At 71.2% G+C, this 113,813-nt stretch carries 97 protein-coding genes, 1 tRNA gene, 1 other RNA gene and 2 pseudogenes; 33 read left to right on the top strand and 68 right to left on the bottom strand.

Annotated elements, in window-relative coordinates; genetic code table 11:
- Positions 1-190 precede the first annotated feature (190 nt).
- Complete coding sequence (locus tag ACFZBP_RS14950) at positions 191-1,456, top strand: PTS transporter subunit EIIC (RefSeq protein WP_391413271.1); 1,266 nt, start codon at positions 191-193, stop codon at positions 1,454-1,456.
- Between the two features lie 140 nt (positions 1,457-1,596).
- Here ACFZBP_RS14950 and ACFZBP_RS14945 read toward each other — a convergent pair whose 3' ends face one another.
- The 4 genes and pseudogenes from ACFZBP_RS14945 to ACFZBP_RS14930 form a co-directional block, all read right to left on the bottom strand.
- The gene (locus tag ACFZBP_RS14945; RefSeq protein WP_383454832.1) at positions 1,597-2,349 is read right to left on the bottom strand and encodes an MBL fold metallo-hydrolase; all 753 of its coding nucleotides are present in this window, start codon (positions 2,347-2,349) and stop codon (positions 1,597-1,599) included.
- Between the two features lie 266 nt (positions 2,350-2,615).
- A pseudogene (locus tag ACFZBP_RS14940) lies at positions 2,616-2,798 on the bottom strand (hypothetical protein); the annotation flags it as partial.
- 117 nt (positions 2,799-2,915) lie between these two features.
- Complete coding sequence (locus ACFZBP_RS14935; protein ID WP_383454952.1) at positions 2,916-3,125, bottom strand: hypothetical protein; 210 nt, start codon at positions 3,123-3,125, stop codon at positions 2,916-2,918.
- Positions 3,126-3,158: 33 nt separating this feature from the next.
- Complete coding sequence (locus ACFZBP_RS14930; protein WP_383454955.1) at positions 3,159-3,350, bottom strand: hypothetical protein; 192 nt, start codon at positions 3,348-3,350, stop codon at positions 3,159-3,161.
- Between the two features lie 121 nt (positions 3,351-3,471).
- Here ACFZBP_RS14930 and ACFZBP_RS14925 point away from each other — a divergent pair, with 121 nt between their 5' ends.
- A complete protein-coding gene (locus tag ACFZBP_RS14925; protein ID WP_383454957.1) occupies positions 3,472-3,933 on the top strand; it encodes a type II toxin-antitoxin system PemK/MazF family toxin in 462 nt (153 codons plus the stop codon).
- Positions 3,934-3,987: 54 nt separating this feature from the next.
- Here ACFZBP_RS14925 and ACFZBP_RS14920 read toward each other — a convergent pair whose 3' ends face one another.
- The 5 genes from ACFZBP_RS14920 to ACFZBP_RS14900 form a co-directional block, all read right to left on the bottom strand.
- The gene (locus tag ACFZBP_RS14920; protein WP_383454960.1) at positions 3,988-4,938 is read right to left on the bottom strand and encodes a PLP-dependent cysteine synthase family protein; all 951 of its coding nucleotides are present in this window, start codon (positions 4,936-4,938) and stop codon (positions 3,988-3,990) included.
- 5 nt (positions 4,939-4,943) lie between these two features.
- Positions 4,944-5,222, bottom strand: coding sequence for a MoaD/ThiS family protein (locus ACFZBP_RS14915; protein ID WP_062720946.1), 279 nt, complete (start codon positions 5,220-5,222; stop codon positions 4,944-4,946).
- 116 nt (positions 5,223-5,338) lie between these two features.
- Positions 5,339-5,434: a putative leader peptide gene (locus ACFZBP_RS14910; RefSeq protein WP_316959376.1), complete on the bottom strand. Its 96-nt coding sequence runs from the start codon at positions 5,432-5,434 to the stop codon at positions 5,339-5,341.
- A 108-nt stretch (positions 5,435-5,542) separates the two neighbouring features.
- Positions 5,543-5,965, bottom strand: a complete 423-nt coding sequence (locus tag ACFZBP_RS14905; RefSeq protein ID WP_328881364.1) for a M67 family metallopeptidase — start codon at positions 5,963-5,965, stop codon at positions 5,543-5,545.
- Positions 5,966-6,100: 135 nt separating this feature from the next.
- Complete coding sequence (locus ACFZBP_RS14900; RefSeq protein ID WP_391413264.1) at positions 6,101-7,534, bottom strand: amino acid permease; 1,434 nt, start codon at positions 7,532-7,534, stop codon at positions 6,101-6,103.
- Positions 7,535-8,031: 497 nt separating this feature from the next.
- Between ACFZBP_RS14900 and ACFZBP_RS14895 the strand changes: the two genes are divergently transcribed.
- Positions 8,032-8,376: a hypothetical protein gene (locus ACFZBP_RS14895; protein WP_391413262.1), complete on the top strand. Its 345-nt coding sequence runs from the start codon at positions 8,032-8,034 to the stop codon at positions 8,374-8,376.
- 69 nt (positions 8,377-8,445) lie between these two features.
- Here the strand turns inward: ACFZBP_RS14895 and ACFZBP_RS14890 are convergent, their stop codons facing one another.
- Complete coding sequence (locus ACFZBP_RS14890; protein ID WP_391413260.1) at positions 8,446-9,054, bottom strand: DUF2017 family protein; 609 nt, start codon at positions 9,052-9,054, stop codon at positions 8,446-8,448.
- A gap of 41 nt (positions 9,055-9,095) precedes the next feature.
- Entirely contained in the window at positions 9,096-9,413 is a 318-nt protein-coding gene (gene clpS, locus ACFZBP_RS14885; protein ID WP_030053518.1) for an ATP-dependent Clp protease adapter ClpS, read from the bottom strand.
- 120 nt (positions 9,414-9,533) lie between these two features.
- On the opposite strand from clpS, the gene ACFZBP_RS14880 reads away from it, so the two are divergent.
- Positions 9,534-10,940 carry a nicotinate phosphoribosyltransferase gene (locus ACFZBP_RS14880; RefSeq protein WP_391413257.1) on the top strand — a complete coding sequence of 469 codons (1,407 nt, stop codon included), beginning with the start codon at positions 9,534-9,536 and terminating at the stop codon, positions 10,938-10,940.
- A gap of 138 nt (positions 10,941-11,078) precedes the next feature.
- Complete coding sequence (locus ACFZBP_RS14875; RefSeq protein WP_383454975.1) at positions 11,079-11,669, top strand: isochorismatase family protein; 591 nt, start codon at positions 11,079-11,081, stop codon at positions 11,667-11,669.
- Between the two features lie 123 nt (positions 11,670-11,792).
- On the opposite strand, the gene ACFZBP_RS14870 is transcribed toward ACFZBP_RS14875, so the two are convergent.
- Both ACFZBP_RS14870 and ACFZBP_RS14865 read right to left on the bottom strand, forming a co-directional pair.
- On the bottom strand, positions 11,793-12,137 hold the full coding sequence (locus ACFZBP_RS14870) for a hypothetical protein (RefSeq protein ID WP_383454978.1): 345 nt from the start codon (positions 12,135-12,137) through the stop codon (positions 11,793-11,795).
- Positions 12,138-12,271: 134 nt separating this feature from the next.
- Entirely contained in the window at positions 12,272-14,617 is a 2,346-nt protein-coding gene (locus ACFZBP_RS14865; protein WP_383454980.1) for an immune inhibitor A domain-containing protein, read from the bottom strand.
- Positions 14,618-15,015: 398 nt separating this feature from the next.
- On the opposite strand from ACFZBP_RS14865, the gene ACFZBP_RS14860 reads away from it, so the two are divergent.
- Positions 15,016-15,267 carry a hypothetical protein gene (locus ACFZBP_RS14860; protein WP_383454982.1) on the top strand — a complete coding sequence of 84 codons (252 nt, stop codon included), beginning with the start codon at positions 15,016-15,018 and terminating at the stop codon, positions 15,265-15,267.
- 57 nt (positions 15,268-15,324) lie between these two features.
- Here the strand turns inward: ACFZBP_RS14860 and ACFZBP_RS14855 are convergent, their stop codons facing one another.
- Positions 15,325-15,993, bottom strand: a complete 669-nt coding sequence (locus tag ACFZBP_RS14855; RefSeq protein ID WP_391413253.1) for an RDD family protein — start codon at positions 15,991-15,993, stop codon at positions 15,325-15,327.
- A gap of 89 nt (positions 15,994-16,082) precedes the next feature.
- On the bottom strand, positions 16,083-17,591 hold the full coding sequence (locus ACFZBP_RS14850) for an RDD family protein (protein WP_391413251.1): 1,509 nt from the start codon (positions 17,589-17,591) through the stop codon (positions 16,083-16,085).
- Positions 17,592-17,888: 297 nt separating this feature from the next.
- On the opposite strand from ACFZBP_RS14850, the gene ACFZBP_RS14845 reads away from it, so the two are divergent.
- A complete protein-coding gene (locus ACFZBP_RS14845) occupies positions 17,889-18,302 on the top strand; it encodes an SsgA family sporulation/cell division regulator (RefSeq protein WP_383454990.1) in 414 nt (137 codons plus the stop codon).
- A gap of 10 nt (positions 18,303-18,312) precedes the next feature.
- Here the strand turns inward: ACFZBP_RS14845 and ACFZBP_RS14840 are convergent, their stop codons facing one another.
- Entirely contained in the window at positions 18,313-19,719 is a 1,407-nt protein-coding gene (locus ACFZBP_RS14840) for an FAD-linked oxidase C-terminal domain-containing protein (protein WP_391413248.1), read from the bottom strand.
- A 103-nt stretch (positions 19,720-19,822) separates the two neighbouring features.
- Here ACFZBP_RS14840 and ACFZBP_RS14835 point away from each other — a divergent pair, with 103 nt between their 5' ends.
- Positions 19,823-21,292: a tetratricopeptide repeat protein gene (locus ACFZBP_RS14835; protein ID WP_391413245.1), complete on the top strand. Its 1,470-nt coding sequence runs from the start codon at positions 19,823-19,825 to the stop codon at positions 21,290-21,292.
- A gap of 12 nt (positions 21,293-21,304) precedes the next feature.
- Here the strand turns inward: ACFZBP_RS14835 and ACFZBP_RS14830 are convergent, their stop codons facing one another.
- Both ACFZBP_RS14830 and hppD read right to left on the bottom strand, forming a co-directional pair.
- Complete coding sequence (locus tag ACFZBP_RS14830) at positions 21,305-21,616, bottom strand: hypothetical protein (protein ID WP_391413243.1); 312 nt, start codon at positions 21,614-21,616, stop codon at positions 21,305-21,307.
- Between the two features lie 114 nt (positions 21,617-21,730).
- Positions 21,731-22,876, bottom strand: coding sequence for a 4-hydroxyphenylpyruvate dioxygenase (hppD, locus tag ACFZBP_RS14825; RefSeq protein ID WP_383458997.1), 1,146 nt, complete (start codon positions 22,874-22,876; stop codon positions 21,731-21,733).
- Positions 22,877-23,003: 127 nt separating this feature from the next.
- On the opposite strand from hppD, the gene ACFZBP_RS14820 reads away from it, so the two are divergent.
- The 5 genes from ACFZBP_RS14820 to ACFZBP_RS14800 are packed head-to-tail and all read left to right on the top strand — an operon-like array spanning position 23,004 to position 27,249.
- Positions 23,004-23,483 (top strand): Lrp/AsnC family transcriptional regulator, encoded by a 480-nt coding sequence (locus tag ACFZBP_RS14820; protein ID WP_383458994.1) that lies wholly within the window; start codon positions 23,004-23,006, stop codon positions 23,481-23,483.
- 53 nt (positions 23,484-23,536) lie between these two features.
- Positions 23,537-24,187, top strand: a complete 651-nt coding sequence (locus ACFZBP_RS14815; RefSeq protein WP_391413240.1) for an ABC transporter permease subunit — start codon at positions 23,537-23,539, stop codon at positions 24,185-24,187.
- The gene (locus ACFZBP_RS14810) at positions 24,177-25,415 is read left to right on the top strand and encodes a betaine/proline/choline family ABC transporter ATP-binding protein (RefSeq protein ID WP_391413238.1); all 1,239 of its coding nucleotides are present in this window, start codon (positions 24,177-24,179) and stop codon (positions 25,413-25,415) included. The genes ACFZBP_RS14815 and ACFZBP_RS14810 overlap by 11 nt, the downstream gene beginning before the upstream one ends.
- 56 nt (positions 25,416-25,471) lie before the next feature.
- Positions 25,472-26,293 carry an ABC transporter permease subunit gene (locus tag ACFZBP_RS14805; protein ID WP_391414087.1) on the top strand — a complete coding sequence of 274 codons (822 nt, stop codon included), beginning with the start codon at positions 25,472-25,474 and terminating at the stop codon, positions 26,291-26,293.
- Complete coding sequence (locus tag ACFZBP_RS14800) at positions 26,290-27,249, top strand: glycine betaine ABC transporter substrate-binding protein (RefSeq protein ID WP_391413236.1); 960 nt, start codon at positions 26,290-26,292, stop codon at positions 27,247-27,249. Before ACFZBP_RS14805 ends, ACFZBP_RS14800 begins: the two co-directional genes overlap by 4 nt.
- A 40-nt stretch (positions 27,250-27,289) precedes the next feature.
- Here the strand turns inward: ACFZBP_RS14800 and ACFZBP_RS14795 are convergent, their stop codons facing one another.
- From ACFZBP_RS14795 to ACFZBP_RS14760, 8 genes are all read right to left on the bottom strand, one after another.
- Entirely contained in the window at positions 27,290-28,081 is a 792-nt protein-coding gene (locus ACFZBP_RS14795) for a S16 family serine protease (RefSeq protein WP_391413233.1), read from the bottom strand.
- Positions 28,082-28,147: 66 nt separating this feature from the next.
- Complete coding sequence (gene menC, locus ACFZBP_RS14790) at positions 28,148-29,257, bottom strand: o-succinylbenzoate synthase (protein WP_391413231.1); 1,110 nt, start codon at positions 29,255-29,257, stop codon at positions 28,148-28,150.
- Positions 29,254-30,027 carry a chorismate synthase gene (locus ACFZBP_RS14785; protein ID WP_391413229.1) on the bottom strand — a complete coding sequence of 258 codons (774 nt, stop codon included), beginning with the start codon at positions 30,025-30,027 and terminating at the stop codon, positions 29,254-29,256. The genes menC and ACFZBP_RS14785 overlap by 4 nt, the downstream gene beginning before the upstream one ends.
- Before the next feature lie 93 nt (positions 30,028-30,120).
- Positions 30,121-30,762: an IclR family transcriptional regulator gene (locus ACFZBP_RS14780; protein ID WP_383458968.1), complete on the bottom strand. Its 642-nt coding sequence runs from the start codon at positions 30,760-30,762 to the stop codon at positions 30,121-30,123.
- 379 nt (positions 30,763-31,141) lie between these two features.
- The gene (locus ACFZBP_RS14775) at positions 31,142-32,935 is read right to left on the bottom strand and encodes a DEAD/DEAH box helicase family protein (protein WP_391413226.1); all 1,794 of its coding nucleotides are present in this window, start codon (positions 32,933-32,935) and stop codon (positions 31,142-31,144) included.
- A 121-nt stretch (positions 32,936-33,056) separates the two neighbouring features.
- Positions 33,057-33,425, bottom strand: coding sequence for a Fic family protein (locus tag ACFZBP_RS14770; RefSeq protein ID WP_391413224.1), 369 nt, complete (start codon positions 33,423-33,425; stop codon positions 33,057-33,059).
- Positions 33,425-33,622, bottom strand: coding sequence for a hypothetical protein (locus ACFZBP_RS14765; RefSeq protein ID WP_383458960.1), 198 nt, complete (start codon positions 33,620-33,622; stop codon positions 33,425-33,427). The genes ACFZBP_RS14770 and ACFZBP_RS14765 overlap by 1 nt, the downstream gene beginning before the upstream one ends.
- Positions 33,623-33,654: 32 nt before the next feature.
- Entirely contained in the window at positions 33,655-35,118 is a 1,464-nt protein-coding gene (locus ACFZBP_RS14760; protein WP_391413221.1) for an MFS transporter, read from the bottom strand.
- A gap of 275 nt (positions 35,119-35,393) precedes the next feature.
- Here ACFZBP_RS14760 and ACFZBP_RS14755 point away from each other — a divergent pair.
- The 3 genes from ACFZBP_RS14755 (at position 35,394) to ACFZBP_RS14745 (ending at position 37,688) form a co-directional block, all read left to right on the top strand.
- Positions 35,394-35,468: transfer RNA gene (locus ACFZBP_RS14755), tRNA-Cys, on the top strand.
- A gap of 168 nt (positions 35,469-35,636) precedes the next feature.
- The gene (locus tag ACFZBP_RS14750) at positions 35,637-36,299 is read left to right on the top strand and encodes a neutral zinc metallopeptidase (protein WP_383458954.1); all 663 of its coding nucleotides are present in this window, start codon (positions 35,637-35,639) and stop codon (positions 36,297-36,299) included.
- Positions 36,300-36,422: 123 nt separating this feature from the next.
- Positions 36,423-37,688 (top strand): LPXTG cell wall anchor domain-containing protein, encoded by a 1,266-nt coding sequence (locus ACFZBP_RS14745; RefSeq protein WP_391413218.1) that lies wholly within the window; start codon positions 36,423-36,425, stop codon positions 37,686-37,688.
- A gap of 61 nt (positions 37,689-37,749) precedes the next feature.
- Here the strand turns inward: ACFZBP_RS14745 and ACFZBP_RS14740 are convergent, their stop codons facing one another.
- From ACFZBP_RS14740 to ACFZBP_RS14685, 12 genes are all read right to left on the bottom strand, one after another.
- The gene (locus ACFZBP_RS14740) at positions 37,750-38,262 is read right to left on the bottom strand and encodes a GNAT family N-acetyltransferase (RefSeq protein WP_383458948.1); all 513 of its coding nucleotides are present in this window, start codon (positions 38,260-38,262) and stop codon (positions 37,750-37,752) included.
- 5 nt (positions 38,263-38,267) lie between these two features.
- A complete protein-coding gene (locus ACFZBP_RS14735; RefSeq protein ID WP_391413215.1) occupies positions 38,268-39,500 on the bottom strand; it encodes an SUKH-4 family immunity protein in 1,233 nt (410 codons plus the stop codon).
- A gap of 292 nt (positions 39,501-39,792) precedes the next feature.
- Positions 39,793-39,915, bottom strand: coding sequence for a hypothetical protein (locus tag ACFZBP_RS14730; RefSeq protein WP_391413213.1), 123 nt, complete (start codon positions 39,913-39,915; stop codon positions 39,793-39,795).
- Complete coding sequence (locus ACFZBP_RS14725) at positions 39,912-42,221, bottom strand: xanthine dehydrogenase family protein molybdopterin-binding subunit (protein WP_383458940.1); 2,310 nt, start codon at positions 42,219-42,221, stop codon at positions 39,912-39,914. The genes ACFZBP_RS14730 and ACFZBP_RS14725 overlap by 4 nt, the downstream gene beginning before the upstream one ends.
- Entirely contained in the window at positions 42,218-43,840 is a 1,623-nt protein-coding gene (locus ACFZBP_RS14720; RefSeq protein ID WP_391413211.1) for a 2Fe-2S iron-sulfur cluster-binding protein, read from the bottom strand. The genes ACFZBP_RS14725 and ACFZBP_RS14720 overlap by 4 nt, the downstream gene beginning before the upstream one ends.
- Positions 43,837-44,730 (bottom strand): xanthine dehydrogenase family protein subunit M, encoded by an 894-nt coding sequence (locus ACFZBP_RS14715; RefSeq protein WP_062720978.1) that lies wholly within the window; start codon positions 44,728-44,730, stop codon positions 43,837-43,839. The genes ACFZBP_RS14720 and ACFZBP_RS14715 overlap by 4 nt, the downstream gene beginning before the upstream one ends.
- A gap of 226 nt (positions 44,731-44,956) precedes the next feature.
- On the bottom strand, positions 44,957-46,567 hold the full coding sequence (locus ACFZBP_RS14710) for a family 20 glycosylhydrolase (RefSeq protein ID WP_391413209.1): 1,611 nt from the start codon (positions 46,565-46,567) through the stop codon (positions 44,957-44,959).
- 15 nt (positions 46,568-46,582) lie between these two features.
- Positions 46,583-47,425, bottom strand: a complete 843-nt coding sequence (locus tag ACFZBP_RS14705) for an ABC transporter permease subunit (RefSeq protein WP_391413207.1) — start codon at positions 47,423-47,425, stop codon at positions 46,583-46,585.
- Positions 47,426-47,430: 5 nt separating this feature from the next.
- On the bottom strand, positions 47,431-48,432 hold the full coding sequence (locus tag ACFZBP_RS14700; protein WP_391413205.1) for an ABC transporter permease subunit: 1,002 nt from the start codon (positions 48,430-48,432) through the stop codon (positions 47,431-47,433).
- Positions 48,429-49,721 carry an extracellular solute-binding protein gene (locus tag ACFZBP_RS14695; RefSeq protein ID WP_391413203.1) on the bottom strand — a complete coding sequence of 431 codons (1,293 nt, stop codon included), beginning with the start codon at positions 49,719-49,721 and terminating at the stop codon, positions 48,429-48,431. Before ACFZBP_RS14695 ends, ACFZBP_RS14700 begins: the two co-directional genes overlap by 4 nt.
- Before the next feature lie 207 nt (positions 49,722-49,928).
- The gene (locus tag ACFZBP_RS14690; protein ID WP_030054422.1) at positions 49,929-50,216 is read right to left on the bottom strand and encodes a DUF3039 domain-containing protein; all 288 of its coding nucleotides are present in this window, start codon (positions 50,214-50,216) and stop codon (positions 49,929-49,931) included.
- Positions 50,217-50,245: 29 nt separating this feature from the next.
- Positions 50,246-50,818, bottom strand: coding sequence for a YqgE/AlgH family protein (locus tag ACFZBP_RS14685; protein ID WP_391413200.1), 573 nt, complete (start codon positions 50,816-50,818; stop codon positions 50,246-50,248).
- 309 nt (positions 50,819-51,127) lie between these two features.
- On the opposite strand from ACFZBP_RS14685, the gene murA reads away from it, so the two are divergent.
- Positions 51,128-52,468 carry a UDP-N-acetylglucosamine 1-carboxyvinyltransferase gene (gene murA, locus ACFZBP_RS14680; protein WP_062720985.1) on the top strand — a complete coding sequence of 447 codons (1,341 nt, stop codon included), beginning with the start codon at positions 51,128-51,130 and terminating at the stop codon, positions 52,466-52,468.
- Between the two features lie 323 nt (positions 52,469-52,791).
- Here murA and ACFZBP_RS14675 read toward each other — a convergent pair whose 3' ends face one another.
- The 14 genes from ACFZBP_RS14675 to ACFZBP_RS14610 form a co-directional block, all read right to left on the bottom strand.
- A complete protein-coding gene (locus ACFZBP_RS14675; RefSeq protein WP_007498188.1) occupies positions 52,792-53,073 on the bottom strand; it encodes an HU family DNA-binding protein in 282 nt (93 codons plus the stop codon).
- A 359-nt stretch (positions 53,074-53,432) separates the two neighbouring features.
- The gene (locus ACFZBP_RS14670) at positions 53,433-54,857 is read right to left on the bottom strand and encodes a malic enzyme-like NAD(P)-binding protein (RefSeq protein ID WP_391413198.1); all 1,425 of its coding nucleotides are present in this window, start codon (positions 54,855-54,857) and stop codon (positions 53,433-53,435) included.
- A 341-nt stretch (positions 54,858-55,198) separates the two neighbouring features.
- Positions 55,199-57,634: a UvrD-helicase domain-containing protein gene (locus ACFZBP_RS14665; protein WP_391413196.1), complete on the bottom strand. Its 2,436-nt coding sequence runs from the start codon at positions 57,632-57,634 to the stop codon at positions 55,199-55,201.
- A gap of 70 nt (positions 57,635-57,704) precedes the next feature.
- A complete protein-coding gene (locus tag ACFZBP_RS14660; RefSeq protein ID WP_383458913.1) occupies positions 57,705-58,541 on the bottom strand; it encodes an anti-sigma factor family protein in 837 nt (278 codons plus the stop codon).
- Positions 58,541-59,062 (bottom strand): sigma-70 family RNA polymerase sigma factor, encoded by a 522-nt coding sequence (locus tag ACFZBP_RS14655; protein ID WP_010039908.1) that lies wholly within the window; start codon positions 59,060-59,062, stop codon positions 58,541-58,543. Before ACFZBP_RS14655 ends, ACFZBP_RS14660 begins: the two co-directional genes overlap by 1 nt.
- Positions 59,063-59,381: 319 nt before the next feature.
- Positions 59,382-59,978 (bottom strand): CGNR zinc finger domain-containing protein, encoded by a 597-nt coding sequence (locus ACFZBP_RS14650; protein WP_383458909.1) that lies wholly within the window; start codon positions 59,976-59,978, stop codon positions 59,382-59,384.
- 286 nt (positions 59,979-60,264) lie between these two features.
- Positions 60,265-61,416 (bottom strand): uroporphyrinogen-III synthase, encoded by a 1,152-nt coding sequence (locus ACFZBP_RS14645; RefSeq protein ID WP_391413194.1) that lies wholly within the window; start codon positions 61,414-61,416, stop codon positions 60,265-60,267.
- Positions 61,417-61,581: 165 nt separating this feature from the next.
- Positions 61,582-62,964: an MFS transporter gene (locus ACFZBP_RS14640; protein WP_391413192.1), complete on the bottom strand. Its 1,383-nt coding sequence runs from the start codon at positions 62,962-62,964 to the stop codon at positions 61,582-61,584.
- Positions 62,965-63,131: 167 nt separating this feature from the next.
- Positions 63,132-64,046: a hypothetical protein gene (locus tag ACFZBP_RS14635; RefSeq protein ID WP_391413191.1), complete on the bottom strand. Its 915-nt coding sequence runs from the start codon at positions 64,044-64,046 to the stop codon at positions 63,132-63,134.
- 157 nt (positions 64,047-64,203) lie between these two features.
- Positions 64,204-65,448, bottom strand: coding sequence for an acyltransferase family protein (locus ACFZBP_RS14630; RefSeq protein ID WP_391413189.1), 1,245 nt, complete (start codon positions 65,446-65,448; stop codon positions 64,204-64,206).
- Entirely contained in the window at positions 65,445-67,643 is a 2,199-nt protein-coding gene (locus ACFZBP_RS14625; protein WP_391413187.1) for a glycosyltransferase, read from the bottom strand. Before ACFZBP_RS14625 ends, ACFZBP_RS14630 begins: the two co-directional genes overlap by 4 nt.
- The gene (locus ACFZBP_RS14620; RefSeq protein WP_391413185.1) at positions 67,643-68,635 is read right to left on the bottom strand and encodes a hypothetical protein; all 993 of its coding nucleotides are present in this window, start codon (positions 68,633-68,635) and stop codon (positions 67,643-67,645) included. The genes ACFZBP_RS14625 and ACFZBP_RS14620 overlap by 1 nt, the downstream gene beginning before the upstream one ends.
- Positions 68,636-69,483: 848 nt before the next feature.
- Positions 69,484-70,449, bottom strand: a complete 966-nt coding sequence (locus ACFZBP_RS14615) for a LysR family transcriptional regulator (RefSeq protein WP_391413183.1) — start codon at positions 70,447-70,449, stop codon at positions 69,484-69,486.
- A gap of 138 nt (positions 70,450-70,587) precedes the next feature.
- Positions 70,588-71,973, bottom strand: a complete 1,386-nt coding sequence (locus tag ACFZBP_RS14610; RefSeq protein ID WP_391413180.1) for a cytochrome P450 — start codon at positions 71,971-71,973, stop codon at positions 70,588-70,590.
- Positions 71,974-72,110: 137 nt separating this feature from the next.
- Here ACFZBP_RS14610 and yicI point away from each other — a divergent pair, with 137 nt between their 5' ends.
- The 3 genes from yicI (at position 72,111) to ACFZBP_RS14595 (ending at position 76,346) form a co-directional block, all read left to right on the top strand.
- Positions 72,111-74,363 carry an alpha-xylosidase gene (gene yicI, locus ACFZBP_RS14605; RefSeq protein ID WP_391413178.1) on the top strand — a complete coding sequence of 751 codons (2,253 nt, stop codon included), beginning with the start codon at positions 72,111-72,113 and terminating at the stop codon, positions 74,361-74,363.
- Positions 74,363-75,373: a substrate-binding domain-containing protein gene (locus ACFZBP_RS14600; RefSeq protein ID WP_391413176.1), complete on the top strand. Its 1,011-nt coding sequence runs from the start codon at positions 74,363-74,365 to the stop codon at positions 75,371-75,373. Before yicI ends, ACFZBP_RS14600 begins: the two co-directional genes overlap by 1 nt.
- A 190-nt stretch (positions 75,374-75,563) precedes the next feature.
- Entirely contained in the window at positions 75,564-76,346 is a 783-nt protein-coding gene (locus ACFZBP_RS14595) for a DUF899 family protein (protein WP_391413174.1), read from the top strand.
- A gap of 20 nt (positions 76,347-76,366) precedes the next feature.
- On the opposite strand, the gene ACFZBP_RS14590 is transcribed toward ACFZBP_RS14595, so the two are convergent.
- Positions 76,367-76,732, bottom strand: coding sequence for a winged helix-turn-helix transcriptional regulator (locus ACFZBP_RS14590; protein WP_383458871.1), 366 nt, complete (start codon positions 76,730-76,732; stop codon positions 76,367-76,369).
- 110 nt (positions 76,733-76,842) lie between these two features.
- On the opposite strand from ACFZBP_RS14590, the gene ACFZBP_RS14585 reads away from it, so the two are divergent.
- Positions 76,843-77,688 (top strand): NAD(P)H-binding protein, encoded by an 846-nt coding sequence (locus ACFZBP_RS14585; protein WP_391413172.1) that lies wholly within the window; start codon positions 76,843-76,845, stop codon positions 77,686-77,688.
- Positions 77,689-77,701: 13 nt separating this feature from the next.
- Here ACFZBP_RS14585 and dacB read toward each other — a convergent pair whose 3' ends face one another.
- From dacB to ftsE, 8 genes are all read right to left on the bottom strand, one after another.
- A complete protein-coding gene (gene dacB, locus ACFZBP_RS14580; RefSeq protein WP_391413170.1) occupies positions 77,702-79,243 on the bottom strand; it encodes a D-alanyl-D-alanine carboxypeptidase/D-alanyl-D-alanine-endopeptidase in 1,542 nt (513 codons plus the stop codon).
- Positions 79,244-79,356: 113 nt separating this feature from the next.
- Complete coding sequence (locus ACFZBP_RS14575; protein ID WP_391413168.1) at positions 79,357-80,343, bottom strand: PHB depolymerase family esterase; 987 nt, start codon at positions 80,341-80,343, stop codon at positions 79,357-79,359.
- Between the two features lie 77 nt (positions 80,344-80,420).
- Positions 80,421-81,500 carry a DUF4232 domain-containing protein gene (locus ACFZBP_RS14570; protein ID WP_391413166.1) on the bottom strand — a complete coding sequence of 360 codons (1,080 nt, stop codon included), beginning with the start codon at positions 81,498-81,500 and terminating at the stop codon, positions 80,421-80,423.
- Positions 81,501-81,704: 204 nt separating this feature from the next.
- Positions 81,705-82,073: a transfer-messenger RNA gene (ssrA, locus tag ACFZBP_RS14565) on the bottom strand.
- A gap of 111 nt (positions 82,074-82,184) precedes the next feature.
- Positions 82,185-82,727 carry an SsrA-binding protein SmpB gene (smpB, locus tag ACFZBP_RS14560; RefSeq protein WP_391414085.1) on the bottom strand — a complete coding sequence of 181 codons (543 nt, stop codon included), beginning with the start codon at positions 82,725-82,727 and terminating at the stop codon, positions 82,185-82,187.
- 59 nt (positions 82,728-82,786) lie between these two features.
- Positions 82,787-83,962 (bottom strand): S41 family peptidase, encoded by a 1,176-nt coding sequence (locus ACFZBP_RS14555; RefSeq protein ID WP_383458858.1) that lies wholly within the window; start codon positions 83,960-83,962, stop codon positions 82,787-82,789.
- Positions 83,963-84,030: 68 nt separating this feature from the next.
- Positions 84,031-84,948 carry a permease-like cell division protein FtsX gene (gene ftsX / locus ACFZBP_RS14550; protein ID WP_383458856.1) on the bottom strand — a complete coding sequence of 306 codons (918 nt, stop codon included), beginning with the start codon at positions 84,946-84,948 and terminating at the stop codon, positions 84,031-84,033.
- 37 nt (positions 84,949-84,985) lie between these two features.
- Positions 84,986-85,675, bottom strand: coding sequence for a cell division ATP-binding protein FtsE (gene ftsE, locus ACFZBP_RS14545; protein WP_030051349.1), 690 nt, complete (start codon positions 85,673-85,675; stop codon positions 84,986-84,988).
- Positions 85,676-86,005: 330 nt separating this feature from the next.
- On the opposite strand from ftsE, the gene ACFZBP_RS14540 reads away from it, so the two are divergent.
- Positions 86,006-86,197: a hypothetical protein gene (locus ACFZBP_RS14540; protein WP_048586204.1), complete on the top strand. Its 192-nt coding sequence runs from the start codon at positions 86,006-86,008 to the stop codon at positions 86,195-86,197.
- 101 nt (positions 86,198-86,298) lie between these two features.
- Here ACFZBP_RS14540 and ACFZBP_RS14535 read toward each other — a convergent pair whose 3' ends face one another.
- The 4 genes from ACFZBP_RS14535 to ACFZBP_RS14520 all read right to left on the bottom strand — a co-directional run bounded on the left by ACFZBP_RS14535 (position 86,299) and on the right by ACFZBP_RS14520 (position 91,818).
- The gene (locus ACFZBP_RS14535) at positions 86,299-86,931 is read right to left on the bottom strand and encodes an LPXTG cell wall anchor domain-containing protein (RefSeq protein ID WP_391413163.1); all 633 of its coding nucleotides are present in this window, start codon (positions 86,929-86,931) and stop codon (positions 86,299-86,301) included.
- A gap of 294 nt (positions 86,932-87,225) precedes the next feature.
- Positions 87,226-88,332: a peptide chain release factor 2 gene (gene prfB, locus ACFZBP_RS14530; RefSeq protein WP_383458851.1), complete on the bottom strand. Its 1,107-nt coding sequence runs from the start codon at positions 88,330-88,332 to the stop codon at positions 87,226-87,228.
- Positions 88,333-88,761: 429 nt separating this feature from the next.
- Positions 88,762-90,006 (bottom strand): serine/threonine-protein kinase, encoded by a 1,245-nt coding sequence (locus tag ACFZBP_RS14525; protein ID WP_383458849.1) that lies wholly within the window; start codon positions 90,004-90,006, stop codon positions 88,762-88,764.
- A gap of 135 nt (positions 90,007-90,141) precedes the next feature.
- Entirely contained in the window at positions 90,142-91,818 is a 1,677-nt protein-coding gene (locus ACFZBP_RS14520) for a protein kinase (protein ID WP_391413160.1), read from the bottom strand.
- A 360-nt stretch (positions 91,819-92,178) separates the two neighbouring features.
- Between ACFZBP_RS14520 and ACFZBP_RS14515 the strand changes: the two genes are divergently transcribed.
- The 8 genes from ACFZBP_RS14515 (at position 92,179) to ACFZBP_RS14480 (ending at position 108,277) form a co-directional block, all read left to right on the top strand.
- Positions 92,179-95,754: an FHA domain-containing protein gene (locus ACFZBP_RS14515; RefSeq protein WP_391414083.1), complete on the top strand. Its 3,576-nt coding sequence runs from the start codon at positions 92,179-92,181 to the stop codon at positions 95,752-95,754.
- A gap of 240 nt (positions 95,755-95,994) precedes the next feature.
- Positions 95,995-97,377, top strand: coding sequence for an extracellular solute-binding protein (locus ACFZBP_RS14510; RefSeq protein WP_391413158.1), 1,383 nt, complete (start codon positions 95,995-95,997; stop codon positions 97,375-97,377).
- Between the two features lie 4 nt (positions 97,378-97,381).
- Positions 97,382-98,728: an ABC transporter permease subunit gene (locus ACFZBP_RS14505; protein WP_391413156.1), complete on the top strand. Its 1,347-nt coding sequence runs from the start codon at positions 97,382-97,384 to the stop codon at positions 98,726-98,728.
- Entirely contained in the window at positions 98,725-99,594 is an 870-nt protein-coding gene (locus ACFZBP_RS14500) for an ABC transporter permease subunit (protein WP_391413153.1), read from the top strand. Before ACFZBP_RS14505 ends, ACFZBP_RS14500 begins: the two co-directional genes overlap by 4 nt.
- A gap of 168 nt (positions 99,595-99,762) precedes the next feature.
- Positions 99,763-102,081, top strand: a complete 2,319-nt coding sequence (locus ACFZBP_RS14495; RefSeq protein WP_391413151.1) for a CDP-glycerol glycerophosphotransferase family protein — start codon at positions 99,763-99,765, stop codon at positions 102,079-102,081.
- 37 nt (positions 102,082-102,118) lie between these two features.
- Positions 102,119-104,320, top strand: coding sequence for a CDP-glycerol glycerophosphotransferase family protein (locus ACFZBP_RS14490; RefSeq protein ID WP_391413149.1), 2,202 nt, complete (start codon positions 102,119-102,121; stop codon positions 104,318-104,320).
- A gap of 1 nt (position 104,321) precedes the next feature.
- Positions 104,322-106,574, top strand: a complete 2,253-nt coding sequence (locus ACFZBP_RS14485) for a CDP-glycerol glycerophosphotransferase family protein (protein ID WP_391413147.1) — start codon at positions 104,322-104,324, stop codon at positions 106,572-106,574.
- Between the two features lie 50 nt (positions 106,575-106,624).
- Complete coding sequence (locus ACFZBP_RS14480; protein ID WP_391413145.1) at positions 106,625-108,277, top strand: hypothetical protein; 1,653 nt, start codon at positions 106,625-106,627, stop codon at positions 108,275-108,277.
- A gap of 17 nt (positions 108,278-108,294) precedes the next feature.
- Here ACFZBP_RS14480 and ACFZBP_RS14475 read toward each other — a convergent pair whose 3' ends face one another.
- On the bottom strand, positions 108,295-108,708 hold the full coding sequence (locus ACFZBP_RS14475) for an organic hydroperoxide resistance protein (RefSeq protein ID WP_383458818.1): 414 nt from the start codon (positions 108,706-108,708) through the stop codon (positions 108,295-108,297).
- 133 nt (positions 108,709-108,841) lie between these two features.
- Between ACFZBP_RS14475 and ACFZBP_RS14470 the strand changes: the two genes are divergently transcribed.
- The 3 genes from ACFZBP_RS14470 to galE all read left to right on the top strand — a co-directional run bounded on the left by ACFZBP_RS14470 (position 108,842) and on the right by galE (position 112,106).
- Entirely contained in the window at positions 108,842-109,333 is a 492-nt protein-coding gene (locus ACFZBP_RS14470) for a MarR family transcriptional regulator (protein ID WP_391413142.1), read from the top strand.
- A 134-nt stretch (positions 109,334-109,467) separates the two neighbouring features.
- Positions 109,468-111,096: a glycosyltransferase gene (locus ACFZBP_RS14465; protein ID WP_391413140.1), complete on the top strand. Its 1,629-nt coding sequence runs from the start codon at positions 109,468-109,470 to the stop codon at positions 111,094-111,096.
- 29 nt (positions 111,097-111,125) lie between these two features.
- Positions 111,126-112,106 carry a UDP-glucose 4-epimerase GalE gene (galE, locus tag ACFZBP_RS14460; RefSeq protein ID WP_383458809.1) on the top strand — a complete coding sequence of 327 codons (981 nt, stop codon included), beginning with the start codon at positions 111,126-111,128 and terminating at the stop codon, positions 112,104-112,106.
- Positions 112,107-112,123: 17 nt separating this feature from the next.
- Here the strand turns inward: galE and ACFZBP_RS14455 are convergent.
- A pseudogene (locus ACFZBP_RS14455) lies at positions 112,124-112,785 on the bottom strand (response regulator).
- 90 nt (positions 112,786-112,875) lie between these two features.
- A complete protein-coding gene (locus ACFZBP_RS14450; protein ID WP_383458806.1) occupies positions 112,876-113,502 on the bottom strand; it encodes a TetR/AcrR family transcriptional regulator in 627 nt (208 codons plus the stop codon).
- Positions 113,503-113,813: the final 311 nt, after the last annotated feature.

Below are 113,813 nucleotides of genomic sequence, written 5' to 3'. Positions count from 1 at the left end.
TCTGAATCGGGCACTACGCGTAGCACTCCGGTCGCGGATTTCACGGGTTCCTTATATCGCCCCCACCGTGCTACAACAGGTCTACACCACTGAGTGGTGTAGACCAGACGCCGCCGCCTCCTTCCTGTCCCCGGGCGGCGCCATGCCCTCTTCCCCAGCCTAAGGCCGGGGGGACCCCCTGGAGGAAGTTGTGACCACGGCCAGCGCCGCTCCGGCGGCCGACAAGAAAAAGGGCGCCGCCGCGATGGCTGTGATGCAGCGCATCGGCCGCAGCCTGATGCTGCCGGTGGCGGTCCTGCCCGCCGCCGCCCTTCTGGTCCGGTTCGGCAACGAGGACATGCTCGGCGACCCCGGGCTCCCCACGTTCCTCACGAAGATCGCCGGCTTCATGGCGGCCGGCGGCAACGCGATCCTCGACAACATGGCACTGCTGTTCGCCGTCGGCATCGCGATCGGCTTCGCGAAGAAGTCGGACGGCTCGACGGCGCTCGCGGCCGTGGTCGGATACCTGGTCTTCAAGAACGTGCTCGCCACGTTCACCGACCCGAACCTCACCAAGGTGGCCACGGTCGTCGGCGACAAGATCGTCATGGTGGACAAGCCGGTCGACGCCGGTGTCCTCGGCGGCGTGGTCATAGGCATCGTCGTCGCCCTCCTCTACCAGCGCTTCTACCGCACCAAGCTGCCGGACTGGGCGGGCTTCTTCGGTGGTCGGCGTCTGATCCCGATCCTTTCCGCCTTCGCGGGCCTGCTCATCGGCATCGTGTTCGGCTACATCTGGCCTGTCCTCGGCGCCGGTCTGCACAACTTCGGTGAGTGGCTGGTCGGTTCGGGGGCGGTCGGCGCCGGTATCTTTGGTGTCGCCAACCGTGCGCTGATCCCGGTCGGCATGCACCACCTGCTCAACTCCTTCCCGTGGCTCCAGGCGGGCGAGTACAACGGCAAGCAAGGCGACATCGCCCGCTTCCTGGCCGGTGACCCGAGCGCCGGACAGTTCATGACCGGCTTCTTCCCGATCATGATGTTCGCGCTGCCGGCCGCCTGTCTGGCGATCGTCCACTGCGCCCGCCCGGAGCGCCGCAAGGTCGTCGGCGGCATGATGTTCTCCCTCGCGCTGACGTCCTTCGTCACCGGCGTGACCGAGCCCATCGAGTTCACGTTCATGTTCATCGCGCCGGTCCTGTACGCCATCCACGCGGTCCTCACCGGCGTCTCGATGGCTCTCACCTGGGCGCTGGGCATGAAGGACGGCTTCGGCTTCTCGGCCGGCGCGGTCGACTTCGGCCTGAACCTGGGCATCGCGACCAACCCGTGGGGCCTGGCCCTGGTGGGCCTGTGCTTCGCGGTGGTCTACTACGTGATCTTCCGGTTCGCGATCACCAGGTTCAATCTGCCGACGCCGGGCCGCGAGTCCGACGAGGAACTCGCCGAGCTCCAGAAGGCGGAGGCGAAGTAGGCCGAACGGCCCACGAGCAACGGCGAAGGCCCCGGAACCGGGATGGTTCCGGGGCCTTCCCGCACATACGGGCCTGAACCCCGTACGGGCCGTTCACCACCGTCCGGCTCGCGACCGTCCGGCTTCCGACGTCGCGCCGGCTAGATCTCGTACGTCTGCCTGGGTGCCGCGAGCGCCACCGGACCGTCGTAGACCTCGCGCGCGTCGGCGAGGTTGACCTGGGGGTCGGTCCACGGCGGGATATGGGTGAGGACCATGCGCCGAGCGCCTGCGCGGGCCGCGGTCTGACCCGCCTCACGGCCGTTGAGGTGCAGGTCGGGGATGTTCTCCTTGCCGTGCGTGAAAGCGGCCTCGCACAGGAACAGGTCGGCGTCGCGGGCGAGTTCGTCCAGGGCCGTGCTGATGCCCGTGTCACCGGAGTAGGTCAGGATCTTCCCGGCGTGCTCGATCCGGATGCCGTACGCCTCCACCGGGTGGGCCACGCGTTCCGTGTGCACGGTGAACGGGCCGATCTCGAAGGTGGACGGCTTGACCGTGTGGAAGTCGAAGACCTCGCTCATGGACGAGGCGGTGGGGGTGTCGGCGTAGGCGGTGGTCAGGCGCTGTTCCGTGCCCTCGGGTCCGTAGACCGGGATCGGGTCGCAGCGGCCGCCGTCGTGCCGGTAGTAGCGCGCGACGAAGTACGCGCACATGTCGATGCAGTGGTCGGCGTGCAGGTGGCTGAGGAAGATCGCGTCAAGGTCGTAGAGACCGCAGTGGCGCTGCAACTCGCCCAGGGCGCCGTTGCCCATGTCGAGAAGCAGCCGGAAGCCGTCGGCCTCGACGAGGTAGCTCGAGCAGGCCGATTCCGCGGACGGGAACGACCCCGAGCAGCCGACGACGGTGAGCTTCATGAAACAGAAACCTCCGCTGGCGGAAAATGAGAAGATCGAGAAGTTTGGCGTCGGGGGTCGTGCGGTTTGTCGAGCGTAAGGCGCAAAACCTCCGGTCGCTCCTCCGCCAAGGGCTGTTGTGGGCGAACTCACCTGTGCGGCGCTGCCATCCGGGTTACCTGGGGTTCAGCTGTTCGACCAAGATCCGAGGGCACATCACGCGGCCTCGGCCAGGAACTCCTCGACGGCCTCGCGGGTGTCCCAGCCGGGCCGCCGCGGTCTTGGGTCTCTGCGATGAGCCCTGTCTGCACCAGCAGCTTTCCACGCCGTCGCGACACGAAGATCCCCCGCCCCGCCGGCATCGGGCGGGGACGTACGTTGCCGAGGATGTCTCCCTCGTTCGGGTCGTCGGCGAACACCACGCCCTGCGCGCCCAGTTCCTTGATGCGCCGCATGAACGCACTCCATGACCGCCCGGTCGCGACGCCCCGGCCCGGACGGCCCGCCATAGACGTCGAGTACGTCCTCTGGCATGGGAAGCAGGTCCTCAAGAGTCCCGGCGCTGTTCCTCGGTGTCCCTCACGGAGCTACCAGCCTGACCCCGGCTGGTCGGCCACCCCGCCGTCCAGCTGCCGGAGATCGCGGTAGAGAGCCACCACCATCCTGCACTTGTCGATCAGATCGAGAGCCTCCTCGGGCGGCGCGGTCTCGCAGTAGTCCCGGATGTCACCGAGGATCTTCGCCAACGCCGGATCGATCTCCTCTGCGAACCCGAGTCCTTGGTCTTCGCTGTCCATGGTGATCACTTCTTCACGCAGAGGACGCGGCACTCAGTCCCGAAGGTAGGGCCGATGCCAGTGCCGTTCGCTGAGGACCTTGGTCCACTCGGCGGCGAGCCGCTCCCGCTTGTCGTCAGGAAGCTCGCCCAGGTTGGGGCGGAGTCCCTCGACGATCTTCGCGACCTCCTGCGGGTCGCGCCGGACAGGGAGACCGAGGTGATGGGCGATGGTGCGGAGAGTCATCGTGATCAGCTTCTTCGGGGTGGTGATTCCAGTGTGCGCCCGCCCCGGGCGTCCGACCGAGGGAACATCGGTGCGGGGAGAGAAGGCGCGCGGGACTGCGGGCGCCGGTACCTTCGTGCGTATGGACACGTCATGGTGGCTCGCGCTCGCGGCGGTGGTGCTGCTGGCGCTGGTCGCCACGCTCGTCGACGGGTGGGGGCGCGGGCGTCGGCCGAAGGGGCGGCGCGGTCGGCCGCCGGGGCGGCCCGCGGGGCGTTCGCGGGGGCGCGCGGGTACTCGTCCCGCTCCTGCGGAGATCTGGTGGGCGAACGTGCCGTACGAGGACGGGCCGGGCGCCAAGGACCGGCCGTGTCTGGTGCTCGCGGTGCGCGGGCAGCGGGTCACCGTCGCCAAGATCACCAGCAAGTACCGGGACGAGCGCCACGGCGTGATCCCGTTGCCGCCGGGCTCCGTCGGGGACACCCGGGGGCGGGCGAGCTTCCTGGAGACGGGCGAGCTGCGGGACGTACCGGTGTCGGACTTCCGGCGGCGGGTGGGGGTGATGGACCCGGTCGTGTGGGACCAGGTCCGTCACCTCGCGTAGGGCGCCGTCACTCGCCCGTCAGGGCCTCGCGGGCCCCGAGTCGCCCAGGACGGCTCACGCCCAGAGCTGTCCCTGCAGGGTCTCGATGGCCGCCTCCGTCGTGGCGGCCGTGTAGACGCCGGTCGAGAGGTACTTCCAGCCGCCGTCGGCCACGACGAACACGATGTCGGCGGACTCCCCCGCCGTCAGCGCCTTCTTTCCGACGCCGATCGCGGCGTGCAGCGCGGCCCCGGTGGAGATGCCCGCGAAGATGCCCTCCTGCTGGAGGAGTTCGCGGGTGCGGGTGACCGCGTCGGCCGAGCCGACCGAGAAGCGGGTGGTCAGGACGGAGGCGTCGTACAGCTCGGGTACGAAGCCCTCGTCGAGGTTGCGCAGGCCGTAGACCAGGTCGTCGTAGCGGGGCTCGGCGGCGACGATCTTGACGTCCGGCTTGTGCTCGCGCAGGTAGCGGCCGACGCCCATCAGGGTGCCGGTGGTGCCGAGGCCGGCGACGAAGTGGGTGACCGAGGGGAGGTCGGTGAGGATCTCCGGGCCGGTCGTGGCGTAGTGGGCACCCGCGTTGTCCGGGTTGCCGTACTGGTAGAGCATCACCCAGTCGGGGTGCTCGGCGGAGAGCTCCTTGGCCACCCGTACGGCGGTGTTGGAGCCGCCCGCCGCCGGACTGGAGATGATCTCCGCGCCCCACATGGCGAGCAGGTCCCGGCGCTCCTGCGAGGTGTTCTCGGGCATCACGCACACGATCCGGTAGCCCTTGAGCTTCGCCGCCATCGCCAGGGAGATGCCGGTGTTGCCGGAGGTGGGCTCCAGGATGGTGCAGCCGGGCGTCAGACGGCCGTCCTTCTCCGCCTGCTCGATCATGTGCAGGGCCGGGCGGTCCTTGACCGAGCCGGTGGGGTTGCGGTCCTCCAGCTTGGCCCAGATCCGGACGTCGGCGGACGGCGACAGCCGCGGCAGGCACACCAGGGGGGTGTTGCCCACCGCGGCCAACGGGGAGTCGTAACGCATCCGGATCAGGCCATGCCGCCGGCCACGGCCGGCAGGATCGTGACGTTGTCGCCGTCGGCGAGCTTGGTGTTGATGCCGTCGAGGAAGCGGACGTCCTCGTCGTTCAGGTAGACGTTGACGAAACGGCGCAGCTGCTCGCCCTCCACGATGCGGGCCTGGATGCCCGTGTGCCGGGTCTCGAGGTCGGTGAACAGCTCGGCGAGGGTGCCCCCGTTGCCCTCCACGGCCTTCTGACCGTCGGTGTAGGTGCGGAGGATGGTGGGGATGCGGACCTCGATGGCCATGGCTCAGGGCTCCTGTCGGGAGTAGTCAGTCGGGGGCGCGCGGCAGCGCAAGTGCAGCAGGGGTGGTGCGTGGTGCAGCGCCGCGGCTCACGGCCGTACGGCGGCAGGGTGTCGCGTCAACAGATGGCGCTGGCGAGCCTGCACAGGTCGACGTGCAGCCGCGCCACGAGCAGCATGCCCGGCGTCTTTTCGCTCACGTCGTGGAAAACCATGGGGTCATCGTATCGATTCCCGGTCCGGCTTTTGGAATGTGATCCCACATCGCGGACGGATGAGGGCCGCAGAGTGAGACCGCGCTGTTCAGGTCGGCCGTCGCGGGCTCAGTACGCCTCGACGACCTTGACCTCCTCCTCGGTCACCTCGCCGTCGACGATCCGGAAGGAGCGGAACTGGAACTCGCCGAGACCGTCGGTGTCGGCGGTGGAGACGAGGACGTAGTGCGCGCCGGGCTCGTTGGCGTAGGAGATGTCGGTGCGCGACGGGTAGGCCTCGGTGGCCGTGTGGGAGTGGTAGATGACCACGGGCTCCTCGTCGCGGTCGTCCATCTCGCGGTAGAGCTTGAGCAGGTCTCCGGAGTCGAACTCGTAGAACGTGGGCGACATCGCGGCGTTCAGCATCGGGATGAAGCGCTCGGGACGGTCCGAGCCGGCCGGCCCCGCGACGACGCCGCACGCCTCGTCGGGGTGGTCCTTGCGCGCATGGGCGACGATCTGGTCGACGAGGGCCTGGGTGATGGTCAGCATGTCGGTCAGGATAAGCAGAGGGCCGCCCCGTACCGAAGGGTGGTACGGGGCGGCCCACATACCGGACGCCTGAGCGGCAGCGGAAGGGGGCACCACGAGTGCCCCGCTCTGCTGGACGTCCTCGGTGAGGCTTCGTCAGCGCTTCTTGAACGCCGCGGCCTGCGGATTGCGGCGCTTGAGCACCAGGTAGGAGACGCCGAGGATCAGCGCCCACAGCGGTGCGCAGTACAGCGAGATACGGGCGTCCTTGTCGATGCCCATCAGCACGATCACCATGCCGATGAAGGCGAGCGCGAACCAGCTGGTGACGGGGGCGCCGGGCGTCCGGAACTCGGACCGGGGCAGTTCCCCGCGGTCGGCCTTGGCGCGGTAGCGAAGCTGGCAGATCAGGATGACGATCCAGGCCCACATGCCGGAGATGGTCGCGAAGGACACCACGTAGTCGAACGCCTTGCCCGGCCACTGGTAGTTGATCCAGACGCCGACCAGCATCAGCGCGGCGGAGAACGTGGTGCCCGCCAGCGGCAGGCCGTTCTTCGTGAGCCGGGTGAAGAGCTTCGGCCCCTGGTTGTTGAGCGCGAGATTGCGCAGCATGCGGCCGGTGGAGTACATGCCGGAGTTGCAGGACGACAGGGCGGCGGTCAGGACGACGAAGTTCACGATGCCCGCGCCGGCGGCGAGGCCCATCTTCTCGAAGGCGGCCACGAAGGGGCTGATGCCGGGCTGGAAGTGGGTCCAGGGCACCACCGAGAGGATCATGATCAGGGCGCCGACGTAGAAGACGGCGATACGCCACGGCACGGTGTTGATCGCCTTGGGCAGCACGGTCCTGGGGTCCTTGGACTCGCCCGCGGTGACGCCGACCAGCTCGACGGCGAGGAAGGCGAACATCACCATCTGCAAGGTCATCAGCGTGCTGCCGATACCGTGCGGGAAGAATCCGCCTTCGCTCCACAGGTGGGTCACGGAAGCGGTGTCGCCGGCGTCCGAGAAGCCGAGCGTCAGGATGCCCGCGCAGATGAGGATCATGCCGATGATCGCAGTGACCTTGACCATCGAGAACCAGAACTCCAGCTCACCGAAGAGCTTCACGGAGATCAGATTGGCGCCGTAGAGGATGACGGTGAAGATCAGTGCCGAGACCCACTGCGGCATGTCGAACCAGTACGTCATGTAGGCAGCCGCGGCGGTGACTTCGGTGATGCCGGTGACGACCCAGAACAGCCAGTACGTCCAACCGGTGACGAACCCCGCGAACGGACCGATGAACTCACGGGCGTAGTCCGCGAAGGAGCCGGAGACGGGGCGGTACAGCAGCAGTTCGCCGAGCGCCCGCATGATGAAGAAGATCACGAGGCCCGCGATGGCATACGCGAGGATCAGACTGGGCCCGGCCTTGGAGATGCCCTTGCCCGCACCGAGAAACAGGCCGGTACCGATGGCACCGCCGATGGCGATCATCTGGATCTGCCGGGCCCCTAGCCCGCGCTGATACCCCTCGCCGTCCTGCGTCGCGGCACCGCCGACCCCGTCGCCGTCACGATGCTTGTCGACCTGCACTGAGGTCATGGATGGTGCGCCTTTCTCCATGGCGATCCGAGCCTGCGAAGCGGCCCCGGATCGGGTCACGATCCCCCCGGATGTGGATGGAGCGGTGCCGAGCCGACGATCCGCCGGCATGGTGGCGCCCCCCGTGGACAGGGGTGGCGTCCGCGGGCGGTCGAGAAGATCTATCACGGCCGTTGCAGTGATCGACCGGAGCGGCGTGGCACACGCCACAAGGAGATCCGGATATGAGGCACAAACCGCCGCACAAGGAGCCTGAGCGGTGACTGGATCGTTATTCGGATCTGAGCATCCCCTGAGCGAACAGGCAGTGAATCGCAAACAGTTAACAAATGAACAAAACCGTCCCCGCCCCGAGGCCTGCACCTTCCTCAGATCTTGATCAATTTTCTGGCCTTGCACATGCCAACGCTCCTAGCGTGCTCGGCGCGGGCCGCTGACCAGCGGTGGTCGACCGCCACCGCGGGCTCGCACCACGCACCACCATCAGGGGAACACCAATGAAGCTCAAGATCGTCGCCCTCGCCGTACTCGGCTCGCTGGCCCTGGGGGCCGCACCGGCCGTCGCCCAGCCGCAGCACGGCTCGGCATCGCGGACGCCCAGGATCGACACTTGGCAGGACATCGCCGCCAGCAAGTGCCACTACGGCGACAAGGAGTCCTGCGCGCTGCTGGTCGGCGGACTCAAGATGAGCAAGAAGACGAAGAAGTGCCTCGTCAACGCGTCGGTCGGAGCCGCAATCTCGCTGGTCGTCGGCAGGTTCAACAAGGATCTGGCGAGCAAGGTCGCCAAGCAGGCCGTGGGTGCGGGAGCGACCGGCTGCATCACCGCGTTGCTGAACTGAGTGAGCCGAACGACGGCCAGTGGGCCCTGCCGGTGGACGGCAGGGCCCACTGGCCGTCCCGCGCAGACTTCACGGCATGAGCGTCGCGACCAGCGTCTCCTGGAGCCCGCCCAGCCACAGATACGCCATCACCATCGGCTTGCGCGGGTCCTCGTCCGGCAGCCGGTAGAGCAGGTCGGTGTCGTCCTCATCGGTGATCTCCAGCCGGGACCCGATGGCGAGGCGCAGGTCGTTGAGGGCGCCGAGCCACCGCTGGGACTCCCCCGGGGAGAGCTTGAGCACCGCGCCGCCCTCACCGGCGGAGGCGGAGCTGAGCTCGTCCAGGGAACGGACCACCGCGAGCGCGTTGTCGCGCTTGCCGGCCCGCAGGTCGTTCTCGGTGTAGCGGCGGAACTCCGCGGAGTACGCCTTCTGCTCCTCGGCCTCCTTGGCCTGCGGTGCCCCCTCGGGATCGCTGTACGCGTCCGGGAACAGGCGCCTGAGGACCGGGTCGGCGGGCGGCTCGCTCGGGCCCTCGGCGAACAGCTCGGCGAGCGGGTCGTCGGGGGCCTCCTCGGCGGGGCCGGGGCCGATGAGTTCCAGGAGCTGGACGGCCAGCGACCGGATGATGGAGATCTCGACGTCGTCGAGGGCGACGGCCGCGCCGCCGCCGGGGAGCGGTTCGAAGGTTCCTGGCATAGGGACGATTCGCTACTTCCGGTCCTGCGCGGGCGTACGGGTCACTTGCGGTCGTGCTGGAGGGTGGCCCACAGACCGTAGCCGTGCATGGCCTGCACGTCGCGCTCCATCTCCTCGCGGGTACCGCTGGAGACGACCGCCCGGCCCTTGTGGTGGACGTCGAGCATGAGCTTGGTCGCCTTGTCCTTGGTGTAGCCGAAGTAGGACTGGAAGACGTAGGTCACATAGCTCATGAGGTTGACCGGGTCGTTGTGGACGATCGTGACCCAGGGGACGTCCGGCTCGGGGACGGCGAAGACCTCCTCCGCCGACTCGGTGCGTTCGATCTCCAGGGGTGCGGGTGACGTCACAGAGCCCATGCTGCCACCCGAGGGGCGTGGTCGCACAAACGGGCTGCGCAAGGGCGCCCGTTGTGACCTCGACTGTGAGCTCGACCCCACAAATCGTCAGACTGACGAAATGGGGGTACCATCCCCGTCATGAACACAGCGGACCTTGGGCTGCCAGAAGAAGGGCGCGAAGCGCTTCCTCAGAAGGGCGGTGGTGGGCGACGGGTGGGCGTTCCCTCGACGGCGCTCTTCACGGATCAGTACGAGCTCACGATGCTTCAGGCCGCCCTGAAGGCCGGCACCGCCGAGCGGCGCAGCGTCTTCGAGGTCTTCACCCGGCGGCTGCCCGAGGGGCGGCGCTACGGCGTCGTGGCCGGCACCGGCCGGGTTCTGGACGCCGTCGAGAACTTCCGCTTCGACGCCGACGTCCTCGGCTTCCTGCGCGAGCGGAACATCCTCGACGAGCAGACCCTGAAGTGGCTCGCGGACTACCGCTTCTCCGGCGACGTCTGGGGCTACCCCGAGGGCGAGGTCTACTTCCCGGGCTCGCCGATCATGCGGGTCGAGGGCACCTTCGCCGAGTGCGTGGTGCTGGAGACGGTGATCCTCTCCATCCTCAACCACGACTCCGCGATCGCCGCGGCCGCCTCCCGGATGGCGTCGGCCGCCGGGGAGCGCCCGCTCATCGAGATGGGCGCCCGCCGCACCCACGAGCTGGCCGCGGTGGCCGCGTCCAGGGCCGCCTACCTCGGCGGCTTCACCTCGACCTCCGACCTCGCCGCCGGCTTCCGCTACGGCATCCCCACCGTCGGCACCAGCGCCCACGCCTTCACCCTGCTGCACGACCGCGAGCGCGACGCCTTCCAGGCCCAGGTCGACTCCATGGGCCGCGGCACCACGCTGCTGGTGGACACCTACGACGTCGCCGAGGCGGTCCGTACGGCCGTGGAGGTCGCCGGGCCCGAGCTGGGCGCCGTGCGCATCGACTCGGGCGACCTGCTGCTGGTCGCGCACCGGGTCCGGCAGCAGCTGGACGAGCTGGGCGCCACCGGCACGAAGATCATCGTGACCTCCGACCTGGACGAGTACGCCATCGCCTCGCTGGCCGCGGCGCCGGTGGACGCGTACGGCGTCGGCACCCAGCTGGTGACCGGGTCGGGGCATCCGACCTGCTCGATGGTCTACAAGCTGGTCGCCCGCGCCGAGGCCGGGGACGCTACGGCGCCGCTGGTGCCGGTGGCGAAGAAGTCGAGCGGCGGGAAGACGTCCATCGGCGGCCGCAAGTGGGCCGCGCGGCGCCTCGACGAGTACGGCGTCGCCGAGGCCGAGGTCGTCGGCACGGGGCCGGTTCCGGACGGGCTCGCCGAGCGGCAGCTGCTGGTGCGGCTGATCAAGGGCGGCGACGTGGTGGCCCGTGAGCCGCTGGACGTCGTACGGGACCGGCACACGGCCGCTCGCGCGAATCTGCCGCTGTCCGCCACGCAGCTCTCGCGCGGCGAGCCTGTCATCCCGACCGAGTATGTCAACGGGCGCTCGGGTGACCGGACGGGGGCGTAAGGCGAGCGCGCCCGGCGTGCGCGCGCCATGCCCCCTCCCGCAGCGCACCCGAAGTCTCTAGGCTCGGAAGTTCACGGCCGGGCCAGCACCCTTTTCCACCGTCCCGACCTCAGCGTCCATAACCGAAGGACACCGACCATGCGCCGCGCCTTGATCGTCGTAGATGTGCAGAACGACTTCTGCGAGGGGGGCAGCCTCGCGGTGGCCGGCGGTGCCGATGTGGCCGCCGCTGTCACCGAGCTGATCGGGCAGGCGGCCGGGTCCGGCTACCAGCACGTCGTCGCCACCCGCGATCACCACATCGCGCCCGGCGGTCACTTCTCCACGAATCCCGACTTCGCCCACTCCTGGCCGGCGCACTGCGTCGCCGGGACGGAGGGTGTCGGGTTCCACCCGAACTTCGCCCCCGCGGTCGCCTCCGGCGCGATCGACGCCGTGTTCGACAAGGGGGCGTACGCGGCGGCGTACAGCGGGTTCGAGGGGGCCGACGAGAACGGGGTGCGGCTGGCGGACTGGCTGCGGGCGCGGGACGTCTCGGAGGTGGACGTGGTGGGGATCGCGACGGACCACTGTGTGCGGGCCACTGCCGTGGATGCGGTGCGGGAGGGGTTCCGTACGCAGGTGCTGTTGGATCTGACGGCCGGGGTGGCTTCCGAGACGACGGAGCGGGCGCTGGAGGAGATGCGCGAGGCGGGGGTCGAGCTGACCGGGAAGCCCGTGGTCGCGTAGCGCTGCACGGGGTGCCTGGTCCGGCCGTCCGGCGGCTGCGGCGCCATGGTGGCTGGTCGCGCAGTTCCCCGCGCCCCTGGGCCGTTGCGGTCGCCGCGCAGGGGTACGGCCCCGGCGCGGCGCTCAGGGCGTGGCCGCGGGCCTTCGCAGTAGTGCCCTGATCGGGTGCCACAGCTCCTGCATCAGTTCCGGGCCGGGTACGACACCGTTGTCAGGGGCCGTTCGCCATATCAGGCCGTCGGGGTGGTGCAGGACGGCCGTGATCTCGTCGGGCGACGGTGGGGCGGCGTTGCCGCGTAGGTAGACCGCGCGCATGCCGAGGTTGCGGAGCCTGGTCAGGGCTCGGGCGCGGTTCTGGGCGTGGACGAGGACACGGACGCTGCCCGTGCCGTCGGCGGTGGGTCTGGGCAGGTTCAGAGCCACCACGACGCTGCCGGTCGGCAGCTTGCAGAAACCTCCTGCGGCCATGCGGTCACACCCCCGTGCGAGTCGGTGTCGATGTCGGTGTCAATAACGGAAACACAGGGTGCACCTAAACACGATCGGCGGCAACCCGCCAAGAGGGTTGCCGCCGATCACGCTCTGACCTGCGAATATGCCGTTTACTTCACTGCGGCGCCGACCTCGACCGTGATCGTCGAGCCATCGCGCGGCTCCTTGATGATCTTGATCTTGGTGTTGGTGTCAGTGATCTTGACACCCGCGGTGGGCGTCTCGGCGCTGTAGTACGTGCTGGTGTGGTCGTTGAAGACCGGCACCCCGGCACGCGACGGGATCCGGGTCGCGACGTCCGCGTTGTGCAGCGTCATGCCGTCCGTGCGGTACGTGCTGAACGGCGAGTCGTAGGACTGGATGCGGTTGCGCATCAGCGTGCCGTCGGACCACTTCAGCGGCGTCGGGTGGGAGTCGACCGGGAGGATCAGACCGACACCCTGGTGCTGACTGGTGTTGTTGTCCGCCTGGGAGGTGTCCCACTTCCAGATCAACAGGCCGTTCTGGTAGGCGTAGTGCTCCACCCAGTCCGGACGGGTCGTCGTGAAGCCGAAGTTGTACGGGCCCGTCTTCAGGGTCTTGTCGTACGACACGTACTGACGGTTCTCGGCGATGTAGTACTGCGCGTAGTCCTTGGTGAACGAGGCGCCCATGCGCGAGAAGCCGGTCGCCGTCCAGGCGTTGTCCACGCTCTCCACGTCGTCCGAGAAGACCGCGGAGCCGTCGGCGGTGACCGTGATGCGGTCGGCCGCGAAGCCCTTCATCGCCAGGCCGCCGTCGGTCGCGTAGCGGAAGCGCAGGTCGATCTTCTTGCCGGCGTAGGCGTCCAGCGGGTAGACGAGCTTCTGGTACGCGTCCACCGTGCCGTCGAGCGCGGGCTTGTCGCTGCCGTCACGGCTGATCGGGTTGCCGTTCGCGGTGCCGTCGATCGCCGTCCAGTTGGCGCCGCCGTCGGTCGACACCTCGGTGTAGAGGTAGTCGTAGCCCTTCTCGATGTCCCACCAGCCGTCGAGGGTGAGGCTGGCGGAGGACTTGCCGGTCAGGTCGACGGAACGGCTCAGCGTGTTCTTCAGGTTGTTGCCGCTGCCGCTCCACCACTGGGTCGCGCCCTGGGCGGGCGGGACGAGTTCGGTGGTGACGGCCTTCTTGGGCAGGTTGACCACGAGGGCCTGCTTGTGCCGGGTGTTGTACTCGGCCAGGCCCAGCTTGTGCTCGGACGTCGTCGCGGCCTTGGCCGTGTCGTAGTTGAGCCAGCCCAACTGCAGCTTGTCCCAGGCGGTCATGTCGCCGGGCAGGTCACCGATCTCCTTCTTGCCGGTGCCCAGCCAGGAACCGGAGGACATCAGCGTCCAGAAGCCGGTGGAGTTCTCGCCGCCGGCGGTGTCGTAGTGGTCCGGCAGACCGAGGTCGTGGCCGTACTCGTGGGCGTAGACGCCGAGGCCGCCGTTCTCCGGCTGGACGGTGTAGTCGCCGACCCAGATGCCGGTGGAGCCGATCTGCGCGCCGCCCAGCTTGTTGTTCGCGGGGCCGGTGGCACCGGCGTCCGTGCCGAACGCGTACCAGCGGTGGGCCCAGATCGCGTCGGTGCCCTGGGCGCCGCCGCCCGCGGACTCGTCCTCACCGGCGTGCACGATCTGGAAGTGGTCGATGTAGCCGTCGGCCTCGTTGAAGTCGCCGTCGCCGTCGAAGTCGTAGCGGTCCCACTGGTCGAACTGTGTGACGTCCGCCTTGATCTCGGCGTCGGTCCGCCCAGCCGCCTTCTGCTGGGCGACCCACGCGTTCAGACCGTCGCTGACGACGTTCCACACGCTGGCGCAGTTGGTGTCACCGCAGGCGTTGTTGCCGTAGCGGGCCTCGTTGTAGGGGACCTTGACCCAGTCGGTGACCTCGCCCTCGACCGAGTAGCGGCCCGAGGACTGCTTCTCGTAGTACTTCTTCAGCGACTCGGTCTTCTTGCCGGTGCCGAAGTAGAGGTCCTCGAAGTGCTTCTTGTTGTAGTCCGCCTGCCAGGCGGTCGAGTTGTCCTTCTTGCGGTCGGGCTCGGCTATCTGGTTGTGGGCCGGGCCGGGCGTGCCGCCGAACTCGCTGATCTGGTCGCCGAACTCGACCAGGATCGTGAAGATCTTGTCGGTCTTCTCGCGGCCCAGCTCGACGTACTTGCTGTCGCCCTTCTTGCTCTTGAGCTCGACGACCTGCGAGCCGTCGCGCTTGGTGACCTTGCTCCGGCCGGATATGACCTGGTTCAGGGCCTCCTCGCGCTGGGCCGCCTGCGTCCGGCTCATGGGGCCGTCGAGGTTGTGGTCGGCGTGAGTGTGCTCCGCCGGGTCGTGCCGCTCCACGGACGCCGGCGCGCCTTCGTCGGCCTGAGCCACCGCGAAGGTCGAGAACGTCGCCGCCGCTGTCGTGAGCGCGACGGCGGTTGCCGCCGTTCTGAACGTCCAGGGTCTACTGGTCACTTGCTTCCTCCCCCGCGTCCGGGCGCGCGGAAGGAAGGGTTCCTGGTCCTGGAGGTTCCGCGGGCGCCTGATCAACGCGTGTAGTCAAGTGACGACATTTGACTAGAGGTTAAGCAGAAAAAACAGACCTTGACTTGGACAGGTCAATTGCACTATGCGGAGTTGATGTTCATTTAGCGGACAACCACCTTTCGACGACGGGCGCGTCGCGCCGTCCACCTGTTGGACGAGATGACTCCGTGCGCCCCCTGTGCACCGGCACTGTTGGTTAGGTCACGCTTACGGTTTGTTCCTCTCGGGCATGCACGCGGTTAGAGTCGGATGGCGGAACGCCCGGACGTCGGCGGAAAGCCAGGCCGAGACCCCCGTGCACCCCTGATTCCGAGGACACGATGATCATGCCTCGTCCGACTGCCGCACAGCTCGCTTACGGCTCGTGCACCGTGATCTTCTCGACGCTCGCCATGCTGCTGCTGTCACAGACGAGTTCGGGTGTGGGGATCGCGGTCATCGCCGTCGCGGCGCTGCTGCTCGGGCTGCTGGTCGCCATGACGGTGCCCATGCCGAAGAAGCCCCGCGTGGTGGCGGTCCGCAAGCCCGCTCCCACCGAACGCGCACAGGCGGAGGAACCCGTACTGACGCAGTCCTGACGCGGGTCGGTCGTACGCCGGCCCTGTGCCGGTCGTACGGCCGCCTGCCGACACGCCCTAGTTGCCGGTGCTGACGACAACCGTCTTCGCCGCCTTGTCGTGCAGGCCCTGTTTGTAGGGCTTGTCGAAGAAGCTCCAGCCGCCGCAGATCACGGTCCAGATGCAGGCGCAGCAGAACGCGAACGGGATCCACAGCACCGCCGCCCGGATCAGCGAGGTCTGCACGGACGGGGTGGCGCCGTTGTCGAGGTTGGCCGTGCGCAGGTTGAGCAGCTTCTTGCCGAGCGTCTGTCCCGTCCTCGCGGTCATGACGGTGTCGTAGCCGATGAACAGCACGGCGGCGACCACCGACTGCAGGAGGGACTTGCCGTACTCCACCTGGTCGGTGTCGACGTCGTACTCGGTGACGCCGAATCCCCAGGTGAGCAGCCAGACGACGACGCCCACCAGGATCATGTCGATGATGCGGGCCAGTGTGCGCTTGCCGCTGTCGGCGAGCGGCGGCATCCCGGCGAGGGGGTCGGCGGGCCCGCCGCCGTACGGGTCACCGCCGTAGGGACCGCCGCCGTAGGGGCCTCCCCCGTAGGGCGGGGGCTGGCCGCCGTACGGGGGCTGGTCACCGTACGGCGGACCCGAACCGGCACCCTCGGACGGCGGGGGCTGCTTCCTGAACGGATCCTCTTCCGGGGGTTGCTGACCGGAGCCGGGAGGCGGTTCGCTGCTCATGGCCCGAGTCGACCGCGAACCGTCCGGCTTCGCATCCGGCGCGGGGCCGTCCGGGGTACGGAATCCTCCGGGCCGTTTGCGGTATGCGGTCAGCCCGCGACGAACGTACGCGCCGCCTTGTCGTGCCAGCACTGGCGCCAGGGCCGGTCGAACACGCACCACAGCACGCCGACGACGCCGACGACGAGCAGGCCGGGGATGCTGTAGACGAGCCAGCGCTTCAGGGCCGCGCCGAACTCCGGGGGTTCGTGGGCCTCGATGTCCCGCACCTCCAGGCCGAGCAGCTTCTTGCCCAGCGTGCGGCCCCACTTGGCGGTGGGCAGGACCTCGTAGGCCACGCCGAACAGGAGCAGGACGGCCAGGATGATGCCGAGGTAGACCGACGTGGTGCCGTCGAGCAGCCACACGGTGACGGTCTCGCCGGACAGCTTGGCGGCGTCGATCTTGCCGTTGACGTGGTCGAGTGCCTTGGTGCCGAGCGGTACGGCGGCCACCGCGGTGACCGCGGCCAGGACGACGGTGTCCAGCAGCCGTGCGGCCAGCCGCTTGCCGAGGCCGGCGGGGCGGGCGGCGGCCTGACGCATCGCGGCCGCCTGGAACGGGTCCAGGGTCGGGGGCTTCCACGGCGCGACCGGCTGGTCCTCGCCGGGGCCCGCGAGCCGGTGGACCTGCTGCGCCCAGGAGGACTGGCCGCCCCCCGGGCCCGACGTCATCGGCGCGCCGGAGGCGGCGGCCGCGGGCTGGGGCCCGCCCGACTGCTGGGGGATGCTCGGGGCGGCCGCCTGCTGGGCCTGCTGTGGGCCGGAGAGGGCCGTGGGGGAGGCGCCGGCCGCCTGGGCGGCGGCCGCGGCTCCGGCGGCCGTCTGGGCCTGTCCCTGGGCCACGGCGGCCCGTTCGGCGGCAGCCTTCCCGGCGGCGAAGCCGGGGCCCTGCGGGGCGCCGGCAGCGGAGTCCGTACGTGCGGCGCCCGATCCGGCGGACGCGCCCGTGCCTCCGCCCTGCGCCCCCGTGCGCGGGGACACCGCGCGGATGGCCATGGTGCCGTCGGCGGGCGCGGGGATGCCGGTGCCGGAGGACTGCGCCGCGCCCGGCACGGGCCGACGGATCATGAACGTGTCCCCGGAGGCGGCGCCCGTGGAGTCGGCGTCCGGCTCCACGGGCTGGACGGCGGCCGAGCCGTCCGGCTGGGCCGCAGCGCGCGGGTCCCTCGGGTCTGGCTCCTGCTGGGCGCCCCAGGAGACGCGGTGGTCCTGGTCACCGCCGAAGCCGGCCTGGTGCGCGGGGTCGGCGCCCCACGCGGACGCCGGCTCCGGGCGGCTGCCGTGCTGGGCCTGGCCCGACGCGGGTTCCCGCTCCGGTTCCTCGTCGAAGAAGTGCGGGCCGGTCTCCTCGACCGAGGCGGCCGGGGCGGCGGCGGGCCCGTCCGGGTGGGCGCCCGGCGGCGGGGCGAGCGGTTCGCCGTCCGTCGGCGCCGGACGGCTGGTGCCCGGCACCCAGGAGGTGCCGTTCCAGTACCGGACATATCCAGGAATGGACGGGTCCGGGTAATACCCTTCGCGGGGCCTGTCGTCACCGGGGGCCGGGGTTGGGGCGCTCATGTCCGTCGTCCGGTATCTGCTCGTGGGTCAAATAGGGGCCTCCACATCTATCAGACCGACGCAACAAGCACCGCCCGTCCCGTAGGACCCACTCCTTTCCGGGCAACCTCGCACACGTACTGCACACGAGCGGAGCCCGACCTGAAAGGGGCTCGGGGCCGGGCTGGGGCAGGGCTGGGAGGGGGGCGGGGAAAAAATTCCGGGAAGTCGCGTAATGATCCGGGGCCCTGCTCCCTCTCCACTCGTACGGGCCCGCTCCCAGGGCTCGTACGAGTCACGAGAGAGGACGTGGACGCCATGCATCAGACCGTCGTGGAGCGCGAGCTGGAGTTGCGGCTCGTGCTGTCGCCCGAGCGGAGCATCCCCGTGCCGGCGCTGCTGAGCTATCACAGCGACGACCCGTACGCCGTGCACATCGCCTTCCACATCAACTCCGACCACCCGGTCCACTGGACCTTCTCCCGCGATCTGCTCGTGGAGGGGGTGTTCCGGCCGAGCGGGCACGGGGACGTGCGGGTGTGGCCGTCGAGGGTGGACGGGCGCAGCCTGGTGCTCATGGGGCTGAGCTCGCCCGGCGGGGACGCGCTGCTGGAGGCGCCGGCGGCGCAGGTGTCGGCCTGGCTGGAGCGGACGCTGCGGCTGGTGCCGCCGGGGTCCGAGGGCGAGCAGTTGGGGATCGACGACGCGCTCGACCAGCTGCTCGCCCAGTGAGCCCTGCCGGTCAGAACAGCTTGCCCGGGTTCAGGATGCCCAGCGGGTCGAAGACCTGCTTGATCCCGCGCTGCAACTCGACCCCGACCGGGCCGATCTCGCGCGCCAGCCACTCCTTCTTCAGGACGCCCACGCCGTGCTCACCGGTGATCGTGCCGCCGAGTTCCAGGCCGAGCGCCATGATCTCGTCGAAGGACTCGCGGGCGCGCCGGGACTCGTCGGCGTCGGTCGCGTCGAAGCAGACGGTGGGGTGCGTGTTGCCGTCGCCTGCGTGGGCGACGACGCCGATGGTGAGCTGGTGCTTGTCGGCGATCCGCTCGACGCCCTCGATCAGGTCGGCGAGCCGGGACCGGGGCACGCACACGTCGTCGATCATCGTCACGCCCCGCACCGCCTCCAGTGCGGTGAGGGACAACCGCCTTGCCTGGAGCAGGAGTTCGGACTCGGCCGCGTCGTCCGCCGGGACCACCTGGGTGGCGCCGGCCGCCTCGCACAGCGCGCCGACGGCCGCGAGGTCGGGGCCGGGGTCCGGGGTGTCGAAGGCGGCCAGGAGGAGGGCCTCGGTCGTCTCCGGCAGCCCCATGTTCGCGATGCCGTTGACCGCCTTGACCGTCGTACGGTCCATCAGTTCCAGCAGCGACGGGACATGCCCGCCTTCCATGATCCGGCACACCGCGTCGCAGGCGGCCGCCGCGGTCGCGAACTCGGCGGCGAGCACCAGCTGCTGCGGCGGCTGCGGCTTCAGCGCCAGGACGGCCCGTACGACGATGCCGAGCGAGCCCTCGGAGCCGACGAACAGGCGGGTCATGTCGTATCCGGCGACGCCCTTGGCCGTGCGCCGGCCGGTGGTCATCAGGCGGCCGTCGGCGAGGACGACGTCCAGGCCGAGGACGTACTCCGCCGTCACCCCGTACTTCACACAGCACAGGCCGCCGGAGGCCGTGCCGATGTTGCCGCCGATCGTGCACATCTCCCAGCTGGAGGGGTCCGGCGGGTAGTACAGGCCGAGTTCGCCGACCGCGCGGGAGAGGGTGGCGTTGATGACACCGGCCTCGACGACGGCGATGCGGTCGACGGGGTTGATCTCCAGGATCCGGTCCATCTTGGTCAGGGACAGCACGATGCAGCCGTCGGAGGCGTTGGCCCCGCCCGACAGGCCCGTGCGGGCGCCCTGCGGGACGACCGGGACGCGCAGCTCGGTGGCGGTGCGCATGACGTGCTGGACCTCTTCGACCGTGCGCGGCAGCACGACCACGGCGGGGGCGCCGGCCGGGCAGAAGCTGGCCATGTCGTTGGCGTAGGAGGCCGTGATGTCGGGGTCGGTGAGGACGGCCTCGGCGGGCAGACCCGCGAGCAGCCGCTCGGTGAGGTCACCCAGGGCCTGGTCGGGTGCGGCTTCGGTACGGCTCATGATCACAGCGTGACACCCGGGGCCATCGGTGTGAACCCCATGTACGGCAGCCGGGGTCGGACGGGTGTGGTCGTCGTATTGGCGCAAGGTTTCACGCACAGTGATCGCCATGGAGAACAGCGCCCCCCAGAACGCCGGGTCCGAGAACGACGCGTCGAAGGACCGGCAGGGACCGTCGGACCGCCGTCCGCGCAAACGGCTGCGCGTGCTGGTCGCCGCCGTCGCGGGGTGTGCCGTGCTCGGCGGGGTGCTGACGCTGTGGCCGTGGGGGCCGGGCGGGACGCGGGCGGCGCCGCCGGCACCGGGGGCGCAGGCGCTGACCGCCGTGACCACGGGAGTGACCGCCGCGCTGCCCGATCTGGCGGTGCTGATCGACGAGCGCGAGACCCATCTGCGGACGCATCCCCAGGACGCCCGGGCGTGGGCGGTGCTGGGGGCGGCGTACGTCGAACTGGGGCGGCGGACCGCGGACCCGGCGAACTACCCGAAGGCCGAGAAGGCGTTGCGGGCGTCGCTGCGGGTGCGGGAGCGCAACGTCGAGGCGCTGGACGGCATGGCGGCGCTGGCGAACGCCCGGCGGGACTTCCACGCGGCGCGGACCTGGGGCGAGGCGGCGCTGAAGGTGGACCGGAAGCGGTGGACGACGTATCCGCCGCTGATCGAGGCGCAGACCGGGATGGGTGACTACAAGGCCGCCAAGCGGACCCTGGACCGGCTGCTGAAGCTGCGCTCGGGTCCGGCGGTGCAGGCCCGGGCGGCGGCCCTCTACCGGGACCGGGGCTGGCGGGAGGACGCGGCGGCGGCCCTCTCCGACGCGGCGGCGGCCACCGAGGCCCCGGCCGAGCGGGCGGCGTATCTCGAACGGGCCGGGCAACTCGCCTGGGAGCGCGGCGACCTGGAGGTGGCCCTGCGCCACTTCCAGGAGGCGGTGCGCCTCGACCCCGACCAGCGGGCCGCGCTCGCCGGGCAGGGGCGGACGCTGGCGGCCCAGGGCCGCTCGACGGAGGCGCTGAACGCCTACCGGGCGGCCCTCGCCAAGCAGCCGCTGCCCGAATACGCCCTGGAACTGGGTGAGTTGTACGAGTCACTGGGGCTGGGGCAGGCGGCCCGCGTGCAGTACGACCTGCTGCGCGAGCGGGCGGCGCGGGCGGCGGCCGGCGGGGTGGACGAGGAACTGGTGCTGGGCCTCTTCGAGGCGGACCACGGCGACACGGAGATGGCCGTGCGGCGGCTCCGGGTCGAGTGGCGTCGGCAGCCGGGGATCGCGGTGGCCGACGCGCTGGGGTGGGCGCTGCACCGGGCCGGGGAGGACGAGGAGGCGCTGAAGTTCGCCCGGCGTGCGACCGACCGGCAGAAGGGGGGCGGGGTGCGCAGCGCGCTGTACGCCTATCACCTGGGGATGATCGAGCGGTCGCTGGAGATGGCGGGGCCCGCGCGACGGCACCTGGAGGAGGCGCTGCGGATCAATCCGCACTTCTCGCCGACGCGGGTGCCGCTGGCGCAGGCAGCGCTGGAGGAGCTCGGGGAGCCGTCCGTGAAGGACGTACCGGACATGGACGCCAAGCCGCGACGGAAGTGACCTGCGGCCGTCTCAGCCGGTGTGCGGCTTGTAGTGGAGGGAGAACCTGCGGGCCTCTTCCGGCCCGGACGCGAGGCCCAGGCAGAGCCGGGGCTCGGAGCCGCGGCGGACGGCGAGGTCCTCCGGTTCGCGGTGGTCGAGGGAGTAGCCGGCCTCGGTGCGCTGCCGGTCGAGCAGTTCGCCGGTGCGGATGTCGAGGCAGGAGAGGTGGATGTTGCCGCGCTTGGCGGTCGGCCGGGGAGCCGCCCCGGGTGAGCTGGAGGACGTACAGAGTCTCCACAGCCGGCGCTCGGCCGCCGCGGACAGGTCGAAGGGCTCGGTCACTCCTGTCTCCCCGAGGTCGTGGGGGGGGCCCCCGGCCCCCCCCCCACGACCGGCGAGGCCCGAGCGGGCCGATATGGTTGCGCTTTCTACGAACTCACAGGCCTCGCACAGGCCTCAGAGGTTGCCGCGCTTGGCCTGCTCCCGCTCGATCGCCTCGAACAGGGCCTTGAAGTTGCCCTTGCCGAAGCCCATGGAGCCGTGGCGTTCGATGATCTCGAAGAAGACGGTCGGACGGTCCTGGACCGGCTTGGTGAAGATCTGCAGCAGATAGCCGTCCTCGTCGCGGTCGGCGAGGATCTTCAGCTCGCGCAGGGTCTCGACGGGGACGCGGGTGTCGCCGACCCACTCGCCGAGGGTGTCGTAGTACGAGTCCGGGGTGTCGAGGAACTGGACGCCGGCCGCGCGCATCGTCCGTACCGTCGCCACGATGTCGTTCGTGTTGAGCGCGATGTGCTGGACGCCCGCGCCGCCGTAGAACTCCAGGTACTCGTCGATCTGGGACTTCTTCTTGGCGATGGCGGGCTCGTTGATCGGGAACTTGACCTTGAGCGTGCCGTCGGCCACGACCTTCGACATCAGCGCGCTGTACTCGGTCGCGATGTCGTCGCCCACGAACTCCTTCATGTTCGTGAAGCCCATGACCTTGTTGTAGAAGCCGACCCATTCGTTCATCCGGCCGAGCTCGACGTTGCCGACACAGTGGTCGATGGCCTGGAAGGTGCGCTGGGCGGGCGGTTCGACCATGGGGCTCGCCGCCACGTAGCCGGGGAGGTACGGGCCGTCGTAGCCGGTGCGCTCGACGAGGGTGTGGCGGGTCTCGCCGTAGGTCGCGATGGCGGCCAGGACGACGGTGCCGTGCTCGTCCTTCAGCTCGTACGGCTCGGTGACGGACGTGGCCCCGTGCTCCAGCGCGTACTCGTACGCCCGGCGCGCGTCCGGGACCTCGATGGCGAGGTCGACGACGCCGTCGCCGTGCTCGGCCACGTGCTGGGCGAGGAAGTGGCCCCAGGTGGTGGCTGGCTTGATGACGGAGGTGAGGACGAAACGGGCGGAGCCGTTCTCCAGCACGTAGCTCGCGGTCTCGCGGCTGCCGTTCTCCGGTCCGGAGTAGGCCACGAGACGCATGCCGAAAGCGGTCGAGTAGTAGTGCGCCGCCTGCTTGGCGTTGCCCACGGCGAAGACGACCGCGTCCATTCCCTTGACCGGGAAGGGGTCGGCCTGCCGGGCGGTGTCGGGAGTGTGGTGTGTGGTCTGCGTCATAGGCGCAGCCTCACTCCGATGCGGCAAGGTGCGCAATAGATTGGTTTCCGGCTGGGCAATCTGCTCAGTGAGGGACCTGCTTCGACGGACTTTCTGTACAGGATGACCACCCACCCGGGAGGCTGCTGTGGCGATCGATCATCTGGACGGGCGGATCATCGTGCTGCTGGCGCGGGAGCCGCGGATCGGGGTGCTGGAGATGTCCCGGCGGCTGGGGGTGGCCCGCGGGACCGTGCAGGCTCGACTGGACCGGCTTCAGTCGAACGGAGTCATCCGCGGGTTCGGTCCCGAGGTCGATCCGGCCGCGCTCGGGTACCCCGTCACCGCCTTCGCCACGCTGCAGATCCGGCAGGGTCAAGGGGCCGACGTACGGGCGCACTTGGCGACCGTGCCGGAGGTGCTGGAGCTGCACACCACGACCGGCACCGGGGACATGATGTGCCGTCTCGTGGCGCGTTCCAACGCCGATCTCCAGCGTGTGATCGACCGCGTTGTCGGTTTCGATGGGATCGTCCGGGCCTCTACCGCGATCGTGATGGAGAACCCCGTTCCGCTGCGGATCATCCCGTTGGTGGAGCAGGCGGCGGAGGACCGGGAGCAGAGCTAGGGCCTGATCCGAACGACCGGTCCGGGGCCCGTGACCTGGTGGGGTGAGTCCGTGTGAGCTTCTGGGAGTACCTGGGCAACCGCCACCAGCAGCTGCTCGCCGACGCCTGGCAGCACGCCAGTGCGGTCTTCCAGTGCATGGTGGTGGCCACCCTGCTCGGGGTGCTGATCGGTGTGGTCACCTATCGCAGCGAGTGGGCCGGGAACTTCGCCACGCTCACCACCTCGGGCATTCTGACCATTCCGTCGCTCGCCATGATCGGTCTGCTCATTCCGATCGTGGGGCTGGGCGTACCGCCCACGGTGATCACTCTGACCCTGTACGGCCTGCTGCCGATCGTGCGCAACTCGATCGTCGGGCTGCGCGGGGTCGACGCGGCGCTGGTGGACGCGGCCCGGGGTATCGGGATGTCCCGACTCGCGCAGTTGCTGCGGGTGGAGCTGCCGCTGGCGTGGCCGCCGATCCTGACCGGGATCAGGGTCTCGACGCAGATGCTGATGGGCATCGCGGCCATCGCGGCGTACGCCTCCGGGCCCGGGCTCGGCAATGTGATCTTCCGCGGTCTGGCCTCGCTGGGCAGCGCGAACGCGCTCAACCAGGTGCTCGCGGGCACGCTGGGGATCATCGTCCTGGCGCTGCTGTTCGACGCCGCGTACGTCCTGATCGGGCGGCTGACCATTCCCAGGGGGATCCGTGTCCGATAGCGACCACCACGGCGCCTCCATCGAGCTCGAGAACCTGACCAAGCGGTATCCGGGCAGCGCGCAGCCGGCCGTGGACAACGTGAACATGGAGATCAAGGCGGGCGAGGTGGTCATCTTCGTCGGCCCTTCCGGGTGCGGGAAGTCCACCACGCTCAAGATGATCAACCGGCTGATCGAACCGACCGGCGGCCGGATCCGCATCGGCGGCGAGGACGTCACCGACATCGACCCGGTGAAGCTGCGCCGCAAGGTGGGCTACGCGATCCAGTCCGCCGGTCTCTTCCCGCACATGACGGTCGCCCAGAACATCGGGCTCGTGCCGAAGATGGTCGGCTGGTCGAAGGCGCGGATCCGGGACCGGGTCGAGGAGCTGCTCGACCTGGTCGGCCTCGATCCCGGGGAGTTCCACCATCGCTATCCGCGTCAGCTCTCCGGTGGCCAGCAGCAACGCGTGGGGGTGGCGAGGGCGTTGGCCGCCGATCCGCCCGTGCTGCTGATGGACGAGCCGTTCGGGGCCGTCGACCCGATCACCCGTGATCATCTCCAGGACGAGTTGATCAGGTTGCAGCACGAGCTGCACAAGACGATCGTCTTCGTCACGCACGACTTCGACGAGGCGATCAAGATCGGTGACCGGATCGCCGTGTTGCGCGAACGGTCCCACATCGCTCAGTTCGACACCCCCGAGGCGATCCTCACCAACCCGGCGGACGACTTCGTCTCCGGGTTCGTGGGCGCCGGGGCGGCGCTGAAGCGGCTCAACCTGACCCGCGTACGGGATGTGGAGATCACCGACTATCCGACGGTGACCGTCGACGACCCGCTCCAGGAGATCTTCAACCGACTCCGGTCCAGCGGCACCAACGAGATCCTGCTGCTGGACAAGCGTCGGCGGCCGTACAAGTGGCTGCGGCGCGGTGACCTGATGCGGGCCAGGGGTTCGCTGGCGCGGGCCGGGACGCTGGTGCACGACACGGTGACCCGGGACGCCACGCTGCGGGACGCCCTGGAGGCGGTCCTCACCGACAACGCGGGGCGGGCCGTGGTGACCGGGCGGCGCGGTGAGTACACGGGCGTCGTCGACATGGAGACGCTGATGAACTCGGTGCACGAGCTGCTGGAGGCGGACCGCCTCGAGGCGTTGGAGGCGCAGCACGAGCTGGAGGAGACACGGGCCGACCTGACGCACGCCGAGCAGGAGGGCGACGGAGGGGAGAGGAAGGCGTGAGCGGCCCGGAGGCTCCGAGGACGGGGGCGACGCCGGAGGAGACGGACGCGGCCGACGTGACGGGCGGCCCCGACACACCCTCCTCCGACCTCTTTGACCCCTCCGCCTCCCCTGCCCCCTCCCCCACCGCCGCCAAGCCCCCGCGCCGGAAGGTGAGCTGGCAGAAGCTCACCTTCGTGCCCGCCCTGCTGGTGGCGATGCTGCTGGCGACCTGGCTGTGGTTCCAGCAGGCCGACCTGGACGCGGTGTCCGAGAACGCGCTGTCGAACGGCCAGGTCTCCAAGGCGCTGTGGCAGCACGTCGAACTGACGGTGATCTCCACGTTCTTCGTGCTGATCATCGCGATCCCGCTGGGGATCCTGCTCACCCGGCGGGCGTTCCGGAAGGCGACCCCGGTGGCCATGGCGTTCGCCAACATGGGCCAGGCGACCCCGGCGATCGGTCTGCTCGCGCTGCTGGTGATCTGGCTCGGCATCGGCCGGAGGGCCGCCCTGATCGGCATGATCGCGTACGCCGTCCTGCCCGTGCTGTCCAACACGATCGCGGGCCTCAAGGCGAACGACCCGACGCTGCTGGAGGCGGCGCGCGGCATCGGCATGTCCCCGACGGGGGTGCTGACCCGGGTGGAGCTGCCGCTCGCGGTCCCGCTGATCCTGGCGGGCGTCCGCACGGCGCTGGTCCTGAACGTCGGTACGGCCACCCTGGCGGTCTTCGGCGGTGGCGGCGGCCTGGGTGTGCTGATCACGGCCGGCATCACCAACCAGCGCATGCCGGTGCTGGTGCTGGGCTCCGTCCTCACGGTCGCCCTCGCCCTGCTGGTGGACTGGCTGGCGTCGCTGGCGGAAGTGCTGCTGCGGCCACGGGGGTTGGAGTCATGAGGCGCGGCGCGTGTGTCCTGTTGGCGGCGGCGCTCCTGGCGCCCTCGGGGTGCGGTCTGACCAGCGGCTCCCCCATGGCCGACGACGTGCGGCCCGGCACCGTCGGACGGGGCGAGCCGTTGAAGGGGGCCGAGCTGACGGTGACGTCCAAGTCGTTCACCGAGCAGCTGATCCTCGGCGCGATCATGGGCATCGCCTTCCAGGCGGCCGGCGCGAAGGTGGTCGACCGCACCGGCATCCAGGGGTCCATCGGCAGCCGGGAAGCGGTGCGCAAGGGGGAGGCCGACGCCGGGTACGAGTACACGGGCACGGCCTGGATCACGTACCTGGGCCGCAGCGAACCTATCCCCGACCCGCGGGCGCAGTGGGAGGCGGTGCGCAAGGAGGACGCGAAGAACGGGGTGACCTGGCTGGCGCCCTCCGCCCTGAACAACACCTACGCCCTCGCGATGAACCAGGCCAACCACCGCAGGTACCGCACGAACACCCTGTCCGAGGTCGCCGCCCTGTCGAAGTCCGACCCCGGCGCGGTGACCCTGTGCGTCGAGGTCGAGTTCGCCAACCGCGCGGACGGGCTGCCGGGCATGGAGAAGGCGTACGGCATGAACCTGTCCGCCAGGAACATCACCCAGATGGACACCGGGATCATCTACACCCAGGTCGCGAAGGGCAGTTGCGTCTACGGCGAGGTCTTCACCACGGACGGCCGCATCAAGTCGATGAACCTCGTCGTCATGGCCGACGACAAGAAGTTCTTCCCCAACTACAACGCCGCCCCCATGATCAACACCCACACCCTCAAGAAATGGCCCTCCATCCCGAAGGTCCTCGACCCGATCAGCAAGAAGCTCAACAACTCCGTGGCCCAGGACCTGAACGCGAAGGTGGACGTGGACGGGGAGGATCCGCATCAGGTGGCGTTGGACTGGATGAAGGAGGAGGGGTTCGTGAAGTGAGGGGCGTGCGGGGCGGCGAGGGGGCCGCTCCTGGGCCCGTCTAGCAGCTCGGTACCGAGCCCTTCCCGCTCTCCAGGGCCTCCAGGGCGTTCACCGCGCCCTTCAGTGTGGTCACCGGGATGAGGCGCAAACCCTTCGGGAGTTGTGCCTTGGCGTCGGAGCACTCCGGCTTGGGGACGAGGAAGATGGTCGCGCCGTCGCGCTTGGCCGCCTGGGTTTTCAGGGAGACTCCGCCGACCGCGCCGACCTTGCCGGCGGCGTCGATCGTGCCGGTGCCGGCGATGGTGCGGCCGCCGGTGAGGTCGCCGCCGGTGCCGTCGCCGTCGAGTTTGTCGATGATGCCGAGGGAGAAGAGGAGGCCGGCGCTGGGGCCGCCCACGTCGGCGAGGGTGAGGGTGACCTTGATGTTCTTGCCGTCGAGGTCCAGGTAGTTCAGCGCGGCCTCGGTCGCGGCGTCCTGGGACTCCTTCATCTGCTCGGTGTTGTACTGCTCGATCTCCCGGGGGCTCCGCCCGCTCGGATAGACCGAGTCGCGCGGCATGACCGCCTTCTCCGTGCTGAACCAGGCGTCGATCACGTCGCCGAACCGCACGTCCGTGTCCGGGGACGTCGCCTCGATGGTCGTCATGCGCAGCTCACCACGGGTGTCCCGGGTCGGCGCACCGGAGATCGTGATCACCGGCTCGCCCTTGTTCTCGCCCAGGACGTCCGCCGTCAGACCGGGCTGCGTCAGCGAGAACGGCAGTGGCGCGAAGGCCGCCGTGGCGAGCAGGGCCACGACCGGCAGAGCGCAGACGGCGACGGCCCGGGGGCGCGTGAGACGAGAGAACACGGGATCAATCTAACGTGGCGACGGAATCCGGCCCGGTGCAGGTCGGAGCTGCCCAGGATGCCCCGTTCAGATCACGTACAGGTCTCGGCGTTCCTCGGTGAAGCGCCGCAGCACCTCCGGCAGCGGCTCCACCCCGATGCCCGGTGACCGCGGGACCGGAAGGTGCCCGTCCACCAGCACGAACGGCTCCGTGACGTCCTCGGCGAAGTAACGGCTGGACGCCGACGTGTCGCCGGGGAGGGTGAAGCCGGGCAGGGCCGCCAGGGCCAGGTTGGGGGCGCGGCCGATCCCCGTCTCCAGCATGCCCCCGCACCACACCGGCACCCCGTGCGCGTACGCCACGTCGTGCACCCGCCGCGCCTCCAGGTATCCCCCGACCCGCGCGGGCTTGACGTTGACGACCCGGCACGCGTCCATCGCGATGGCGGACGCGGTGTCGCGGGCGTTGTGCAGGGACTCGTCCAGGCAGACGGGCGTGGTGATGCGCTGCTGGAGGCGGGCGTGGGCGTACAGGTCGTTCTCCGCCAGCGGCTCCTCGATCAGCAGCAGCCCGAACTCGTCGAGCCGCCGCAGATGCTCGGCGTCCGCGAGCGTGTACGCCGTGTTCGCGTCGACCTGGAGCGGCAGCTCCGCCCCGAAGCGCGCGCGTACGGCCCGTACGGGTTCCAGATCCCAGCCCGGCTCGATCTTCAGCTTGATCCGCACGTACCCCTCGGCGAGATACCCCTCGACGGCGTCCAGCAGCTCGCCGACCGTCCGGTGGATCCCGACCGACACCCCCGCCGGCACCCGCTCCCGCACCGCCCCGAGATACGTGGCCAGCGACATCCCGTACGACCGCAGCTCCGCGTCGAGCACGGCGGTCTCCAGCGCCGCCTTCGCCAGTTCGTGCCCCTTGATCCCGGCCGTCGCGGGCGCGAGGCGGGCCGCGGTGAGCACCGGGAGCGCGGCGACGCGCGGCAGCAGGAAGTCACGCAGCACGATCTCCGCGCCGGCCACGAACTCCGAGCAGTACAGCGGCTCGGGGTCGCCCGCGAACTCCGACCAGCCCTCGGCGGTGTCCGTGACGACATGCAGCAGGAAGGTGTCCTTCGTCGTCATGGTGCCGAAGGACGTACGGAAGGGGCTGACCAGCGGAATCGCGACGTGGACGAGTTCGACGCGTTCGAGGTTCACGAGGCGGCCTCCCGACGGGTGAGCGTGTACCAGCCGTCCCTGGACATGCCCGTCGCGACGAAACCGTCGGCGAAGGCCTTCGTGAACACCTCCCGCACGGCCCGCCGCCAGCGCAGCGCCAGCTCGGGATCGGCGGCCCGCAGCGCCACTATGTCGTCCGGCACCCGGCACCAGACGTACCGGTCGGAGGGGTCGCGGCGGGCGAGCGGGCCGCCGTCCGGGGCCGCGTGGGTGGTGGGCGCGGCCTCGCGGTCACCGGGACCGCCGGCGCCCTCGTCCCGGGCCGGCTCGATCAGGTCCCAGGTCACCGCCAGCCGGTCGGTCTCGTCCCCGTCGTTCACGCCGTCCGCCATGGGGCCGTAGAAGTCGACGAGGTACTCGGTGCCCACGGCGCCCAGCTTGACGAGGTTGAACCGGGCGTTCCGGCCGACCAGCGGATCGAAGGTCCAGCGCATGGTGCGCGCCCCGTGCGCCAGGGCCCAGTCCCGCTGAGCGTGCTTGAGGTGGCTCCCGAGCCCTCGGTCGGCGGCGGTGAGCATGGAGTACGTCTCTTCGGACGCGGGCGGCCCGAACACCGCGACGGACGCCCCGACCAGCCTCGCCCCGTCGTACGCGGCATGCACGGCCCCACCCGCGTGGGCGATACTGTGCAGCGTCTCGGGCAGCAGGGGCGGTGCGCTGCGGGGCGTCTGCCATACGTCACTGAAGTAGTCGGCAACAGCGGCGAACCCGGCGGGCTCGTGGACGGTGCGGATGCTCAGCGAGGTCATGACACGAGTGTCGGAGGTGGTTCAGGGCCCTGCATAGGGCCCGTCGTCCGGATCGGTGCGCGCACGCGTGAGCTGGATCGGTGTGCGTACGCGTCAGCGCAACGCCTCCGCCACCTCCCGGGCCGCGTCCACGACCCGCGGCCCCACCCGCTCCGGCACCGCGTCGGCCAGCATCACCACTCCCACGCTGCCCTCTACGCCCGTGACCCCGATCAGCGGCGCGGCCGCCCCGCTCGCGCCCGCCTCCAACTCGCCGTGGGTCAGGGTGTATCCGGGGTCGTCCAGCGGCTGCTGCCGGGCGGCGAGGATGGCCCGGCCCGCGGCACCGCGGTCCAGGGGATGCCGGAAACCGGCCCGATAGGCCACGTGATAGTCCGTCCACGTCGGTTCCACCACGGCGACCGCCAGCGCCTCCGTGCCGTCCACCAGCGTCAGATGGGCCGTCGCCCCTATGTCCTCGGCGAGCGAGCGCAGCGCGGGCAGCGCGGCCTCCCGTACCAGCGGGTGCACCTGTCGGCCCAGGCGCAGCACGCCGAGCCCGACCCGCGCGCGACCGCCCAGGTCACGGCGTACGAGTGCGTGCTGTTCCAGCGTGGCGAGCAGCCGGTACACAACGGTCCGGTTCACGCCCAGTTTGGTGGATAGCTCGGTGACGGTCAGCCCGTGGTCCGTGTCGGCCAGCAGCTTGAGGACGCGCAGTCCCCGGTCGAGCGTCTGAGAGGTCTCCGCGGTCACGACGCCCACTCCTTAGTGGTGAGGTCGGCAGCCCCCTCGCGACGGATGCGTCACCGAGTCCCGTCAGCGACGCGCTTGAGAGGCCGCCGATCGGCCGGCGGCTCGGACGGTCCCGAACCGCGTCGCTTCACGGCTGCGCTCCGCGGCGGCGCTGCCACGGGGCGTGTGCGTAGCGGGACATTAGCGAAGCCGGTTCGCTGAGCGGAAGGCTCCGTCCAGAATCCGGTCAGCACGGGGTGCGGACCACGGCGATTTGCCCGGAAAGGAGCGGGGCGCAGCCGCTTCTTCGGGGCGCGGGGCTGTCTCCATCTGCGGCTCCGCCGCGTGGGCGCGACAAGCCCCCACCGACCCGCGGCCGACGTACAACCTGCCGAACCGCTCACTTCATCCGCGTGGCCCACTCCTGCACCTTGGCGATGCGCTGCCGCAACTGCCCCGCCGTCGCCTCCGCGCTCGGCGGCCCCCCGCACACGCGCCGCAGCTCGGTGTGGATCACCCCGTGCGGCTTCCCGCTCTGATGGACGTACGCACTGACCATCGTGTTGAGCTGTTTCCGCAGCTCCATCATCTCCTTGTGCGAGACGACGGGCCGCCGCTCGGCGGGCAGCTCCAGCAGGTCGGCCTCGGAGTCCGGCTTCTTGCGGCTGTGGGCGATCTGCCGTGCCTGCCGCTTCTGGAGGAGCAGCTGCACCTGGTCGGGCTCCAGCAGCCCGGGGATCCCGAGGTAGTCCTGCTCCTCCTCGCTCCCCGGGTGGGCCTGCATGCCGAACTCGGCACCGTCGTAGAGCACCCGGTCGAAGACGGCCTCGGACTCCAGCGCCTCGAAGGAGAACTGCTCCTGCTCGCCGGTGTCCTCGTCCTGCTCCTTGTTCGCCTCCTCCATCTCCTTCTCGGATTCGGCGTACGGGTCCTCCTCGCCCTCCTTCTTCGGCTTGTCGAGGGCGTGGTCGCGCTCGACCTCCATCTCGTTGGCGAAGGTGAGGAGGTCGGGGACGGTCGGGAGGAAGACGGAGGCGGTCTCACCGCGCCGGCGCGACCGTACGAAACGTCCGACGGCCTGCGCGAAGAAGAGGGGCGTGGAGATGGTGGTGGCGTAGACGCCGACGGCGAGCCGCGGAACGTCGACGCCCTCCGACACCATCCGCACGGCGACCATCCACCGGTCGTTGTTGGCGCTGAAGTCGTCGATCCGCTTGGACGCGCCGGCGTCGTCGGAGAGGACGAGGGTCGCCTTGCTGCCGGTGAGTTCGCGGATGAGCTTCGCGTAGGCGCGGGCGGAGTCCTGGTCGGAGGCGATGACGAGGGCGCCGGCGTCCGGGATGCCCTTCCTGACCTCGGTCAGCCGTTGGTCGGCGGCGCGCAGCACGCTCGGCATCCACTCGCCGCGCGGATCGAGGGCGGTACGCCAGGCCTGGCTGATCGCGTCCTTGGTCATCGGCTCGCCGAGCCGGGCGGCGATCTCGTCCCCCGCCTTGGTGCGCCAGCGCATGTTGCCGCTGTAGGAGAGGAAGATGACGGGCCGCACGACGTGGTCGGCGAGCGCGTTGCCATAGCCGTAGGTGTAGTCGGCGGCGGACCGCCGGATGCCGTCGTTGCCCTCCTCGTACGTGACGAAGGGGATGGGGTTGGTGTCGGACCGGAAGGGCGTACCGGTGAGCGCGAGCCGGCGCGTGGCCGGCTCGAAGGCCTCGAGGCAGGCCTCGCCCCAGGACTTGCTGTCACCGGCGTGATGGATCTCGTCGAGGATCACGAGGGTCTTGCGCTGCTCGACCCGGTTGCGGTGCAGCATGGGTCGCACGCCGACACCGGCGTAGGTGACGGCGACGCCGTGGTAGTCCTTGCCGAGCGGCCCCGCGCTGTACTCGGGGTCGAGCTTGATGCCTATCCGCGCGGCGGCCTCGGCCCACTGCTTCTTCAGATGCTCGGTCGGCGCGACCACGGTCACCTGCTGCACGACATGGTGGTGCAGCAGCCAGGACGCGAGCGTCAGGGCGAAGGTCGTCTTCCCGGCGCCGGGCGTGGCGACCGCGAGGAAGTCACGCGGCTGCTCCTGGATGTACTTCTCCATCGCCCCCTGCTGCCAGGCACGCAGCTTGCTGGCGGTGCCCCAGGGGGCGCGGCCGGGGAAGGCGGGGGATAGGTGGTGCGAGGAGGAGGCGGCGGTGGTAGTCACGGTCTCCGAAAGGGGTAGGGCGGCTCGGCTGGGTATGACGACCGGGCCACCCTACCGGCGGGGTGGTGGGGCCGACGCTCGGACCGGGCCGGGTCACGCGTGGGTGGGACCGAGGTCACACTCAGCGCGCGAAGCGCGGCAACTGGGCTGCGATCTTGGGCACGTCCAGCGCGCCCTGGCAGACGTCCAGTACGAACCGTTCGGCCTCGTCCACGTCGAAGTTCGAGTCCAGGGGGTGGCCGTTCATGTGCAGGAAGACCCAGGTCGCGTACCAGGCGATGCGCTTGTTCCCGTCGACGAGTGCATGGTTGCGGGCGAGGGACTCCATCAGCGCGGCGGCCTTCTGCCATACGTCCGGGTAGGCGTCCTGCCCGAACACGCTCGACTGAGGACGCGCCAGTGCCGAATCCAGCAGTCCGTAGTCGCGCACCTCGTCCGCCTCGAGTCGCTGCGCCAGATTCAGCAGCTCGGGCAGAGTGAGGTAGTGCATCAGGCGAGCCTCCGGTTCAGTTCGGCGCTGGCCTTCAGCACGTACTCGGCAGCCTCGTTGAACAACCGTGAGTGCTCGTTTATGGCCGCGATCACGGCGTCGTGCGCGAAGGCCTGCATGCTTCGCCCTTCCGCCGCCGCACGCTCACGCAGGGCGTCGAGCTCTTCGTCCGAAAAACGCAGGTTCAGTCCAGCCATACCTTGACGGTACTACGCGGTACCACTTGGTGTCACCGGGGTTTGCTGCGCAACCGCGTCGCCACCCAGGCCCCCACCAGCGCCACCCCGGCCATGGGCAGGAACACCGCGGCGAAGGCGACCGGGTGGGAGCCGGACGTGCCGGACGCCGCCATCGCCGTATGGCTCACCGACCCCCCGCCCAGCGCGGCGAACGCGGCACCGCCGACCGCGAGCAGGATCACGTTGGACAGGCCGTCGGAGATCTGCAGCGCGGCGGAGTTCGTGCCCGCCTCCTCCGGCGCGGAGAGCTGGAGCAGCAGCACGCTGGTCGAGGAGATCACCAGCCCCATCCCGAAGCACCCGAACGCCCACGCCACGGCCAGTGTCCAGGCCGGCACGGAGTCGATCAGCACGGCGGGTGCGGCGGCGATGGAGGTGGCGACCAGCACCATCCCCAGCGTCATCAGACGTTCCCGGTACGGCTCCGCCCGCGGCCGCGACTGCGCCCACGACCCCAGCGCCCACGTCACCCCGCCCGCCGCGAGTGAGAACCCGGCCAGCGTCGGCGACAGACCCCGCTGGGTGACGAGCATCAACGGCACGAAGGACTCGGCCGCGATGAACGACCCCGCCGCGACCCCGCGCAACAGCACCACCGACGGCAGCCCGCGCGCCGCCCGGTACGTGCCGCGCGGGAGCAGTCCGAGCACGGCCGGCACGAGGAGGGCGACGCCGGCGGCGCCGGGGACGAGGGAGAGCCACCGCAGATCCTGGGCCGCGTACTGCAACAGCCCCGCGCCCAGGGAGATTCCGAGGGCGAGCCGGATCCGGCGCCGGTCGGGGGAGGCGCTGCCCGCCGAGCCGTCGACCGGCCCCGCCGCCCGCCGCCGTATCTGGGGCAGCGCGAGCGCGAGCGGGAACACCACGAGCACCGGGATCCCTACGAACACCCAGCGCCAGCCCAGATGCTCGGTCACGGCCCCGGACGCCAACGGCCCCACGATCGACGGTACGACCCAGCTCGCCGCGAAAGCCGCCATGATCGCCGGTCGCAGCCGCTCGGGGTAGGCCCGGCCGACGACGACGTACAGGGCGACGATCACCAGCCCGCCGCCCAGCCCCTGCACGGCCCGCCCGAGGATGAACAGCCACATGGCCCCCGCCGTCCCGGACAGCAGCAGCCCGGCGCCGAAGGCCGCGATCCCGGCCGTCAGCGCCCCGAGCGGACCCCGCCGGTCCGACCACTGCCCTGCGAGCACCATCCCGAACAGACTGGTCGTGAAGTACCCCGAGAACGCGAACGCGTACAGCCCCACCCCGTCCAGCTCCCGCGCCGCCACCGGCATCGCCGTCCCGACCGCGGTCGCCTCGAAGGCGATGAGCAGCACGACGGACACGATCCCGACGCTGAGCGCCCGATAGGCCCTGCTCAGCACGGTCTCCTCGGCCTCGGGGACCAGCGGGACGTCGGCGTTCTTCGTGACATCGGCGTCACGCGGTTCAAGGACGGTCATGACCGCCAGCGTAAGGGCCACAACCGACTTTGACCCCTGTCGGGAGACCGGCCCCGCCCTGCGACCTTGGTCGTACGACCCCCGCCGTTTCATGAACGCGGTATGGCAGTCCCATGACGCCAGCCCCGACCCTCTTGAGCCCCACCCAGCCCCCTGCATACGCTCAACCCACCGACCAAGCCCGGCCCAAACCACACCAAACGGACCGGACTTGCCGACGGCCGTGTGCCCGAGTGGTTCCCCACGGGAACATGGCCATGGCTCACCTCGGTAACGGCCGTGTGCCCGAGTGGTTCAGGGGCTCGCCTGCAAAGCGAGTTACGTGGGTTCGAATCCCGCCACGGCCTCCACACACCTACCCGGAGGAGGGCGGGTCCCCCTGGAGGCGCATGAGGATGCGGCCCACGGAGTGCGGGTGTTGAATGGATATCAGCGTCCGCCGCGTGCCCGTGCGGTGCCCTCGCGATTCGCGATCGGCGTTCGACGCCGAAACTTCCTCATGCCGTTCGAGGTCAGCCATGAGCAGGAAATTCCGGATGCGCGTATGCGCGGCAGTGATCGCGCCGATACTGCTCGTCAGCGGAGGTTACGCATACGGCGCGCCCGCGCGATACGGCGATCCGATGCAGGAGGACATCGACGCGGCGGTGCAGGGCGTGGATGAGTTCTGGAAGAAGCACTGGGCGGAATACTTCACCGAAAGCTACACCCCGCCGCAGGTGTTGGGCCTGTACGACGGCACGGCGGCGGACGCGCCGACCTGCGACGGTGTCCCGCTGGAGGCGGGAAATGCCCTCTACTGCCCGTCGGAGGACTTTCTCGCGTGGGACGTCGGTCTGATGCAAGAGGGTTATGCGACCGGGGACAGTTACGTGTATTTCGTGGTCGCTCATGAATGGGGCCACGCGATACAGAGCCGACTGGACGTCACATTGCAGGAAGTCTCCACGGAACTGCAGGCCGACTGTCTCGCGGGAGCGGAACTCCAGGGCGCCCAGGAGGACGAATCGATCGTCTTCGAGGAAGGGGACGCCGACGAACTGGAGCAGGCGATACACAGTGTTTCCGATCAGCTCCCCTGGACCAATCCGGAGGACCACGGGGACGCCGACCAGCGGATGAAGGCCTTTGTCCGGGGCCTGAACGGCGGCGTCAACGCCTGTCTCCCCCTGACGGCCTAGCGACGCCTCTTCGCAGCATCTCCTCAAACAGCGGCACAACCCTGGGCAGCTTCCGGATGTCCAGGACATGACTGGACGGTAATCCTCCGGTCGCCGTGCTTCCTGTCCCGAGGAGACCAACACGTGCGCCAGCGCATCCGCCCCTCGCACCTCCGTCACTCGGCGGCCCTCGTGGCCGCCACCGCGGTCGTCGCGGCCGTTCCCGCGGCCCTCGCGCCCTCGGCCCACGCCGAGGAGGGCGAGCCCTCCCTGGTGATCTCGAATCTGCCGCGCACGTCTCCCAAGCCCGGCGACGTGTATGACGAGTCCGTCGTCATCACCAACAAGGGCACCGCGGCAGCGGACGGCGTCACCTTCCGGATCAGGCTGACCCGAGGACTCGACTTCCCCGGCGAGACGGTGCCTGGCTGCACCTACTCGACCATCGCGGACCAGGCCAGGCAGGCGCTCTGCGAGTTCGACACCGTCATCGAACCCGGCGCCTCCATGGAGACACCCATACGCTTCAAGGCTCTGCCCCACGCGCTGATGGAGGCAGTCGAGTACGGCACCTCGGCGACCGGCGCCGCCCCGGGCGAGGGGTTCGACGACAGCTACCGTCGGCTGACCCTGACCGCGGACAGCTCTGCCGACCTCGCGGCCATCGGTGAGGACACGGAGGCCCTCGCGGGCGACCGGCAGTCCGTCACGGTGAAGCTCCGCAACGACGGCCCCGGCTGGATCCAGAACCAGGACAGCGACGACCAGACGGCACTCATGGTGCAGATCCCGCCGGGCACGGTCGCCGCCGAAGTCCCGAAGGAGTGCGCGCCGTTCGGGATCGACGGCCCGTCCGGGCCCGGGGGGACCCCTGGCAAGGCCAAGTACGTCTGCTGGCCCGCCGACCACACCCTCGACGTGGGCGAGTCCCTCTCCTTCACCTTCATGCTGGACATCAAGGACGACACGAAGACCACCACCGGCGAGGTGAAGGCGACGTCCGTCTACGACATCCACCCGGCCTTCGACAAGAACCCCGCCAACGACAAGGCCCAGATCCGCATCGCGATCCCGACCGACTACGAGCCCGAGCCGTCACCCTCCGACGACCCGACCGACGACGGCTCCACCACGGCCGGCAACGGCAACGACCCCGAGGGCCAGTCCGTCGGCGGCGCCGGCAGCACCGGCGGCACGGGCACCACGTCGGCCGGCACCACCGCAGGCACCTCGACCGGCGGCACCACCGGCGCCGCCACCACCGGCTCCGTCGACGGCAACCTCGCGAGCACCGGCTCCGACGGCACCCCGCTCATCGCCGGCGCCGCAGCCGCCGCCGCGGCCCTCGGCGGCGTCCTGGTCATGGCCGTACGCCGCCGCCGCGCCACCGCCACCGCCAAGTCCGACTGACACCACCTGCCCTGAGGCCGGCGGCCGAGGCGCCCCGCGGCCCTCGGCGCCACCACCGGCCTCAGGGATACGGCGTCGTCCGCGCGACATGCGCCTGGAGCAGCCGCGGCGAGTTCCCGAACCCCTGGCGGGCGTACGCCGGGACGGCCCGGGGTGAGGAGTGGACGGTGACCCGCTCCAGTCCCAGCCGCTTCGCCTGGGCCAGGGTCTCGGTGATCAGCCGACCGCCCAACCCCGCATCCCGCGCCTCCGGCACCACGTACACGCACTGGAGATCACCGGACGCCCGATGCAACGCATGCGGCGTCGGTACGCGCTGCACCACCGCCAGCCACGCCATCCCGACGACCCCGGATCCATCGGCGCCGTCAGCGCCTACAGCACTGTTCACCAGCACCATGCAGCGGTGCGACCCCGCGTTCTGCGCGGCCCAGGTGACGAAGTGGCGTACGAAGGCGTCGCGGTCGACGCCTTCCGGTGCCGTGTCGTCGTTCTCCAGGATCCACTGCCAGCGCAGTCCCGCCACGGCCGCCAACTCGCCCGGTTCCGCCGGGCGGACGATCACATCGTCCACTCCCGTCACCACGCCCCGCCCACCGACTCGAAGACCCCGCTCGCCTCGTCCTGGAAGACCTCCGTCCAGTAGTGCCGGCCGTCGTCGGCCCGGGTGCCGGTCGGGTCCACCGCCGACAGGACCTGGAGCATCGTGATGGCCAACTGGTCGTAGGTGTCGGGGGTCGTCAGCTCGTGGCCGGACTCCTCGTCGATCGCCTGCTCACGGTGGAGCAGCCAGAGCGTGAAGGCGAGGGTCGAGACGTCGGTGTTCAGCGGGAACAGTCTCGCCTCGGGCTCGCTCCAGTTCAGGACCGCGCCCGTCTCGCCGTCGATGACGAGGCTGTTGTCCTCGACGAGATGGCCGAGGCGTATCAAGCGGCCGGCCCCGGCGGGGAGTTCGGCGGCCCACTCCTCGTCGGCGTAGTACTCGGCCAGCGTCTGCAGCGGCACGTCGGTGTCCAGCGTGAACAGGAAGCCGTTCTCCGGGAGGCCCACCTCCCGCAGAAAGCGACGGGTCGGCTCGTGGGCGAGCATGGCGGGGAAGTCGACCTCCTCGAAGCGCACCACCTTGCCCTGCCCGAACTCCTGGTCCAGCAGGCGCGAGGGAAGGTCCAGGGCCAGCCCGGACGCTCCGGCCCGGCCCGCCACCAGTGCGAGGGGGCGGATCAGCGCCGCCATCTTCCAGAACGGCGCCGGTTCGCCGTCCGTGCCGTCCTCGAACACGGCCAGCAGGTGCTGCGAGGCCTCCGCGACCGCCTTCGGGCCGTACCGGCCGACGTAGGACGCGAACTGGCCGCGCAGGCCCGCCAGTTCGTCCGTCGCCCCGGCGAACCGGACCAGCGTCCGCAGCGACGGGGCGAGCGCGCGGCGGTCCATCAGGTCGGGGCGGTCGTACATGAAGTACGTCGTCGAGATCTCGCCCGTCGCACCGTCCAGCAGGACCGACTCCGCCTCCAGGCCGCCAGGGCCCAGCAGTCCGCCTATCACCAGCTGGTCCCGCAGCTCCGCCGCCAGCCGGCCGCCCGCATCGCCCGTCGCCTCCGCCACGGTCCGCAGGACCTCACGGCCGTCACGGCCCTCGCGGCCTTCCCGGTCCTCCCGGCACAGCTCGGCGAAGCTCAACACGCCGCTGTCGTACGGCAGTCCGGGGCCCGTCAGCCAGCGCCGCGTCTCCGCGTGCGTGACATACGGCTCCAGCTCGGCCTCGCTCAGGATGATCGCCGTATCACCGGTGTGTGTCGTGATCGTCGTGCTCATGGCTCCCCCGCATGCGCTTGCTCACCGCCCCAGGGCAGGACACGGCCGACCGCCCGGCCCGCCGGACCCAGCCACCGTCCCCACTGCCCAGAACACTACGCGCCACCACTGACAACGCCCCCGGATCAGCCCGACCGCGGACAACACACCCGGCCCGGCACACCCAATGACAGCGCTTCACCTCAGTAGACGCTCAGCCCACCCTCACACGTTCCCTTTTGCGCCAGAACCGCCTCGACGGTTTCCACCACGGTCAGCTCCGAGGAGTGCACGCACGACACGACCCCGCGCATCACGTGAGATACACGCCGCCCAGCACGACGACGACCGCCGCGAGCAGGAACACCAGGACCCACAGCGCCAGCCTGCCCACGCCGGGCGCGGGTTCGTAGCGCCGTGGGTCCGGCTCGGTCACTGCCCCGTCACCACCGCCGCCTGCGGGCGGATCGGCAGACGGTTCACCGGGCGGCCGGTCGCCGCGCGTACGGCGGAGGCGATGGCCGCCGGGGAGGTCACCACCGGGACCGCGCTCACCGCCTTCGCGCCGAAGGGTGCGACCACGTCCCGCTCCTCGACCAGTTTCACGATGCGGATGTCGGGGGCGTCCAGGGCCGTCGGCAGGGAGTAGCCCGTCAGGTCGGGGTGGCGGATCAGGCCGCGGGCCGAGCGCAGGTTCTCGGTGAGCGCGATGCCCACGCCCTGCGTCACACCCGCCTCGATCCGCGCCTCCAGCTGGGCCGGGTTCAGGACCCGGCCGACGTCCTGGGCGAGCGCCAGCTCGACCACGCGGACCGAGCCCAGCTCGATGTCGACGTCGACGACCGCGCGGATGGCGCAGAAGGCCATGCCGACGAAGGCGTCACCCTGGCCCGTCTCGTTCAGCGGTTCGGTCGGGTGCGGACGGCACTGGGCGGTGGCCCAGAGTTCCTTGCCGTCCATCGCCTCCGTCACGGTGGTCGACAGGACGCCGTCGTACGAGGTGATCTTCCCGTCGGTGATCTGGAGCAGTTCGGTGGACATGCCGAACTTGTGCGCCAGGGGCTGGAGCAGTTGCGTCCGGACCATCTTGGCCGCCCGCTCGACCGCGCCGCCCGACACCCAGGTGTGACGGCCGCGGCAGCCCGCGCCCGCCGGGGGCTGGTCGGTGTCGACGGGCGCCACGTGCACCTCGTCGATGCCCAGCGTGTCCTGGACGATCTGCCGGGCCAGCGTCGTGAAGCCCTGGCCGGTCTCGACGGCGGCGCACAGCACCGTGGCCACCCCGTCGTGGACCTTCACCGTGGCCGTGGAGACCTCGTCCGCGCCCTCGGCGCCGAGCATGTGCACCATGCCCAGGCCGTAGCCCACGCCGCGCCGCACGGCACCCGGTTCGCCCGCGCCCTCGGGGCCGCCGGGCAGCAGCCACTCGTCCTCGGGCGTGTCCTTGGGCAGGGCGGGCAGCGGGTGGTCCCGTACGGCCTGGAGCAGTTCCGCGACCGGGGCCGGGCAGGTCACCGTCTGGCCCGTCGGGAGTACGTCGCCGGTGGCCATGGCGTTGCGCAGGCGCAGTTCCGCCGGGTCCAGGCCGAGCTTCTTGGCCAGCTTGTCCATCTGCGCCTCGTAGGCGGCGCACACCTGCATGGCGCCCTCGCCGCGTACGTGGCCGGAGGGCGGGTTGTTGGTGCGTACGGCCCAGCCCTCGATGAAGGCGTTCGGGACGACGTAGGGACCGCAGGCGAAGCCGACGGCGGCGGCCAGGGCCTCGGCGGACGTGTCCGCGTATGCGCCCGCGTCGAGCAGGATCTGCGCCTCGACCTTCACCAGCCTGCCCTCGGCGTCCGCGTGGTGGCGGTACCGCAGCAGCGTCGGGTGACGGTGCACGTGGCCCAGGAAGGACTCCTCGCGGGTGGCCGTCAGCTTCACCGGGCAGCCGGTCTTCAGCGCCAGCAGGCCGAGCGGCAGTTGGAAGCCCTGGTCCTCGCGGTCGGCGGTGGCGCCGGGGACGCCGGTGACGACGACCTTGACGCGCTCGGGTTCCAGGCCGTAGCAGGCGGCGGCCCGGTCGCGGTCGGTGTGCGGGTCGGTGGAGGCCAGGTAGAGCTCCACGCCGCCGTCGGGGCGCGGCACCGCGAGGCCCGCCTCGGCGCCGATGGGGGCCGGGTCCTGGCGGCCGATGCGGTACAGGCCCTCGACCACGATGTCGCCGGCGGCGTCGGGGTCGCCGTGACGCAGCGGGATGTGGCGGATCAGGTTGCCGTCGGGGTGCAGCGGCTCGGCCTCGAAGGCCTGTTCGGGGTCGGTGATCGGGTCGAGTACTTCGTACTCGACGATGACGGCGGCGGCGGCCAGCCGCGCGGTGTCGGGGTGGTCGGCGGCGACCGCGGCGATGGGCTCGCCGTGGTGGCGTACGACCTCGGAGGCGAAGACCGGGCGGTCCGCCGTGCCGCGGCCGAGCAGCGGGCTGCCCGGCACGTCCTCGTGCGTGACGACGGCCCGGACGCCGGGCATCTCACGCGCGTGGGAGGTGTCGATGGACGTGATGCGCGCGTGCGGGTGCGGTGAGCGCAGCACGGCCGCCCACAGCAGGCCCTCGGCCCACAGGTCGGCCGCGTACGGGAACGTGCCCTCGGTCTTGGCGCGGGCGTCGGCGGCCGGCAGGGAGGCGCCGAGGCCGTGCGGGATCGGCTCGGGGGCGGGTGCTGCCTCCGCGGCTGTGGTCGCGGTGGCGGCTTCGTTGCTCACGCCTGGCCTCCGTCCTGTCCGTACGCCTGGTCATGCGGTCCCCCGGAGCCGCGTGCCTCGAACGCCGACGGGTTGACCCCGCCGGCCCCGGGGCCCGCCTGGTGGGGGATACGTGGCTCGTCGCCGTCATGTTCGCCGTCGCCTGCGGCCGTGTGGGATTCGCGTTCGGCGACGACCTCCTTGACGGCCTCGACCACGCCCCGGTATCCGGAGCAACGGCAGAGGTTGCCGCAGAGTGCCTGGCGGGTCTCCATCTCGGTCGGCGCCGGGTTGCCCTCCAGCAGGTCGTGCACGGTCATCGCCATGCCCGGCACGCAGAATCCGCACTGCACGGCGCCGCACCGCGCGAGCGCCCGCTGCACGTCGGAGGGCTGCCCGTCCTCGGCGAGGCCCTCGACCGTACGGACCTCGCTGCCGGCCGCGGTCACGGCGGGCACCAGGCAGGACGCCACGAGCCGTCCGTCGACCTGGACGTTGCAGGCCCCGCACTCCCCCTGCGAGCAGCCGTCCTTGGCGCCGGCGAGGCCGAGCCGTTCGCGCAGCACGTAGAGCAGCGACTCGCCGATCCAGGCGTCCGAGACGGGCCGGTCGACGCCGTTGACGCGCAGGACGTAGGAGGCGAGGGGGTGTTCCTCGCCGGTGGGCGGCGGTACGTCGGCGGAGGCGGCGGTTCCGGCCGGTTCCTCGGTCTGCGGGGCGGGGTCGCCGTCCTCGGCCGGGGCGGTCTCGGCGGACGCCTCTGTCGGGCCCTCCGCGGCCTCCGGGGCGCCCTGGGTGTCCGTGGCGGCCTCACCGGTCCCGGGAGCGGTCTGTGAGGCCTGTGCGGGCTCTGAGGGGCTCTCGGCGGAGTCCTCGGCGGGCGGCTCCGGCGTGAACTCGGGCGCGCTTTGGGCCTGCTGCTCGTGCGGGTGCGGGACGGGCCGCTCGCCGGCGTAGGCGTCGGGGTGTCCCGGCTGCCCGTGCACGTGCCCGGCCCCGGCTCCGGCTCCCACCGCTTCCTCGGCCGGCGCCGCGGCCTCGGCCTGCTGTCCCCAGGGCTGTCCGGTCGGCTGTGTCGCCCAGGGCGCGGGCGCGCCGCCGGGCAGGGTGGCCGGAGGGGTTCCGCCCCATTGCTCGACGAGCGACGACGTGGTGAACTCGCCCGATTCGTCCGGAAGGTCGCCGTCGGCGACGGGGATCGACCACTGCCCGGTGACGTCGTGACCGGGTGCGGCGCCGCCCTCGTGACCCGCCTGGGCGGCCTGGCCCTGCGGGGTCTCCGAGAAGTCCCACTGCTGGGTCGCCCCGGGGTTGTACGCGAACTGGCCGGTGCCGGCGCCCTGCGCCATGGTGTTCGGGTCGGGCCACTGGCTGCCGTCGCCGGGCACGCCCGCGACCGGCCAGCCGCCCGGGGCCGCGGGGTCGGCGTTCCCCGGTCCCGGCGTGGCCGTTATCTGCGGCGGCACATAGCCGTGGCCGCGCGCGGCGAGGGGGGTGTCCGAGGAGGCCAGGAGGGCGTCGATGCCCCCTTCGGGAAGTTTGACGAAGGCGGTGGCGCCGTCGTCGTAGTCGCCCTGAGGCAGCGGGTCCCAGCGACCGCCGCCCTGGGGCGTGCCCTCTCCGTGCTGGTCGTCGGTCACGACAGCGCCCTCCCCAGTGCTCGTCGGGCCAGCGCGGCGACGGTGCGCCGCAGGTGCAGTACGGCGGGCGGATGCTGCGGTACGGAGCCGTCCTCGGCCGGGGCGGGGTCCGGGATGCAGGCCGCGGCGACGTACTCCCCGAAGGCGTTCAGGGCCTCCGGGACGATCGCGCGGTTGTTGTCCCAGTCGATGAGCTGGGCGACCCAGTGCTCGGCGTCCAGCGGCCGGAGCGGCATGGGCGCTATGGCGCCGACGGCGCACCTGATGCCGCGCCGTGCCGGGTCGAGCACGACGGCGACGGACGCCATGGCGCGCCCCGGGCCGGTGCGGCCGGTGGCCTTGAGGAAGACCTGCGGGGCGTGCAGCAGCGGCACGCGCACGTAGCCGATGAGTTCGCCGGCCCGCAGCATGTCCATGCCGGCCAGCAGGTGCGACACCGGGATCTCCCGACGGGCTCCGCCCGGGCCCGCGATGATCAGGGTCGCTTCGAGGGCGGCCAGGACCGGCAGCGCGTCACCGGTCGGGGACGCCGAGGCGATGTTGCCGCCCAGGGTGCCCGCGTTGCGGATCTGTGGCGGGCCCGCGGCGCGTGCGGCGGCCGCGAGCGCCGGGATGAGGGCGGCGAAGTCGGGGCGGCCCATACGCGCGTGCGTGAGGCCCGCTCCGAGCAGGGCGTGACCGTCCTGGTACTGCCAGCCGCGGATCTCGCTGATCTTGCCGAGGCCGACCAGTGCGGCGGGCCTGAGCTGCCCGGAGTTGACGGCGGCCATGAGGTCGGTGCCGCCCGCGACGGGCACTGCGGCGGGCACGGCGGCGAGTGCCGCCACGGCCTCGTCCAGCGTCGTGGGCAGCGTGACGGCCTGCGCCGCCTGCGGTGCGCTCGTGGTCAAACCGGCTGCCCCTTCCCGCTGCCCCACCTGGTCCCACCTGTGCTGCCGTACGGTACGTGCTGACAGGGCGGACGTGGCAACTCTGGCACATCTTCGCGGGACGCGAGGACACGGGTCCGCTAGGAGACATTCGCCCACCTCATCGGGGAGATGGTCCGTTTTCGTACGGCATCACCGGTGTTTACCGATTGACACTCTTCGGTGACCCCTTGCCGGATTTTTTCAATTACCTGTTCGGGGGTGGGCCGTCGATCGGGCGGCCGAGCACCCCGGGCCGCCGCTGCCACGGCCGCGGTCCCGTCGGCGGACGGTAGGCCACCCCCAGGGCGTCAAGTCGCCGGTAGTGGGTGGCCATCCGGTGCTCGAACCCGGCGAAGTCCCGTTCCGCCGGGGCGGGCAGGCGACTCCAGGCGACCTCGGCGAAGGCGGCGAGGCGCGGGAACGCCTGGTAGTCCACGCGCGCCTGGTCCTCCATCACCTCGGTCCACAGGTTGGCCTGCGTGCCGAGCACGTGGCGGGCCTCGTCGGACGTCAACTCCGGTGGCACCGGTTCGAACCGATAGACGTCCTCCAGGGTGCGCACGTAGCCGATCGGCACCGGCTCGTCGGCGCCCGGGTCCTGACGGTGGTCCAGGTACACCTGCTGTTCCGGGCACATGACGACGTCGTGGCCCGCGCGGGCCGCCGCGATGCCGCCCGCGTAGCCGCGCCAGGACGACACGGCCGCCCCGTCCGCGAGGCCGCCCTCCAGGATCTCGTCCCAGCCGATGAGCCTGCGCCCGCGCGCGGTCAGCCACTTGTCGAAGTGGCCGATGAACCACGCCTGGAGTTGGTCCTCGTCCTTCAGCCCGAGTTCCCGGATGCGTTCCTGCGCGGCCGGCGACCGCCGCCACTGGTCTTTGAGGCATTCGTCACCCCCGACATGGACGAACTCCGAGGGGAACAGCTCCAGGACTTCCTCGAGGACCCCCTCGTAGAAGCGCAGGGTGTTGTCAGTGGGAGCGAGTACGTTCGGATTGATCCCCCAGGTGTCCCAGACGGAGAGGGCGGAGGTGTCGATGACGTCGGTGTTGCCGAGTTCCGGATACGCGGCGATGGCGGCCTGCGAGTGGCCCGGTACGTCGATTTCGGGGACGACGGTGATATGCCGCTCGGCGGCGTAGGCGACGATCTCGCGGATGTCGTCCTGGGTGTAGTAGCCACCGTGCGGCTTCTCCTCCCACAGCGGGGAGGCCCGGTGGCCGAATTTCGTACGGGCCCGCCAGGAGCCGACCTCCGTCAGCCGCGGATACTTCTCGATCTCGATGCGCCAGCCCTGGTCGTCCGTCAGATGGAAGTGGAAGACGTTGAGTTTGTGGGCGGCCATCAGGTCCAGGTAGCGCAGGACGCCGTCCTTGGGCATGAAGTGCCGGGCCACGTCGAGCATCAGGCCGCGCCAGCCGAAGCGGGGGGAGTCCCGGATCTCCGTCAGCGGCAGCCGCCACGTACGGCCGGGAAGGGGGGCGCGCCGGAAGGCGTCGGGGCCGAGGAGCTGGCGCAGCGTCTGGGCGCCCCAGAAGACTCCGGCGGGCGAGCCGCCTTGGAGGTGGACGCCGTGCGGGGCGACGACCAGGCGGTATTCCTCGGCGTCCAGGCCGGGCCTGACGGACAGATGGAGGACGTCGTACTCGTCCCCCTTCTTGGGCGGCAGCGCCAGCCCGGTCGCCGCCCCGAGCGTGGCGCGCAGCAGGCGCGCGACGTCCTCGGTGCCCGGCCCGGCCTCGATCCCGAAGCCGTCACCGAGTTCGTGGAAACCCTCGGCCCGCTCCGTCTGGCGAGGTGCCGGAATGAGATCCATGGATGATCAGACCTTTCAGTCCTTGACCGCTCCGCCCAGCCCCGACACCAGCCGGCGCTGCACGAGCACGAAGAAGACCAGTACCGGAATCGTCATCACCGTGGACGCCGCCATCACGCCGCCCCAGTCCGGCTCGTCCGGCTTGTAGAAGACGAGCAGGGCCATCGGCAGGGTTGACTGCGAGGTGTCGCTGATGATGAAGGACTTGGCGAACAGGAAGTCGTTCCAGGCGGAGATGAAGGAGAAAACGCTGGTGGCCACCAGCCCCGGGAAGACCAGCGGGAAAAGGATCTGCCACAGGAATCGCGAGCGGCTCGCCCCGTCGATGTACGCGGCCTCCTCAAGCGCCTGAGGAACGGCCTTCACAAACCCCCGCAGCATCCAGATCGCGAACGGCAGCGAGAAGGCGATGTGCGGCAGGATCAGCGAGCCCAGCGTGTTCAGTTGGCCGAAGTCCCGCATGAGGAAGAACAGGGGGATCGTCAGGGCCTCCACCGGCACCATCTGGGCCACCAGAAACATGATCAGCAGGGTGGTCCGGAAGCGGAAGCGGAATCGTGTCACCGCGGTCGCGGCGAGAAACGCGATCAACGCCGATACGATCACGACACTGCACGCGACGACAAGGCTGTTGAGGAAGTACCGGCCGAATTCGTTCTGCTCGAAGACCCGCCGGAAGGAATCCAGGGAGGGCGCCGACGTCCACGGCCGAGGCTCGCTCGACTCGATCTCCCCGGCCGGTTTGAAGGCGCTGAGCACCATCCAGTACAGCGGAAACGCCACCACCACGGCGACCAGCAGCGCGGAGACCTCGGCGAGCAGCCGCCAGGGCCGTCGTACGAGACGCGCGGAACCCAAGGACCTCACAGCTCCTCCCCCTGCCTGCGCAGCAACCGCAGGTACACCAGCGTCACCGCCAGCAGGATCACCAGCATCACCACGCCGATCGCCGAGCCGAGGCTGTACTGCGAGGACGCGAACGCCTTTTGATAGGCGTACACGTTCAGCACGAGGTTCTGGCCCGCTATGCCGCCGCCGTTCGTCATGACGTAGATCTGGGTGAAGACCTTGAAGTCCCAGATGACCGACTGAATGGTGACGACCACCAGGATCGGCCGCAGCATCGGCGCCAGCACCGACCGCCAGATCCGCCACTGCGAGGCCCCGTCCAGCGAGGCCGCCTCCAGCACCTCGCTCGGCACGGCCCGGATCCCGGCGTACACCGTGACCATCACGAAGGGGAAAGAGCACCAGACCACTTCGAGCAGCACCAGGAAGAAGGCACTGACACGCCCGTACGTCCACGAGTACTCCCCGAGCCCCAGCATCCGGTTCACGGGCCCGAAGTCCGGGTCGAACAGGAACAGCCACACCGTGGACCCGGTGATGGCCGGCGTCGCCCACGCCCCGAGCGCGGCCAGCATCAACGCCAGCCGCGGCACGGCACGCACACGCGTGAGCAACACGGCGAGCGCACAGCCGACGGCGAGCGTCGAGACGACACACGCCGCCGCGAAGACGACGGTGGCGAGCAGCACCTGCCAGAACTGCGAGTCCGAGAACAGCTCCGCGTAGTTCCCGAACCCCTGGAAGGTGGTCGGCTCCCCACCACTGACCTGAGCCTGCGTGTACTCGAAGAACGAGATCAGCCCAAGCTGATAGACGGGATAGACAAGCAGCCCACCGAGCACGACGAGGGCGGGGGCAAGATAGAGCCAGGGCGCCTTCTGACCCCGGGCACGACGACCCCCTCGGGGGCGCGGGGCTGTGTTCGATTTGCGGCTACCGCCGCGTGGGCGCGGCAAGCCCCCACCGCCCCGCACCCGCCGACGCTCCAGAACCCCCGAGCTACTGGGCGCTGTCATCCGACGGACCCAAACGCCTCATCCATCTTCTTCGCCGCGTCCCCAGAAGCCGCAGCCACGCCCTTCTTACCGCTGATGACCTCCTGCAACATCGTCGGCAACACCAGCGACGAGTCGATCTGAGCCCACGCGGGCGAGGCGGGCACGAACTTGGTCCCCGCGGCGAGCGTCTCCGCGAACGGCTTCACATACGGCTCCTCCGCCGCGACCCGCTGCCGCACGTCGGAGAACGTCGGCAGGAACCCCATCGCCTCGAACATCGACGCCTGCGTCTCCTTGGAGGCGAGCTGCTCCATGAGCTCAACCGCCAGCGTCCGATGAGACGTGCTCTTCAGCACGCCGATGTTGTTGCCCCCGGCGAACGCGGGCGCGACGGACCCCGCCTTCACCCCCGGCAGCGGCACGACCGCGTACTTGCCCTTCACCTTCCCGGCCTCCACCGCGGTGTGGCTGAAGTCGCCGCCGATCGCCATCCCCGCCTTGCCTGCCGCGAACGCGGTGATCGTGTCGTTGCCGCCCATACCCGCGCACTTGGCGGCGGGGCAGTTGTCGTCGCCGAAAAGGGACGTGTACGCGGTGATGCCCTTCTGGGCGGCCGCGCTGTCGATGGCGGAGGTGTACGAGTCGCCCTGGCCGGTCGCGAGTTCGCCGCCGTTGGCCCAGACGAAGGGCATCGCGCCGTACGTGTAGGCGCCGCCGACGACCAGGCCGTACAGCCCGGGCTTCGCGGCGCGGATCTCGCGGGCCGTGGTGGCCAACTCGGCCATGGTCTTCGGCACTTCGAGGCCGAGTTCCTTGAAGACGTCCGTGCGGTAGTACAGGGCGCGGACGCCGACGTAGAAGGGGGCGCCGTAGACCTTGCCGTCCACCGTGACGGACTGCCTGGCGGTGGGGTCGGTCTCCTTCGCCTCGGTCCAGTCGCCGAACTCCTTCGTGACGTCGAGGAGTCCGCCGTCCTTCACATAGCCGGCGGTGTCGGTGTTGCCGTACTCCATGACGTCGGGCGCGGAGGCGGGGTCGTTGAAGGCGGCCTTGACGCGCTGGGCGCGGGTCTCGACCGGGATGTACTCGACGTCGACCTTCGTGCCGTCGTGGGCCTTCTCGAAGGCGCTGACGACGGAGTCGACGACCTTCTCCTTCGGCTTGTTGCCGACTTCCTGGAAGAGCCAGACCCGCAGGGTGCCGGTCTTGTCGTCCTTGTCGGAGGAGGAGTTGGTGGAGGTCTGCGGGGCGCAGGCGGTGACGGCGAGGGCGGTGAGCAGTACGGCGAGTCTGGGGGCGAGCTTCATGGAGCGGTCCTCCGGGCGTGCGTTGCAACATATGCAATGACGGTTTCGCTCTGCACAACGCATCGGAGCCTAGGGACTGCGTGAACATGTCCACAAGAGGTCTCAACCACTTCGTGACACGCCAAGGCCCCCGGGGTGCGCCGAAACGCGCCCCCGGGGGCCTTCGTCTTGCGGACCTGCCTTACGAACCTCAGGCCGAGGGGAGGGCTACTTCTTGTCGCCGCCCTTGCCCTTGTCGTCGCCGCCGGCGCCCATGGACTCGTAGATCTCCTTGCACATGGGGCACACCGGGTACTTCTTCGGGTCGCGGCCGGGCACCCAGACCTTGCCGCACAGCGCCACGACGGGGGTCCCGTCGAGGGCGCTCGCCATGATCTTGTCCTTCTGGACGTAGTGGGCGAAGCGCTCGTGGTCGCCGTCGCCGTGGGAAGTCTGCGGCGTGGGCTCGACGAGGGTCCCCGTACCAGTCCCGCGCTCGGGCTCGAGAGTGCTCATACCGCCAAGAGTACTGAAGCTCACACGCATCAGTTGAGCGAAGGGTCGTCGGGGTACGTGGCCACCATCGCGAGCTCGTTGCGCTGTCGGCGCAGGACCTCGCGCCAGAGTCTTTCCGGCGACGGCGAGGACACGTCACCCGGTTCGGACTCGACGACGTACCAGGCGCCCTCCACCAGCTCGTCCTCCAGCTGGCCGGGGCCCCAGCCGGCGTATCCGGCGAAGATCCTCAGGCTGCCGACGGCCGAGGCGAGCAGTTCCGGCGGCGCCTCCAGGTCCACGAGCCCGATCGCGCCGTGCACCCGGCGCCAGCCCAGCGGCGCGCCCTCGCCGTTCGCGTCACCGGGGATGACGGCGACGCCGAGTGCCGAGTCCAGGGAGACCGGGCCGCCCTGGAAGACGACACCGGGCTCACCGGCGAGGTCCGCCCAGCCCTCCAGGATGTCGCCCACGTCCACGGGCGTCGGACGGTTGAGGACGACACCGAGGGAGCCCTCCTCGTCGTGGTCGAGAAGGAGCACCACCGCGCGGTCGAAGTTCGGGTCCGCCAGGGCGGGCGTTGCCACGAGCAACCGCCCTGTGAGCGAGGACACCTCGGTCATGCCAGACATGATCCCGCATCTTCCCTTCAAGTGGGGAGGCAATGCCGGTTCGGGAGTGAATGCAGCCATGAATTGAAGGAGCGGCCTGGTAAGGCCTCGTTTGAGGGTGGTGGTGGGAGACGGGAGGGCGGAAAGGAGCGCCGGCGGGCGCACGGCAGGGACGGTGACCGCTCGTGCCCGGCGGGGAACCGTTCGTGTTGTGACAGAGCTATGACGTTCCTGAGCCCTCCTTGGGCTTACTGAAGGGGGGTCGGCGGCGATTACCCTTTCCCTTCTGGCCCCTGCCCAACTCATCGGAACGCGAGATACATGACCGTCAACGACGATGTCCTGCTTGTCCACGGCGGAACCCCGCTGGAGGGCGAGATCCGTGTCCGCGGTGCGAAGAACCTCGTACCGAAGGCCATGGTGGCTGCCCTGCTGGGCAGCGCGCCAAGTCGACTGCGCAACGTGCCGGACATCCGTGACGTGCGGGTCGTCCGCGGGCTGCTCCAGCTGCACGGGGTGACGGTCCGTCCGGGTGAGGAACCGGGCGAACTGGTGATGGATCCCTCCCACGTGGAGAGCGCGAACGTCGCTGACATCGATGCCCACGCGGGTTCCAGCCGGATCCCGATCCTCCTGTGCGGTCCGCTGCTGCACCGCCTCGGGCACGCGTTCATCCCGGGCCTCGGCGGCTGCGACATCGGCGGCCGGCCCATCGACTTCCACTTCGAGGTGCTGCGGCAGTTCGGCGCGACCATCGAGAAGCGGGCGGACGGCCAGTACCTGGAGGCTCCGCAGCGGCTGCGCGGCACGAAGATCCGGCTGCCGTACCCGTCCGTGGGCGCGACCGAGCAGGTCCTGCTGACGGCGGTGCTCGCCGAGGGCGTCACCGAGCTCTCGAACGCGGCCGTGGAGCCGGAGATCGAGGACCTCATCTGCGTCCTGCAGAAGATGGGCGCCATCATCGGCGTGGACACCGACCGCACCATCCGCATCACCGGTGTGGACAGCCTCGGCGGCTACACCCACCGCGCCCTCCCGGATCGTCTGGAGGCCGCCTCCTGGGCGTCCGCGGCGCTCGCCACCGAGGGCAACATCTACGTACGCGGCGCCCAGCAGCGCTCGATGATGACGTTCCTCAACACCTACCGGAAGGTGGGCGGTGCCTTCGAGATCGACGACGAGGGCATCCGTTTCTGGCACCCCGGTGGCCAGTTGAAGTCCATCGCTCTCGAAACGGACGTGCACCCGGGCTTCCAGACGGACTGGCAGCAGCCGCTGGTGGTGGCCCTCACGCAGGCCACGGGCCTGTCCATCATCCACGAGACGGTCTACGAGTCCCGCCTCGGCTTCACCTCCGCGCTGAACCAGATGGGCGCCCACATCCAGCTCTACCGCGAGTGCCTCGGCGGCTCCGACTGCCGCTTCGGCCAGCGCAACTTCCTGCACTCCGCGGTGGTCTCAGGACCGACGAAGCTCCAGGGCGCCGACCTGGTCATCCCCGACCTGCGCGGCGGCTTCTCCTACCTCATCGCCGCCCTCGCGGCCCAGGGCACGTCCCGCGTCCACGGCATCGACCTCATCAACCGCGGCTACGAGAACTTCATGGAGAAGCTCGTGGAACTGGGGGCGAAGGTGGAGTTGCCCGGTAAGGCGCTCGGCTGACGGCACACGCTCGGCCCCGGCCAGGCGCAGCGCCCTCCGGCTGGGGTCCGGGGGTCATCCCCCGGATAGGCACAGCATGGAGAAGCTCGTGGAGCTCGGCGCGAAGGTCGAGCTGCCGGGCAAGGCACTCGGATAACCAGCACAGTCGTACCTATGCCGAAGGGGCGGCACCCGGATCCGGGTGCCGCCCCTTCGGCGTTCACTGCAGCGCCCTCAAGGGGCGCGGGACTGAGCCCATATGCGGCTCCGCCGCGCGGGCGCGACCAGCCACAACGGACCGGCAGTCGCCCACGGCGCGAAACCGCGACGGCGATCAGGCGCCCTTACTTACCCTTGGCCGCTTCCTTGAGCTTGCTGCCCGCGGAGACCTTCACGCTGTAGCCGGCCGGGATCTGGATCGGGTCGCCGGTCTGCGGGTTGCGGGCGGTGCGAGCGGCACGGTGGGTGCGCTCGAAGGTCAGGAAGCCAGGGATGGTGACCTTCTCGTCGCCCTTGGCGACAACCTCGCCGACGGTCTCGGCGAACGCGGCCAGCACGGCGTCGGCGTCCTTGCGGGTCACCTCGGCGCGGTCGGCCAGCGCGGCCACCAGCTCACTGCGGTTCATGTTGTTACTCCCGTGTTCATTTGCCTTGAGGCGTGCCACGCGGCGGAGCCGCATGTCGGGCACAGCGATGTCGATGCTGCCAGGGTCCTCGGTGAGACCCGGGACCCGGGTCCGTCGTCAGACCCTCGCGCCCAGAGACGCATCCTGCCCCTACCTGCGGCGGGAAAGCCAATCCGGCGCCCGGAGGAGTCGTGAGAACACCCTTGGGAGTCACACGAAGAGAGGGCCTGAACTTGGCCGTCACGATAAACGGCGTCCCGAGGCCCCAGGTTCCACGACGCGCCGTTACAAGGGCTTGCCGTGGCGATCCTCACAGCCCGCGCACACTTCGCGGGCTGTGCGGCACTGATTCCGGGTGACTACTCGTCCGCGCCCGCAGCCGTGACGGCCTTCGCGGCGTCGCGCACCGCGCCGGCGACCGCGCCCGCGACCTTGTCGTTGAAGACGCTCGGGATGATGTAGTTCGGGTTCAGCTCGTCCTCGGTCACCACGTCCGCCAGCGCCTTCGCGGCCGCGAGCATCATGTCGGTGTTGACCGTGCGGGACTGCGCGTCCAGCAGACCGCGGAAGACACCCGGGAAGACCAGCACGTTGTTGATCTGGTTCGGGAAGTCGGAGCGGCCCGTGGCCACAACTGCGGCCGTCTGACGGGCGATTGCCGGGTCGACCTCGGGGTCCGGGTTCGCGAGCGCGAACACGATCGCGTTCTCGGCCATCGCGGCCACGTCGTCGCCGTCGAGGACGTTCGGGGCGGAGACGCCGATGAAGACGTCCGCGCCGCGCACGGCCTCCTTCAGCGTGCCGGTCAGGCCCTCGGGGTTGGTGTTGTCGGCGATCCAGCGCAGCGGCGAGTCCGCGGGGGCGTCCCGCAGGTCCTCGCGGCCGGCGTGCACGACGCCGTGGATGTCGGCGACGACGGCGTTCTTCACACCGGCGGCGAGCAGCAGCTTGAGGATGGCCGTACCGGCCGCGCCGGCACCGGACATCACGACGCGGATGTTCTCAATCGCCTTGCCCGCCACGCGAAGTGCGTTGGTGAGGGCGGCCAGGACGACGATCGCGGTGCCGTGCTGGTCGTCGTGGAAGACGGGGATGTCGAGGGCCTCGCGCAGGCGGGCCTCGATCTCGAAGCAGCGCGGGGCGGAGATGTCCTCCAGGTTGATGCCGGCGAAGCCGGGGGCGATGGCCTTGACGATCTCGACGATCGCGTCGGTGTCCTGGGTGTCGAGGCAGATCGGCCAGGCGTCGATGCCGGCGAACCGCTTGAAGAGGGCCGCCTTGCCCTCCATGACGGGCAGCGCGGCCTTCGGGCCGATGTTGCCGAGGCCCAGCACCGCCGAACCGTCCGTCACAACCGCAACGGAGTTGCGCTTGATGGTCAGGCGGCGGGCGTCCTCGGGGTTCTCGGCGATGGCCATGCAGACGCGGGCCACACCCGGCGTGTAGACCATGGACAGGTCGTCACGGTTGCGGATGGGGTGTTTCGACGCCATCTCGATCTTGCCGCCGAGGTGCATCAGGAACGTACGGTCGGAGACCTTGCCGAGCGTGACGCCCTCGATGGTGCGCAGCTGCTCGACGATCTCGTCGGCGTGCGCCGTGGAGGTGGCGGCGATGGTGACGTCGATCCGGAGCTTCTCGTGCCCGGAGGCGGTGACGTCGAGGCCGGTGACCGAGCCTCCGTGGGACTCCACGGCCGTGGTGAGCTGGGAGACCGCGGTTCCGCTCGCGGGCACCTCCAGCCGGACCGTCATCGAGTAGGAGACGCTGGGCGCCGTTGCCATGGCCGACTTCCTCTGCTTTCACCTGTGACGCTGGGTATGCCGTCCGATCGTCGCACCTACCGCCGAGTAGGAGTTAGCCGGGCTTGAATTGCGAACGTATTGTTCGCCACGTCTTCTCATGAAAAGAGACCCACGTCACTTGGTGACGTGGGTCCCTTCTCTTCGTTCATGACACCGACCCGCCATGCTCGCCTCGCGGCAAGTGGTCGCTCGTAGCGACGAAGGTTGGGCCCGGGGGCTTGGATCGAGCCGGTGCCACACCCAGGCTAACAAACAGATCCCATAAGGCCATTCCCGCACGGAGTGTTCATCCGAACCGGTCCGGCGAGTCGGCCGCCGGGTCAGTCCCTGAGCAGGTCGGGCACCCCGGAGGCGTCCGGCTCGTCCCGCTCCCCCGACACCACCGTCAGCTGCTGGGTGGCCCGGGTCAGCGCGACGTAGAGCACGCGCAGCCCGGCCGGCGACTCGTCCGCGATCTCCGCCGGGGAGACGACGACCGTCGCGTCGTACTCCAGCCCCTTGGCCTCCAGGCTGCCCAGCGCCACGACCCGGTCGCCGAGCCCGGCCAGCCATTTGGCCGCCTCCTCGCGCCGCTGCATGGCGACGACGACGCCGACCGTGCCGTCGACGCGGTCGAGCAGCCGGGCGGCCTCCTCGCGGACGGTCTGGGCGAGGGAGTCGCGTACGACGGTGCCGTTTGCCTTGTTCGTTGCCACGAAACGGGGCTCCACGCCGGTGGAGCGCACGGCCGACGGGGAGGTCGAGCCGGGCATGGCCAGCGCCAGCACCTTGGCCGCCAGCTGGGCGATCTCCGCCGGGTTGCGGTAGTTCACGGTGAGCTGGAAGCGGCGGCGCGGGCGGGTGCCCAGTGCCTCGTCCCTGGCCTCGGCTGCCTCGTCGACGTCGGACCACGAGGACTGGGCCGGGTCGCCGACGACCGTCCAGGTGGCGTGGCGGCCCCTGCGGCCGAGCATCCGCCACTGCATCGGCGTGACGTCCTGGGCCTCGTCGACGATGACGTGGGCGTACTCGGTGCGCTCGGCGGCCAGCCGCTCGGCGCGCTCGCGCTGCGACTCCTCGCGGACCGGCATCAGCTCCTCCAGGCCGGTGAGCTGGTCGAGCGGGTCGAGGTCGCGCTTCTTGCGGGGGCGGGCCGGGGTGCCGAGGATCGCCTGGAGCTCGTCGAGCATGGCGATGTCGTGCACGGAGTACCCGTCCCGCCTGAGCGAGCGGGCCACCTTGCGGACCTCGCCGGGGTTGAGGACGCGGCGGGCCCAGCGGCCGAGGCGGCGCTCGTCGGCCATCGCGGCCAGGACGGCCTGCGGGGTCAGCTCCGGCCACCAGGCGTCGAGGAAGGCGATGAAGCTGTCCTCGGTGCTGACGTCCTCGTCGAAGGAGGAGCGCAGCTCGGCGGCGAGCTCCGGGTCGCTGTGCCGGGTGGCGGCGCCCGACTGGGTCCACAGGGCGTCGAGCAGCAGCTTGCGGGCACGGGGGCGCAGCAGGTTCACGGGTGCCGTGCCGCCGAGAGCGGTGCGGCGGACATGTTCCAGCTCGGCGGCCTCCAGTTCGAGGCGGCGGCCGAAGGCGACCACGCGCAGGCGGGTGGGCGGTCCGGCCGGGGTCCGCGCGGGCGTGCCGGTGGCGTCGTCGCCCGGGTCGTCGCCGAAGGCGAGCTGGCCGGTCCGGTTCGCCGCGGTGTCACGGGCAGGTCGGCCCTGCGGGGTACGGCCGCCCGGCCCCAGCTCCAGCGCGCCGCGTGCCGCCTTCCGCAGCACCTTGAGCATGCGGTACGAGCCCTTCGCGCGGGCCGTGGACGGGGCGTCGTACAGCGTGGCCTCGGCGCCGTCGACCAGTGAGCCGATCGCCCGGATGGCGACCTGGCCCTCCTCGCCGAGGGAGGGGAGCACGCCCTCGGTGTACGCGACGAGCAGCGGGGTCGGGGAGACGATCAGGATGCCGCCGGAGTACCGGCGGCGGTCCTGGTAGAGCAGGTAGGCGGCGCGGTGCAGGGCCACGGCGGTCTTGCCGGTGCCGGGGCCGCCCTCGACGTATGTCACGGAGGCGGCGGGCGCGCGGATGACCAGGTCCTGCTCGGCCTGGATGGAGGCCACGATGTCCCGCATGGTGTGGCTGCGGGCCTGGCCGAGGGCGGCCATGAGGGCGCCGTCGCCGATGACGGCCAGCTCGTGGTCGCCGAGGAAGGCCTTGAGCTCGGGGCGCATGAGGTCGTCCTCGACGCCGAGCACGCGGCGCCCCTTGGAGCGGATGACCCGGCGCCGTACGACCCGCCCCGGGTCGACCGGCGTGGAGCGGTAGAAGGGCGCCGCGGCCGGGGCCCGCCAGTCGATGACCAGCGGGGCGTAGTCCTGGTCGAGCACTCCGATACGGCCGATGTGCAGGGTCTCGGCGATGTCGGCGGTGTTGTCCTCGCGGACCGCGCCCTCGGCGGGTTCGACGGCGGTGTACGCGCCGTCGGGCCCCTTCTTGCCGTCCTTGCCGAGGAGCAGGTCGATCCGGCCGAAGAGGAAGTCCTCGAACTCGTTGTTGAGCCGGTTGAGGTGGACACCCGCGCGGAAGACCTGTGCGTCGCGCTCGGCGAGTGCGCCGGGCGTGCCGACCTGGCCGCGCTTGGCCGCGTCGTTCATGAGGAACTCGGCCTCGTGGATCTTCTCCTCAAGCCGCTGGTACACCCGGTCCAGGTGTTCCTGTTCGACGCTGATCTCGCGGTCTCTGAGGGAGTCTTCGAGCGCGGTTTCCTGTTGAGCCTGAGCGGCCACCGGGCCCCCTTCTGACGTGCTGGGCAGCCGTCAACCGTACGCGAAGGGGACCCGGAAAAGCTACGGCACGCTATACGTCGACCTCGGCCAGCTTGTTCCCGTCGAAGTCCATGACCTCCACGTGGTCCACGTCGTCGGGGGACATGGACACGCCGCCGCTGACGTAGAGCGGGTTCCTGGCCTGCTCGGTCTTGGCGTCCGGGATGCCGTAGCCCCACTTCGGGACCGACCAGGAGGCGGCCGTCTCGCGCTCGCCGTCCTTGCTGACGAAGATCAGGGAACATTTGAGCGGTCCCTTGACGCCCTTGAGCTCGAGGGCCGTCTCGGTGCCCCAGAGCTTCTCCGACATGGCGACGGTCGCGCTGACGCCGGTCGCCGCGTCGTTGCCGGAGGCCTTGTCCTTGATGCTGTCGAACAGGTCCTTGGCGGGGTTGGCGGCCGCCACGGTGTTCCCCTTGACGCCGCCACCGCCGTCGCCGTCGCCGCCGTTGGTCGCCACGGCGACGAACGGGCCGCCGACGATGAGCGCGGCCGCCGCGGCCACCATGTAGAAGCCGCGCCGACGCTTCTGGGCACGGCGCTCGGCGACCTCGTCGACCAGCTTGTTGACCAGGCGCGGGCTGGGCTTGGCGGACAGGGAGTCACCGATCGCGGGCGTGCCGGCGCCGGGCAGGTCCGCGAGCGCGGCCAGCATCGGCTCCATTCCGGCGAGCTCGTCCAGCTGCTGGGCGCACCATTCGCAGGTCGCGAGGTGGGCCTCGAAAGCGGTTGCCTCGGCGTCGTCGAGGATCCCGAGGGCATAGGCGCCGACGGTCTCGTGCTCGCTCGGGGCCGAATGTCCCTGCATGGGTCCAGACATACCCGAACCGCCCATCCCGAATCCCTGGTTTCCCCCGTACACACTCATCACGCCGTCACCCCCCGCTCCTCCAGAGCCAGCTTCATCGACCGCAGGGCATAAAAAACCCTGGAGCGAACGGTGCCGCTGGGTATGCCCAGCGTCTCGGCCGCCTCATTGACCGTACGCCCCTTGAAGTACGTCTCGACCAGGACCTCCCGGTGGGCGGGAGTCAGGTCGTCGAGTGCGTCCGACAGCGTCATCAGCCACAGCGCCTTGTCGATCTCGTCCTCCGCGGGGATGACCTCCAGCGGCGACGGATCGACCTCCTGCGGCCGGGCCTGCCGGCTGCGGTGGCCGTCGATGACGATGCGCCGGGCGACCGTCACCAGCCAGGGGCGTACCGATCCGGTCGCTCGATTGAGCTGTCCGGCGTTCTTCCAGGCACGGATGAGCGTCTCCTGCACGACGTCCTCTGCTCGTTGCCGGTCACCGGCGACCAGTCGAAGGACATATGCGAGGAGGGGTCCGGCGTGCTCTCTGTACAGCGCACGCATCAGCTCCTCATCAGGTTCCGAGGGCTGGGACATGCGATGTCGGGCCCTCGATCCACGTTCATTGGCCACGACGGAATCCTTGCGCACGCCCACCTCCGATGTCCGGGGGTTCCCCCAGTCGGTCGCTCGACCACCCGTACGCAAGCGGCCCGTTGAGCGTTCAAACCGAGGCGACACTTTTCTTCGGAGTGACGTGACGAGCGGGACATGGCAGCACATTCCTACCGCGCGATCTTTACATTTCCGTCACATCGGCAAGATCGATCGAGAGCTTCCCTACGGGGGCGTAGGTAAACGGCATGTAATCGAAATCACTTCGACAACCGTTCCACAGAAGCCGCATAACGGACTGTCAGGCGCGGGCGAGCGCGGCGCGACGACGGTGCCGGGCCACTCTTTCCCGGTTCCCGCAGACCTCACTGGAGCACCAGCGCCTCCTGCGCCCCCGGGACGTATCGACATAAACGATCGGGCAGTTGTCGCCCTCGCACTCCCGCAGCCCGGCCCGCGCGACCGGATCGGTGAGCAGTTCCAGGGCGTCCCGCGCGAGGGCGCCGAGCAGCGCCGCGCACTCCGGGGGATGATCCAACTGCCGGACGAGGGTGCCGTCTTCCGCGCGTACGGCACGGGGCGCGGGCGGCGCCGCGCGGGCGATGTCGTTGACCCGGGCGAGCGCGATGTCGTACGACGGCCAGGGCTCGGGGGCGAGTCCGCCGCGCACCAACTGTCCGATCCGTCCGCGCAGTTCACGGAAGTCGACGAGCCAGGAGGCGTCGGCGTGGCTCAGCGGTGTGCCCGGCGGCGCGAGGCCGGCCCCGACGATCCAGGCGCACAACACCTCTACCGAGTCGAACCGTTCCTCGGGATGCGTGGTCGCCAGAAGATCCAGACAGAGCCGTCCCGCACCGAACCGCAGCTCGTACGCGCCCGTGGCCGTACCCAGTGCCATGTGCCTGTCACCGCCTAGGGGTCACCCGCCGGGGGAACCGTTCCCTCTAACAGTGCCTGCCCGCTACCGGAGCCGGAACCCCTCGTACCCCAGCCCGTGCGGAGTTCGAGGACGAGCATCTCGGGGGGCTTCGCCGGCCCAGGCGCTTTCAGCCCGTCCGGCGTTTGAGGACGAGGCCGTTCAGGCCGACGGGGTCCAGGGTGCAAAGCCCCCTGGCGGGGTCGGAGGGGCAGCGCCCTTTCGGAGGATGGGACGGGTAGGGGCGGCGGGGGCGAGGAAGAGCGGGTCAGGCGTCCGCGTACTTGGAGTCCGCCGCGGGGTCGAGCGCCAGCCGGTAGCCCCGCTTCACCACCGTCTGGATCAACTTCGGCGCCCCCAGAGCCGTACGCAGCCGGGCCATCGCCGTCTCCACGGCGTGCTCGTCCCGTCCGGCCCCCGGCAGCGCCCGCAGCAGATCCGCCCGCGGCACCACCCATCCCGGCCGCCGCGACAGCGCCCGCAGCAGCGACATCCCCGCCGGCGGCACCGGCCGCAGCACCCCGTCGACCAGCACGGCATGGCCGCGGATCTCGACCCGGTGCCCGGCGATCGGCAGGGAGCGGGCCCGTCCGGGCAGTTCCTGGCACAGCAGCTGGACCAGCGGCCCGAGCCGGAAGCGTTCGGGCTGGACGGTGTCGACACCGAGGGCCTGCAGGGGCAGCGCGGTGACCGGCCCGACGCAGGCCGGCAGGACGTCGTGGTTGAGGGCGGCGAGCAGCTCGGGAAGCAGGCCGCGCTCCTCGGCCCGCGACAGCAGGGACGCGGCGGCCGGGGCGCTGGTGAAGGTGAGGGCGTCCAGACCGCGCGAGACCGTGGCGTCCAGCAGCCGGTCGACCGGCCCGATGTCCACCGGCGGCAGCCACCGGTACACCGGCACCCCGAGCACCTCCGCTCCCCCGGCCTTCAGCGACTCCACGAACCCGGGCAGCGGATCGCCGTGCAGCTGGATGGCGACCCGGCGTCCGTCGACGCCCTCCTCCAGCAGCCGGTCCAGCACCTCGGCCATGGACTCGCTGGACGGCGACCAGTCCTCGGTCAGCCCGGCGGCCCGTACCGCGCCCTTGACCTTGGGGCCGCGCGCGAGCAGCTCGACGCCGCGCAGCCGGGCCAGCAGGTCCTCGCCCAGCCCCCACCCGTCGGCGGCCTCGATCCAGCCCCGGAAGCCGATGGCGGTCGTGGCGACCACGACGTCCGGCGTCCGCTGGATGATCTCCTTGGTGGCGGCGAGCAGTTCGCTGTCGTCGGCGAGCGGCACGATGCGCAGGGCGGGGGCGTGCAGCACGGCCGCGCCACGCCGCTGGAGCAGCGCCCCGAGCTCGTCGGCCCGGCGCGCGGCGGTGACGCCCACGGTGAACCCCGCCAGAGGCCCGTGTTCGGGTTGCTGCTGTTCGTCGTACATAACTCTCGTCCCGCACTCGAGTCGTGGTGCTTGCGCCAGATGCTCACACCAAGGGTGGCTGGTGGTGCTTCCTGATCGCACCCATGGTGGTTACACCTGCATGCCGAGCGAGCCTGTCAACGGTGCGTGACAGGCTCGGTTCGGCTTGATGTCGGCGGTGTTACGTCACACCTGCGCGTAGCTGAGCTGCGGTTTTTCCTCCGTCGCCGTTGTGGCGTCGGTCTCGGGGGCCGCCGGGCGGCGAAGGTATACGGCCCAGGTGACCAGGAAACAGACGCCGTAGAAGGCGAGGAAGGAGACGAAGGCGCCGGTGCCGGAGCCCACGGTGAGGAAGGACTGGCGGAAGGCGAGGTTGATGCCGAGTCCGCCGAGCGCGCCGACCGCGCCGATGAGGCCCATGGAGGCACCGGACAGGCGGCGGCCGTAGGCGGCGGCCTCCTCACCGGTGAGCCCCTTGGCGAGAGCCTTGTTGTGGAAGATGCCGGGGATCATCTTGAACGTCGAGCCGTTGCCGATCCCGGTCAGCACGAACAGGGCGATGAACGCGACGGTGAACAGAGGCAGCGACTTCTGCATCGAGGCCACGACGATGATCGCGGTCGCGGCGCCCATGGCGACGTAGTTCCACAGCGTGATCTTCGCACCGCCGAACCGGTCGGCGAGCGAGCCGCCGACGGGGCGGATCAGGGAGCCGAGGAGCGGGCCGATGAAGGTGACGTAGGCGGCCTGGAGCGGCGTACGGCCGAACTGCGTCTGCAGGACCAGCCCGAACGCGAAGCTGTAGCCGATGAACGAACCGAACGTCCCGATGTAGAGGAACGACATGATCCAGGTGTGGACGTCCTTCACGGCGTCCTTGGCGGCGCCGGTGTCGTTCTTCACGGACGAGATGCTGTCCATCTTCAGCCACGCGAGGACGGCGGCGATCACGATGAACGGGATGTAGATCCCCAGCAGCAGGCGCGGGCCACCGCTGGCACCGATCACGGCGAGGCCGATGAGCTGCACCACGGGCACGCCGATGTTGCCGCCGCCGGCGTTCAGACCGAGCGCCCACCCCTTCTTGCGCATGGGGAAGAAGGCGTTGATGTTGGTCATGCTGGAGGCGAAGTTTCCGCCACCGATGCCGGCCAGCATCGCGCAGAGCAGGAACGTGGTGAACGAGGTCCCGGGCTCCATCACGGCGAACGCGGCCACCGTCGGCAGGAGCAACAGGCTCGCCGAGATCACCGTCCACATCCGGCCACCGAAGATGGCGATGGCGAAGGTGTACGGCACGCGGACGATCGCACCGACCAGCGTGGCCATGGAGACGATGGTGAACTTGTCGGCAGGGGTGAGCCCGTACTCCGGGCCCATGAAGAGCACCATCACCGACCACAGGGTCCAGATCGAGAACCCGATGTGCTCGGAGAGGACGGAGAAGAAGAGGTTGCGCTTGGCGACCTTCTCCCCGGTCTCGTTCCAGAAGGTCTCGTCCTCGGGATCCCAGTGCTCGATCCAGCGGCCTCCCCTGCTTGCAGCGGGGGCTGTGCTACTGGCTGTCATGACGCCTCCACGGTCTTCGGGCGGTCGCGGTACGGGTGACTGCTCCGAAGGTAGGGAGGGCTCGTTTCCGCACTGTGGCCACGAGTGACCGGAAAGGAACTTTGCTCTCACCCGGCGAGATGGGTGGATGAGAGGTTTGCCGGCCGGGGCCCTCACGGGCGGGGGCGTCAGCCCTGCGGGGGCTGCCAGTGCGGGTTCTGCTGGGGGTAGGGGTGGGGCTGGCCGTACGGCTGCTGCGGCTGGGGCTGCTGCGGTGGCTGCGGCTGGCTGTACGGCTGCTGCGGCTGGGGCTGCTGCGGTGGCTGCGGCTGGCTGTACGGCTGCTGCTGGGGGCCGCCGTACGGGCCGGGGGTCTGGGGGGTGCCGTACGGGCCCGGGGCCGGGGCGGTGTACGGCTGCTGCGGTGGCTGCTGGCCGTAACCGGCGGGGGCGGCCGGGGGCTGGTTGCCGTAGGGGCCGGCGGCGAAGGGGTTGTGCTGGCCCGGGATCTGCGTGCCGGGCGGCAGATAGCGCACGCGCCCGCCCTGCTCGGTGATCGGTGTGAACCCGGCGGCCTGGAGGCGGGCCGCGAACTTGGCGTTGCGCTTGCGGGTGACGGCGAAGCCGATGCCGACGATCGCCATGAAGAACGCCCAGGTGAGGAACGCGGCGACCCAGGCGGCACCGTCCGCCCCGAGCCGCAGCCCGAGGATCACGGCGCCGATGGTGAGGCCGATGGCCGCGTAGCCCATCCGCTTCTCGGCGTTCTTGCCGGTGAGGTCGAAGTTGATCCGGGCCTTGAGGAGCTCGAAGGCGTCGGGGATCAGGGGCGGTACGGACACCCCGTCGCCGGCGTTCGGGTACTGCGCCCAGTTCTGCCCGGCGCGGGCGCGGGCCTGCGGGCTGGGGTCGGGGGCGATCAGCATGACGAGTGCGTTGTTCCGCCCGGCGCTCTGCCGTACGTCCACGTACTCGTACCCGAACTGCTGGGCGATGAAGGCGAGCCTGGCGAGCTTCTTCACCGAGGCCAGCGGACTGGTGAGCTCGACCGGCCCCCCGCTCGCCATCAGCCGCAGCATCTTCTGCACCTGCCGCTTGCTCATCAGCTACTGCTCCCCACCGGCCGCTGGCCCACCCGGCCACCAGGGCCGCCCCGTTCACTTGCGCAAGGCGATCAGTGTTCCACGGGGGTCTGACAGTCGGGTACGGCGGCCGGTGGGTTCACAGGATCTTGGGGGAACCTTGCCGGAGTTGACAGGTTCAGTGCCGCTTGGCGCCCTTGGCCCTGCGGCCGCCCGTCCGCTTCGTGGAACCGTCCGGCCACAACTGCGGCCTCCTCCTCGCCGCCAGATCCTCCGCCCACCCGAACCACACGATGCAGCTTCCGATGAGTACCCAGGTCAAGGCGAGGACCGGCCAGGGGCTTTCCAGGAGCCAGGAGAAGTGCATCCACATCAGGTCGATGCCCCACAGCTGGTCCCACATGGTCGCGGCGATGAGGATGCAGGTGTTGTGCCAGAGGTAGATCGTCACCGCGCGGGAGTTGAGCAGGGTGATCAGTCGGTCCCAGCGGCGCAGGCGGCGTGGCCACTCGGACCAGGAGGGGCTGAGGTGGAGGAGGAGCAGGACCGTGCCGAAGGACCAGAGGGCCTGTGCGAGGGGCATGCTGTCGAGGTCGTTGCCTTCGCCGAAGTCGTGGTTGAGGGCGTACCAGAGGCCGACCAGGGCGAACACCGGGGCCACGGACGGCACGACGTAGCGGGGCAGCCGGCGCAGGATGCCCTCCTGGTGGGCCATGCCGAGGATCCAGCAGGCGCCGAAGGTGCTGAAGTCGGTGAGGGCGGACGGGATCCGCTCGCCGGGGAGGTTGAGGTAGCCCAGCTCGAAGGCCGCCGACAGGGCGAGCGGCGCGAGGAGCGTGGCCAGCGGCATCGCGCGCAGGGCCTTGAGCAGGAACGGGGAGAGCAGGACGTACCAGAGGTAGGCGCGGATGTACCAGAGCGGTCCGGCGAGGTCGGAGGCCCAGTTCTCGCCGATGAAGCCGTGCAGGCCGGGGAGGCCCTCGCCGTAGGGCGGATCGCTGAGCGGGACGACCCAGTAGGCGAGGTGGATCCACCACCAGCCGGGGTGGCCGTCGGCGTCCGGACCCCAGCCCTGGATCACCATGCCGGTGACGCCGACCACGCCCAGCAGCCACAGCGGGGGCAGCAGCCGGCGTATGCGGCTCCTGATGACCTGCATGGCCGGGCGCTTCAGGGAGCGGGCCATGAGGTTGCCGGCGAGGGCGAACATCACGCCCATGGACGGGAAGACCAGGGGCAGCCAGGCCCAGCCCGTCAGGTGGTAGAGGACCACGCGGAACAGGGCGAGGGCGCGCAGGAGGTCGAAGTAGCGGTCCCGTACCGGGGCCTTGCGGCCGGTCTGCTCGGGCGTCGTCCCCGGTGGGAGCGGGGTCGCCGCGTCGGACGTCGGAGCGGTCGCGGGGGTGGGGGCGGGGGGGTTCATCGGACCGGCCTCTCGTCCATGATCTGCCGACGCTGGGCCGGAACGGTCGGCGGGGCGGACACCCCGCCCTTGCGCCGCAGCTTCTGCCAGCGCAGCCGGCCGCCGGTGAGGGCGGTGATCCAGGACTGGAGCAGGACGACGTACATGAGCTGTCGGTAGAGGATCTGCTGGAGCGGGAGCGAGATGAGCGGGGTGAGGGGCTCGCGGTCCAGGACGAAGGCGTAGGCCGCGCAGACCACCTGGATGGCGAGGACGCCGAACCAGGCGAGGATCGTCTTCTCGGTGGGGCCGAAGACCAGGCCGTAGACGAGGAAGACGTCGATCAGCGGGGCCAGCAGCGGGGCCAGGACCATGAAGAGAGACACCAGGGGCAGACCCACCCGGCCGAAGCGGCCCGACGGGCCCCGGTCCACCAGCGCCCTGCGGTGCTTCCAGATCGCCTGCATCGTGCCGTACGACCAGCGGTAGCGCTGGGACCACAGCTGCTGGACCGACTCGGGGGCCTCGGTCCAGGCCCTGGCCTTCTCGGCGTACACCACGCGCCAGCCGTCGCGGTGGATCGCCATCGTGATGTCGGTGTCCTCGGCGAGGGTGTCGTCGCTCATGCCGCCGACCCGCTCCAGGGCCGAGCGCCGGAAGGCTCCGACGGCGCCGGGGATGGTCGGCATGCACTGCAGGACGTCGTACATACGGCGGTCCAGGTTGAAGCCCATCACGTACTCGATGTGCTGCCAGGCGCCGATGAGGGTGTCCTTGTTGCCGACCTTGGCGTTGCCGGCGACCGCGCCGACGCGCGGGTCGGCGAACGGCTGGACGAGCTCGCGGACCGTGGCCGGCTCGAAGACCGTGTCGCCGTCCATCATCACGATCAGGTCGTACCGGGCGTTGGCCAGGCCGCGGTTCAGGGCGGCCGGCTTGCCCGCGTTGAGCTGGCGGATGACGCGGACGTTCGGCAGGCCGAGACCCTCGACGATCCGGGCCGTGCCGTCGCTGGAGCCGTCGTCGATGACGATGATCTCGACGGGGTGTTCGCTGCGCATCAGGGACCGCACGGTGTTCTCGATGCACTTGGCCTCGTTGTACGCCGGGACCAGCACCGACACCGGTTCGGTGACCGGCGCGTTCGGGCCCCAGCTGAAGTCGCGGCGGCGGGTGCGGCGGGCGTGGATGCCGGAGAGCAGCAGCATCAGGCCGAAGCGGGCGATGACGAGGGAGCCGATGGCGGCGAGGCCGACGACCAGGACCGCGGTGATGTTGTCGGAGGCGTCGACGAGGAAGACCCAGGCCTTGCCCTTCCACAGGTCGAGGCCGGTGACCTCGGTGTGGGCGCTGGGGGCGTCCAGGGCCTCGGTGAGGTTCTGGAACTCGTAGCCCTTCTCCTGGAGTTGGGGGATGAGCGTGTCCAGGGCCCGGACCGTCTGGTGCCGGTCGCCGCCGGAGTCGTGCATCAGGACGATCGCGCCCTTGCCGGGCTTGGGCGTGGAGTTGCGGACGATGGCCTTGACGCCGGGCTTGCGCCAGTCCTCGCTGTCGGTGTCGTTGACGATCGTGATGTAGCCGCGGCTGCCGATGTACTCGGTGACCGGCCAGGAGTTGTTGTCCATGTTCTCGGACTTGGACGAGTACGGCGGCCGGAAGAGGGAGCTGCGGATGCCGACCGCGCCCGCGAGCGCGAGCTGGTTCTGGGAGAGCTCCCAGTCGACGCGCTTCTTGGACTGGTAGGAGAGGTCGGGGTGGTTGAAGGTGTGCAGACCGATCTCGTGGCCCTCGTCCACCATGCGCTGGACCAGGTCCGGGTAGCGGGAGGCCATCGTGCCGGTGATGAAGAAGACGGCGTGCGCGTCGTTGCGCTTCAGGGCGTCCAGTACCTTCGGCGTCCACTCGGGGTCCGGGCCGTCGTCGAAGGTGAGGACGACGCTGTCGTCCGGCACGCGCAGTGTGGTGGCCTTGCCGCCGCGGGTGTCGATGACGGGGCCGCCCTTGAGGACGTCCCGCGGCACCTTGTCGTTGGCGGCGGCGGGCGCCACCCGGTAGTCGGCCAGGATCTCGCTGTGGACGTAGCCCCGCAGCATCAGCATCGCCATCAGGGCGACGAGGACGAGGCAGGGGAGCAGCAGGCGCATGGGCACGCGGCGGCGCCGGGAGCCGTCGGGGGCTCCCTTCGCGGGGCCGTGACGGCGGGTGCGGGATGCCATCAGAGGGTGTACTCCGGGGACGGGGCGGCGGGTGCGGGAGCGGTGGCGCCCGGTTCCTGGGCGATGGGTGACGGGTCGCTCGGACCGTCGGCGACCGTGCCGGTGCCGGGTTCGTCGACGGTCGGGGTGTCGGTCGGCGTCTCGGTGGGGCCGCCGCCGTCGGTCGGGGTGGGGTCGGGGTCGGGCACGGTGGGCTCGACGGTCGGGTCGGGGTCCTGGGTGGGATCCGTGTCCGGCTTCACGCTGGGCTTGGTGGCGCTCGGCTTCGGGTCGGCGGACGCCCCCGGGCTCTCGACGCCGGCGGACGCGCCGGGCTCGGAGACGCCGGCGCCCGGGGACGGGGTCGTACCGGCGTCGGCCGTCGGGGAGACGCCCGGGGAGACGCTGCCGGTACCGGACGGCGCGGGTGCCGACTCGGCGGGCAGCGGCGGGGTGTCGACCTGACCGGCCGGCTGCTCCTTGGGCCCCTCCACGGGCAGCCACGGCGCGTCGGAGTTGCCGGACAGCACGGTGGCGACGATCACGACGGCGTACACCGCGCAGGCGAGGGCCACCGCCATGCCGATCCGCCGGAAACGACGACTACGACGCCCCGACTCGTCGACGAACACCGGCCCGTCGGACCCCTCGCCGCCCCCGCCCGGCGCGTCCTTGGCCGCGCGCAGCATGTTGTCCAGCTGCAGTCCTACGCCGTCGAGCTGGATGGTGACCTCGTGCGGGTCATGGGTGGCACCGGGCGCACCGTCGCCCCCGCCCGCCACCTCGGCCGCCTCGTCCCTCTCGGCCCACGGGTCCCGGACGGCGGGGGCGACCCGCGTCTCACCGGGCACCGGGAACGGCTCGTTCCGGGAAGCCGGGGCCGCGTCGAACCCGGCGGCCCGGGACGCGTCGGCCCTGGCGGCCGGGGCGGCCGAGGGTGCGTCGGCCCGGGCGGCCTGCGCCGCATGGCGCCCGGCAGACGAGGACGCGCCGCTCTTGGAGGTCGAGGACACGCCGTCGCCGGAGGCCCGAAAGGCACCGTTCCCGGAAGCCGACGACGGCCCCTCCCCGGTAGCCCGGAACGCGTCGCTCCCGGAACCCGGGACCGTGCCGTTCCCGGAAGCCCGAAGCCCGTCGCCCCCAGCAGCCGACGACGCCCCCTCCCCGGAAGCGCCGAACACGCCGCCCGCGGAAGCCGACGCCCCGTCGCTTCTGCGAGTCGGCGGGCGTCGGTCGAAGGCCGACCAGGCCTCCGTCTTCCCCGTGGGCCGGGCGGAGCCCCCCGGCGCCGGTCCGCCGACCGCCGGAAACACCGCGGTCTCGTCCGCGTCGGAGGCGGGCCCGCCGGACGCGGACCCGCCCAACGCGGACACACCGGACGCGGACCCGCCCACCGTGAACACACCGGACGCGGCCCCGCCAGAAGAGGAATCACCGGAAGAGGAACCCGTGGCGGACGAACCGGACCCACCCCCCAGGACCTGTGTCTCGTCGGCGTCCGAGGACGCGCGGGCGCCGCCGGGGAGTCTCTCCGTCTCCCTCGCCTCGGACCGGGAGCGAGGGCCCCGACCAGGGACCTCGGTCTCCCCGGTCGCCGGGAAGGCCTGGGTGTCACCCCGGGAGCCCCCCACGGAAGCACCGCCGCCGGAGCCCCCAGCGATCTGGGGCCACTCCGGTTGGGCGTCTTCTCGCCACTTCTTCACACGCACGCACATCCCCCCACGGGACCGTTCCGGGTGCGCGTACGACACTGAGCACCCGTCGCCGTACCGAGCCCCCACCCGGCCGAGCGCCCCCCTATTACCACACCGTGCTCAGGCCCCGAATGTAGCGCACGCGGAGGTTTCGTGTTTGCCGCGTGTCAATTGTGCGCGCTCATAGTGGCCGAATCCTTGGCCGAAAGCCACCCGCCCGCGGGCCTCCGCAGCCACCCCTCCTCGGCCGCGACCTGGGCCGCAGCCCGTCGAAGGGTGTCGAACGCCGGGTGCGCGAGTCCCGTTCGCCACACCAGGGAAACGGGTGACAGCGGCACGGGATCGATCAAGGGACGCAGCAAGGTCCGGGGCATGGGCGGGAAGTCGACGACGACGAGCACGGGCGTCCGCGTCCTGACCATGATCCGCTCGAACTCCTCGTCGCCCACGGCTAGCGGAGCGGGCGCCGCGAGCTCGATGCCCCGCCCCTCGAAGAGCCGGCGCGCGAGATCGGTCCACTCCGGGGTACGGGGGTTCCCGGCCCCGGCGTAGACGACCTCTCCCGCGAGCGCGGCGAGCGGTACCGCCTCCCGTGCCGCCAGCGGATGATCCTCGGGGAGCAGGATCGCCATGGGCTCGTAGCGGACCGGCTGATGGTCGAGCCCCGCCCGCAGCGCCGGGTCCAGGCCCGCGAACCGCCCGAAGGACGCGTCCAGCCGGCCGGCGGCCATCTCACCGGCCGCCCACGTCAGGCCGCTCTCGTAGCGGGCCATCAGCTCGTACTCGGGGGCGAGTTCGCGGGCCCGGCGCAGGACGCGGCGCGGGGTGCCCAGGCCCGGGGAGTTGAGGTCCACCAGCAGGGCGCGCGCCTGCCCGAAGGCGGCGAGCAGGTCGTCCTGGGCCTGCAGGGCGCGGCGCGCGTACGGCACCAGCCGCTCACCGTCGCCCGTCAACGTGACCTGCCGGGTCGTCCGTACGAACAGCTCGGCCCCCAACTCCCGCTCCAGCCGCCGTACGTCCCGGCTGAGCCCCTGCTGGGCGACGTACAGTCGCGCCGCGGCACGCGTGAAGTGCAGCTCCTCAGCGACGGCGAGGAAGGCGCGCAGGAGCCGGGGGTCGAGGTCAGCGGGCATGCCGGGAAACATACAGCTCACGCCCGTCACACGGCGGCGGCAGCACTCCTCATCGCAACCCCCTAAAGGGGCGCGGGGAACTGCGCGACCAGCCCCCACGGCGCCGCACCCAAAAGCAAACCCATCTCACCGCACCCCTCACCGCTGAACCCGCGGAGCGACCCGTACGGACGCCGGCCCCTTCGCCATCAACGTGATCCCCGCCCCGAGCGGCACCTCCCCCTCCCCCACCTCCTCGAACACGAACTCCCGCAGCAACACGGCCAACCCCGACACCGACTCCAGCATGGACAGATGCTGCCCGATACACGCCCGCGGCCCCCCACCGAAGGGAAACCAGGCGTACCGAGGCCGCCGCGCCTCCGCCTCGGGTGTGAAGCGGGAGGGGTCGAACCGCTCGGCGTCCGGCCAGTGGTCGGGGTGGCGCTGGGTGACCCAGGGGCTGACCAGGAGGTCGGCACCGGCGGGTATCCGTACGCCGTCGATCTCCGCCTCGGCGACGGCCCGGCGGCCGATCACGGGCGCGGAGGGATACAGCCGCATCGCCTCCTTCAGCACCATCGTCAGATACGGCAGCGCCTCCATGTCGTCCGCGGTGGGCGCCCGTCCGCCGGGGCCGCCGAGCACCTGGTCCACCTCGTCCCGTACGCGCCGCTGCTCCTCGGGGTGCCGGGCGAGGAGGTGCAGGGCGAAGGCGAGCGCGGTGGCGGTCGTCTCGTGGCCGGCCAGCAGGAAGATGAGGACCTGTTCGCGGAGTTCCTCGGCGTCGAGGCTGCCGTCCTCGGCGTTCTCGGCGTGCACGAGGAGGGTGACCAGATCGTCCCGCCCCTCGCTGTCCTCCCGGCGGCCCGCGATGATCCCGTCGCACAGCGCGTGCAGCTCCGCCTGGAGACGTCCGGCGCGGCGGTTGGCGGGCGTGGGCCAGGTGCGCGGCAGCTTCAGCGGGGAGAAGCCGCGCTTGAGGGAGTACTCCTGGAGTGCGGGCAGGGTGCGCCCGACGACCTCGAACGCCTGGTCCACATCCGTACCGAAGAGGATCCGGCCGACGACGCGCAGCGCGAACCGGTGCATTTCCCCGACCAGCTCGACGGTCCCGTCGCCCGTCGTCCCCCGCCACGCGGCGGCCAGCGCGGTCGCCTCCTCGGCCACCTGGGCGGCGTACCCGTTCACCCGGCGGCGGGTGAACAGCGGCTGCACGAGGCGCCGTTGGCGCAGGTAGGCGTCGTCCTGGCTGGTGAGCAGTCCGTTGCCGACGGACTGGCGCAGTTCCTCGTAGAAGGTGTTGTCCTTGCGGAAGTTGGCGGCCTGGGTGGCCAGCACCTGCTGGGCGCCCTCGGGTGAGAACACGGCGTAGATCTCGGACCGCAGTCCCGGCGGTCCGGCCCGGAAGCGCACCACGTCCCCGTGGTCGCGGCGGGCCCGCAGATAGGCGGCGAGAGGATCGTTCAGCAGGTCGCTCATCGAGCCGAGTAACGCGCTCCCCGTCACGATCGGCGCCTGGGCGGCCGTCGTCGTCATCGTCATGGTGCCCCCATTCCCGTGCCGCCCCATTGACTCACCCCGGGGTCACACATACCTTCGCCAATCGAAGCGCTTCGACACTCTTGATCGAAACGATTCGACAGAGGACCGAGGACCGGACGCTGCGAGGGATCCCCCACATGAAGTTCACCGACGGCTACTGGCTGCTGCGCGAAGGCGTCACCGCGGCCCACCCCGCCGAAGTCCTGGACGTCACCGAGTCGGACGGCGCCCTGGAGATCCACGCGCCGACCCGGCCCATCCGCTCGCGCGGCGACCTGATGACGGGACCGGTCATGACGATCAACGCCCACACCCCGATGCCCGACGTCATCGGCCTCACCCTCACCCACTTCAGCGGCGAGCAGCCGCGCGGCCCCGAGTTCGAGCTCAGCGGGTCGGCGGAGACGGTCCCGCAGATCTCGTACGACGACGAGCACGCCACCCTGACCTCCGGCGCGCTGTCGGTCCGGGTCGCCCGGGAAGGTTCCTGGCAGGTCGACTTCCTGGCCGGCGGCCGCACCCTCACCTCCAGCGGCCCCAAGAGCATGGGCATCATGCGGGACGCGAGCGGCGCGCACTATCTGCGCGAGCAGCTGGGCCTCGGTGTCGGTACGTCCGTCTACGGCCTCGGCGAGCGCTTCGGACCGCTGGTGAAGAACGGGCAGGTCGTCGACATCTGGCAGGCCGACGGCGGCACATGCAGCGAGCAGGCGTACAAGAACGTGCCGTTCTTCCTGACCGACGCGGGCTACGGCGTCTTCGTCGACCACCCGGGCAAGGTCTCCTTCGAGGTGGCCTCGGAGGTCGTCTCCCGGGTGCAGTTCAGCGCGGAGACCCAGGAGCTGACGTACTACGTCGTCTACGGCCCGACGCCGAAGGACATCCTGCGCAAGTACACGGCCCTGACCGGCCGCGCCGCGCTGCCGCCCGCCTGGTCGTTCGGGCTGTGGCTGTCGACGTCCTTCACCACGTCGTACGACGAGGAGACGGTGGCGTCGTTCGTGGACGGCATGCGGGAGCGTGAACTGCCGCTGTCCGTCTTCCACTTCGACTGCTTCTGGATGCGGGAGTTCCACTGGTGCGACTTCCAGTGGGACCCGCGCGTCTTCCCCGACCCCGAGGGGATGCTGGCCCGGCTGAAGGCGAGGGACCTGCGGGTCTGCGTCTGGATCAACCCGTACATCGCCCAGCGCTCCCCGCTGTTCGCGGAGGGCAGGGAGCTGGGGTACCTGCTGAAGCGGCCGGACGGGAGCGTCTGGCAGTGGGATCTGTGGCAGCCGGGCATGGCGCTGGTCGACTTCACCCTGCCGGCGGCCCGCGACTGGTACGCGGCGAAGCTGGAGGCGCTGCTCGCGCAGGGCGTCGACTGCTTCAAGACGGACTTCGGCGAGCGGGTGCCGGTCGACGTGGTGTGGTCGGACGGCTCCGACCCGGAGCGGATGCACAACTACTACACCTACCTGTACAACCGCACCGTCTTCGACGTGCTGCGCAAGCACCGCGGCGAGGAGGAGGCGGTGGTCTTCGCGCGTTCGGCGACGGCGGGCAGCCAGAAGTTCCCGGTGCACTGGGGTGGCGACTGCGAGGCCACGTACGAGTCGATGGCGGAGTCGCTGCGCGGCGGTCTCTCGCTGGGCCTGTCCGGCTTCGGGTACTGGAGCCATGACATCGGCGGCTTCGAGGGCACGCCGTCGGCCGCCCTGTTCAAGCGGTGGCTGGCGTTCGGGCTGCTGTCCTCGCACAGCCGGCTGCACGGGTCGTCGTCGTACCGGGTGCCGTGGCTGTTCGACGAGGAAGCGGTGGACGTGGCCCGCCACTTCACCCGGCTGAAGCTGCGTCTGATGCCCTATCTGTACGAGGCCGCCCGCGCCGCCCACACCGAGGGCGTGCCGATGATGCGGGCGATGGTGCTGGAGTTCCCGGACGATCCCGGGTGCGCGCATCTTGAGCGGCAGTACATGCTCGGCCCGGACCTGCTGGTGGCGCCCGTCTTCAGCGACGAGGGGGACGTGACGTACTACGTCCCCGAGGGCACCTGGACCGACCTGCTCGGCGGGCGGACGGTGACCGGGCCGCGCTGGGTGCGCGAGAAGCACGGCTTCGCGAGTGTGCCGCTGCTGGTGCGGCCGGGTGCGGTGATCCCGGTGGGCGCGGTGGACGACCGGCCCGACTACGACCACGCCGACGGGGTGACGCTGCGGGCGTTCGGGTTGGAGCGGGGCGCGCGGGTGACGGTGCGGGTCGGGGAGACGGTCTTCACGGTCGTACGGGAAGGGGACACCCTGCGGGCGTCGTGCGCCGACCCGGCCGCGCCCTGGGGGCTGGCGGCGGGCGAGCGCGAGGCGCGGGCGCGGGCGGGGACCGGGTTTCTCTCGCTGGAGCTGGGCTGATGGTGAGGATCACGGACGTGGCGCGGCACGCCGGGGTCTCGCCCAGCACCGTGTCGTACGTGCTCAGCGGCAAACGGCCGATCTCCGACGAGACCCGGCGCCGCGTCGAGGAGTCCATCCGCCTGCTCGGCTACCGTCCGCACGCCGGCGCCCGCGCCCTGGCCGGCCGCAGGTCGAACGTGCTGGCCCTGGCGGTGCCGCTGCGGCCGGGTATCGACGTGCCGGTGGCGATGCGGTTCGCGGTGTCGGTGGTCACGACGGCCCGGCGCCACGGCCATGACGTGCTGCTGCTGACCCAGGAGGAGGGCGCGGAGGGGCTGCGGCGGGTCGTGGACACGGCGTTGGTGGACGGGCTGATCGTCATGGACGTGCAGTTGGACGATCCCCGGCCGACGCTGTTACGCGACCTGGACCGGCCGTCGGTGATGATCGGCTTCCCGGCCGATCCGGAGGGTCTGACCTGCGTCGATCTGGACTTCAGGGCGGCGGGTGAGGTGTGCGTGGAGCATCTGGCGCGACTCGGCCACCGAGCGGTGGCGCTGGTGGGGTCGCCGCCGGAGGTGTACGTGCGGGGGACGGCGTTCGCCCAGCGGGTGGTGCGCGGCTTCACCGCCGCCGCGGACCGGGGACGGCTCGCCTCCACCGTGCACCCCTGCGAGGCCTCGCCCGAGGCGGCGCGCGTGGTCGCCGAGCGACTGCTGCGGGAGCAGCCCGGGTTGACGGGGGTCGTCGTCCACAACGAGGCGGTCCTCGGGCCCCTGATCGACGCGTTCGAGGACCTGGGTCTGCGGGTGCCGGCCGACCTGTCGGTCACCGCGATCTGCCCGGACGAGGTCGCCGCGTCGCTGCGCGTACCGGTCACGTCGATCGCACTGCCCGCCGACGAGATCGGCACCCGGGCCGTGGAACTGCTGATGAGGAAGCTGGCCGGGACGGCCGCACCGGAGACGACGCTGCTGCCGCCCAGGATGACGGAACGGGGGAGCACGGCACCGCGGGCCATCGCGTGAGAGAGCCTCAGGGGTGGAGGCGCGGCGTCGCGACGGGTCGGCACGGGACGGCGCCGCGGGCCATCGCGTGAGGGGGCTTCGGAGGGGCGCGGCGGCGCGATGAGTTTCGGGTGGGCCGGGAGTCTGGTGTGGTGACCGGCGTAGGACGGCTACGGCGGTGCCCGCTACACGAGACGCCACGGAGGACGCCATGACGACCACGCCGGACGAACCGAACACCGGGCTGCCCGGCCGCCCGCCCGTCGTCGACCTGGCCACCTGGCAGGCCGCCCGGGACGAGCTGCTGGTCCGGGAGAAGGCCCACACCCGCGAGGGTGATGCCATCGCCGCGGCCCGCCGGCGGCTGCCGATGGTGGAGTTCGACGGGACCGTCGAGGTCGTCGGGCCCGACGGGCCGGTGCCGTTCCTGGACCTGTTCCAGGGGCGCGAGGAGCTCGTGGCCTACAAGCACATGTGGTACGACGGCGCGCCGCACCAGGGGCAGTGCGAGGGCTGCACCACCACGGCCTGGCATCTGCCGGACGCCGCCTACCTCAACGCCCGCGGTGTGTCGTTCGCCGTCCTGACCACGGGCCGCTGGGACGAGGTGGCCGCCTACGTCGAGTTCATGGGCTACACCCAGCCCTGGTACTCGGTGCGCGGCGTGGACGGGCCGGCCGGCGGCGACATGGGGTACCTCACCAGCTATCTGCGCGACGGCGACCGCGCCTTCCTCACCTACTCCACGACGGGCCGCGGCAACGAGCGGGTCAACGGCTCCCTCGGCCTGCTCGACATGACGCCCTACGGCCGCGGCGAGACCTGGGAGGACAACCCCGAGGGCTGGCCCAAGGGCGGCAACGCGTGCTGGTCCTGGCGCTCGGACGCGGACGGAAACGCCACCTGGGGCCCGACCAGCCGCCCGGTCCCCCAGTGGACCCGCCCCGGCGCGACCCCCGTGGACACCCTCGGCCGGCAGGGCCACCACCACTGACGCGCCGGCGGCGAAAGCCCCTACGCCTGCCCGCCCGCCCCGTCGAACTCCCGCCTGGCCCGCTCGACCTTCGGAAGGTTCTGCGCGGACCAGTCGGCGAGGTGGGCGAAGACCGGGGCCAGGCTGCGGCCGAGCTCGCTGATCTCGTACTCGACCCGGGGCGGCACCTCCGGGTGGTACGTGCGCACGACCAGGCCGTCACGCTCCATCTGACGCAGCCGCTGGGTGAGGACCTTCGGCGTGATGGTGCCGACGGCCCGCTGGAGTTCGACGAAACGCTGCCGGCCGAACTCGTTCAGCGTCCACAGGATCGGCGTCGTCCAGCGGCTGAAGACGAGATCCACGACCGGCGAGACGGGACACGCCTGCTCCGAGTCACCGCCCATCAGGCCCCTCCCAGGGAAGTCACTTTCCTCTAGGTACCTACTATACCCAGGATGCTAGCGTCACGGACATCGCTCAACTCCACCCGTTTTCCATGACTTTGGGAGTTCTCGTGATCACTGTGACCGGAGCCTCCGGAAATGTCGGCCGCCCGCTCGTCGAGGCGCTCGCCCGCGCGGGCGAGAAGGTGACGGCCGTGTCCCGCAACCCCCTCCCCCACGACCTCCCGGAGGGCGCCCGGCATGTCCGCGCCGACCTCGCCGCCCCCGCCACCCTGGGCCCGGCCCTGGACGGCGCGGACGCCCTGTTCCTCCTGCTCGCCGGTGACCTGCACGGCGGCGGCGCGCCCGCGGCCGAGGTGCTGGCGGCCGCCGGGGAGGCCGGGGTGCGCCGCGTGGTCCTGCTCTCCTCGCAGATCAACGGCACCCGCCCGGACGCGCCCTCGCACGGCAGGCTGCGGGAGTTCGAGGAGGCCGTACGTTCCTCGGGCCTGGCCTGGACGATCCTGCGGCCGGGCGGCTTCGCCTCCAACGCCTACGCCTGGAGCGAGTCCGTCCGCACCCGGCGCACGGTGTTCGCCCCGTTCGCCGACGTCGCCCTGCCGGTCGTGGACCCGGCGGACATCGCCGAGGCCGCCGCCGTCGTCCTGCGCGACGAGGGCCACGCGGGACAGACGTACGAACTGACCGGACCGGCCGCCGTCACCCCGCGCCGGCAGGCCGCGGCGCTCTCCGAGGCACTCGGCGAGCAGGTCGGCTTCGTGGAGCTGACCCGTGCGCAGGCACGCGAGCACATGGCGCGGTTCATGCCCGAGCCGGTGATCGACGGCACCCTCGACATCCTCGGCGAGCCCCTCCCGGCCGAACAGCGGGTCAGCCCCGACGTCGAGAAGCTCCTCGGCCGCCCGGCCGGGCCGTTCACCGGGTGGGCGCGGCGCAACGCCCACGCCTTCGCGTGAGGCCGGTGCCGTCTCAGCAGGAGAGCGGCTTGCGCCACGAGCACTCGACGTCGGCCCTCGCCCCGCTCCTGAGCGTGGCGGCCGGTGTCGCGGCCTCGGCGGTCGAGCCGGCCAGCGTGACCACGATGGCGTCCTCCAGGGGCTTCACGGACGAGGCCAGATAGTTGTTCAGGACGATGCCGTAGACGAGTTCCCGGCCGTCGGCGCCGGTGACGTACCCGGAGAGCGCCGACGCCCCCGTCAACGACCCTGTCTTGGCACGGGCGTTGAGCGCGGCGGGCGTCCCGCACATCCGTGCCCGCAGGGTGCCGCCGACGAACCGGTCGGGGGCGCAGGCGACGGGCAGCGAGCGGTACCAGTCGGCGTACCAGGGCTCGGCGCGCACGGCGAGGAGCAGTTCGACGAGCTGCCCGGCGGGGAAGTTGTCCATCCGCGAGAGCCCGGACCCGTCGACCTGCCGCACCTTCCCGGCGTCCACGCCCACACCCTTGAGGTAGCCGCTGATCGCGGCCAGCCCGGCGCCCCAGCTCCCCTGCCGTGAGGCCTTGTACCCCATGGCCTTCGTGAGGATCTCGGCGTGCATGTTGTTGGACAGTTTCATGAACGGGACGAGCAGTTCCCTCAGGGGCATGGACCGATGGGAGGCCAACTCCACGGCCGTGTCCGGCGTCTGCCGCCCCAGCCGGGTGGGGCCGCCCACCTTGACCCCGTGTTCCGCCAGCGCGTCCCGGAAGACGGCGGCGGCGTATCCGGTGGGCTCCCACACGGTGGCCCACTCCTTGGCGCCGGACCCGCCGACCGGGGTCGTCCCGCTGACCACGACCGTGTTCGTGCCGTGCTCCCGCTCGACGGTGAGGTCGTTCGCCCCGCCCGCGGCGACGGTCGTGGCCCGTACGTCGATGTCGACGTAGTCGGTGTCGGGGGTGACGGACACGACCGGCTCGGCACCGGCCTCCTCCCCCGGCGCGACCGTGACGATCACGGTCCCGGTGTCGTAGTCGGTGTCCGGCGCCACGCTCAACGCGCTGATCTGCGCGGAGTAGTAGGAGGTCTCGTCGTCGGCGGCCCAGGACCGCCCGAGCCGTACATCGTCGAACCGGGTGTCGTCGGCGAGCAGCCGTCCGTCCACGCGTCTGATCCCGGCCGCGGCGACGCGCGCGGCCAACTCGTCGTAGTCGTCGGCGAGCAGGGTCGGGTCGCCGGTGCCGCGCAGATACAGGTCGCCGCGCAGCACGGAACCGTGCCGCCGCCCGGTGGCCAGCACGTCGGTGGTGAACCGGTACTCCGGTCCGAGGATCTCCATGGCCGCGGCCGAGGTGGCGAGCTTGGTGTTGGAGGCGGGCATCAGCCGGGTCGAGGGCAGCCGCTGGTAGAGGAGCTCACCGGTGCCGGCGTCCGCGATCACCACGCTCGCCACGCCGCCCTCCATCCGCGTATCGCCCAGAATGGTGTCGACGGCCTCCGGCAGACCGGTACGGTCCGCGTCCGCACCGGCCTGCGCGCCGGGCCCGAGAACGGCGGCGACGAGCGCCACCGCGACGGGCCAGGTCCACATGCGTCTACGGGAGTTGAAGCATCTCCCGGAACTTCTCACGGGTCCGCTCATGCTTCAGCAGCATCCCGGACAACCGCCCCCGGCAACAGAGCGCCTCGGGTCCCGCGGCCCGCTCAGCCCAGCCCCCAGGTCCGCCCCATCCGGTACGCGGCACACAGGTTCACGTCCAGGACGTACGCCCCGGCGCTCCCGCACTGCTCGCTCCCGCTCCCCGGGTCGACGGGCTGGCCGTGCCCCATCCCGGTGACGCTGTACGTCTCCACGACCGCTCGCCCGCCCGCGTCCCGGAAGACCTGGTGCGGATACCCGGCGACGGAGTCACTCACGTCGGCGACCTGATCGGCTCCGTGCACCTCGGTCCACTGCCGCACCAGGTCGGTCATGTTGACGGGCTTCACGGTGTAGTCGGCCGTGCCCTGGAAGGCGACGAGCGCGGGCCAGGGCCCGGCATACCCGGGCCGGGCGGCGCGCACCCGGTCGCCCCACTGCTTCGGGGTCTGCGTCGCCCCGACGTACATGCACACCCACGGCGACCCGGCGGCCTGCGCACACCCGTACGGCAGCCCGGCGACGATCCCGCCCGACGCGAACCTCTCCGGGTACGCCGCCATCATCACGGCCGCCATCCCGCCCCCGGCGGAGAGCCCGGTGACATACACCCGCGCCGGGTCACCGGAGGTGTCGGCGAGCTGCCGGTCGACCATCTGCGCGACGGACGCGGCCTCGCCCTGACCGCGCGCGATGTCGCCGCTCTCGAACCAGTTGAAGCAGGACGAGGCGTTGTTGGCGGTCTGCTGCTGCGGCAGGACGACGGAGAAGCCCCAGCGGTCGGCGAGTTGGAGCCAGCCGCTGCCGGTGCCGTACCCGGAGGCGTTCTGGGTGCAGCCGTGCAGCGCGACGACCACGGGCCGGCCGACGGGCAGCCCGTCGGGGACGTACCGGAACATGCGCAGCGCACCGGGGTTGGCGCCGAACCCGGTCACCTCCTGGAGCGAGGCGGCCGTGGCTCTGCCCGGCGAGAGGAGGGCGGCGATCAGGGCGGCGACGAGAAGGGTCGCCCCCAGGAGGATCCGACGGCTTGCGGCTCTGGTCTGTGTCATGCGGAGGGACCGTAGAAGCCCGACCGACCCGTCGATATGGAGTCGGACACCACAACGGCCGCCTCCGCCATGGTGGTTCAGGGGGACGGGAAGTCCGGCGAGACAGGGGACGGGAGGGGCGGCGTCGGCCGCTCGGTGCCGGTGCCGGTCGCTCGGAACGTCTCGTCCTTCTTCCACGGCCCGACGCCGAGCTGTCCCGTCGTCCCGAGGTCCAGCTCGGGCTGGACGATCACGGGGTCGGCACCTGACTTGGCCCGCACCCGGACGTACGGCACGTTCACCGGATCTCCGAACCCGGTGGTGTTCCGCCACGCGATCGTCGACTGGGCGGCCTCACCGGGCCGCAGGGCCATGGGCTGCGGGCTGCCGTCCCCGCCGACGGCGGTGCTGATCCGGCCGGTCCCCTGGAGGATCCGCACACCGTCCACCGAGCCGTGGCGCTCGTCGAGGAGTTCGAGCTTCGGGTAGCCGTCGAGCTCGTAGGTCCTGGTGCCGCAGTTGACCAGATGCAGTCCGACGACGCGCAAGCCCATGGCGGCGTCCCCCTGGTCCGCGTAGACATGCACCCCGGACGCGGGGCACGACCCCGAGGCGGACGACGCCTCGTCGGCGGGAACGCTGCGCACCCTGAGCACGTCGACGCCCGACACCTCGGGCGCGTGCATGGCCTCGGCCTTCATGGCGACGGTTGCCTTGGCCGTCTGCCCCGGCGCGACGGCCTGGACGGTCTGCTCGACGTTGTCGACGGCGCCGCCGGACGACGAGCGGAAGGAGAAGGTCACCGTGTAAGTGGCCGTCCTCGTATCGGAGTTGGTGATCTCGAACGTGGCCGAGTAGTCGGCCTTGCAGCCGCTCCCCGCATCCCAGGCGTACAGGCCGGTGACCTGCACGCCGTCCTCGTCCGGACCGGTGGCGGAGGGCAGGGGCAGCGGCGTCGGCGTACCGGACGGGGCGACGGACGGGTCGTCCCCGGCGGAGGACGGCAGGCTGCCGTACTGGGAGTGGCCCGAGGGGCACAGCGCGGCGGCGTCGACCGGCGCCCCGGCGCCACGTGCCCCCGTCGTGTCGTCGCCCTGCGTGGCGCTCTGGGAACCGCACGCGGCGAGCAGCAGGACACCGGCGAGGGCGGCGGGGACGGTGCGCGAGGCGGTAGGCATCCGCCCAGCTCACCAGGGTGGCGACCCGCAGGCTGTGACGGAAGCCACACCTCCGGTCACAGCGCTGTCACAGATCACGAAGGACGCGGTCCGGGCGTGTCATGGCGGGGGCGGGCCCGGCCTCCGGCATGACAAAGGCCCCGCTGCCCGAAGGCGGCGGGGCCTTTGCCCACATGGGTGACTGGAGGTCCGAGAACCTCCTGATCGTGGAGATGGCGGGAATCGAACCCGCGTCCAACGGTGCAGAATCAGGGCTTCTCCGTGTGCAGTTCGCTGCGATTTTCTCGGCCCCGGCGATCACGCGAACAAGTCGCCGACGGGCCCAGTCACTGTTTGGTTTCCCTCTTCACCCCGTGACCGGGATCAAGGTTTAGTTCCCTAGCTGATGCCAGGATCCGGGTCGGGAACAGCCCCGGGCTGACACTTCGCAAGTCGCTACTTAGGCAGCGAGGGCGAAGGAATCGCGCTTGGTGTTGGCGATTATTTTTTGCGACATATGGTTTACGAGATCATTGCCGCTTCCTCGACACGCTTCCCCTGCTTCAACAGCCGCTGTCGAAACCGATCATCCCCATGTTGCCACTATTCAATTAAAAACAGCTCAATGCGCACACCGATGCCTGGCCCGGTGTTGGTCCCATCGTACGTGACCAACGCACGCCGATGCCACTGTATTCCCGCCCGTCAGACGCCCCGCTGCCGCCGCTTCGCCGCCGCGACCGCCCGGTCCGACTCCCGCCGGTCCTGCTTCTCCCGCAGGGTCTGCCGCTTGTCGTACTCCTTCTTTCCTCGCGCGAGCGCGATCTCGGCCTTGGCCCGGCCGTCCTTGAAGTACAGGGCTAGGGGCACGATCGTGTGACCCGTCTCCTGTGCCTTGGCCTCCAGCTTGTCGATCTCCTCGCGGTGCAGCAGGAGCTTGCGCTTGCGCCGCGCGGAGTGGTTGGTCCAGCTGCCCTGGTGGTACTCCGGGATGTGGGCGTTGTGCAGCCACGCCTCGCCCCGGTCGATCTGGACGAAGCCGTCGGTCAGCGACGTGCGGCCCTCGCGCAGCGACTTGACCTCGGTGCCCATGAGGACCAGGCCCGCCTCATAGGTGTCGATGATCGCGTAGTCGTGGCGGGCCTTCTTGTTCTGGGCGACGATCTTGCGCTTGCCGCCCTTCTCGCCGTCCCTGGCCTTCGCGGCCGCCCCGCCCTGCTTGGGCTGGGACTCCTTCGGTACGTACATTCCCTTGCTCATAGTGCCGTCCATTTTCGCACTACGGAGGGGGTGGGCGGAAAGCCGATTTACGAGCCGCCCGACGACTCGCCGAGCCCGCTGAGAACCGTCTCGGCCCGCTCCAGGACGCCCTGGTCGGCCTCCAGGTCGGGGGTGATCCCCCGGCCGTCGACGGCCCGCCCGGAGGGGGTGCGGTAGTGCCCGACGGTCAGCTCGGCGACGGAGCCGTCGGGAAGGCGGCTCGGCATCTGGACCGAACCCTTGCCGAAGGTGCGGGTGCCGACGACGACCGCGCGGCCGCGGTCCTGGAGGGCGCCGGTGAGCAGCTCGGCCGCGCTCATCGTGCCGCCGTCGACGAGCGCGACCAGGGGTCTGCCGGTGTCGCCGGCCTGCTCGGCGTGCAGGGCGCGCTGGTCGCCGTCGACGTCGTAGGTGGCGACGAGGCCGCCGTCGAGGAAGGCGGAGGCGGCGGTGACGGCCTCGGTGACCAGGCCGCCGGAGTTGCCGCGCAGGTCCAGCACGACGCCGGCGGTGGCGGGGGCCTGCCGGACGGCCTCGCGGACCGCGTCACCGGAGCCCTTGGTGAAGGAGGAGATCCGGATGACGGTGATACCGCCCGCGAGTTCCCGGACGGTGACCGAGTCGGTGGACAGCCGGGCGCGGCGCAGCGTGAGGTCCCACGCGCGCGTGCCGCGCTCCAGGCCCACCTTCACCGGCGTCCCGGCGGGCGCGTCCTTCGCGTCGCCCCGCAGTAACGAGACGACCTCGGTGACCGGACGCCCGTCGACCGTCCGGCCGTCGACGCTGCGCAACAGGTCGCCGGAGCGGATCCCGGCGGTGGCGGCGGGCGACCCGGCCCGCACCTTCGTCACCTCGATACGGCCGTCCCGCTCGCGCCTGGCCCACAGCCCGACGCCGGTGTACTCGCCGTCGAGGGCCTCCTCGAACTCCTCGTACTCGCCCTCGGAGTAGACGGCGCCCCAGCGGTCCCCGCTGCGGCTGACCGCGCGTTCGGCGGCCTCGACCGGGGACTTGCCGGCGGCCATGGCCTCGGCGGCCGCCGCGGCGACGTCCACGTGCCGACCCGCGGGGGCGGCCGAACCGGCCGCGTCGGCTGAGGATTTCCGGTCGCCCGGCAGGGAGCCGGTCGCCGCACCGGCGACGAGCACGCTCGCGAACACCAATGTCAGGGCGGCCCCGCGGCCGAAGCGGCGGGGCTGACAGAACAGGTCACGACCTGACATGCCGGTGAGTCTAGGACAACGCGAAGGGGCCGCACGGTCCGTTGCCCGTACGGCCCCCTTGGCGTTGGTCACACCTTCAGATACTTGCGCAGCGCGAAGAACGCCGCCAACGCGGGCATCAGCAGGCTCGTCGCGAGGATGAGCGGCAGCTTGGTCAACACGGCTTCCCAGCCGATGAAGTTGACCAGGGTCAGCTGGTCGGCCAGGGCAAGACCGTGGTCGATGAGGAAGTACCGCGCGATGACCAGGAACGCACAGGCGACCGTCCCGCCGATGAGCCCGGCGACCGCGGCCTCCATGATGAACGGCGCCTGGATGTAGAAGCCGGAGGCGCCGACCAGACGCATGATCCCGGTCTCCCGCCGACGGCTGAACGCCGAGACACGCACCGTGTTGACGATCAGCATCAGCGCGACGACGAGCATTAGCGCCATCACCGCGCGCGCCGCCCAGTTCATGCCGTTGAGCAGCTTGAACAGGTTGTCCAGGATGCCCTTCTGGTCCTGCACGGACTGCACGCCGTCGCGCCCGTTGAAGGCGGTCGCGACGACCTGGTACTTCTCCGGGTCCTTCAGCTTGATCCGGTACGACTCCTGCAGCTGGTCCGGCGTGAGCGAGGCGGCCAGCGGGGAGTCGCCGAACTGCTCCTTGTAGTGCTTGTACGCCTGGTCCTGCGACTCGTACGTCACCTTCTCGACGACCGTCATCTTGTCCAGGTCGGTGAGGATCTGCTTCTTCTGGTCCTCGGTGACCGCGCCCTTGGCGCAGTTGGGGTCGGACTCGGCGTCGGCCTTGTTGCACAGGAAGACCGAGACGTTGACCTTGTCGTACCAGTAGCCCTTCATCGTGTTGACCTGGTCGCTCATCAGGAGCGACCCGCCGAACAGGGCGAGCGACAGGGCGACGGAGACGACGACGGCGAACGTCATCGTCAGATTGCGGCGGAGACCGACACCGATCTCGGAGAGTACGAACTGGGCGCGCATGGCGGCTTCTTCAGGCCTTTCCGGACTTCTACGGGGGTCAGTGCTGGTAGCCGTAGACGCCGCGCGCCTGGTCGCGGACGAGGCGGCCCTTCTCCAGCTCGATGACGCGCTTGCGCATCTGGTCCACGATGTTCTGATCGTGCGTGGCCATCACGACCGTCGTACCGGTCCGGTTGATCCGGTCGAGCAGCTTCATGATGCCGACGGAGGTCTGCGGGTCGAGGTTGCCCGTGGGCTCGTCCGCGATCAGCAGTTTGGGCCGGTTGACGAACGCGCGCGCGATCGCCACGCGCTGCTGCTCACCACCGGACAGCTCACCGGGCATCCGGTCCTCCTTCCCGCCGAGCCCGACGAGGTCGAGCACCTGCGGGACGGACTTGCGGATCTCACCGCGGGACTTGCCGATGACCTCCTGCGCGAAGGCCACGTTCTCGGCGACCGTCTTGTTCGGCAGCAGCCGGAAGTCCTGGAACACCGTCCCCAGCTGGCGCCGCATCTGCGGCACCTTCCAGTTGGACAGGCGCGCGAGGTCCTTGCCCAGAACGTGCACCTGCCCGTGACTGCACCGCTCCTCGCGGAGGATCAGCCGCAGGAAGGTGGACTTTCCGGAGCCCGAGGACCCCACGAGGAACACGAACTCGCCCTTCTCCACTTCCAGGGACACATCCCTGAGTGCGGGGCGGTTCTGCTTGGGGTAGACCTTGGAGACGTTGTCGAATCGGATCACGGATGCACCACGGGTCGCCGGGGGTAGATGGGGGGACCATACGCGAACCGGGGGCGGGGGCGCAGTCGCCAGGAGGGTTGCGCGCCCCTTGTGCACTTTTGTGCGGGGTTCGCTCATTGACGATCGGCGGGGGCGCGGGGCTGTATCGACATGCGGCTCCGCCGCGTGGGCGCGACCAGCCCCACACGCCCCGCAGCCGCGAGACAATGGCAACCACCCCTCCCAGAGCGCCCGAGCCCTTTCCGGAGGAACCTGGCACAGTAGAGGAGGGGAACATTGACGGGACCCCACCCGTTGAACCCCCGGAGGGAACCGGCTAGGAGGGCGGCAATGACGTACGACCGGCTGGTGTGCGCGAACTGTGCCGCACCCGTGAGTGAGGGCCGCTGCCCCGTGTGCCGGGCGAACCGTGAGCGGCTCCAGCAGGAGAACCCGTTCGCGGGTCTGAACCCGATGACGCTGATCGCCCTGCTGGCGGTGCTGATCGCGGCGGTGGCCCTGCTGGCGCACCAGACCGCGTAGGCGGGACCTGGCGGCGGACATGCCGAGGGGCCCGGAGCGAGCGCGCTCCGGGCCCCTCGGCCGTACGGCGTGAATCACGCAGCGTGGACGACCGGCTACCGTCAGGCAGCCGCACCGCCACGGCCGCCCACGAGGCGCGGCAGGATACGGAAGCCGATACCGCCGGCGATCATCGTGGCGGCGCCGACCAGCAGGAACGTGGTCTGAGCGGCACCGGTCTCGGCGAGCTCGTCACCGCCGCCCTGGGCCGAGGTGCTGGCACCCGAGCCGGTACCGGTGGTCTCCGTGCCGGTGTCCGTCAGCGAGGAGGAGCCCTCCTCCTGCGGGGACGTGCCACCGTCGGGGTCGGTGTTGTCGTTACCGCCGCCGTTGTTGCCGTTCCCGTTGCCGTTCCCGTTGTCGTCGTCACCCGGGTCGGTCGGGTCGGTCGGGTCGGTCGGGTCGATGGTCGGGTCCTGGGTGGGCTCCTGCGGCTCCGTCGGGTCCACCGTCGGGTCCGTCGGGATGGTGGGCTCCTCCGTGGGGACCGGGTCGGTCGGGAGGTCCGTCGGAACCGGCGGGTCGGTGGGAGCCGGCGGGTCGGTCGGGTCGTTCGGGTCTCCGAGGCAAATGCCCAGCAGGCAGTCCTCCGACGGCGCGGCGGATGCGGCACCCGCAGCGGTGATCGAAGCACCAGCCGCGATCACGGCACCGGCCGCGAGGCGCGCGATACGGACCCGCGTCTTCTTCGTCATGTGGTTGCTACCCCCAGTAGCTGAATCGTCAGTGAGGCGGCGCTCGGGGTCCGTGATCGACGGGAGTGGTACTGCAACTCGAGCCCCCCGGTTCACATGCGCCCCAGAGATACGCATGCCACGCTTTACCCTTCCCATTTTTCAAAGACACGTCAAGGCCGTTTGCGGCCGCCATGTCCAAATACGGGAGCTATGCCAGGGTTTGGAGCCTGTGAGTGTGATGTAAAACCCAGACATGCAGGCACAGAAAAGGCAACTACCGCCGAGGTGGCGGCAGTTGCCTTGTCGACAAAGTTACTTCTCCTGCTGCTTGCGCCAGCGAATTCCGGCTTCGAGGAACCCGTCGATCTCACCGTTGAACACGGCCTCGGGGTTGCCGACTTCGAACTCGGTGCGCAGGTCCTTGACCATCTGGTACGGGTGCACCACGTACGACCGCATCTGGTTGCCCCAGGAGTTGCCGCCGTCGCCCTTGAGGGCGTCCATCTTGGCCTGCTCCTCCTGGCGGCGCCGCTCGAGCAGCTTGGCCTGGAGGACGTTCATCGCGGTGGCCTTGTTCTGGATCTGCGACCGCTCGTTCTGGCAGGAGACGACGATGCCGGTGGGGAGGTGGGTGAGCCGCACCGCGGAGTCGGTGGTGTTCACGCCCTGGCCGCCGGGGCCGGAGGAGCGGTACACGTCGACGCGCAGCTCGGACTCGTCGATCTCGATGTGGTCGGTCTGCTCGACCACGGGGAGGACCTCGACGCCGGCGAAAGAGGTCTGCCGCCTGCCCTGGTTGTCGAAGGGGGAGATACGGACGAGCCGGTGGGTGCCCTGCTCGACGGAGAGGGTGCCGTAGGCGTACGGCGCCTGGACGGCGAAGGTGGTCGACTTGATGCCGGCCTCTTCGGCGTACGACGTCTCGTAGACCTCGGTCTTGTAGCCCTTCTGCTCCGCCCAGCGCAGGTACATCCGCTGGAGCTTCTCGGCGAAGTCGGCGGCGTCGACGCCACCGGCCTCGGCGCGGATGTTGACGAGCGCCTCACGGGCGTCGTACTCACCGCTGAGGAGCGTCCGCACCTCCATCTCGTCCAGCGCCTTGCGGACGGCGGCGAGCTCGGACTCGGCCTCGGCACGGGTGTCCGGGTCGTCCTCCTCCTCGGCCATCTCGAAGAGAACGCCGAGGTCGTCGATACGACCGCGGAGGGCTTCGGTCTTCCTCACCTCCGCCTGGAGGTGGGAGAGCTTGCTGGTGATCTTCTGCGCCTCGTCCGGGTTGTCCCACAGGGACGGCGCGGCCGCCTGCTCCTCGAGCACGGCGATGTCTGCCCTCAGCTTGTCGAGGTCCAGAACGGCCTCGATCGACTCCATGGTCGAGGAGAGGGACTTGAGCTCTTCGGATACGTCGACGACTGCCACGCCTCCAGCGTAACGGCTCCGCCAAGCGCCGAGGCCCTGGAGCCCTTGGCCGAGACAAACCCGGCGTCACCAGGGGGCTCCGCCCCCTGGACCCCCGGACCTTTGCCCACCCACCACCCGTCTCGGTCGGCCAAGAGGCTGGACTCCGAACCTCGGGGCCCGGCTGTCCATCTCGGCCCGTCCGGCGTTTCGAGGACAAGCCCACCACCCTCCCGAACTCCCACCCACCCACTGGGCGCGACCTTTCAGCCCGTCCGGCGTTCGAGGACAAGCCCACCACCATCCCGAACCCCCACCCCCACCCACCCGCTGCGCGCGACCTTTCAGCCCGTCCGGCGTTTGAGGACGAGGCCCGCAGGGCCGATCAGGGGGGTCTGGGGGCGGAGCCCCCAGGGATGGGACGGGTAGGGGCGGCGGGGGCGAGGAAGGTCAGGGGGTTGCCGGGGCCGAGTTGTTCGTGTCCTGGGGGGTCGCGTCAGCGTCGTCCCCCGAGGTCGCCAGCCACGTCCCCACCCCCGCCGCAGCGACCAACGCCACCGCGGCCGCCCCGAGAACCACCCGCCGCCGCCGAGCCACCGCCCGGTGCCGAGCCGACCCCGGCCGAGGCGCCCCGGCGGCCCGCGGCACCCGAGCCGTCCCCCGCGCACCCCCGGCCAGCTCATCGGGCCCCGGCACCCTCATCGACGTATGCGTGTCCCGGTTGGAGTCGGCGGGCTTCGCCCCCGGCACCAACGGCACCGCCCCCCGCCGCCGCACCCGCTCCCCCACCGGCGCCGCTTCCTCCGCCGCCACCGGAGCCTCGTCCTCCGCGGCCTCCGCGTCCGGCTCGTCCACGTCCAGCGGCGGCATCCCGGCCACCAGCGGCAGCAGCTCCCGCAGCCGCGCCCCCAGCTCGGACGCCCGCAGCCGCGAGGCCGGCGCCTTCGCGAGGCACTGGATGATCAGCTGCCACAGCTCGTCGGGGATGCCGGGCAGCGGCGCCACCGTCTCCGTGACGTGGCGGCGCAGCACGGCCCCGGGGTGGCCGCCGCCGAACGGCGTGAAGCCGGCCAGCAGCTCGTAGAGGACGGTGGCGAGGGCGTAGATGTCTACCGCGGCCCGCGGCGGCAGGCCCTCCACGATCTCCGGCGCCAGGTAGTCCGGGGTCCCGATGATCTTCGTGGCGCGCGTGCGCCGCGGTGAGTCGATGAGCTTCGCCACACCGAAGTCCGTCAGCAGGGCGGGGTGCGCGCCGCCCGGGCCCAGCGGGCCCTGCATGTCCAGCAGGACGTTCTCCGGCTTGACGTCCCGGTGCACGACCCCGGCCGCGTGCGCCGCCGCGAGCCCGTCCGCGACGTCCGCGACGATCGCCACCGCCGCCTCGGGCGCGAGCCGCCGGTCGCGGTCGAGCCGGGTGCGCAGGTCGGTACCCCGGACCAGGTCCATCACCAGCGCGAGGTCGTTGCCGTCGACCACCAGGTCACGCACGGAGACCACGTGCGGATGCTCCAGGCCCAGCAACGCCGTGCGCTCCTGCACGAAGCGTCCGACGAGCTCCTGGTCGGACGCGAGATCCTCGCGCAGCAGTTTGACGGCGACGGGCCCCTCGGGTCCCTCGCCCAGCCACACCGTGCCGGCGCTGCCCCGCCCCAGGATCTGGTTGGCGGTGTACCGGCTGCCGATCTTCCGTGCCAAGGCTGCTCCTACAGACGCGTGTGTCGCTAAAACTACGCGTCCGAGGAGCCAACCTTCACCGCCGAGGCGGAAATCACCCGCCAGATGTCGACAAATAACCAAACCAGCCGACGCCGACCGGGTGGTGACCCAGCATCAGTTGGTGCCCGAGCCCCCGCCCGAGCCCCCGCCCGAGCCCCCGCCCAGGTCCCCGATCCACCCGGACACGGTGCTGAACCAGTCGCTGAGCTGCTCCCAGTAGCCCTTGCCCGTGCCGATCCAGTCCTGCAGCGGGCTCAGCTCCCAGATCAGCCAGCCCGCGACGAACAGGATGATGATCGTGAACAGACAGCCCTTGAGGCAGCCGAGCCCGGGGATCCGCATCGGGTTGGCGCTGCGCTGCCGGGGCTGACGCGGCTCGCGCTGCGGCCGCTGCGGCTCCGGCGCGGGCGGCGGTGCGTACCGCTGGGGCTGCTGCTGCGGCTGACGCGGTGGGGCGTACGGCTGCGGCTGGTGCTGCTGCGGATGGCCGTAGCCCTGCTGCGGCCGGCCCTGCGGGGGCCGCTGCTGCTGCGGGTGCTGGGGCTGCTGCTGCGGGCGGGCGACCTGGCGCTGGGGGCGGCGCAGCGGGTCCTGGTTGGGGTCGAGGTACTGGACCTGGGTCTGCTCGTTGCGGTCCCGGGCGGCCCGCAGCTGGTTCTGCCAGGGGTGCGGCTCCTCGGGGCCGGGCTGACCGGGCTGCTGTCCGGGCGGGCCGGGCGGCATGGACGGCATCACGGCCGTCGGGTCGGCGGCGCCCGTCGGACCGGGGGCGCCGGTGTGCGGCAGGACGCTGGTCGCGCCGTTCGGGTCGTACGCCCCCGGCGCCGAGCCGTGCTGCAGCACCTGGGTGGGGTCGGCCGAGCCCGGCACGGTGGCCGGCGCGGGGTCGGGCGCGAGCAGCGCGGCGACGCCCTCGGCGGCGGCGATCTGCGCGGAGTTCGCGTGCACGCCGATGCCCTCGGCGACGACGCGCAGGCCACGGGCGAGGTTCTCGGCGCTGGGCCGTTCGTCGGGGTTCTTGCGCAGGCAGCGTTCTATGACCGTCCAGAGCGGGTCGGGGACCGTGGACGGGCGGCGCGGCTCGGCGCTCAGGTGCTGGTGCAGGACCTCCAGGGCCGAAGCCCCGGCGAACGGCGGACGGCCGGTGACGAGCTCGTAGAGGAGGATGCCGGCGCCGTAGATGTCGACCGCGGAGGTCTGCGGGCGGCCCTCGGCGGACTCGGGCGCGATGTAGGCGGGCGTGCCGACGAACTCGTGGGTGCGGGTCAGGCCCGGGGAGTCGGCGAGGCGGGCGATGCCGAAGTCGGTCAGCATCGGGTGCATCTGGCCGCCGTTCTGCTGGAGCAGGACGTTGGCGGGCTTCAGGTCGCGGTGGACGACGCCGTCGGCGTGGCTGGCGGCGAGGGCGTCGGCGATCTGCGCGGTGAGCAGGGCGGCGGCGACCGGGGTGAAGGGGCCGTTCTCGCGCAGGTAGCGGTGCAGGTCGGGGCCGTCGACGAGGTCCATGACCAGGGCCAGCAGCTCGCCCTCGACGACGAGGTCGCGGACCCGGACGATGTTGGGGTGGGTCAGCCGGAGCAGGACCGAGCGCTCCCGCAGGAACCGCATGACGATGTCGGCGTCGCTGGCGAGCTCCTCCTTGAGGACCTTGATCGCGACGGTCTCGCCGGGCTGCCCCTGCACGGCCGCCTCAGCGCCTGCGGTCTCCCGCTGGCGGGCTCGCCAGACGGTCCCCGTGGCGCCGCGACCGAGCGGCTCCTCGAGGAAGTACTTGCTGCCTACCGGCCGCACGTCGCGCTCCCTGCTGCTTGCCTACGTTCCGAACCACTGTAGTGCCGTGCCCCCGGGCACCGGCCTGTCGTCATTCTGTGCGTCTTACGTATGGCTTCCCGTACATGTTCGAAGGAAAGACGCTCGGCTCTGTCTCGTGGTTGCCGCAAGCGGAAGTGAGCGATCTCAACTGATCGCCGGCGGTGCACTTGTCAGGCACTTTTGCGGGCAGAGCCGACCAATCAAGATCACTTGCCTTCGGGCGGGGGGCGCGTTGTCAGTGGCAGGTGCGAGGATGCGTGCAGTGCGTGGAGTACTGGCCGATGTGCTCGTGTGGGGTGGGGGTGGTTGGCGCCCTCGCAGAAGGGACCGCTGACGCCGATGCAGATCCGGCTGACCGTCGTAGACCCGCTGGCCCCGTCCGCCCCGGCGCGAGGACGCGCCGCGAGCTGCGACGTGCTGGTCACGGCGCCCGCGGGTACGGCCCTGGCCGCGGTGGCGTCGGCGCTCGCCTCGGCGGTGTCCGCGGGCGACGGCCCGGTCGTGCTGTACGCGGGCGCGGAGCGGCTCGACGACCGGCGCAGCACCCTCGGCGAGCCCCCCTTGATAGACGGCGCCGTGCTGTCCCTGGGCGCCCCCGCGGCCCCCGAACCCCACCCCGAGCTGGACGACGCCCCGACCCAGCTCCAGGTCGTGGCCGGCCCGGACGCGGGCGGGGTCCATCTGCTGCACGGCGGCGAGATCCGCATCGGCCGCTCCGCCGAGGCCGACGTACCGCTCGACGACCCGGACGTCTCCCGGCTGCACTGCGCGGTCACGGTCGCCGCCGACGGCCGTGTCTCGGTCGCCGACCTGGGCTCCACCAACGGCACGACGCTGGACGGCACCCGTGTGACCACCCGCCCGGTGCGGTTCGCGCCGGGCGCGCTGCTGCGGATCGGCGAGTCGGCGCTGCGGCTGGCTCCGGCCGGGGGCCCGGGAGCGCGGGTGCGGACGGAGCCGGACGGCGAGGGGCACACCCGCGTCCCGGCCGCCGGCCAGGGCGTCGACGCGGTGGCCGGCCCGCCCTCGGCAGCGGGGGCGCCGGTGCCCCACGCGCGCGTGGCGGACGGCGGCGACGCGACCGCCCGGGACCACGGCCCGGTCGAGCGGCCCGGCGTACCGGTGCAGGGCGGGGCGCCGCGGATCGAACGGGACGGCGGCGGGTCCGGGAGGCCGCTCCCGGCACCGCGCGCGGGCGACACCCACGGCGCGGGCTTCGGGGTGGGCGCGCTCGACGCGGGTCACGAGGACGAGGACGGCAGCCCCGAGGACGCAGGCGCCGGCAGCCGCCGCAAGGGCACCCCGCTGCGGGGCACCGACGTGCCGCCCGGCGTGCGCAGGCGCGGCGGGCTCACGGCATGGGCGCGACGGCTGACGGGCGCACGCGGCGAGCAGGACGCGCCGACCGGCCGTGACGCGTACGACGACGAGGCGCCGCCCGCCGAGCCGCCCGGGCTCCCCACGGCGACGACCGGCTCCCGGCAGCCGGAGACCTGGCCGGACCCGGCGTCGCTGCTGCTGACGGCCCTCGGCCCCGGCCCCCGGCTGTGGGAGCGCGCACCGGGCCACCCGGAGGCGCTCACGGTGCGGCTCGGCACCGCCGACCGCGCGGCCCCCGACGGCTCGGGACTGCTGCCCGCCGTACCGGTGACCGCCGATCTACGGGAGGTCGGGGCGCTGGGGCTGGCCGGTCCGCGCGAGCGGCTCGCCGGGCTGGCCCGCGCGGTGATCGCCCAGCTCGCCGCGCTGCACTCGCCGGACGTGCTGGAAACGGTCCTGATCAGCGCGGACCGCTCCCGCCCCCTGGAGGAGCGCACCGCCGAGTGGGCCTGGCTGGGCTGGCTGCCGCATGTCCGGCCCGGGCACGGCCAGGACTGCCGACTGCTGCTGGCCTACGACCGCGAGCAGGCGGCGGCCCGGACGGAGGAGTTGCTGCGGCGGCTGGAGGACCTGGCGGCGGAGTCGGGCGACGGGACCACCGAGGCGAGCCCGGCCCGGACGCCGGTCACCGTCACGGACGGCCCGGTCCCGGACCGGCGTGCCGTTCGCCGGCCCTCCTGGGCGCGGGACGAGGAGTCGGGCGACGGGACTGCGGACGGGTTCGCGGGGCCGTACACGGTGGTCGTGGTGGACGGCGACCCCGGGGGCGCCGATCTGCGCGAGGCGGTGGCGCGGCTGGCGCTGGAGGGCCCGCGGGCCGGTATTCACGTGGTGTGCCTCGCCGAGACGGCCGCGGCCTCGCCCGCGTCGCCGGTGACGGAGACCTATGAGGCGGCGTGCACGGTGGCGCCGGCGTTCCGCGAGTGCGGGGCGGTCGGGCTGCTGAGCGGAGATGTGGCGACGGCGCTGCGGCTGGTGCGAGTGGCACGGGCCGGGGCGGTCCCGGCGGTCGCTCAGGCCGGGACCGGGGCGGAGGCCGACCCGCGCGCGCTGGACGCGTCCCGGGCGGGTGCCGCCGATCGGGGCCCTGACGGCCGCGCCTCCACGGACGACGCTCACGGCCCGGCAGGCCACGGCACGGGCGCACTCGGTCCGGTCGGCCGCGGCTCGGTCGGCCACGACGCCGCAAGGCAGGGCCCCATGGCTTCCGCCGCCTCCGCCCTCTCGCCCGCCCAAGGCCCGGTCGGGCACGGCACCGTCGCCGCGGTGGACGCCGTCTCGCTCGCCTGGGCGGAGCGGTTCGCGCGGGCGCTGGCGCCGTTGCGTACGGAGGGTGCCGTCGGGGAGCGGCACGCGCGTGTGTCGGTCCCGTTGCCTCAGGCGGCGCGGCTGCTGGACGAGCTGGGGCTGGCCCGGGCCACCCCGGCGTCGCTGATGGCGCGGTGGGCCGACGCGGCCGACGATCCGGAGGCCCTCGGCGGCCGGGCGTGTGCCGTGCTCGGGGCCGGACCGCGCGGCCCGGTCGGCGTGGACCTCGGCGCCGACGGACCGCACCTGCTGATCGAGGGGCCGCCCGGCAGCGGGCGTACGGAGCTGCTGCGGGCCGTGGTCGCCTCGCTGGCCGCGGCCGAGCGGCCGGACCGGCTGGGCGTCGTGCTGATAGACGGCCGGGACGGCGTCGGCGCGGGCGCCGCGCACGGCGACGGGCTGCGGGTCTGCACGGACGTCCCCCATGTCACCACCCACCTCACCGCCAACGACCCCGTCCGGATGCGGGAGTTCGCCCAGTCGCTGAGCGCGGAGCTGAAGCGGCGCGCCGAGTTGTTGGGACGGTCGGACTTCGCCGAGTGGCACACGGGGCGCGCGCTGTCGGGCCGGGTGGTCGCACAGCGCGCGGCGGGCGGCGCCGGGACCGGCAGCGGGGGCGGGGACTTCACGGGGGATCTGGACTCGCCGCCCAGTTCGACGATCCGGCTGCGGCCGGGGGCGGCCCGTCGGCAGGCCGAGGCGCAGGCCGTGCCGCCGCTGCCCCGGCTCGTCGTGGTCGTGGACGACCTGGACGCGCTGGTGTCGCCCGCGCTGGGTTCGACCGGCAGGCCCGCCGCGGGTTCGGTGATCCGCGCGCTGGAGGCCGTGGCCCGGGAGGGCGAGCGGCTCGGGGTGCATCTGGTGGCCGCGGCGGGCGTCGGGGGCCGTACGGCGGAGTCGGAGCCGGCGCGCCGGGCGACGCTGCGGGTGACGCTGGACGCGGTGACGGCGGGGCCGGACGAGCCGGCGCCGGGGCGTGGGCGGCTGACCCGGGCGGACGGAAGAGCGGTGCCGTTCCAGGGCGGCCGGGTCACGGGGCGTATCCCGCGGACGGCGACACTGCGGCCCACGGTCGTCCCGCTGGAGTGGCACCGCATGGGCGACCCGCCGGCCCGCCGCCCGGTCCGCGAGCTGGGCAACGGACCCACGGATCTTGCGTTGCTGGCCAGCGCGCTGGAGAGGGCGGCGCGGGAGGTATCGGCGACCGAGGTGCCGTCACTGCTGTAGCCCCTGGGCAGAATCAGCCCGTCCGGCGATTGAGGACGAGGCCGTTCAGGCCGATAGCGGGGGTCTGGGGGCGGCAGCCCCCAGCGACGTTCACACCGACGCAGGGTGCCTGGTCACGAGGCGGTCACGATCCCCCGCTTGACAGCGGACGCGGTCTTGCCGCCCCCAAACCCAAGGCGTAGACCAGATCGCACGGGACAGCGCTCGAACGTTCGACGATGCACGAAGAACGGGGCAGTCATGCGCAGCACGAGCAGCAGGAACCGGACAAGCAGGGCCGCACGGGCCGCGGCGGCCGTAGTCGCGGGCGCCCTCGCGGTCTCGCTCACCGCATGCGGTGGCGATGACGACAACGGCAGCGGCAACGAACAGGGCGGGACCGGCAAGGAGACCGGCAGCACCGTCACCCTTCCCAAGCTGAACGGCGAATCCCTGGAGGTCGCCGCCGTCTGGACCGGTGCCGAACAGGCCAACTTCAAGAAGGTCCTCGCGGAGTTCGAGAAACGCACGGGCGCCAAGGTGACCTTCGTGCCCGCACAGGACCCGATCATCAACTTCCTCGGCTCGAAGGTCGCGGGCGGCCAGCCGCCGGACATCGCGATGCTTCCGCAGCCCGGCGCGATCAAGCAGGCCGTCGACAAGAAGTGGGCCAAGCCGCTCGGCGCCGACGCGATCAAGGAGCTCCAGGAGAACTACTCGCAGGGCTGGCAGGACATCGGCAAGGTCGGCAACAAGCAGTACGGCGTCTACTACAAGGCCGCCAACAAGTCCTTGATCTGGTACAACAACCAGGTCTTCGAGAACGCCGGGGCGAGTGAGCCCAAGACGTGGGACGAGTTGCTCACCACCGCCCAGACCGTCTACGACTCCGGTGTCACGCCGTTCTCGGTCGGCGGCGCCGAGGGCTGGACCCTCACCGACTGGTTCGAGAACGTCTATCTCTCCCAGGCCGGTCCGGAGAAGTACGACCAGCTGGCCAAGCACGAGATCAAGTGGACCGACCCGTCCGTGAAGGACGCGCTGACCACGCTCGCCCAGGTGTGGGGCAAGAAGGACTATGTGGCGGGCGGCGCGACCGGCGCCCTCCAGACGGACTTCCCGGCCTCCGTCACCCAGACCTTCACCGGCGGCGACCAGCCGAAGGCCGCCATGGTCTACGAAGGCGACTTCGCGCAGGTCAACATCGTGCAGGCCAAGGCCGAGGTGGGCACGGACGCGAAGGTCTTCCCGTTCCCGACCGTCGGTGACACCGCGCCCGTCGTGTCCGGCGGCGACGCGGCCGTCATCCTCCAGGACTCCAAGGCGGCGCAGGCGCTGGCCACCTGGCTCGCCTCCCCGGACGCGGCGACGATCCAGGCGAAGCTCGGCGGCTACCTCTCGCCGAACAAGAACGTCGACAACTCGGCGTACCCGAACGACGTCCAGCGGAAGATCGCCAAGGCGCTCATCGACTCCGGTGACGACTTCCGCTTCGACATGTCCGACCAGGCCCCGCAGGCCTTCGGCGGCACGCCCGGCAAGGGCGAGTGGAAGGCCCTGCAGGACTTCCTGAAGAACCCGTCGGACGTCGCGGGCACGCAGGCGAAGCTGGAAGCCGACGCGGCCGCGGCGTACGGAAACTGACGCGATGGCGTCGACACAGGCGGCAGGGGGCGGCACGCCTCCTGCCGCACCCAAGTCGCGCAGGAGCGTGACCGGCACCCGCAGGGCCGTGGCGGCGCTGTTCCTGCTGCCCGCCCTGGTGCTGCTCGGCGCGCTCGTGGTCTACCCGATCGGGTACTCGGTCATCCGCAGCTTCTACGACCAGTCCGGCGACGGATTCGCCGGGTTCGACAACTACCAGGCGCTCTTCACGGATGACGGCATCCGCACGGCCCTCAAGAACAACGTCATCTGGGTGGTGTTCGCCCCGACCGTCGCCACCGCGCTCGGTCTGATCTTCGCGGTGCTGACCGAACGGGTCCGCTGGGGCACGGCGTTCAAGCTGGTCGTCTTCATGCCGATGGCGATCTCGATGCTGGCGGCGGGCATCATCTTCCGGCTGGTCTACGACCAGGACCCGGACAAGGGCGTCGCGAACGCGGTGTGGGTGGGCGTCCACGACACCTTCGCGCAGTCGTCGGCGTTCCCGAAGGCCCACCCGGGCCGGGAGTCGCCGCTCGAAGCGGCGCCGGGCGGCGGTTTCATCACCAAGGCCACCGTCAGCGCCGGCACCCCGGTCCGGCTGCCCCTCGTGGGCGTCGCCCCCGACCAGATGCCGGACGACGCGAAGAAGGCCGTACCGGCGAAGGCCGATCCGGCCGGGATCACCGGCACCACCTGGCAGGACTTCACCCGCGGCAAGGGCGTGGGCACGCTCGGCGGGGTCGACGCGGCCGAGCTGGGCTACGCCGGGATGAGGATCGAGGCCGTCAAGGACGGCAAGGTCGTCGCCGCCACGAACGCCGCCGACGACGGTACGTTCACGCTGCCGGCCGCCGCCGAAGGGGCCCAGCTGCGGCTGCCGCCGGACAACTTCAAGGAGCCGTACAACGGCGTGGACTGGCTCGGCCCGTCCCTCGTCACGCCGTCCATCATCGTCTCGTACATCTGGATGTGGGCCGGTTTCGCGATGGTGCTGATCGCGGCCGGGCTGGCGGGCATCCCGCGCGAACTGCTGGAGGCGGCCCGCGTCGACGGCGCGGGCGAGTGGCAGGTGTTCCGCAGGGTCACCGTGCCCCTGCTGGCCCCCGTCCTCGCGGTCGTCACCGTCACCCTGATGATCAACGTCCTGAAGGTCTTCGACCTGGTCTTCATCATCGCCCCGGGCTCCTCCCAGGACGACGCGAACGTCCTCGCCCTGGAGCTCTACCGCAAGGGCTTCTCCGAGGACCAGCCGGGCATCGCCAGCGCCATCGCGGTGTTCCTGCTGCTCTTGGTGATTCCCGTGATGTGGTTCAACGTTCGTCGACTGCGGCGGGAGGTACGGCGATGACGACCGTCAAGGCCGAGCAGTCCCTCGGCGAGAGGCTCGCCGGGTTCGTCAGCGGTGGGCTGGTGCGGGTGTTCCTCGTCGTCGTCGGCCTGTTCTGGCTGGTCCCGACGATCGGTCTGCTGCTGTCGTCGCTGCGGCCGCCGGAGGAGATGACGGTGAGCGGCTGGTGGGAGGTCTTCAGCAAGCCCTCCCAGCTCACCTTCGAGAGCTACGACAAGCTCCTCGGCAACAGCGACATCACCGACTCGATCCTGAACACCGTGCTGATCACCGTCCCGGCGACGGCCCTGGTCGTCGTCATCGGCTCGCTCGCGGGCTATGCGTTCGCGTGGATGGAGTTCCCGGGCCGCGACTGGTGGTTCCTGGGCGTGGTCGGGCTGCTGGTGGTGCCGGTGCAGGTGGCACTGATCCCGATCGCCGAACTGTTCGGCAACATCGGCATCTTCGGCTCCCTGATCGGCGTGATCCTCTTCCATGTCGGCTTCGGGCTGCCGTTCGCGGTGTTCCTGCTGCGGAACTTCTTCGCCGAGATCCCACGGGAGCTGCTGGAGGCGGCCCGGCTGGACGGCGCCGGTGAACTGCGGCTGTTCTTCCGTGTCGTGATGCCGCTCGGCGGCCCGGCGATCGCCGCGCTCGGCATCTTCCAGTTCCTGTGGGTGTGGAACGACATGCTGGTCGCGCTGATCTTCACGGATGCCGACAGCCAGCCGATCACGGTCGCGTTGCAGACCCAGGTACGGCAGTTCGGCAACAACATCGACATCCTGGCGCCCGGCGCGTTCATCTCCATGGTGATCCCGCTGGTCGTGTTCTTCGCGTTCCAGCGGCAGTTCGTGTCCGGCGTGATGGCGGGTGCGGTCAAGTAGCGCAAGGGGACGCACACTTGAGGGGGCGGGCCGTCATCGGGCCGCCCCTTTCCGTTCATCCGCGATCCCCCGTATGCCGTACCTCTCCGTAACCAAGTCACTCCTTTGGCCGTTGCCGGGCAAGGCGCGCTCGCCGCCCACCGTCCCGGTCGACCAAGTGGATGTCCCTTGCCCAGGTTCAGTGTCATCGTCCCCGCGTACAAGGTGCAGGCGTACCTGCACGAGTGCCTGGAATCCGTGCTCTCCCAGTCGTACCCCGATCTCGAAGTGATCGCCGTCGACGACTGCTCGCCTGACGCGTGCGGCGCGATCATCGACGAGTTCGCCGCCCGCGACCAGCGTGTACGTCCCGTGCACCTCACCGAGAACCAGGGCCTCGGGCCCGCCCGCAACGCCGGTGTCGCGGCGGCCACCGGCGACTACCTGATCTTCCTGGACAGCGACGACACCCTCACCCCGGACGCCCTGCACGCGATCGCCGACCGGCTGAAGGAGACCGGCGAGCCGGACGTCCTGGTCTACGACTACGCGCGGACCTTCTGGACCGGCGAGACGATCCGCAACCAGGTCGCGACCCTGCTCTCGGAGGAGGGCCCGGCCCCCTTCCGGCTCGCGGACCGGCCGGCGCTGCTGCGGCTGCTGATGGTGGCCTGGAACAAGGCGTACCGCCGGGAGTTCGTCGAGGAGGAGGGCTTCGCCTTCCCGCCCGGCTACTACGAGGACACCCCGTGGACGTACCCGGTCCTGATGACGGCGGAGTCGATCGCGACCCTGGACCGGGTGTGCGTGCACTACCGGCAGCGCCGCCGGGGCGCCATCCTCGGCACGGTCAGCCCGCGGCACTTCGACATCTTCGAGCAGTACGAGCGGGTTTTCGCGTATGTCGACCAGCACCCCGAACTCGCCCGCTGGCGGCCGATGTTGTTCCGTCGGATGGTCCACCACCTGGTGGTGGTGTTCGCCCGGCGGGACCGTCTCCCGCGCCGCAGCCGCGCCGCGTTCCTGCGCAAGGCCCGCACCCACTACCGTCGTTACCGTTCCCCCGGCGTCCCCGTACCGCCGCGCGCCCGCGTCCACCACACCCTGATCCGGCTGGGCCTGCACCGCACGTACCGCGTCCTGCAGCTGACGTTCGCCGTGGCCCGGCGCACCGCCAAGGTCACGGGCCGACTGCTGAAGGGGGCGCGCTCTGCCGTCCTGCGGCTGCACTACCGCCTCCAGCGCAGCCTGCCCGTGCGCGCCGACCGTGCCGTGTTCGCCGCCGAGGGCGTCCGCGGTCACGGCTGCCATCCGGGCGCCCTGGAGCAGGCGTTCCGCACCCACGCGCCGCACATCCGCACGGCCTGGGTCACCGACGCCGAGCAGACCGACACCGTGCCGTCCGGCAGCCGACGTCTGCGCCCCGGTTCGGCCGCCTACTGGACGGCCCTGGCGCGCTCCAAGTACCTCGTCCACAACGCCGGTTTCGACCGCCGTCTGGTCAAGCGCCCCGGCCAGGTCTTCGTGCAGACCCAGCGGGGCACCCCGCTCAAGCACCAGGGCCTGGACCTGCGGGAACGCCCGGCCGCCGCGGGTGACCTGGACGTCGACGAGCTCCTCGACAACGTCGACAAGTGGGACTACGTGGTCTCCGCCAACCGCCACTCCACCCTGACGTGGGAACGCGTCCACCCGGGCACGTACCGGACCCTGGAGTACGGCAGCCCGCGCGACGACGTCTTCCAGCAGGCGACGTCGGCGGACGTGACCCGGATCCGGGAGCAGCTCGGCATTCCCGAGGGCTCGGTGGTGATCCTGTACGCCCCCACCCACCGCGACTACCGCCGCACCCAGCGCACCACACTCGACCTGCCCCGCGTCCTGCGCCGCCTGGGCCCCCGCTATGTCGTCCTGGCCCGCGCCCACCACCGCCACGGCGGGCCGCTCACCGACGCCACCCAGCCCGGCCGGCTCATCGACGTCACCGACCACCCGAGCGTCGAGTCGCTGTGCCTCGCCTCGGACGCCCTGGTCACCGACTACTCGTCCCTGATGTTCGACTACGCCAACCTCGACCGGCCGATCGTCATCCACGCCGACGACGCCGAGGTGTACGAGGCCGCCCGTGGCACCTACTTCGACCTGCGGTCCTTCCCGCCGGGCGCGGTGGCGCGCAGTGAGGACGAGCTGATCGACATCTTCGCCACCGGGCACTGGCGGGGCTCGCGTTCCGTGCAGCTGCGGTCGGCGTTCCGGGAGCGGTTCTGCCCGCACGACGACGGGCGTGCCGCCGAGCGGGTCGTACGGCATGTGGTGCTGGGCGAGAGCGGCTTGCCGCCGGTCGTACCGCTGGACCGGCGTCACCCCGTTCCGTCGCCTACCGCGGAGAGTGCCGCGACAGGTCGTCGGTCGTCTGCGGCGCCGTCGTGGCGGGTCGCGCAGTTCCCCGCGCCCCTCAAGGGCGATGCGGTCCCGCTCATTGAGACGAAAGCCGACTCGGCCTCCTGAAGAACCCGGCTGCCGGAACCTCGACAGAAAGAGCAGTATGCCCCGCTTCAGCATCATCGTTCCGTCCCATGGGGTCGCCGGTCGGCTGTCCTTGGCGCTGGACTCGGTGCTCGGCCAGTCCTTCGGTGACTTCGAGCTGATCCCGGTCAGTGACGCCCCGGGCTCACCGGCGGCGGACGTGGCCGCCGGGTACGCCGAGCGGGACTGCCGGGTGGCGCCGGTGCACGCGCCGCCGACGGCCGGTCTGGCGGGGGCGCGCAACGCGGGGCTGCGGGCGGCGCTGGGCGACTGGCTGCTGTTCCTGGACGGCGACGACGTGCTGGTGCCGGGCGCGCTGGCGGCGCTGGACGCCCGGCTGCGCGAGACCGGTGACGTGGACGTCCTGTACTTCGAGCACGAGCGGATCCCGTGGTGGACGGGCGAGCCGGGCAACCCGGCCGCGCCCCTGCTGGCGGGGGCGCCTGGCGGGCCCTTCGCGCCGCCCGAGGCGGCCGGGCTGACGGGCGTCCAGCTCCCGGCGTGGAGTGCGGCCTACCGGCGGGTCTTCCTCCTGGACCAGGAACTCGCCTTTCCCGACGGCCACTTCACCGACATCGGCTTCGGCGGACTGGTCGCGCTGTGCGCCGAGCGCATGGCGGTGCTGCGGCAGATCGTCGTGCGGCATCTGCTGCGGCGGCAGGGCAACCGGCTGAACCTCCCAGGGGAGCACCACTTCGAGCTGCTCGACCAGGTCGAGCTGGTCCTCGCGCGGGCCGCCGAGCACGGGCTGTCCGCGCGGCGACTGGGGCCGTTGTTCGAGCAGCTCTTCGCCGCCGTGCTGAAGACGGCCGCCCATCCGCGTCGGCTGCCGCGCCGGCGCCGTACCTTCTTCCGGCGGGCGAGCGGGCTGTACCGGCGGTACCGGCCCGCCGGGTTCCGTGCGCCGGGCGGGAGCGTCGGCGTCCAGCACCGGCTGCTGGCGCAGGGGGCGTACACGGCGTTCCGGGCACTGCGCGGCGCCAACCAGGCGGCAGCGAAGGTCGCTTCGTCCGTTCCGCGGCCGCACGGGCTGCGCACCCGGCTGCGCTACCGTCTGCAGCTGCGCCGCCGTCTGGACCAGAACCTCGCCGTGTACTGCGCGTACTGGGGCCGGGGCTACACCTGCAACCCCGCCGCGATCCACGCCAAGGCGCGGGAGCTGGCCCCGCATCTGCGCTCGGTGTTCCTGGTGGAGCCCGACGCGGTGGACTGTGTGCCGGACGACGTGGAGTACGCGGTCATCGGCAGCAGGAAGTACTGGGACGTGCTCGCCCGCGCCAAGTACCTCGTGAACAACGCCAACTTCGCGGACGCCGTGGTCAAGCGCCGTGGCAGTGTGCATCTGTCGACCCAGCACGGCACCCCGCTGAAGAAGATGGGCGCCGACCAGGCGACGTACCCCGTGGTGGCCGCGGCTACCGGCAGCTTCGCCAGACTGCTGGCCCGCGTCGACCGCTGGGACTACAACCTCAGCTCCAACCGGCACTCCACCCAGATGTGGGAGAGCGCGTACCCCGCCGCGCACGAGACCCTCGAGTACGGCTATCCGCGCAACGACGCCTACTACACGTCGACCGCCGCCGACGTCGCCCGCGTCCGCCGCGAACTCGGTGTCCCCGAGGGCAGGAAGGCCCTGCTCTACGCGCCGACGCACCGCGACCACGCCACCGGCTTCGAGACCGGCCTGGACCTCGACGCGCTGTGCGAGGAGATCGGCGACGAGTACGTGGTGCTGCTGCGCGCCCACTACTTCTACGACCGGGGCGGCGCGCGCGGCGGCGGCCGGGTCATCGACGTCACCGGGCACCGCTCCTCGGAGGACGTGTGCCTGGCGGCCGACGCGCTGATCACCGACTACTCCTCGATCATGTTCGACTACGCCAACCTGGACCGGCCGATCGTGGTGTACGCGGACGACTGGGAGGTCTACCGGGAGCTGCGGGGCGTCTACTTCGACCTGCTGGAGGAGCCACCGGGGCGGGTGGCCCGGACGCCGGGTGAGCTGGCGGCCGTGTTCCGCGATGGCTCGTGGGCGGACGAGGAGGCGCGGGCGCTGCGGGCCGCGTTCCGGGAGCGGTTCTGCCAGTTCGACGACGGACAGGCCGCCGAGCGGGTCGTCCGCCGGGTGCTGCTGGGCGAGCCGCCCGAGGCGATCCCGCCGGTGATCCCGCTCGCCGAGCGCGTCCCCGCCCCCGCCGCCGCGACCCTCGTGAGGAGCTGACGTGCCCCGCTTCAGCATCATCGTGCCCGTCTTCAAGGTGCAGGGGTTCCTACGGGAGTGCCTGGACTCGGTGCTCGGGCAGTCGTACGCCGACTTCGAGGTGATCGCGGTCGACGACCGCTCCCCCGACAGCTGCCCCGCCATCCTGGACGGCTACGCCGAGCGCGACGCACGCGTGCGCGTGCTGCACCTGCCGGAGAACGTCGGCCTCGGCCGGGCCCGTAACGCCGGTCTGGAGGAGGCGAGCGGTGACTACGTCCTGTTCCTCGACAGCGACGACTGCTACACGCCGGGTCTGCTGGCCGCCGTGGCCGCGCGTCTGGAGGCGGGCGACGACCCGGACATCCTGGTCTTCGACCACGTCCGCACGCACTGGTGGGGGCGCGGCGGCCGCAGTACGGCGGCGGACCTGCTGGCCGCGGCCGGTACGGGCACGTTCAGCGTCCGTGAGAACCCGGAATACCTGCATCTGTTCCTGGTCGCCTGGAACAAGGCGTACCGGAGGGACTTCTTCCTGGAGCACGGGCTGCGCTACGCGCCGGGGCTGTACGAGGACGCGCCCGTCACCTACCGCTCGATGGTGCTGGCCGACCGCGTCGCCTGTCTGGAGCGGATCGGGGTGGAGTACCGGCAGCGCCGACAGGGGGCGATCACCAGGACGCCGGGGCGGCGGCACTTCGACATCTTCCCGCAGTACGAGGGCCTGTTCAGGTTCGTCGAGGCGCGCCCGGACCTGGAGTGGGCGCGCCCCCTGCTGTTCGAACGGGCCCTGGACCACATGCTGTTCGTGCTCGCGCGCGAGGACCGGGTGCGGGCCGCCGACCGGCCGGACTTCTACCGCGAGATCCGCTCCTTCCACGCCCGTCACGTCCCGGAGGGGGGCTTCGCCCTGCCCGACGGATGGCGTGGCAAGGAGATGCGGCTGCTGGCGACGGCGCCCTACGCGTCGTACGCCGTGGCACGCGGGCTGCGCGAGGTGCGCCGGGTGGCGGGGGCCGGGCAGCGGCGGGTGGCACGGGCGGTGTCGCAGCGGGCCCAACGGGCCTGGTACACCGCCCGGTCGAGGCTGCCGCTCGATCCCGAACTGGCCGTGTACTCGGCGTTCTCACATCGCGGGGTGCTGGGTGATCCGGCGGCGATCCACGCCAAGGCCCGTGAGCTCGCCCCGCACATCAAAGGCGTGTGGGTGGTGCGGGAGGACGCGGTGGACGCGCTGCCGCCGGACATCGACTTCGTGACGCCCGGCTCGCGGCGCTACCACGAGGTCATGGCGCGGGCCACGTACTGGGTGAACAACGTCAACTGGCCCGGCACCCTGGCCAAGCGGCCCGGCAGCGTCCACGTCCAGACCCACCAGGGCACCCCGCTCAAGTACATGGCGGCCGACCTGCTGACCAAGCCCGGTGCCCGACACGGCTTCGACGTGCCGAAGATGCTGTGGCGGGCCGACCGCTGGGACTACAGCCTGGTCGCCAACCGGCACTCGGAGCTGGCGTGGGAGCGGGCGTACCCGTGTCACTTCACCTCGCTGCGCACGGGCAGTCCGCGCAACGACGTGCTGGTCAACGCGGGTCCGCAGGCCGGTGAAGCTGTCCGTGCGCGGCTCGGTGTGCCCGCCGGGGACACCGTCGTGCTGTACGCGCCGACCCGCCGCGAGTACCGCAGGGGCGGGCATGTCGACCGGATCGACCTGGCCCGGTTCGCCCGGGACCTGGGCCCGGGCCACACGCTCGTGGTGCGCCTGCATCCGTCGCTGGCGCAGGGCACGGCTCGCGGGACGGGGCTGGCCGATCTGCACCGGCGGGGCGTGCTGATCGACGCGACGGACGAACCGCGGGTCGAGGACGTGCTGCTCGCCGCCGACGTCCTGGTCACCGACTACTCCGCCCTGATGTTCGACTACGCCAACCTGGACCGGCCGATCGTGATCCACGCCGACGACTGGGGGGCGTACGTGGCCAGCCGGGGCGCCTACTTCGACATCACGGCCGACGCGCCGGGTCATGTGTCGCGCTCGTACCGGGAGTTGGCGTGGCTGTTCGCGTCCGGGACATGGCAGGACGGGGAGTCGGCGCGGTTGCGGGCCGGGTTCCGGGAGCGGTTCTGCGAGTTCGACGACGGGTTGGCCGCCGAGCGGGTCGTACGGACGCTGATGCTGAGTGAGCGGATGCCGGAGCGGCCGGGCGGGGTGGAGCCGGGCGGGGTGGGGTGGGTGCCGGCTCCGGCGGCACCGGGGGCTCACTCGATGAGGTGATGTGAGGCGAAGCCGTTGCCCCGACCGGTCCGGCCGGGAACATACGGCAAATGCCGCAAACCCACACAGACTCCACGACCAGAGCCGCGGGTGCGTCCGTCGGTGTCCTCGTCCGGAGGACCGTGCGCGGCGCGAGTGCCCTGCGCGGCGGCCGCAGTTGGCGTCCGACGCCGTACCAGGCCTTCGGCTTCGTCTTCTTCCTGGTGATGTTGCTGGCGTACTGGGCCGTGCCGTTGTGCTGCGACGCGGGCCAGCACGCGGCGGTCGTGGAACGCCTCAGGGCGAACCTGCTGCACCCGCGCCATCCGATGGCGGACCTGCCGGGCGCGGGCAGTCCGTACTACTCGCCGTACGCGGTCGCGCAGGGCGCGTTCGCCCGGCTTACGGGGCTGGGCGGCTGGGAGGTGGTGCGGCTGGCCGGGGTGCTGAACCTGCTGGTGCTGCTGACCGGCATCGGCCGTCTCGTGCGGGTGCTGACGCCGAGGCCGTGGGCGCCGGTGCTGGCACTGGCGGCGATGACGCTGCTGTGGGGGACCGAGCGGGCCTGGTGGAGCGGCTATCTGAACCTGATGTCGATGACCGGCAACCTCGGCTACCCGTCGGCCTTCGCCATCGGGCTGACCTTCTGGGCATGGGCGCTGACGGGGGCGCGGGCACAGGGACAGGGGCACCGGCAGGGGCGCGGTCACGGGCAGTGGCAGGGCCGGGGGGCCGTCCGGTACGTCGGGCCGAGCGGGCTGCCGGGTCTCGCCGGGTACGTGGGGCTGGGCGCGCTGTACGGGCTGGTCCTGCTGGTCCACCCGATCACCGCCGTGGCGGCGGTGCTGGGGGCGGTGGCGTTCGTCGCCGGGTGGCAGCGCGGGTGGCGGCGGGGCGTGCGGGGTGCCGTGGTGGTGCGGTGGGGGGCGATGGCGGCCGCGGCGGCGCTGGTCGCCGGGGGCTGGCCGTACTTCGACGTGTTCGCGCTGGCCGGGGACAGCAGCGTGGACTGGATGCACCAGCGGCTGTACGCCGACCTCGGCGGGCAGTTCTGGCTGGCGCTGCTGGGGCTGCCGGCGCTGTGGCTGCGGTGGCGGCGGGGGTCCCGGCGGGATCCGCTGGTGCTGCTGTTCGCCCTCGACTGCCTGGTGGTGGCGTACGGCTGGGCCAGCGGCCACTACACCTACGGCAGGATCCTCGGGCTCACCCTCGTGCCGGCGCAGTTCGCGCTCGCGGTGGAGCTGGCGGCGCCGCGTCCGTGGGGCAGGGCGCGGCGGGTGCTGGGCGGGGCGGCGGCCGTCGGGGCGTGCGTCGGGTTCCTGACCGTGCAGGGCGGGGCGGTCGTGCCGCGTGTGCTGGACCCGGTCGGGCTGGAGCAGCCGTCGCTCTGGCCGTCGTACGCGTGGGTGGCACGGCATGTCGCCAAGGGGGAGGTGGTCATCTCCGACGGGCACTTCGCGCCCCGCTCGCTGCCCGGATACGGGCCGAACCTCGCCGCGCCGATCTGGCCCGACCCCGCCCTGGACGAGCGGGAACGCGAGCGCCGGCTCGCCGATGTCCGCGCCTACCTCGCCCCGGACTCGACCCGCGCCGGGCGCACGGCCGTCGCCCGGCGCTACCACGCGCGCTGGCTGCTGCTGACGCGGTGGAAACGGGTGCCGGAGGAGGCGGTGGTGGTGGCGTGGAGCCGGGAGACGGGGGAGGTGCTGGCGCGGATCGGGTGACCGTCGGTCCGGGGTGGTTACTCGATGACGAGGTCGACGTCGATGTTGCCCCGGGTGGCGTTGGAGTAGGGGCAGACCTGGTGGGCCTGCTCGACCAGCTTGCGGCCGGTCGCCTCGTCCAGGGTGTCGGGCAGCTCGACGCGCAGCGTCACCTTCAGGCCGAAGCCCTCGCCCTGCTTGCCTATGCCGACCTCGGCGGTGACGGCGGCGTCGGAGACGTCGACCTTCGCCTGACGGCCCACGAGGCCGAGGGCGCTGCCGAAGCAGGCGGCGTAACCGGCGGCGAACAACTGCTCCGGGTTCGTGCCCTCGCCGTTGCCGCCCAGCTCCACCGGCGGGGCCAGCTTGAGGTCGATCTTGCCGTCGTTGGAAACGGCGCGACCGTCGCGGCCGTGGGTGGCGGTGGCGACAGCGGTGTAGAGCGCGTCCATGGAGAACCATCCCTCTCGAAAGTCGTGTGACGGGCGGCGGGCCTTGCGTGTATCGGTCCGCCGCACGACCACAAGTAGAGCACACAATTCAATTGGGTACAACTAAATGATGGGCACGAGTTACCCTGGAGTCATGACGACCACGCCCGCGGCCGACTGGCTCCGCCTCGACCAGCAGATCTGCTTCTCCCTGAACGCCGCGTCCCGCGCCTTCGGCGGCGTCTACCGCGTGGTCCTGAAGGACCTCGGACTCACCTATCCGCAGTACCTGGTGATGCTGGTGCTCTGGGAGCACGGCGATCTGCCCGTGAAGAAGCTGGGCGAACACCTGCGCCTCGACTCCGGCACCCTGTCGCCGCTGCTCAAGCGGCTGGAGGCGGCGGGTCTCGTACGCCGGGAGCGCAGCGCCCGCGACGAGCGCTCGGTGGAGGTGCGGCTGACGGAGGAGGGCACCGCGCTGCGCGAACGGGCGCTTCAGGTGCCGCGCCGGATCGCCACCGCGACGGGCTTCGACGTGGACGAGATCCGCGCGCTGCGGGCACGGCTGGACCAGCTCACCGAGGCGCTGGACGCAGCGGCGGAGGAGGAGGCGGCGGCAGAGGCGGCAGCCGGGCGGGGCGCGTAGCCGGTCACCGGCTCCGAACGCCGCCGCGCGTGAGTGAACCCACCTTCACCCCCCGACGTCTTCCGGAACGCGCCACCAAGTCCCCCCTAACGGGCGATTGCGCATCATTCCTACGATTCCGGAACGTGGCCCTCATGCACGCTCACGCCCCCCGCCTCGCGCGCGCCCCCCAGGTCGGCGTCATCGTCATCGGCTACAACGACGCGGCCCATGTCACGACCGCCGTCCGCTCGGCACTGGCGCAGGGTCCCGTCGTCCGTGAGGTCGTCGCCGTGGACGACTGCTCGACGGACGACAGCATGGACCGGCTGGCCCGCCTCGCCGCGACCGAGCCGCGCCTGAAGGTGGTCCGGCGCCGGGTCAACAGCGGCGGTTGCGGCAGCCCGCGCAACACCGGGCTCGACCGGGTGACCTCGCCGTATGTGATGTTCCTCGACAGCGACGACGTACTGCCGCCGGGCGCGGTGGACGCGCTGCTCGCGGCGGCGACGGGGGCGGACGCCGAGGTGGCGGGCGGGCTGTGCGTGCGGCGGGAGCTGCCCGGGCGGCGCGAAGTGCCCTGGCAGGCGCCCCTGTACGCCACGCACGCCGTCCTCGAGCATCCCGCGCGGCGCCCGCGCCTGGTCCACGACACCCTCTGCGTGAACAAGCTCTACCGGACGGACTTCCTGCGCGAGAACGGCATCCGCTTCCCCGAAGGCCGCTTCCCCTACGAGGACTTCGTCTTCACCGCGCGCGTACTCGCCGCCCGGCCGCGCATGGCCCTCGTCCCCGACCGGGTGTACGTCTGGCACGTGCGCCGCTCGGCCGACCGGCTGTCGATCTCCCTGGACCGCGCCGACATCGCCAACTGGCGGGCGCGCACGGAGGCGAGCCGGCTGGCGTACGAGATCCTGCTGGGCGCCGGGCAGAAGGAGCTCGCGCGGGCGGCACGCGCCAAGTTCCTCGACCACGAGCTGCGGATATACGCCCGTGAGCTGGGGTTGCACGACGAGCGGTACCAGCGTGCGTGGTGGGCGCACACGCGGGAGTGTCTCGCGGAGTACGACGCGTCCGACTGGGCCCACAACCCCACGGCGCCCGGCCGCCTCATCGGCCGCGTCGTCCTGGCCTCCCCCGAGCCCCGCGACCTCCCCCGGCTGCGGGACCTGGCCTCCCGACCGGCCCGCCTCCTCCCGCCGTACGCCCGCTCGCCCGACGGCACTCCCGTCTGGTCGGCCGACCTGCCCGAGGTCACCCTGGAGCCGCTGCTGACCCGCCCCGTCCACGTCCTCCCCCTCGCCGTCGACGCGGAACTGCGCCCCCGCGCGCGTACCGCCCTGCTGCGACTGCGCCTGCACGAGCTGTACGGCAGGGTGGGGCAGGCGGGGCCGCAGGCGCTGGAGGTGGAGTGGCGGTGCCGGGAGACGGGGGTCGCGGCAGGGGCGTGCACGAGGGTGGCGCTCGCATCGTGCCCGGCTGACGGAGACGGTGTCCGCTCGGCGGAGGTGACGGTGGACTGGGCGGCGTTCCGGGCGGGCACGTGGGATCTCCGGCTGCGCGTGCGCTTCCGGGGCGGCGCGTACCGCGAGGCCACGGCGCACGCCGTGACGGGCGCCGGTCTGCTGCGCCGGCGCGCCGCGATCGGCGCCGGGCACGCCGTGGTCCTCGTCCAGCCGTACGCCACCCACTCGGGGGCGCTGGCCCTGCGGGTCGCCCACGGTTCACGGGGGGTCCTGTCGGTTGTCCGCGGCAGACTCCGCCGCCTGCTTCACTGTCACTGACTTCACTTGTCACGAGGGGACGGCCGCACATGACCTGGCTGATCACCGGCGGCGCCGGTTACATCGGGGCGCACGTCGTTCGGGCGATGACCGAGGCGGGCGAGCACGCCGTGGTGTACGACGACCTGTCCACCGGCATCGCCGACCGCGTGCCGGACGGCGTCCCGCTGGTCGTGGGCTCCACCCTGGACGGCGAGCGCGTCGCCCGCGCCCTCGCGGACCACGGCGTGACCGGCGTGGTCCACCTGGCCGCGAAGAAGCAGGTCGGCGAGTCGGTCGACCTCCCGCTGCACTACTACCGGGAGAACGTCGAGGGCCTGCGCGTCCTGCTGGAGGCCGTGACGGCCGCGGACGTACCCTCCTTCGTCTTCTCCTCCTCGGCGGCGGTGTACGGCATGCCGGACGTCGACCTGGTGACGGAGGAGACGCCGTGCGTGCCGATGTCGCCGTACGGCGAGACCAAGCTGGCGGGCGAGTGGCTGGTCCGGGCGACGGGCCGGGCGACCGGCCTGTCCACGGCGTCCCTCCGCTACTTCAACGTCGCGGGCGCGGCCACCCCCGAACTCGCCGACACCGGCGTCTACAACCTCATCCCGATGGTCTTCGAGAAGCTCACCGAGAACGCGCCCCCGCGTATCTTCGGCGACGACTACCCCACCCCCGACGGCACCTGCATCCGCGACTACATCCACGTCGTCGACCTCGCGGAGGCCCACGTGGCCGCGGCCCGCGCCCTGCGCTCCTCCCCCGGCCACTCCCTCACCCTCAACATCGGCCGCGGCGAGGGCGTCTCCGTCCGCGAGATGATCGACCTCATCAACGCCGTCACCGGCCACGCCCACCCCCCGACCGTCACCCCCCGCCGCCCCGGCGACCCCGCCCGCGTCGTCGCCTCCGCCGACCGCATCGCGACCGAACTGGACTGGAAGGCCAAACACGACGTCCAGGACATGATCACCTCAGCCTGGGCGGGCTGGACCCGCCTGCACCCGGAGGCAGCACGTGACTGAGCCGGGGCTTCGCCGGGTCATCGCCTGAGCGGCGGCCGGGAGTTGTTCAGGTACGTCAGCACGGCCAGTACCCTCCGGTGCCCGCTGTCGCTCTGGGGCAGGCCGAGCTTGAGGAAGACGTTGCCGATGTGCTTGTGGACCGCGCGTTCCGTGACGACGAGCGTCTTGGCGATGGTGGCGTTGTCGTGGCCCTCGACCATGAGGGAGAGGACCTCGCGTTCGCGGGGAGTGAGGGAGTCGAGGGGGAGTCGCGGCGCCGGGTCAGCAGTTCGGTGACGACCTCGGGGTCCAGTGCGGTGCCGCCGGCCGCGACCCGTTCCAGGGCGTCGAGGAACTCGTCGACCCGGCCGACCCGGTCCTACAGCAGGTAGCCGAGGCCGCTCGCGCCGCCGGCGAGCAGTTCGGCGGCGTAGGACTCCTCGACGTACTGGGACAGGACCAGGACCGGCAGGTCCGGCAGTTCCTCGCGGGCGGCGAGGGCGGCGCGCAGGCCCTCGTCGCGGAAGTTCGGCGGCATCCGCACGTCGAGCACCGCGGCGTCCGGGCGGTGTTCGAGGAGCGCCGGCAGGATCTCAGGGCCGGTGCCGGCGACGGCCACGACCTCGTGTCCGGCCGACGTCAGGAGGAGGACGAGGCCCTCGCGCAGCAGCGCGTTGTCCTCGGCGATCACCACTCTCACGGCAGTTCCGCCCCTGCTCCGGTCACCGTGTCACCGTACGGATGCGGTGACGCCGCCTCTCTCAGCAGGCCGGCGCCGCGCGCAGCCTACTCACAGTGCCTTGAGCGCCTGCGTGGTGGATCTGGCCAGGGCGTCCAGATAGCCCTTCGGCAGCTTCCGGCCGCGGGCCACCACCATCCGCCAGTACAGCGGGCCCGAGATCAGGTCGAGGGCCAGCTCGCCGTCCAGGCCCGCCCGCACCTCGCCGCGCTGCTCCGCCCCGACCAGGATCTTGCTGGCGACCCCCTCCTGGCCCTGCTCCAGCGCCTTCTGCAGCGCCTCGGCGATCTCCGGGTTGCGGGCCGCCTCCGCCTGGAGGTCGGGGATGATCTGCGAGACGACGGGGTGCCGCAGGGCACGCGAGGTCACCTCGTACAGCATCCGCAGGTCGCCCTCCAGCGAGCCCGTGTTCGGCGTCGGCAGCCCCATGACCGCGACCGCCGACACCACGTCGAGCACCAGGTGCAGCTTGGAACGCCAACGCCGGTACACCGCCGTCTTGCCGACCCCCGCGCGGCGCGCGATGCCCTCTATCGACATCCGCGCGTAGCCGACGGCCGCCAACTCCTCGAAGACGGCCGCCCGGATGGCCTCCGTCACGTCCTCACGGAGTACGGCCGCCCCGGCGGGGGCCCGGCGGCGCGGGCTCGTCCGGGGCTGGTCGGCGTTGGTCGTCATGCGGACAGCATAGGGCGTAGCGACGATACGGTCCCGTCCCCACGAACGGACCTCGCCGGCGTAGAACGTCGCACACGTCACGACGAAACGGTTGCGTTCCGACGCCAACGCGTCCTACGCTCACGTTGCGACGATACGGTCCCGTCCCGACGTAAGGAAACGTGAAGAGTCACGTAAGAGGAGAGAGCGGTACGGGGGCGGGGTCTGGGGGGGGGGGCCCCCCCCGCCCCCACCCCCCCCCCCCCCCCCCCGCGGCCCCCCCCCCCCCCCCCCCCCCCCCCCCCCCCCCCCCCCCCCCCCCCCCCCCCACG

Source organism: Streptomyces sp. NPDC008086, from assembly GCF_042957325.1.
Lineage (GTDB): Bacteria > Actinomycetota > Actinomycetes > Streptomycetales > Streptomycetaceae > Streptomyces.
This window is presented reverse-complemented; position numbering and strand designations above follow the sequence as displayed.

Excerpts from the sequence above, each read along its gene's own strand:
- ACFZBP_RS14635 (WP_391413191.1), bottom strand. The coding sequence starts at position 64,046 with ATGAGCAAGCGGCAGGTGCAGAAGATGCTGCGGCTGATGGCGAGCGGG.
- smpB (WP_391414085.1), bottom strand. The coding sequence starts at position 82,727 with ATGTACGTACCGAAGGAGTCCCAGCCCAAGCAGGGCGGGGCGGCCGCG.
- ACFZBP_RS14615 (WP_391413183.1), bottom strand. The coding sequence starts at position 70,449 with ATGCCCGCTGACCTCGACCCCCGGCTCCTGCGCGCCTTCCTCGCCGTC.
- ACFZBP_RS14770 (WP_391413224.1), bottom strand. The coding sequence starts at position 33,425 with ATGCACTACCTCACTCTGCCCGAGCTGCTGAATCTGGCGCAGCGACTC.
- ACFZBP_RS14465 (WP_391413140.1), top strand. The coding sequence starts at position 109,468 with ATGCACGCTCACGCCCCCCGCCTCGCGCGCGCCCCCCAGGTCGGCGTC.
- ACFZBP_RS14910 (WP_316959376.1), bottom strand. The coding sequence starts at position 5,434 with ATGGTTTTCCACGACGTGAGCGAAAAGACGCCGGGCATGCTGCTCGTG.
- ACFZBP_RS14670 (WP_391413198.1), bottom strand. The coding sequence starts at position 54,857 with ATGGCAACGGCGCCCAGCGTCTCCTACTCGATGACGGTCCGGCTGGAG.
- ACFZBP_RS14510 (WP_391413158.1), top strand. The coding sequence starts at position 95,995 with ATGCGCAGCACGAGCAGCAGGAACCGGACAAGCAGGGCCGCACGGGCC.
- ftsX (WP_383458856.1), bottom strand. The coding sequence starts at position 84,948 with ATGCGCGCCCAGTTCGTACTCTCCGAGATCGGTGTCGGTCTCCGCCGC.
- ACFZBP_RS14765 (WP_383458960.1), bottom strand. The coding sequence starts at position 33,622 with ATGGCTGGACTGAACCTGCGTTTTTCGGACGAAGAGCTCGACGCCCTG.
- ACFZBP_RS14610 (WP_391413180.1), bottom strand. The coding sequence starts at position 71,973 with ATGACGATGACGACGACGGCCGCCCAGGCGCCGATCGTGACGGGGAGC.
- ACFZBP_RS14515 (WP_391414083.1), top strand. The coding sequence starts at position 92,179 with ATGCAGATCCGGCTGACCGTCGTAGACCCGCTGGCCCCGTCCGCCCCG.
- ACFZBP_RS14640 (WP_391413192.1), bottom strand. The coding sequence starts at position 62,964 with ATGACAGCCAGTAGCACAGCCCCCGCTGCAAGCAGGGGAGGCCGCTGG.
- ACFZBP_RS14895 (WP_391413262.1), top strand. The coding sequence starts at position 8,032 with ATGAAGCTCAAGATCGTCGCCCTCGCCGTACTCGGCTCGCTGGCCCTG.
- ACFZBP_RS14855 (WP_391413253.1), bottom strand. The coding sequence starts at position 15,993 with ATGAGCAGCGAACCGCCTCCCGGCTCCGGTCAGCAACCCCCGGAAGAG.
- ACFZBP_RS14835 (WP_391413245.1), top strand. The coding sequence starts at position 19,823 with ATGGAGAACAGCGCCCCCCAGAACGCCGGGTCCGAGAACGACGCGTCG.
- ACFZBP_RS14470 (WP_391413142.1), top strand. The coding sequence starts at position 108,842 with ATGACGACCACGCCCGCGGCCGACTGGCTCCGCCTCGACCAGCAGATC.
- clpS (WP_030053518.1), bottom strand. The coding sequence starts at position 9,413 with ATGGGCTCTGTGACGTCACCCGCACCCCTGGAGATCGAACGCACCGAG.
- ACFZBP_RS14645 (WP_391413194.1), bottom strand. The coding sequence starts at position 61,416 with ATGTACGACGAACAGCAGCAACCCGAACACGGGCCTCTGGCGGGGTTC.
- ACFZBP_RS14845 (WP_383454990.1), top strand. The coding sequence starts at position 17,889 with ATGCATCAGACCGTCGTGGAGCGCGAGCTGGAGTTGCGGCTCGTGCTG.
- ACFZBP_RS14785 (WP_391413229.1), bottom strand. The coding sequence starts at position 30,027 with ATGACCTCGCTGAGCATCCGCACCGTCCACGAGCCCGCCGGGTTCGCC.
- ACFZBP_RS14500 (WP_391413153.1), top strand. The coding sequence starts at position 98,725 with ATGACGACCGTCAAGGCCGAGCAGTCCCTCGGCGAGAGGCTCGCCGGG.
- hppD (WP_383458997.1), bottom strand. The coding sequence starts at position 22,876 with ATGACGCAGACCACACACCACACTCCCGACACCGCCCGGCAGGCCGAC.
- ACFZBP_RS14875 (WP_383454975.1), top strand. The coding sequence starts at position 11,079 with ATGCGCCGCGCCTTGATCGTCGTAGATGTGCAGAACGACTTCTGCGAG.
- ACFZBP_RS14595 (WP_391413174.1), top strand. The coding sequence starts at position 75,564 with ATGACGACCACGCCGGACGAACCGAACACCGGGCTGCCCGGCCGCCCG.
- ACFZBP_RS14905 (WP_328881364.1), bottom strand. The coding sequence starts at position 5,965 with ATGCTGACCATCACCCAGGCCCTCGTCGACCAGATCGTCGCCCATGCG.
- ACFZBP_RS14710 (WP_391413209.1), bottom strand. The coding sequence starts at position 46,567 with ATGGATCTCATTCCGGCACCTCGCCAGACGGAGCGGGCCGAGGGTTTC.
- ACFZBP_RS14890 (WP_391413260.1), bottom strand. The coding sequence starts at position 9,054 with ATGCCAGGAACCTTCGAACCGCTCCCCGGCGGCGGCGCGGCCGTCGCC.
- ACFZBP_RS14900 (WP_391413264.1), bottom strand. The coding sequence starts at position 7,534 with ATGACCTCAGTGCAGGTCGACAAGCATCGTGACGGCGACGGGGTCGGC.
- ACFZBP_RS14625 (WP_391413187.1), bottom strand. The coding sequence starts at position 67,643 with ATGGCATCCCGCACCCGCCGTCACGGCCCCGCGAAGGGAGCCCCCGAC.
- galE (WP_383458809.1), top strand. The coding sequence starts at position 111,126 with ATGACCTGGCTGATCACCGGCGGCGCCGGTTACATCGGGGCGCACGTC.
- ACFZBP_RS14870 (WP_383454978.1), bottom strand. The coding sequence starts at position 12,137 with ATGGCCGCAGGAGGTTTCTGCAAGCTGCCGACCGGCAGCGTCGTGGTG.
- ACFZBP_RS14935 (WP_383454952.1), bottom strand. The coding sequence starts at position 3,125 with ATGGACAGCGAAGACCAAGGACTCGGGTTCGCAGAGGAGATCGATCCG.
- ACFZBP_RS14915 (WP_062720946.1), bottom strand. The coding sequence starts at position 5,222 with ATGGCCATCGAGGTCCGCATCCCCACCATCCTCCGCACCTACACCGAC.
- ACFZBP_RS14655 (WP_010039908.1), bottom strand. The coding sequence starts at position 59,062 with ATGTCCCAGCCCTCGGAACCTGATGAGGAGCTGATGCGTGCGCTGTAC.
- ACFZBP_RS14925 (WP_383454957.1), top strand. The coding sequence starts at position 3,472 with ATGGACACGTCATGGTGGCTCGCGCTCGCGGCGGTGGTGCTGCTGGCG.
- ACFZBP_RS14480 (WP_391413145.1), top strand. The coding sequence starts at position 106,625 with ATGCCGCAAACCCACACAGACTCCACGACCAGAGCCGCGGGTGCGTCC.
- ACFZBP_RS14735 (WP_391413215.1), bottom strand. The coding sequence starts at position 39,500 with ATGAGCACGACGATCACGACACACACCGGTGATACGGCGATCATCCTG.
- dacB (WP_391413170.1), bottom strand. The coding sequence starts at position 79,243 with ATGTGGACCTGGCCCGTCGCGGTGGCGCTCGTCGCCGCCGTTCTCGGG.
- ACFZBP_RS14575 (WP_391413168.1), bottom strand. The coding sequence starts at position 80,343 with ATGACACAGACCAGAGCCGCAAGCCGTCGGATCCTCCTGGGGGCGACC.
- ACFZBP_RS14920 (WP_383454960.1), bottom strand. The coding sequence starts at position 4,938 with ATGCGTTACGACTCCCCGTTGGCCGCGGTGGGCAACACCCCCCTGGTG.
- ACFZBP_RS14505 (WP_391413156.1), top strand. The coding sequence starts at position 97,382 with ATGGCGTCGACACAGGCGGCAGGGGGCGGCACGCCTCCTGCCGCACCC.
- murA (WP_062720985.1), top strand. The coding sequence starts at position 51,128 with ATGACCGTCAACGACGATGTCCTGCTTGTCCACGGCGGAACCCCGCTG.
- ACFZBP_RS14760 (WP_391413221.1), bottom strand. The coding sequence starts at position 35,118 with ATGACCGTCCTTGAACCGCGTGACGCCGATGTCACGAAGAACGCCGAC.
- ACFZBP_RS14880 (WP_391413257.1), top strand. The coding sequence starts at position 9,534 with ATGAACACAGCGGACCTTGGGCTGCCAGAAGAAGGGCGCGAAGCGCTT.
- ACFZBP_RS14930 (WP_383454955.1), bottom strand. The coding sequence starts at position 3,350 with ATGACTCTCCGCACCATCGCCCATCACCTCGGTCTCCCTGTCCGGCGC.
- ACFZBP_RS14475 (WP_383458818.1), bottom strand. The coding sequence starts at position 108,708 with ATGGACGCGCTCTACACCGCTGTCGCCACCGCCACCCACGGCCGCGAC.
- ACFZBP_RS14850 (WP_391413251.1), bottom strand. The coding sequence starts at position 17,591 with ATGAGCGCCCCAACCCCGGCCCCCGGTGACGACAGGCCCCGCGAAGGG.
- ACFZBP_RS14650 (WP_383458909.1), bottom strand. The coding sequence starts at position 59,978 with ATGGCACTGGGTACGGCCACGGGCGCGTACGAGCTGCGGTTCGGTGCG.
- ACFZBP_RS14660 (WP_383458913.1), bottom strand. The coding sequence starts at position 58,541 with ATGAGTGTGTACGGGGGAAACCAGGGATTCGGGATGGGCGGTTCGGGT.
- ACFZBP_RS14570 (WP_391413166.1), bottom strand. The coding sequence starts at position 81,500 with ATGCCTACCGCCTCGCGCACCGTCCCCGCCGCCCTCGCCGGTGTCCTG.
- ACFZBP_RS14750 (WP_383458954.1), top strand. The coding sequence starts at position 35,637 with ATGAGCAGGAAATTCCGGATGCGCGTATGCGCGGCAGTGATCGCGCCG.
- ACFZBP_RS14540 (WP_048586204.1), top strand. The coding sequence starts at position 86,006 with ATGACGTACGACCGGCTGGTGTGCGCGAACTGTGCCGCACCCGTGAGT.
- ACFZBP_RS14600 (WP_391413176.1), top strand. The coding sequence starts at position 74,363 with ATGGTGAGGATCACGGACGTGGCGCGGCACGCCGGGGTCTCGCCCAGC.
- ACFZBP_RS14860 (WP_383454982.1), top strand. The coding sequence starts at position 15,016 with ATGCCTCGTCCGACTGCCGCACAGCTCGCTTACGGCTCGTGCACCGTG.
- ACFZBP_RS14555 (WP_383458858.1), bottom strand. The coding sequence starts at position 83,962 with ATGTCAGGTCGTGACCTGTTCTGTCAGCCCCGCCGCTTCGGCCGCGGG.
- ACFZBP_RS14450 (WP_383458806.1), bottom strand. The coding sequence starts at position 113,502 with ATGACGACCAACGCCGACCAGCCCCGGACGAGCCCGCGCCGCCGGGCC.
- ACFZBP_RS14685 (WP_391413200.1), bottom strand. The coding sequence starts at position 50,818 with ATGACCGAGGTGTCCTCGCTCACAGGGCGGTTGCTCGTGGCAACGCCC.
- ACFZBP_RS14535 (WP_391413163.1), bottom strand. The coding sequence starts at position 86,931 with ATGACGAAGAAGACGCGGGTCCGTATCGCGCGCCTCGCGGCCGGTGCC.
- yicI (WP_391413178.1), top strand. The coding sequence starts at position 72,111 with ATGAAGTTCACCGACGGCTACTGGCTGCTGCGCGAAGGCGTCACCGCG.
- ACFZBP_RS14945 (WP_383454832.1), bottom strand. The coding sequence starts at position 2,349 with ATGAAGCTCACCGTCGTCGGCTGCTCGGGGTCGTTCCCGTCCGCGGAA.
- ACFZBP_RS14630 (WP_391413189.1), bottom strand. The coding sequence starts at position 65,448 with ATGAACCCCCCCGCCCCCACCCCCGCGACCGCTCCGACGTCCGACGCG.
- ACFZBP_RS14695 (WP_391413203.1), bottom strand. The coding sequence starts at position 49,721 with ATGAAGCTCGCCCCCAGACTCGCCGTACTGCTCACCGCCCTCGCCGTC.
- ACFZBP_RS14675 (WP_007498188.1), bottom strand. The coding sequence starts at position 53,073 with ATGAACCGCAGTGAGCTGGTGGCCGCGCTGGCCGACCGCGCCGAGGTG.
- ACFZBP_RS14700 (WP_391413205.1), bottom strand. The coding sequence starts at position 48,432 with ATGACAGCGCCCAGTAGCTCGGGGGTTCTGGAGCGTCGGCGGGTGCGG.
- ACFZBP_RS14690 (WP_030054422.1), bottom strand. The coding sequence starts at position 50,216 with ATGAGCACTCTCGAGCCCGAGCGCGGGACTGGTACGGGGACCCTCGTC.
- ACFZBP_RS14490 (WP_391413149.1), top strand. The coding sequence starts at position 102,119 with ATGCCCCGCTTCAGCATCATCGTTCCGTCCCATGGGGTCGCCGGTCGG.
- ACFZBP_RS14590 (WP_383458871.1), bottom strand. The coding sequence starts at position 76,732 with ATGGGCGGTGACTCGGAGCAGGCGTGTCCCGTCTCGCCGGTCGTGGAT.
- ACFZBP_RS14800 (WP_391413236.1), top strand. The coding sequence starts at position 26,290 with ATGAGGCGCGGCGCGTGTGTCCTGTTGGCGGCGGCGCTCCTGGCGCCC.